Consider the following 115343-nt stretch of genomic DNA (forward strand, 5'->3'; position numbering starts at 1 on the left):
TTCAGGAAGCGAATGCAGTGCCACGCTGCATGGCTTGGTTCAAAAAATCGATGCAAACGGTCAAAACTTTTGCCGTACAAATTCCGGGGCTTTTTATTGCCTCGTTCAAGGCATTGGAAATCAAGGATATTATTTTGATTCCGCTCGCGTTCGGAAAACTGGCCAAGGTTTTCGGCTCGTTTGCGGGTCAATTCATCGGTTGGGCGGGAAGCGCCTTGTGGAATCTGCTGGAGATTATTTTTGACACCGTTAAGCCCGGCGTAATCGGTATCGTCAAGCGTACCGGCGGTGCACTGAAAGCGATTTTAAAAAATCCGTTACCTTTCGTCGGTAATTTGGCTGCGGCCGGTAAATTGGGTTTTCAACAGTTCGCCGGCAATTTTCTAGGACATCTCAAAAAAGGGCTGTTCGAATGGCTAACCGGTTCATTGCCGAGTGTTTATATCCCTGCATCGTTTGCATTGGGCGAGATTGCGAAGTTCGTGTTTTCGGTGTTGGGATTAACTTGGCAAAATATGCGCGTCAAATTAGTCAAAGTGCTCGGCGAAAAAACCGTTCAGGCGCTCGAAACCGGTTTCGACATCGTCAAAACATTGGTCACGCAAGGACCTGCTGCCGCATGGGATAAAATCAAGGATCAGCTTTCGGACCTCAAGGACACCGTGATCGGTGGAATTATAAGTATGGTTGTCGACATGGTCGTCAAAAAGGCTGTTCCCAAGATCGTTTCAATGTTTATACCGGGTGCCGGTTTCATTTCGGCTATTTTGTCCATTTACGATCTAGTGATGGTCGTCGTGCAGAAATTGTCGAAAATCGCCCAGGTCGGCGCCGCATTCATCGGTTCGATCGTTCAAATCGCCGCCGGCAACATCGGTGCGGCGGCCAAACGCGTCGAATCGGTACTGGCCGGCATGTTGTCGCTGGCCATCAGTTTTCTCGCCGGCTTCGCAGGTTTCGGTAAAGTCGCCGATAAAGTCATGGGAGTAATCAAAAAAGTTCGCGTGCCGATTGATAAGGCGTTGGATAAGTTGATTGGCTGGATCGTCAGCAGGGCTAAGGCTTTGTTTGCGAAGTTCTTTGGCGGGAAAAGCAAATCGGATGAGCGAACCGATGCTCAGAAACAAGCGGATTTAGGCAAAGCAATGAGTGAAGTCATTCCCATGATGGAAAACCATCAACTATCGCGTAATAAAAAAGTGTCTAACCTGATGCTAATAAAGCAAAAATACAGAATGTCTAAATTGGAATTTGTTACTGAGTCACGGAAAGGAGCTACAGAGAAATTTCATGTTGAAGCGGAAATCAACCCTAAAGCTAAGTCGCCGACGATGATGGATACTGTGCTACCTAGGGAAATGATTAAGCTTCCTACACAAACTATTGGTGTTCCGATACCTCGCCCTAAATCCGGTGGTGCTGAAAATGTATTATCTGGACCGGAGAAGACCGGACAAACTGGCAAGCATCGTTCTCATATCTTTGGTCCTATTATTGGGCATGATTTATCTGAGGGGATGTCTTATGCTCCTAAGTTGGTCAATCTGAGTTACATGGAGCACGGAATAGAAACGTTTATGAAACATCTCGTTGAAATAGAACCTCCAGGCGTGGTATTCAAATTGAGTCCGGCTATTCGTAGAAAAAGAACGGCTGTATTGGAAGAAGTTAATTATGTTGTGACTGCACATAAGGGTGAGGAGAAAGCGACAATTTGCGATATTACGATTGAGCTTGATTACACCAAAAGTGAAAACAATCCCAAAGTTCTACTTTCCGTAGAACTTGTCGGGCGTTTGTTCGGGTGATATCAAGGCTATGTTCGTATTAATAGTTGAAAAATCCGCAAGCCAGAGTTTGCCGTCAGGATGTCCCAAACCGGAATTTGTGACATAGCATAAAAGATTTTTGGTTCCCAATGTATACACAAGACCGGTAAAGGTGCTGAACAGAGGTTATCGAATACCTGGGAATGGTACTATTTGAAAAATCTGTGGATATTGAAAGTCAATCGTGACGAATGCGTTGTTCCCACAAAGGGCTGGATGCTCTGTGGGAGCAGATCCCCTGATCGCGATTTCGAGGTCGAGAGTGTTAAGCGAAAATAAATGGTATCGAGGCCTCATTGGCTGATATTGCAAAAGGGGAATTTATGACTTATGTATAACGATGAGCGGTACTCCGTGGAAACGCATACCTTCGCTGCCGAGGCAAGAACGATATGAATTCCTATGCTGGAGCGGTGGGAACGAGTAGCACGGCAACCCTACCGAGGTTAACTAAGCCAATATGATTTGACCTGAGTAAGGATTCAGTGGTTAGGAATAAGCACAAATCGGCATTTTTTTACGGTCTTTGTCCTAAATAAAATTCAAAAAATGACGCTCAATGAATGTTGATATCGCTAACCTTGAAATAGCCCTTAACTGGTTAAAATCCTTTATTGAAGATTGCCTATATTCGCGCCTTAGAAAACCCTCGGAAATTGAAATAAAGTCGTTGAGTTTTTATAGCAGTGAATCATGGCTGACCGAATTCATAGAAAAATACAACCCTAGCCTGGAAGAGTTTGTCGTACTGTTACTCGCTATCGTTCCTCACCTCCAACCTCATTTCTTCAATAAATTGATTTCCGAGTTTCTTCCCGAAGGCGGCGATTTCCCCGAATTCGGCGGCGTCAAAGGCACTAATCACCGAGGCATTCTTCCCACCGGCGAAACCGCGCAATTCATTCTGGCCGGGGACGATCTGGAAAAACGTCTCGAAGTTCAAAAAATCTTCAGCGACGACCATTGGTTCGCGAAACAAAAAATTCTCCGGCTCGACCCGGTACCCGAAGGCGAGCCGATCATGAGCGGGCGCTTGGTGCTCGACCCTGAAATCGTCGAATGGTTGACGCTCGGCACGGTTAGCAAACCGCGCTTCGGTATCGACTTTCCGGCCGAATATATCGAAACCGAAATGGCTTGGGACGACTTGGTATTGCCGCCGTCGACCTTGACACAAATACGCGAAATCGAACATTGGATCGAATACAACGATACCTTACTGCAAGACTGGGGCATGAAGAAAAAGATCAAGCCCGGTTACCGGGCGTTGTTCTACGGACCGCCCGGCACCGGCAAAACCTTGACTGCGACACTGCTCGGCAAGCAGACCGGCAAGGACGTGTTCCGCATCGATTTGTCGCGCGTCGTATCGAAATATATCGGCGAAACCGAAAAGAACCTGTCGCGTTTGTTCGACAAGGCCGAAAACAAAGATTGGATCTTATTTTTCGACGAAGCCGACGCATTGTTCGGCAAGCGCACCGACATACGAGATGCGCACGACAAATACGCCAATCAGGAAGTCGCTTATTTATTGCAGCGCATCGAGAACTATAACGGCTTAGTGATTCTGGCCTCAAACCAGCGAGCTAATATCGACGAGGCGTTCGTGCGGCGCTTTCAAGCTATCATTCACTTTCCACTGCCGGGTGCGGATGAGCGCTACGAAATTTGGCGCAAAACAATTCCCGAACAGCTCGAGGTTCATATCGACATCGATTGGCGGCAGGTAGCGAATCGTTACGAATTGTCTGGTGCGAGCATTTTAAATGTTACCCACTATTGCGCGGTTGAAATCATAGCGGCGCAAAGCGCAAGGCTCGATCTAAAAAGACTGGAAACCGCGATTCAACGCGAATTCATCAAAGAAGGCAAGGTTGTTTAGATTTTGCTCGCTACTATAAACCTAAAGCAGCAGATGATATGTGCTGTAGGCCGTTCCTGCCGAGCAAAGAAAGCGCCGTAGGGTCAGCTAACTTAAGCGTCATTCCGCCAGGGATTGGCGGAATCCAGTGCCATGGATGGCAATGCCTAACCTTACCTGGATATCGGTAATCCATGCCAATATGACTAATAAAGCGGCAAATGCAAGCGCGCCAAGATTTTTCGCGAAAGCTGAAATGGGGTCCGTCCGATTTCAGCAGCGAAAAATGACTTGGCGATTATTGCCTTCGGCGGCCCCGATTCGCCCTGCGTCCGTGCCACTACGCCACATCATCGTAAACTCGATGCGGCTCCGTAGCACTCCCACAAATGGCTTTACGCCGTGTCGCGATGCCTTGTATTTTGCCTCCGCCTGCGCTATTCGCGCAGACTCCGGCAAAACACCCGGCGCTACGGCTATCGGGGACTAAAAATCTTCACTTCGCTAGCGCTCCGTTTCCAAGATTTTCAGCGCGCATAGGATAAGCGCTAAGTTAGCTCTTATGGGTGCATGGCGTTACCATGAAACCGCCGCTGTTTACCAACATTTTCTGCTCTTTTCATATCTCATCAAGCAATTGATATTAAAAGTATAAAAAATTATCTTCATGAGAGCCAAATCGAAGCTTGAAGGTTCTAAAACACCTTCACCGGATTGGTGAAGCTCTTTTTAGGATAAAGCATCCCATCCATGCTGATACAACCGGGCCGGGCTTGTTCTACACTAAGCTCCAGACGACGTCGGCGCTGACGCGCCTCCCCGGCTAAGCTTGGCGTTAGCAGTTACTCCCACGTTTGCCCCTCTTTGCCAAATGAGTAAAAAAAGAATATTTTATACTCATGAGCGACTTTGAATAAGATGACGATAAAAGCCAAGCCAATCTGGAAAAGCACGGAATCGACTTTCTGGATGCCCAGGCCCTCTGGCGAGACACTGACCTGCTGGAACTCCAAGCTAGATCGGATGATGAACCTCGTTTTCTGGTCATAGGTCTGATTGGTTCGAAACACTGGTCAGCCGTCGTCACCTATAGAAACGGAACAGTTCGGCTTATTTCTGTAAGGCGCTCCCGCAAACGAGAGGTAGAACTATATGAACGCTAAAGATTTTGATAAGAAATTTGACCAAGGCAAAAAAGACATCATTGATGATCTTGACTTGTTTACGGCGCGTCGTGTCAACCAGGAACAGAAGCGCATAAATGTCGACTTTCCTTCGTGGGTAGTAGACTCGTTGGACCGTGAAGCGGCTCGTATCGGTGTTACCCGGCAATCGATCATCAAGGTCTGGCTGGTTGAGCGCTTGAAAGCTGAAGCTGCTAACAAAGCCCTCAATGGTGACGCCTCAAGCGGCGGACATTAGCAGAGCGTTAAAGCGCACTGATGTCGCACCTCTTCGCCAATTTCTGTCTTTCCGTCGCACCCAAAAGATCGTCATGCTATCGCTGGCGGAGCAATTCTTTCAATTGATGAGTTAGTTGCCGAAATTACGTTATAAACTTAACGAGGCGCTCAAGCGGTCGGCTTAGCTTTGCGTTATGGGAATGAGGGAAATCGTTTCAACAACATTCGCTGAAAATCTTGGAAATGGAGCGTTAGCGAAGTGAAGATTTTTAGCCACCGATAGCCGTATTGCCGGGTGTTTTGCCGGAGTCCGCGCGAATAGCGCAGGCGGAGGCAAAATACAAGGCTTTTAGTGCAATGCAGTTTCGTCGGCGTGAGGGAAATTAATCCTGCCCCTTTTCCTAGTTCCAATTTTTTCGGCTTACTTTGGTCATTTCGATTACTTTGCCAAGGGCAAGGCTTTATTGTCTAGCGTAAACGGTTGGCATGCTCTACATTTGCACAATGAGAATGCCGATTTAATTTGTCTTGGAACCTTCGGAGTTTTCACCAGAGTGAACGGTATATCTCGTCTGAAATAGATAAAAATTTTGTATCGAGATCGTATTTTGAAAATAAAAGACACGCTTTATGTTGCACATGTTCGTTCTAATGATAAGAAAATACAAACTTTGGAAGAGCACCTTATCGATGTTGCTGAAATTGCAAAAAAACTGGCCGCTAAAATCAACCTGCCGGAAGCGGGCGAATTGATCGGTTTGCTGCATGATTTCGGCAAATACAGCACTGAGTTTCAAAATTATCTGCAATCAGCCACGGGGCTGATCGATCCTGACATCGACAATGAAGCCGTCGACGCCAAAGCGCTGAAAGGTAAAATTGATCACTCCAGCGCCGGTGCGCAATGGATTTGGCAAGAGTTGAGCCGTTATGGCAATAACGGCGAAGGCCGCTTGTGCGGGCAGATTATGGCGGTTTGCATTGCCTCGCATCACAGCGGCCTGATCGACTGCCTGAAACCGGACGGCAGCAACGGTTTCAATGTGCGCATGCAGAAAGACGACGTCCGAACGCATTTGGCCGAATGCAAGGAGAACGCCGACAGTCAAATTCTCGAACGAGCAAAGAAACTAATGGACAAGCCGCTGCTAAAAGCGATGCTCGAACAAATCAGGGTAATGATGATGTCCGGCTCGAAGCAGTCAACAACGATACGAGAATTTTATTTGGGCTTTTGGACGCGATTTTTGTTTAGCTGTCTGATCGATGCCGATCGCATCGACAGCGCCGATTTTGAAACACCCGGTAATGCGTGCTACCGAAACAAAAACGACTTGCAATTGACAGTGGCGATAGAGCGTCTGGAATTGTTTTTGGCAGGATTCTCGAATAAACCGACCGAATCCAATACTCCGATTGACGGAATCCGGCGCGAGATTTCCGAAGTGTGTAAAAACCGTGCCCACGAGCCGCAAGGCATCTATACGCTGACCGTGCCGACCGGCGGCGGCAAAACCTACGCAAGTTTGCGCTATGCCTTGCACCACGCTCAAAAGCATAAATTGGAGCGCATCATTTACGTCATTCCATATACCTCGATCATTGAACAAAATGCCGCCGCGATACGCAGCGCACTTGAACGGGAAAGCGATGCGTATCCGTGGGTGCTTGAACAACACAGCAATTTGGAACCGGAACGACAAACCTGGCACAGCAAATTGGCCGCTGAAAACTGGGACGCGCCGATAGTCTTGACGACGATGGTGCAGTTTTTGGAAACTCTGTTCGGCGGCGGCACACGCGGTGTTCGGCGCTTGCATCAACTGGCGAACAGCGTCGTGATTTTCGATGAAATTCAAACCCTACCGATTCAGTGCACGCATTTATTCTGTAATGCGCTAAACTTTTTAGCCGATCATGCCGGGATGACCTCCGTACTGTGCACCGCTACGCAACCGGTGCTGGATCTTTTGCGAGCGCCCGACAAAGGACAGCTATGGTTGCCGCAAAACAGCGAGTTGATGCCCGATGTCGGCAGCCTGTTCGATCAACTCAAACGGGTCGTTATTAGTGACAAAACCAAACCCGAAGGTTGGAGCGAAGACGAAATCGCCGAATTGGCGCTGACCGAACTCGACACAAAAGGAAATTGCCTGGTCATCGTCAATACCAAAGCCTGGGCGCAGGCCTTGTATTTGAAATGCGCCGAAACCGTCGATATCGAATGCCTGTTTCATCTGAGCACAGGCCAATGCGCCGCGCATCGAAAGGCCTTGTTCAAGCTTATGCGCCGGCGCTTGGCGGACGGGTTGCCGGTGTTATGCACCAGCACGCAGTTGATCGAGGCGGGCGTCGATATCGATTTTGCCAGCGTGGTTCGTTTCTTGGCCGGGCTCGATTCGATCGCGCAAGCGGCCGGGCGTTGCAACCGTAACGGACGCTTGCCGATCGCGACGGTGCATATCGTCAATCCGGTTCGGGAAACCATTGCGCAATTGATCGACATCAAGGTCGGTCAGGAAAAAACGAGGCGCGTCTTGAGCGAAATCGAAGATGAAGACCTGTTGTCGCCCGAAGCGATGCGGCGTTATTTTCAATACTACTTTCATGACCGTGCCGACGCGATGAGTTACCCGCTGTCGGCCAAGCAGGTAGGACGGGACGATACATTGCTCAATTTATTGAGTGAAAACAAATACAACATCGGCCACAATGCCCTATTGCATCTAAAACAATCGTTCATGACCGCCGGCAATGTGTTCAAGGCGATCGACGCGCCGACACATTCGGTCATCGTACCTTATCGTGAAGGCAAACAATTGCTCGTCGAGTTGGGCGGTATCGCCAAACAATTTGAAGCGCGGCGGTTTCGCGAATGCTTGCAACGCGCTCAGCAATACAGCGTCAATGTCTTTCCGAACGTTTGGAAACGGCTGGTCGAACAGCAGGCGGTCTACGAAATTCAACCGGGCGAAGGAATTTACGGTCTGGACCAGCGTTATTACAGCGAAGCCTTCGGTCTGTCGACCGAGCCGGTCGGCAAGGCCGAGGCGATAATTTTATAAGGAGTATGTGTGAAAAACAGCATCAGTTTTCGATTGTGGGGGCGTCATGCCTTGTTTACCGATCCGGTAACGCGCATCGGCGGCGAGAAATGTTCCTATCATCTGCCAACCTACGAAGCGATCAAAGGGGTGCTCAAGTCGATCTACTGGAAACCGACCTTGATCTGGCACGTCGATAAAGTCAGAGTGATCAAGTTGCTGAGAACGCAGACCAAAGGAGTAAAACCTGTGAAATATCATGGAATCTATCCAAGTGACAAGGACTCTCTAAAAAAACAAGTATCTTTTCATGATTTGGCTATTTATACCTTTTTGCAGGACGTGGAGTACCAGGTGCAGGCGCATTTCGAATGGAACGAACATCGGCCCGAATTGGCAAAGGACAGAATCGACGGCAAGCATTACAGCATCGTACAGCGCATGCTGGAACGGGGCGGCCGGCAGGATATTTTTTTGGGCACGCGCGATTGCCAGGCTTACGTCGAACCGTGCGAATTCGGCACCGAAAAAGGCGCTTACGATGACATTGACGAACTGGCATTCGGCTTGATGTTCCACAGTTTCGCCTACCCCGATGAAACCGGCATCGACGAACTGCACAGCCGATTTTGGCACGCGACGATGAAAAAAGGCATTTTAGAATTTCCAAGACCGGAAAACTGTCCGGTCAGCCGTTTCGTCAGACCGATGCGCCGCAAGCCTTTCGGAATAGGCAGTAATTTACTGGCCGTCGAGGATGAGGAGAATCGCTAATGAGTTGGATGGAAAAGCTTTATCAAACCTATGAGCAAGGGAGTCATTTGGAAACCTTCAAGGCATGGCCGATTTCCCATTTTGTAAAAACGGCCCATATTGAAGTCGTGATCGACGGAAACGGTAATCTCAAAAACGATCGTATTAAACTGTTGTCGGGAGAAGAAACATTGACCCTGATACCAGTGACAGAGAGTTCGGCAGGGCGGTCGGGTACCAAAATTGCGCCGCATCCTCTTTGCGACGAACTAGGTTATTGTGCTGCGGATTTACCGGAAAGAAAACACGAAAAAAACCAGATGTTTATGAATCAATTGAAAACCTGGTGTTTATCCGATTATACGCATCCGAAAGTACAAGCAATATACCGCTATCTTGAACAACAAAGCTTATGGCTTGATATCACTCGAGTTATTGAGTTTCCGTTATCTTTTACAAATAGGAGCGGTCAAAAAACCAAAGTTTCTGCAGATAAGGCATTCGTAAGATGGAGAGTTGAAGAGCCTGGAAATCCTTGTTCTGCGACGTGGGATGATCAAGAGTTGATTGAAAAATGGATTCAGTACGATCGGGCGAATCATCAGGACGAAGGCGTTTGCTATGTCAGCGGAGCGTGTGCTCGGCTAATACAAAACCATTCCCGGTTTCTCAGGAATTCAGCCGATGGCGCGAAACTGATTTCGTCGAATGACGACAGTGGCTTTACCTTTCGCGGCCGATTTCTCGAAGACGGCGAAGCCTGCGGCATCAGTTTCGACATTTCCCAAAAAGCGCATAACGCCTTGCGCTGGCTCATATCCCGCCAAGGTTATCGAAACGGCGATCAAGTCTATGTAGCCTGGGCGGTTTCGGGTAAGCCGATCCCGGAACCGTTGGCCGATACCTGGTCTTTTCTGAATACCGGCGATTTCGATTTGGAAGAAGTCGATCAGGCCGAGGCGCCTGAGCAAACGGACGACACTGTCGATCATTCGATTGATTTAGGCCAATCCTATGCGCAACAGCTGAGCAAAAAAATGGCCGGCTATCGGGCCGAATTGACGGCCAACGAGCAAATCGTCGTGATGGGCATTGATTCGGCGACACCCGGGCGTATGGGAATCCTTTATTACCGTGAATTATTTCGGGACGATTTTTTCAATCGGCTTGAGTCCTGGCATACCGAGTTTTCGTGGCCGCAACGTCATACGCTCGAAATTCCGAACGATACGGGGAGAAAACCGAAAACCAAAGTCATTTGGCCGGTCAGTTCGCCCGTTCCTATCGCGATTGCCAAAGCCGCCTACGGCGAGAAGGTCACCGACAATCTCAAGAAAAAAGTCATCGAGCGCTTGGTGCCCTGTATCGTCGACGGTCAACCCTTTCCTTGGGATTTGGTCGACAACTGCATTCGCAAGGCGACTAACCGCAACGCTTACGCCAGTGATGGACAATGGCTGTGGGAGAAAAACCTCGCCATTGCCTGCGCGCTTTTCAAAGGCTATTACCGCAGACACCCAAACTCAAATCAAAGGAGAAACTATGCCATGGCATTAGAAGAAAACAATCGATCGCGAGACTACTTGTACGGACGGTTACTTGCGATCGCCGAGCGTATCGAAGAAGTGGCTCTTAATGTCGGCGGGGAAAACCGGTCGACTACAGCGGCTCGTTTGATGCAACGCTTCGCCGACCGTCCCTACGAAACTTGGCGCTCGATCGAGTTGGCCTTGCAACCCTATATTCAACGATTGCGCGTGTCGCGCGCCGGCTTTTTAACCAACCGGCAGAAAGAGCTCGATGCCGTGATCGCTTTATTTAATGGCGAAGATTTCAGAAGCAAAGCGCCGCTTTCCGGCGAATTTTTGCTGGCATATCACTGCCAGCGGCAAAAATTCAAAACGAAAACAGACACTCACGAACCCAACGAAACTGAAGCACAAGGAGACTCAGAATGAGCGAACTGGACCGAAACACATTGAGCCATAAAATCGACTTTGCCGTTATTTTCAGCGTCGATCACGCCAATCCCAACGGCGACCCGCTCAACGGCAACCGGCCGCGCACCGATTATGACGGTTACGGCGAAATGACCGATGTTTGTCTGAAACGGAAAATCCGCGACCGCTTGCAAAGCGAAAGCTTTTCGATTTTCGTGCAATCCGACGAAAAGAAAACCGACGGTATGACCAGTTTGAAAAATCGGGCCGAAGCGGAACCACCAATCGGATTGGGTAAGGATGCGTTCAATCCCAAGAAGCAAAGCAAGGATCAAACCGCGCAAATGGCCTGTGCGAAATGGTTTGACGTTCGCGCTTTCGGGCAAGTCTTTGCGTTCGGTAAGGACGGCGATGCAGCCGGCGTTTCGATTCCGATTCGAGGGCCGGTCACGATCCAATCGGCTTTCAGCGTCGAACCGGTCAGTATTACCAGTACGCAAATCACCAAGAGCGTCAACAGCGAAGGCGATGGTAGTAAAAAAGGAGCCGATACGATGGGCATGAAGCACAGGGTCGACCATGCCGTTTATGTCGCTTACGGTGCGATCACGCCGCAACTGGCCGAGAAAACCGGGTTCAGCGATGACGATGCCGAGGCGATCAAAAAGGTTTTGCCGAGACTGTTCGAAGGCGATGCGTCATCGGCAAGGCCCGAAGGCTCCATGGCCGTCAAAAAAGTGATTTGGTGGCAACATAATAGCCGAAGCGGTCAATATTCTTCGGCCAAGGTACATGGCAGTTTGACGGTCAATGCCGACGGCAGTTATGAGCTGGAAACGCTTCCTGGATTGCAGCCGGAGGAAAAAGAAGGCTTTTGACGACAAGCTGTAGGAGCGACTTCCAGAGCGCGACTGAATGGTTTTCTGCAAATTTTGACGATGAACGATCTAGAGCCGATTTACCTATCCCGTTTGCAACACTATCTGTATTGTCCCCGGCAATTCGCGCTGATCGAGTTGGAATACGTTTGGCTCGAAGATCGCTTTACCGCCGAGGGACAAGTGTTGCATCAGCGAGTCAACCAACCCGACCGCGAGACGCGCGGAGATATTCGTACCGTTAGAGCGCTGCGTTTGTCTCATGCCGAATTGGGCATCGAAGGCGTGGCCGATGTGGTCGAATATCACCGGCAGTCGGACGGTACGGAAGTTCCATTTCCGATCGAATACAAACGCGGCCGGCCCAAGGCGCACCGGGCCGATGAAGTCCAGTTATGCGCCCAAGCGCTCTGTCTGGAAGATATGGAAAATGTCGAAGTGCCGGAAGGCGCTTTGTTTTACGGCGAAGTACGCAGGCGGCATGCGGTCGTTTTCGATCAGACATTACGTGAATTGACGCTGGAGACTATTACGGGCTGCCGCGAAATTATCCGCAGCAAAGAAACGCCGAAAGCCGATTACCAAGCGAAAAAATGCCGAAACTGTTCGTTGCTCGAACAATGCCATCCGCAAATATTTGGCAAATCCGCGTCGGCCTGGTTGGCCCGGCAACTTGCACAGGACTGAATATGCGACCGTTAAGAAACGTCATTTATATCCAAACTCAAAATTCCTGGTTACACAAAGACAACGAGAATCTGGTTCTAAAAGTCGATAAAGAGCTGAAAGCGCGTGTACCGATCCATAAATTACAAGGACTGGTTTGCTTCGGGCAAGTCAGTATTTCGCCTTATTTGATGGCGCATTGCGCGGAAAACGGCATAACGATTACCTATCTAAATCAATTCGGAAAATTTCTGGCGCGAGTCGAAGGGCCCGTAAGCGGCAATGTTTTGCTGCGTCGTACCCAACACCTGACCGGCGCGGATACCGCAAAGAGCGTCGCGATCGCACGAACGATGTTGACCGGAAAGCTTTATAATCAGCGCTCGGTATTGAGACGTTATCTGCGTGATTACGGGAATCAAGCCGAGCAGCAAAATATGACGCACGATCTGGCAGCCGCCGAGAAACGCTTGAGCCGATGTATGCAACAACTGGCCGACTGTAACGGGATTGATACCTTGATGGGCAGGGAAGGGGAGGCGGCACAGGTTTATTTCGGCGTGTTTCAACACTTGATCCGTCAACCGGGCTTCGAATTCGACGCACGCAGACGCCGGCCGCCGACCGATCCGGTCAACGCACTCTTGTCGTTTTGTTATACCCTGCTGACCCATGATTGCCGCTCCGCGCTCGAAACGGTCGGCCTCGATCCTGCCAGCGGTTTTTTGCATCAATTGCGTAGCGGCAGACCGTCATTGGCGTTGGATTTGGTCGAGGAATTCAGGCCGATGGTCGAACGCTTCGTCCTGTCGTTGATCAACAAACGTCAACTTGCCCTTAATGACTTCGAAACCTGGCCGAATGGTTCGGTGACGCTCAAGGAAGAGCCGCGTAAAACATTGTTGGCCGCCTGGCAGGATCGCAAGCAAGATACCTTGATGCATCCTTGGTTTGAAGAAACCGTACCGGTTGGTTTATTACCGTGGCTGCAAGCCCAAATACTGGCGAGATTCTTGCGCGGCGATTGCGACAGCTACGTGCCGTTCTTGTGGAAATAATGGGAGATAGATCGATGATGATACTGGTGACCTACGATGTTAGTTTTAAGACCGAAACCGGGCCCAAGCGCTTGCGGAAAATCGCGAGACTTTGCCAAGTATTCGGGCAACGGGTTCAATACTCGGTGTTCGAGATCGAAGTCGATATGGCTCAATGGACGCAGTTGAAAAACGACCTGATTAATGTGATGGACCCGGAGGAGGATAGTTTGCGGTTTTATTATCTGGGCAACAATTGGGAACGAAAGGTAGAACATGTTGGAGCCAAAAAGGTATTGGATTTGAATGGGCTGTTATTGATGTAGCGCGAACCCCAAGTACTCATGAAAATGCTTGGGGTTTCGCAAAATGCCTGTCAATGCCCAATCGATTGATTTATTTTGTATTCTTGTTATTGCATGGCGTCTGACTATAATGAATACCGTATTTGTTTCGATAGGTTCGCATTTGAAAGCGCGTAAAGCCTTTGATTTCAACCGATTGGGTAAATGCAGTCGCGCCCCGTGCGGGCGCGTGGATTGAAACACTTATATAGTGTGAGATATTCAGCGTTGACAGTCGCGCCCCGTGCGGGCGCGTGGATTGAAACATATCCTGCTTTAAATGCTTCAAAAGCATCATGTCGCGCCCCGTGCGGGCGCGTGGATTGAAACTCAGTGTCAACCGGAAAAAAACTACATGGATAGTCGCGCCCCGTGCGGGCGCGTGGATTGAAACTTCTGGTGTCGTTTTAAAATATTTACAGAGAGGTCGCGCCCCGTGCGGGCGCGTGGATTGAAACATCTTCAATGCCCCACTTGCTAGCATATGAAGGTCGCGCCCCGTGCGGGCGCGTGGATTGAAACAACAATTATTGCAGTAAAAACTCGGCTATTTGGTCGCGCCCCGTGCGGGCGCGTGGATTGAAACGCTCTGAGTATGGGGCTGCAACTATAAAAGTTGTCGCGCCCCGTGCGGGCGCGTGGATTGAAACTTTGCAAATATCGATTTCCTCTCGGATATCAGAGTCGCGCCCCGTGCGGGCGCGTGGATTGAAACGGGTCAGGGTCGGGCTCTGGGTCTGGGTCCAGTGGTCGCGCCCCGTGCGGGCGCGTGGATTGAAACTTTGATTTTGCGTTACGTCCGACAGTCCGCGGCGTCGCGCCCCGTGCGGGCGCGTGGATTGAAACGGGTCTGGCTCTGGGTCTGGCTCGGGATCGGGGTCGCGCCCCGTGCGGGCGCGTGGATTGAAACTTAGACTTGCAGAGTCGCCGGGCGGTATGCAAGGTCGCGCCCCGTGCGGGCGCGTGGATTGAAACATCTTTAATGCCGGATAATTGCATAAACTGTGGTCGCGCCCCGTGCGGGCGCGTGGATTGAAACTATTTCGAGGTTCCACTATGCTTTATCAAGTTGTCGCGCCCCGTGCGGGCGCGTGGATTGAAACAGCTAAAAAAGCTCGCAACGGCGGTTTATCTCGTCGCGCCCCGTGCGGGCGCGTGGATTGAAACTTGCCCTCGATGCTGTGATGAGACCGGTCCAAGTCGCGCCCCGTGCGGGCGCGTGGATTGAAACGATTCAGTATCGAGCAGCAAGCGAAGCTCGCGCGTCGCGCCCCGTGCGGGCGCGTGGATTGAAACCGGGTTTTGTTGATAGCAGCACTTACGAAACCGTCGCGCCCCGTGCGGGCGCGTGGATTGAAACGCTGCTGAGTCGTTTTTTCGGCTTTAGTGTATCGTCGCGCCCCGTGCGGGCGCGTGGATTGAAACACACATTTGATCGACGGAAGGTTTCTTGTCGAGGTGAAGCGTCAGGAAAGGTCAATATCTGTCTTATTAGGCTCTTGAAAGGTATAAAAAGTCTGAAATATGCTTTGAGCTGCTCAAATATTGGGCACTTACATAGGATTTCAAACTTTACGTATCAGTCTCCGCGCAACCACAAATAACAATTGACGGCTATATGATGTCGATTTTATGCTCCCCGACAATGAAAGTATTAATAGGTTTGCTAACATTATTAGACGTATAGAAGAAAAAAGACTGATAAATGCTGTTCAAATTCGTACCATAGAAATAGAAAAACTCCGCGATACCCTGCTTCCCAAACTCATGAGCGGCGAAGTGCGGGTGAAAGTTGCCTAACTGCACAAAAAAGCGCATCATTCGATGACATAGTACGGAGGACATTATGCGCACGACGGTTGTTTTAGATGATGACTTACTCGAAAAAGCCCAAGCCTTAACCAACCTAAAAGAAAAATCCAGCCTCATCAAAGAAGCCTTGAAGGCCCTGATTGAACGCGAGAGCGCCAAGCGCCTAGCCAGCCTGGGCGGTATTGCCCCCGATTTGCAGCCCATCCCGCGCCGGCAAACCGAGTTGTAACAATGCCGATCTTAGTGGATACCTCGGTATGGATCGACCACTTTCGCAAAAAAGAACCTGCGTTAGTCGGTTTATTGGAAAGCGGCCAAGTGTTAGGTCATCCGTTTGTCCGGGGTGAACTCGCGTTAGGTCATTTACCGCAACGGCATACCCTTTTGGGGTTATTGGATAACTTGCCGCAAGCCCCGGTTGCCTTCGATGCGGAAATCAACCGGTTTATCGAAGCGAATGCCTTATTTGGTTTAGGCATCGGTTTTGTCGATGTGCATCTGTTAGCCGCTGCAAAATTGGCGCTTAACGCTACCTTATGGACACGCGATAAACGCCTATTGGCCGTTGCTACGCAGCTCACTATGAACTATCAACCCTAAGCATCAGCGCATGACTTTAACAAACCCGCCCCAACAAATCGCCATCTATCAAAATGAAGACGGCAGCATTCGCATTGATGTTCACTTGGAACAAGATACCGTTTGGCTTAATCAAGCGCAAATGGTTGAATTATTTGGCCGTGACCAGTCGGTTATTTCGCGGCATATTGCCAATGCGTTCAAGGATGAGGAGGTTTCTGAAAAAAGCAATATGCAAAAAATGCATATTGCAAATTCTGACAAACCTGTGGCCTATTACGATCTGGATGTGATTATTTCCGTAGGTTATCGTATTAAGTCTAAACGAGGCGTGCAGTTTCGGCGTTGGGCAACCCAAATTTTGAAGCAATACCTACTGCAAGGCTACGCGCTCAACGAACAAAAACTGCGAGCCAGCCAGGAAAAGCTGGCCGATCTGCAACAGGCTATCGCCTTATCGTCGCGCCTGGTGCATAACAAAGCCTTGTCAGCCAGCGAGTCGCAAGGCATTTTGGCGATTCTGGAACAATACAGCCACGCCTTGACGGTGCTGGATGATTACGACCATCAACGCTTGGTTATCGCGGGTACGCAAAAAGCCACGCAAACGCCGATTGGCTATGAAGAAGCCATCGCTCAAATCCGGTTATGGCGTGAACAGGAACAATTAAGCGGCTTGTTCGGCAACGAGAAAGACGACTCGTTCAAAAGTTCGCTGGCCACGATTTATCAAACCTTCGGCGGCGAAGAACTGTATCCGAGCATCGAGGAAAAAGCGGCGAATCTGTTGTATTTCATCGTCAAAAATCATTCTTTCAGCGATGGCAACAAACGTATCGCGGCGGCGATTTTTGCCTGGTTTTTGCAGCGGCACGATTTTCTGTACAACCAAGACGGCGAAAAACGCATTGCCGATAACGCCCTGGTTGCCTTTACTTTGTTGATTGCCGAAAGCAAACCGGAAGAAAAAGATACCATCGTCAAAGTCATAATCAATTTAATCAATGGTAAAAATGGATGACTCGTTAGACGGTTCCGAGCTGGCCAAACATCACACCACCAAGCAGCAACGCAAAGCCTTGGCCGAACGGATGAAGGATAACAATGATGAAGTCAAGCTCGTTATCGTCCGCAATATGTGGCTGACGGCTTCGATGCGCCCTCAATTGTTGAAGTTCAATAAAATTAACTTGTACAGAGATTTAAATACAACTGCGGAGCAGTTACTTTAGGGGAAATCTGACGCTACAATCTCGTGTCGATGACATCTCCAAAATTGGTCCACTGGCAATGCGCCTAAGGCTAAATGGTGCCGAGGCGTAACCCGAGCGAATAACAATCCAATGCACCCGCGCGGCAAAGTCTGGCGTTTTCAAATGGATCACTCGTCGCCGCAGGGTGATTGGTAATGTTAGGCAAATAGGCAATAGAAACAATGGAAACCGTATCTTACAAAGAGCTATTGAGCATTGTTGCCATCGTATTGACTTTTCTGGCGACGGCTCCTTACATATATTCCATTTTGAAAGGTGCGACCAAACCGCATGTATTTTCTTGGGTGATTTGGGGTACAACCACCTTCGTGGTTTTTCTGGCGCAACTTAATAACAAGGGCGGCGCTGGGGCTTGGCCAATCGGGGTTTCGGGGATTCTTACGATCTTCATTGCCATCTTAGCTTTCGCAAAGCGCGGGGATGTAACGATCGCAAAAACGGATTGGGTTTTCCTGGTAACGGCGTTATCTTCTTTACCGCTGTGGTACTTCACCTCGGATCCGCTCTGGGCGGTTGTTATTCTCACAACAGTGGATGTGCTGGGGTTCGGTCCTACGATTCGCAAAGCCTATCACCAGCCGACATCCGAGCCGTTACACTTTTATGCTTTGTTCGCTATCCGCAATCTATTGGTTGTTATGGCGCTTGAACACCATTCACTGACTACCGTTCTTTTCCCTGCCGTGTTGGGGTTAACATGCGTATTCATCATGGTTTTGATGACGTACCGCAGACTGGCTATTGTAGTCGTCAGTCAAGGAGAGCAATGATAAAGGCAGTTTTGCCGATCCGGTCAGGTAATTTCCCTGGAAAATTAGCGAACAATGACGCCTATAGCCGCAAACGCCGTTCAAGACGCGGTAAATTTTGTTGTTTCCCAAACTCCTTGGTATTCAGTCTCGCAAGCTCTAGTTTGCCAAATTCGCGAAGCTGGAGCTTCCCGTACTGCATTCCCAAGCAAAGAGCTTGGGAATGAGCGAAGTCTAATGAACTTCGTAAAAATTATATTTAAATCAATCGTCATCATTAGTCTCTAGAGTCGTCTCCCAACCGCCGCCCAAGGCCTTATATAACGCGGCAAGCGCTGTAGCGGTCGCGGTCTCGCTTTGAGCTAGGCTGCTCTGATCCTGCAGCAGTCTCGATTCGATATCCAAGACCGTCAGAAAATCGCTGAGACCGGCATTGAAGCGCAAGTGAGCGAGTTCTTGGGCTCTTTGACTTGCCTCGGCCGCCGCGGCCAGCAATTTTCGTCTGGCGCGCTCCTGGTTGTAATTGATCAATGCGTTTTCGGTTTCTTCGAGCGCATTCAAAACCGTTTGTTCGTATTGTGCCAAATCGGCTTCGGCATGGGCATCGGCTGCATCAATACGGGCGAGGACGCGGCCGAGATCCAGCGCTGCCCAAGTGATTCTCGGACCCGCCGAAAAAGCGTCCGAACCGCCCGTAGCGAGTCCCGATAAGGAACTGGCTTCGAGTGCGATCGAACCGACGAAGGTGACGCGCGGAAAAAGATCGGCCGTTGCGACGCCGATGCGCGCGGTCGATGAGGCCAATGTGCGTTCGGCGATGCGGATATCGGGGCGGCGGCGCAGCAGTTCGGCCGGCGAGCCTATCTGAATCGTTTCGGGCAATTTCGGCAACGGGGCAGGGCGCGACAATCGTTCGGTCAGTGCACCGGGAAATTGCCCGGTCAATACGCTCAGACGATGTATCGTTTTTTGGATCGCGCTTTTTAGGGGCGGAATACCGGCTTTCGTGGCTTCGAGTTGGGCAAGCGCTCTCGATGTGTCGAGTTCGGTGCCTCGACCGTTTACGAGCCTGGACTGCGTGATTTCGGCTGTTTCGGCCTGATTCTCGGCGTTTTTTTGTGCGACGGCCAATTGATTTTGCAAGCCCCGTAACTCGAAATAATTACGCGCGACTTCGGCGATCAGGCTTACGCTCAAATCGCGCAGGCTCGCTTCTTGTGCGTCGACTTCGTCGTCGCTGGCTTCGACGCTGCGGCGAACGCGGCCGAACAAATCCAGTTCCCAAAAGGCATCGAAACCGATGTTATACAGTTTCAATTCGCGCGGCGCGAAGGTGCGGTTATTCATCGCGCCGAAACTGCGTTTCTGGTCGGTATAGCCCGCACGCGAGTTGATGACGGGGACAAGATCCAATCCAGATTCCAAGTACAGCGCGCGGGCTTCTTCGAGATTGGCATAGGCCGTTTTCAGGTCGTAATTGTGCTCGACGGCTTGTTCGACCAAGTCATTCAACTGGCTATCCTCGAACAAGGTCCACCAGTTAAGCTCGATGCCTTCCTTGGAAAATTCGGGATGGACGGCCTGGCCGAATTCTTGCGGCGTTTCGATAAAGGGCAGTCGATAATCGGGACCGACCGCACAGGCGCTGAGCAATGTCAGGCATAACGAAGTCAGACCCAATCCGAGATTGGACCGCGCCCGGCTGCTATTCGTAAAAATGACTTGTTTCATCATTCAGAATCCGATGTAGAGTGTTGCGGCTTTTGTTTCCGAGAAGAGGTCAGACGTTGGACCAGTCCCTGCACGCTGACATAAAACACCGGCGTCAACAACAGGCCGAACAGCGTGACGCCGATCATACCGCTGAATACCGCGGTGCCCAGCAAGCGGCGGGATTCGGCGCCGGCGCCTTGCGCCAGCACCAGCGGCAAAACGCCCATGATGAATGCGAACGATGTCATCAGAATCGGACGCAGCCGAACTCGCGAAGCATCCATGACGGCTGCGAAGCGGTCGAGCCCGCTTTCCTGGCGCTGCTTCGCGAATTCGACGATCAGAATCGCATTTTTACTGGCCAACGCGACCAGTACGATGAAGCCGATTTGGGTAAAGATGTTGTTGTCCATGCCGCTGAGCCAGATGCCGGTCATCGACGACAAGATACACATCGGCACGATCAAGATGATCGCAAGCGGCAATGACCAGCTTTCGTATTGTGCGGCGAGCACCAGGAATACGAACACGACGCTGAGCGGGAACACCAGGAATGCCACGTTGCCGGCCAAGACTTGCTGCAGGCTCAGTTCGGTCCATTCGTAGCCGAATCCGGGCGGCAGTTGTTGGTCGAGCAAGCGGCTCATGATATCGATGGCCTGGCCGGAACTGATTCCGGGCAAGGTGCCTCCGTTGATTTCGGCGGCAGGATACATGTTGTAGCGCGTGATCTTGTCCGGACCGGTGATTTCCTTGACGTCGATGAGCGAGCCGAGCGGCACGATGCCGCCGGCTGCGTTCCGGGTTTTCAATTCGGTAATATCTTCCGGAAGCATTCGGTATTCGGAGTCGGCCTGCGCGACGACTTGGTAGGTCCGCCCGAAGCTATTGAAGTCGTTGACGTACATCGAGCCCAAATAGATTTGCAGCGTTTCAAAGACTTCCTTCAACGGTACGTCCATCGCTTTCGCGCGAGTCCGGTCGACGTCGAGAAATAATTGCGGCACGCTGGCCCGGAAGGTCGTGAATAATCCGGCAAGTCCGGATTGTTGGTTTCCTTCGGCGATCATCTCATTGGCAACGTCTTGCAAGGCATCGATGCCGGCGCTGGTACGGTCCTGAATCTGCAGTTTGAAACCGCCGACCGAACCCATGCCGCGCACCGGCGGCGGCGCGAATACCGCGATATGCGCATCGGGTATTTGCGCGAGGCGTTGTTGCAGTTTTTTGATGATCTCGTTGGCATGCAGTTCGGGCTTGCCGGCGCGGTCCTTGAATTTGTCCAGCGGGGTGAACATCGTCGCGACATTGGACTGATTGGCGCCGGTCAGTACCGACCAGCCGGAATACGCGATCACATGCGCGACGCCTTCGGTATCGAGAATGATGCGAGTGGCTTCCTTGACCACGTCCTGCGTGCGGCTCAATGATGCGGCATCGGGCAGTTGCGTGTACAGAATCAGATAGCCCTGATCTTGTTGCGGAATGAAACCGGTCGGTACTTTTTCGAAGGCCAGCCAGTTCAGGCCGTTCAGCCCGACATAGAGCGTCAATACCAAGGCGGTCATCCGGATCAAGCGGCCGACCAGGCGCGCATAGCCTTCTCCGAAGCGATCGAAAAAGCGGTTGAAGCCGACGAAAAACCAGCCGAACAGCCGGTCGAGCAAGCGCGTGAAAGCATCCTTGTTGCCGTGCGCGCGGTCCAACAACAATGCGCACATCGCCGGGCTCAAGGTCAGCGAATTCAAGGTCGAGATTAGCGTCGAAACCGCGATCGTCAAAGCGAACTGTTTATAGAACGCACCGGATACGCCGGTGATGAAGGCGGTCGGTATGAATACCGCGACCAGCACCAGCGTCGTTGCGATGATCGGCCCGATGACTTCCTCCATCGCTTTGCGCGTCGCGTCTCGGGCGCTCATGCCCTCGGCGATATGGCGTTCGACGTTTTCGACGACGACGATCGCGTCGTCGACGACGATGCCGATCGCGAGCACCAATCCGAACAGCGACAAGGTATTCAACGATAAGCCCATGCCGGCCATCACGGCGAAAGTGCCGATCAACGACACCGGCACCGCGAGCAGCGGAATGATCGCGGCACGCCAGTTCTGTAGGAAGACGATAACCACGATAACGACCAGCAGCAGCGCTTCGAATAAGGTCTTGACGACCGCGTCGATCGATTGCTGAATGAAAACGACCGTGTCGTAGACGAGCGTGTAGTCGAGGCCCTCCGGAAAGTGAGTCTTCATTTTTTCCATCTCGGCTTCGATGGCTTTTTTGGTGTCCAAGGCATTCGAGCCGGGTAATTGGAAAACGGCCAGGCCGACCGTTTGTTCGCCGTCCAAGTACAAACTGGAGTTGTAATCCTTCGCGCCCAATTCGATGCGCGCGACATCCTTGAGACGCGTGATTTTTCCGTCGGAACCTTGCTTGATGACGATATCGGCGAACTGTTCCGGATCGGTCAGCCGGCCCAAGGTGCTGACCGTGTATTGATAGTCGGTCGCTTCCGGAGACGGTTGTTGGCCGACGACGCCGGCCGCGACTTGTATGTTTTGTTCGCGCACGGCATTGACGACGTCGCTTGCCGTCATATTGCGCGCGGCGATTTTTTCCGGGTCCAGCCACAGGCGCATGCTGTAATCGCGCGCGCCGAACACGAGTATTTCGCCGACGCCGGGCAGCCGCGCGAGCGTGTCCTTGATTTGCAATAATGCATAATTGCTCAGGTAGACGCTGTCATAGCGTTGGTCCGGCGAAATCAGGTTGACGACCAGGCTGAGGTCCGGGCTGCGCTTCTTGACGCTGATGCCTTGACGCCGGACTTCCTCGGGCAGTTTCGGTTCGGCCAGCGCGACTCGGTTTTGCACCTGGACTTGCGCCTTGTCGAGGTCGGTGCCGGGCTTGAACGTGATCGTCAGCGCCATATTGCCGCTGTTGGTCGATTGCGACGACAAATACAGCATGTCTTCGACGCCGTTGACTTCCTGTTCGATCGGCGTCGCGACCGTTTCGGCGACGACCGCGGCATTCGCGCCGGGATAGACGGTGCTGACCATCACGGTCGGCGGCGCGATTTCAGGATACTGGGCGATCGGCAATGCGATCAGCGCGAGACCGCCGACCATGACGATTAGAATCGACAAGACCGACGCGAAGATCGGACGGTCGATGAAAAAATGCGTAAATCGGTACATGATTGTTTATTCTCCGCCAAACGTGACGAGTTCTGGCGCGACTTTGGCGCCGGGCCAGACTTTTTGCTGTCCTTCGATCACGACTTTGTCTTCGGCCGTCAAGCCCTCGGAGATGACGCGCAAACCGTCTATGCGCGCGCCCGGAATCACTTTACGGTATTCGGCTTGATCGTCTTGATTCAATACCCAGACGAAGCGTTGCGCCTGATCGGTACCGATAGCGCGATCCGGCAGCAATAGCGCCGGATAGGGGGCGCCGCCTTGTATGCGCACGCGGGCGAAGAAGCCCGGACTCAACAGATTATGGGTATTTTCGAATACGCCGCGCAGAGTCACGGTGCCAGTATCGGTATCGGCGCTCGGCGCGATATAGTCGAGCGTGCCGCGATGCGGAAAATCGCTTTCGTCGGTCAAGTTCAGTTGCATCGGCATGCCTTGAAGATTCTCGCGGCCGCTGAGTTGACGTTTATATTTCAATACTGAACGCTCGTCGGCGTCGATGTAGACATAGACCGGATCGATCGAGACGATGTGGGTCAGCAGCGTCGCGGCGCCGCCGCCGTTGACGAGGTTTCCGGTCGTGATCAATTCGCGCCCGACGCGTCCGTCGATCGGCGCATGAATACGCGTGTATTCGAGATCGAGTTTGGCTCGGTAAACGTTCGCTTCAGCGGCTTGCACCGCAGCGGACGCTTCGCGAAGGCCCTTGCTGCGCCCGTCGTATTCCTCGATGGATATCGCTTTGGCTTTTAATAAGTTTTCGGCGCGCTCGAGGTCGTTCTGCGCGAGTTCTCGTTTGGATTTGGCTCGTTCCAATTCGGCTTGAGCCAGATTCAATTGAGCCTGATAGGGTTTCGGATCGATCGTGAACAATAAATCGCCCTTTTTGACGTTTTCGCCGGCGAAGAAATTGACCTTCTCCAAATGGCCGCCGACCCGAGCCCGGACCTCGACTGCTTCGATCGCTTCGATGCGGCCCGTGAATTCGTCCCATTCGGTGACATCACGGGACAGCGGGTGCGCGATTTTGACCTTGGCAGCCGGTGGAGCTTGGATTTCGGCTGTGTCACCGCATCCGGTCAGCGCGATCGCAATAACCGTAATGACCCAAAACGCTAGCAGACTTGGCGACAAAGACGGAATGTTTCCACCGCTCGTAAGCGAAACTTCGTTGACGGAGGGGCGATATATCGCAAGGGCTGGTTCGGTTTTTGGATTCATCGGTAAGGCGACCTCGATCGCTGCGGATTAAAAGGTAATACAAATTACCGTTTAATTTAGGTATGATCGTCGTTCTTGTCAATGTATTTTATGAGTAAGACAGCATGGTTAAATGTGGACGTCCGCCGAAAGGGCAGGAGTGTGAAAGCCGCGAGCGCCTGTTGGACAGTGCGTTGCAACTGTTTCTGGAGCACGGTTACGGTGATCTGAATATGGAAACGATCGCGAAGGATGCTCACGTATCGATGCGGACGATTTACAGCCGGTTCGGTAATAAGGCGGGGTTATTCGGCGCCGTAATCAAACGTTGCAGCGACCAGTTCGTCGACAGATTGCCCGAAAATCTCGAGCCGGGAGAGGCGCTGGGAGTTTTCGCGAAACACTATGTTCATCTCATAACGCGCCCTGATGCGGTGCGGATCAGGACGATTTTAATCGGCGAGTCGCTGCGTTTTCCGGAATTGGCTGCAAAGTTTTATGAGCAAGGCCCGCAACGCGCCCGGGATACGCTGGTCGATTATTTCGTCAAAAAACAGCAAGAAGGGCATTTTTCGGATGTTTCGCCGCGGGTTTTGGCCGATCATTTTTTGAGTTGTCTGCGAAACGAACATTTTCAGAAGTTACAGCTTGGATTGGCATCAACGCCGGAAGAGGCCGAAATAGATCTTTGGGTTAGGCAGACCGTCGATTTGTTTTTACACGGTTGTTTGAAAAAATGAGTTTTTACTCGTTTCCAGGTTCATGCATTCATCGTTATTTACGGTTCTCGCGGTCCTCCGCTCGTCGCTATACATAAAATGTAGGATACGCTACCGGGCTGGGGTGATGGGTTTAAAAAAAACCGAATTTTGATGTGCGAACACTATACTTAAAACACCATTAACTTGGAGAGTATGATGAAATATTCGGATATGTTATCCGTGGCTTTGGAAGAAGCCCGGACGGGATTTGACGAAGGCGGCGTTCCGGTTGGTGCGGCATTATTCGATTGCGAAGGCCGTGTGCTTGGTCGGGGGCGTAATCGGCGGGTTCAAGACGGAGACCCATCGGTACATGGTGAAACCGACGCATTTCGTAAGGCGGGGCGGCAAACGAACTACCGCGATAAAATTCTCGTGACGACCTTGGCTCCTTGTTGGTATTGCTCCGGATTGATTCGGCAGTTTAATATCGGCACTGTTGTTGTCGGCGAATCGGTCAATTTTTCAGGTCATTTGGATTGGCTCAGGGAAGCGGGAGTCAATATCATCGAGTTGAACGATGTCGATTGCATTGAGCTGATGAGGCGTTTTATCGAGCAATCGCCGCATATCTGGTTTGAAGATATCGGCGAATGCGATAATGCTTAATCCTAAAAAGAGCAGTTGACCAAGCCGGTGAAAGTTTTGTAGACCGTTCATGCTTCGACTTGGCTCCGCACGAACGGTCTAAGACACATGCCAACTGCTCTTTTTAGGTTAACCTTAGGCTCGGCGGCTTAACTGTTCTGCTTGGAATAGATCAAGCAGATGTAAATAAAAAACTGCGTACCGAAAATAAAATTGGCCATCAATAAATGAATCGGTTGCGCGGCAGCGGGAAAACCGAGTCTGTCGAGGCTGACACCGGCGAGAATTGCAATGACGACCATGGCTGTCAAGGCTATGCCGAGTGTATGTAATAGTCTGTTTTGAGCGGACGAGCGATACAGCTTCCAGGCCAGCCATAGGTTTGTAAACAAGATAATCGACGAAAACGAGCGGTGCACATAAAAAATGATGGGCAGGTCATCGCGCCAATATTGACGGTCGATATAGGCGTGTTCGTTCGCAATTAGATCGACGGCTTCTCGAACTTGCGTGCCCATCGCGACTTGAATCAAGGTCATGACCAATGCGGCGATCAATACGCCCTTGAAAACACGGGGCAACGACTGTGTATCAAGACTTTGAAAAAACTCCCGCTGCGACCTTGCTATTACGTAAATTAACAAGGCTACGATGAACAAAGCCAGTAGCATATGTAAGGTTATCATCAACGGTTTTAGATTGCTGGCGACAACCACGGAACCCAGCCAGGCTTGAAATCCGACGATAAAAACCACCGCTAAGCAAAGATAAAATACCGTCTTATCGGACTTGAGATAAATACGGGACGACCAGGCGGTCAGTAAAATCAGAATGCCGATGCTGGCGCCGGTTAAGCGGTTAAGGTATTCGGTCCAAGTTTTGACCGGATTGAAATCGGTGTTTTGATAGCCGCGTTCGGCATAGATGGTTTTGTAGTCCGGCGGAAGCTGAGAAACATCGGTTGGTGGAATCAATTTGCCGAAGCAAGTCGGCCAATCAGGGCAACCCATTCCGGCGCCGGATGCGCGAACGATGCCGCCGACCAGGATCAAGAAATAAACAGCGAAAATGGTAATGGTTCCGATGCGTCTGAATCTAAGTGCGGCTTCAATATCAATCATTGGTGTGATCTGTATGTTTTTGAAAGGATATCGGTGAATGCGAATTTTGCATTACGCCAGCGATGGTCTGGAATCGGGCAATTCGGGTGTGAAAATCAGGAAAACATAGATTGGGCGATTTCTATTTCTTCGGATAATCCTTCTATTTCCAAAATTTCCGCATCGGAAGACAGGCCCAGCTTGGCAAATGCCGGCACGGTGGACCAGTCTACCCGTGTTGCAGGGTGATCGGTTCCGGCTATGCTTTGTAAAAAAGCGACTTGCACGAGATCAACATAATCGGCTTTTTCACCCGAATCATAGCTAAAGTTAACATATTGATACGGAACGGATTTTAACTCGTCGGGAAAGGTCCAGGTATCCATAATGATTTTTCCAACGGCTGGGTGGGCTTTTTCCAGCAATTTTTCAAGACGAGAAGGGCTGTCTCTGAATTCCGGAATGTCTTCAATCAGCATCAAAATAGGCAATTTTCCGATTTGGTGTATGAGTCCGGCCAGCATGGCTTCATCTGGATTCAGATGCCGGGTGCATGTTGCCAATGCTCGACTAATGGCCGAGACATTGACACTTTGTTCCCAGGACTGTCTGAAGTAATACTCGAGCACTTTTGATGCCGGGTTAAACATTTGTTGCATTACCAAACTGGTTACCAACGAGCTAATGGTTTTAAGCCCTAGGCGCGTGACCGCCATTTGAATGCTCTTGATCTCGTTGACCCCGCGATATAAAGGGCTGTTGGAGACTTGAATCAAGCGCGCAGACAAGGCAGCGTCGGTGACTATCATGTCTGCTAATTGCTGCGCCGTTGCTTCGCCTTTAGTTACCGCGTCACGGACTTTTATCGCAATGTCAGGGAGAGTGGGCAATATCAGGCGATTGGCATCCAGTTCTTTTTGAACGTGGTCAAGAAAAGCCTGGACTGATTTAAATTGCATTCGAGTTCAAGTTCCCATCAAAGATTTACAGTTTAAATTCAAGTTGCCCAAGTAGGAAATTCCGCATTTGTCGGCGGCCCCCTGCTGCCGACACCTGTATGTCGAATGACCGTACCTTCAACAAAGCTTATAGTTACAGGACGTTATTTATTACGAAAACCATAGTAAATAATCAGGAATCAGTTTGTCTGAATATTTAGGGCACTGCCATTAAGTTATCAGAAATCCGTTATTCCGCCATGGATGGCAAGCTTTTATAGCACATTAGAGCCTTAAGACGGCATTTCTTAATTTCTTTGACAGCTTATACCCTTTGCTGGTCAAATTTCGGCGCTGGGGTGTCCCGTCAAAGGACGCCGTGAATACGTCATGTAGGCTCTGTGACAGCATCCCTGCTGTCAAAGCTTTTGCCGAACACCTCGGCACCTCCATGCGTCAATGCCGAAATTTGAAGTGCGATGGGTATAGCTTAATGGCAAGGGGTTCGAAACAACCGCACAATAATTTGTGGAATTATAGCGTTATTAGCCTGATTTTGTCCTTAGTCGTTATATCTAGCGTTAAATTTTCGCTATCGAGTTCGGAATTCGGAAGAACCGCAAGCAGCTTAATGTTATTTCGTTCCTTTTGGGCGCGCAGCACTTTTCCTATGGTTTGACCGCTGCCGTCGAGAATAGCCGTATTTGGGGGCGGCGTTTCCGCAGCATCGGATTCGGCTAAGAACAGCATTCTTTTGGTTTTTCCAAGATAATGCGTACGCGCTACGATTTCTTGTCCGGTATAGCACCCTTTGTTAAAACTAATGCCGCCTAATTGATCGAGATTCAGCATTTGCGGAATAAATTCTTCGCTAGTTTCCTTATCGACCCATGGTATTTTGTCTTCGATATCGAATATCCGCCATTGCTCAGGAGTGCTTGCATGATAGTCATGTTCTTGGGTAAGCAAGGACCATAGTTCGATGGCTTTTGCCGCCGACTCAACGGCTATATAACGTGATTTCGATGAAGGCAGTTTTATCAAGCGGAAGGGCTCGGCAAGCATGTGAAGTTCATGCTCCGGAACGGGCGAAAAAGAGTCTAATGAGCTTTGATTGATACCGACTAGGCAATACTCATCGCGGCTATCGATAAGTTGTACATCGGCCCGTAAAATATATTTTTGTAGTTTTTCAGTGATGCTATCGAGTAATTCGGAGGGCAAGATTAAAAGGAAACCGTCGTTCGACTTGAATACGAGAAAATTGGCGATAACGCGCCCTTTAACATTACAAAATGCCCCGAAACTGCACTTTTGTTCAGTGAGTTCGTTGATATTGCAAGTTACTTGGCCTTGTAGAAATCGGCCTGCATCGTTGCCGGTGACTTTTAACACGGCTAGATCGATAACCGGACAAACCTGCCCGGTTTGTTTGTCTAAATCGTCGATTTTTTCTATGTCGGCAGTTTTGGTATTAATCCGTGTCTGCTGTTCAATAAGAAAAGATTTCCAAGCTTGATTCATGAATTATCGCTAGAGTTGATTGAAAGTTTCCGATTATACATCTGTCTGTTTAATGCTTGAAAAATATCAAACCATCGTTGCAGCAATTCCCAGTTTGAGCAGTTTCGCCGATTTTAGGGTGTGGGGTATGCCTGTCGAGGAACGCCGTAAACCCATCCATGGGGGCTTGGCGGCAGCTCAAACGCCAAGGATGGTGTGAATGCAGATTTTGCAGGAGCAAAAATCTGCCCTGCTGCCGCCATCCTCGCCAAGCATACCCCACACCCTTTTTGATCTCCAAATTGGGAATTGCTGCCATCGTTGTTATTGTATGAAACATTTAGAGTTGGTAACGTTGCGAATCGGAATATCGAAGCGAGAGAACAAAATTCTACTGCTCATGCATATGATGGCTTTGCTTGCCATTGTGCTCAGTGCTATCGAGCCTTATGTTCAATGGCTATTGATAACGGCAGTTGCCTTTAGCGGTATTGTCTATCGCCGCCGCTATTTTATTAGCGATCCCGAACGCTTGCTCAGGTATTCCGAGGATTTCGGCTGGCAACTATTCACAGGAGAAAGCTTCGCTCAAATTCGGATTCTCGGATCAACGGTCTTAACGCCGATTGCGATATTTTTTCATTACGAATTGCAAAATAAAAAACATTACCAGGTCATATTTAACGATGCCATGGACGAAATCGATTTTCGAAGATTAACCGTATATCTAAAAATAACCGGTTCAACAGAAGAATAGGAAATCGGGTTTTTATGCGACATTATTTTGGTTAGCGCCTGCTCTAAGGCTTGCCGCTTAAAGATTCGGTGAATGTTGTTTCATCAATTCGTTCGAAAATTGTATAATTTGCGGCTTTTTATCATCAAAGCAACTATCCCAATTGCTTAAACACTTCAGAGACCTCTATGGCGCTATATTGCGGAATCGTCGGTTTGCCTAATGTCGGTAAATCGACTTTATTCAATGCTTTAACCAAGGCGGAAATCGCCGCCGAAAACTATCCTTTTTGTACTATCGATCCCAATGTCGGTGTTGTTGCCGTGCCCGACCCGCGGTTGGATAAACTCGCTGAAATCGTCAATCCTCAACGTGTACTGCCAACCACGATTGAATTTGTCGATATCGCCGGATTGGTTGCCGGTGCTTCAAAAGGCGAGGGGCTGGGCAATCAATTTCTTGCCAATATTCGCGAAACCGATGCTATCGCACATGTCGTTCGTTGTTTCGAAGACGATAATGTTATTCACGTCGCCGGAAAAATCGATCCGATAGCCGATATCGAAGTCATCAATACCGAATTGGCGCTGGCCGATATGGCGACCGTCGAAAGGGCCTTGCAACGGGCGGCCAAGGCATCGAAATCCGGCAACAAAGACGAACTGGCCAAAAAAGTCGTATTGGAAAAAGTTAACGAACATTTGAACACCGGCGAACCGGTTCGGGCGATGGATTTATCCGATGATGATATGGCCCTGATTAAAGACTTGTGTCTGTTAACCGTTAAACCCACGATGTACATCGCCAATGTTCAAGACGACGGTTTTGAAAATAATCCGATATTGGACAAAGTAAAAGCATTTGCCGACAAAGAAGGCGCCATGGTGGTGCCGGTATGCGCGGCAATCGAAGCGGAAATCGTGCAGCTTGATGAGGACGAAAAACAAGAATTTCTTGATGATTTAGGCTTGGATGAACCGGGTTTGAATCGAGTCGTACGCGCCGGTTACCAATTGCTTAATCTATCGACTTATTTCACGGCCGGCGTCAAAGAAGTCAGAGCTTGGACGATACCCGTCGGCGCCACGGCTCCGCAAGCCGCAGGAGTCATTCATACCGATTTTGAAAAAGGTTTCATCCGCGCCGAAGTCATTTCTTATGAAGACTTCGTCACATACAAAGGTGAGCAGGGCGCAAAAGATGCCGGTAAATGGCGTCTCGAAGGCAAAGATTATGTCGTTAAAGACGGCGATGTCATGCATTTTCGTTTCAACGTTTGACAAACCAAGAGCGGGTCTCTATAATGCCCGCTCTTTTGCAAGACCTCTTCAATGGCGATGTAGCTCAGCTGGTTAGAGCACGGGATTCATAACCCCGGGGTCGGTGGTTCAAGTCCACCCATCGCCACCAATAAATCAATAAGTTAGCGAGCTTTTAATTTTGTTACATTATCAGGTGCAACCGATTTTGCAACGATTCCATTAAGACGATTTGCATGTTCCGCTAGATGCTCGGGCGCCAAATGAGTATAGCGTAACACCATCTTATAATCGCTCCATCCTCCAAGTTCCTGAAGTACGTTAAGCGGTGTTCCCGCTTGGACATGCCAACTAGCCCAAGTATGCCTAAGTCCATGCCAAGTGAAATTCTTTATGCCAGCGCGTTCTAAACCAGCTCTCCATGCTTTGGTTCCCGCTTTTTCAATTGGTTTTCCTTTATAGGTGAATACTCGGGTTTGATGTTTTCCGATTTGCTTTCGCAATATTGTTAATGCATCATCATTTAAAGGTATTCTTATCGGTTTGCCATTTTTGCTTTGGTCTGCATGTATCCAGGCAATGCGATGTTGCATGTCAATTTGATTCCATTCAAGCCCTGTGATGTTAGACCCCCTTAAGCCAGTGGCTAAGGTGAACAGCATAATATACCGAGTATGTGGTTGTAATTCTGGAATCAACCTACCCACTTCCTCGGGTGTGAGCCAACGGAGGCGTTGGTTGCTTTCGTTGAATTTGCGAATGTAGGGAACTGAGTCTATCCACCCCCACTTTTTGCATGCTTTGTTAAGAATGGCGCTTACAATACTGGTGGTTCGGTTTACTCGAGCAGGGGCTGTTGCCGTTTCACATAGGTAACTATAAAAAAGCGCAAGCTAAGGCCACAGAAGCTTCAAAATTTCGTTTTAGCTTGTCATATCGTGTAGCAATAGCTCTGAAATGTTTCAGTTCACTGTCATAGCCTTTGTCAGCAACGATATAGTCAGCTTTAGGCAGTTCAGCGACTAAGGTTGGCGCTTCTTTACAATCATGAACTTCGCCACCTGTTACTGTAAAGTGGATGGGAAGACCATAGGCATCAACAGCCATATGAATTTTGGTCGTATTACCCGCAACAGATTTACCAATCGCCGATTCTTGCCCATAGGCCGCACCGCTACTATGCTGATGAGCTTTCACAATACTGCCATCAATAAATGCCCATTCCAAGTCAGGCTCAACTATCAGTTCGTTAAAAATACCCATCAGTTTTTCTTTACGAGACCATTCATTGAAGCGTTTATAAACAGCATTCCAGTTACCAAAGGCACTGGGCAGATCTCGCCAGGGACAACCTACGCGCAAACGATAAAAAATCCCTTCGGTTGTTTGCCGAAGAAAGGGTTTGTCATATATCCCCATTTTCAACATAATTCATCTTCAATTTTTCCCAGTGTTCATCCGTAAACATTTGTCGCGGCATAGTTTGCTTGTTGTTGGCTCAAAATAAACAAACTATGAGGCGGAATTATTGAAATTCAAGGGTAAGTTACAAAACGGCAACAGCCCCTAATAAAATGAAAAAGGAAATGACTTAATTTTTGAGTCATTGGTTTAGACAATAGAGAAGAATTGAGGCAGCGCCAGTCAGCTGTAACAGAGACAACACCCTCTTAAACTCGGTGATAAATTGTCTGGACAATGGGGTCCACTTTATTTTTTAAGCCATTCCCGTAGCTCGTTGGTGTCATAGGCGTTATCGGCCAAAACCGCCGAAGCTCCGACGTTTTCCAATAGGGGGATGGCCTGCTTGCATTCGGCCTCCTGCCCGCCAGTCAGGGCAAATTTGATGGGAAGCCCCAAGCCATCACAGAGGGCGTGTATTTTAGTGCCGAAGCCGCCTTTTGACCGCCCAAGGGCTTCTGCTGCGGCTGAACTATTTTTCGCACCGGCGGCACATGCATGCGCCCTGATGTTCGATCCATCCAAGGAAATCTCTTGTAGATCAGCCTCTTCGGACACGAAGCCAAGCGATTTTTCCCATGAGCCATTCGCGCACCAACGGGAAAACCGTTTGAAAATACTGTTCCATTTGCCGTAGGCTGTCGGGACTAGGCGCCACTGCGCCCCCGAGCGCAATACCCATAAACAAGCATCCAGAAACCGCCTGCATGTTTCGGCCTCACCGATATACAGGTTCGGCAATTGCCTTAAATAAACCAATATCCGGTCCCATTCCCCATCACTCAGTATCGCTCTGTTCATGCCAAAAAAATTAACTGATTTTACACCTTTGGTAAAACGTCAACAGAACCTAAGAGTTTTTGCATTTCCTCAGCATCCAGGGGTTTGCTGTATAAATAACCTTGGATCAGATCGCACTGCTGGGCTTCCAAAAAGTTTAACTGCCTGGTTTCTTCAACACCTTCTGCAATCACGCTTAAGCCAAGCTCGTGACCCAAGCTAATAATTGCCCGAGTGATGGCGGAGTTGTTGCTATCATCAGGAAGGTTCTGGCAGAAGGAGCGATCAATTTTTAGCTTGCTGATGGGAAAACGGCGCAAATACGTTAAAGAGGAATAACCCGTGCCAAAATCATCAATGGATAACTGAACCCCCATCTGTCTCAGTGTTTTTAGTAAACGGACACTGTATTCGGAACAATCCATTAGTAAACTTTCGGTCAATTCAAGCTCTAAAAAGCAGGGTTTCAACTGACTTATAGTCAGTGCTTCCTGGACAATTTCCAGAAAATTACTCTGGCGAAACTGTAAGGCGGACAAATTGACCGCAACCGGTATTGACATCAAGCCTTGTTCTTGCCAGGTCTTATTTTGACGACAGGCTTCATTGAGAACCCATTTGCCGATAGGAATAATCAGACCATTTTCCTCTGCCAAAGGAATGAATTTAGCGGGTGAAATTATACCTAGGTCTTTATGGGGCCAGCGTAATAAAGCTTCCATACCGACAATTTTTCCACTTTCTATCGCCACTTGCGGTTGATAATGTAATTTTAGCTCATTGTTTTCCACGGCTTTACGTAAACTATTTTCCAACGATAAGCGTTCAAGCGCCTGAGTACTCATCGACGATGAAAAAAACTCAAAGTTATCGCGGCCATTTTTTTTGGCACAATACATGGCCGTATCGGCATTTTTCAGCAACGTTTCAAAGTCTTTACCATCGTTAGGATACACACTGATACCAATACTAATCGTCATGTGCAGTTCATAATCGTTGATTTTGAACGGTAGCCGCATTGAACCTACGATTTTTTGAGCCACCGTTATGACATTGCCGATGTCGTGCAGATCTGAGATAACCGCCGCAAACTCATCACCTGACAATCGGGAAACACAGTCCACCTCCCGCATACAGCCCTCTAGTCTCGACGCCACTTCAATTAACATCTGGTCGCCAATACCATGTCCTAAAGAATCGTTAATGTTTTTGAAATGATCTAGATCAAAAAACAAGACGGCGGCTTTTGTTTTTTCGCGATTTGCAGTTTTGATGGCTTGATCCAGTCGATCGATAAATAAGCGCCGATTCGGTAATTCTGTTAGTGGATCGTAATTGGCCAGAAATTCAATATTGGCCTCTGCTTGCTTGATATCTGTAATATCGCTGAAGATAGCAACGTAGTTAACTATTTCACCTTTCGAATTGTTGATCGCGCTAATGGATATCCATTCCGGAAAAACTTCACCCTTTTTACGCCGATTCCATATTTCACCTTGCCAATAACCGGTTAAATTCAGTGTTGACCAAAGCTCTTGATAGAATGCTTGTTCATGGCGACCAGATTGAAAAATTTTAGGATCTTTACCGATCACTTCCTCCTGCGTATATCCAATAATCTGAGTGAAAGCCTGGTTGGTTGAAATGATCTTGTTTTGGCTATCGGTAATGATGATGGCGTCGCGCGAAGACTCAAACACTTTGGCCGATAAACGTAAGGATTGCTCCGCTTTACGCTGTTCCCGAATATCGCGCATGATAATCCAAACTTCCATCGGTTCACCCGTTTCCGAATAGCGCATGATTAACTGTGCAAGCACTGGTACGGGTGTTTGGTTGATACTTTTCAGCTCCAATTCGAATTCGCTGGAAAAACCGCGGACCAACACTTCCTGTTGCACCGCATGTAGCAGAAGGACAGCTGACTCTTCGCTGATAAGACCCAAAATGTTTTCCGCGCGAAGTTGCAGGGCGGTTAAGCTTTCATAGCCAAGTAACGCCAGAAAAGCTTCGTTACAGTCAACTAGAGTGCCTTCAAATGCTTGTTTGTGATCCGAAGGTTTGACAATCAATGTTTGCGAGATGTGGTGATGGTCTGCATCGGCTACCGATATCGCAATATGAGAGAGTTTAAACAGCAGTCGATAACGCTCTTCTACCTCTTTTAGTGCCGCTTCCGCTCTGAGGATACGCGCACTTTTGATTAAGGCGTCCTCCAGAATATCCAGTTTTACCGGTTTGTTGACATATTGATGCACGCCCAATTCAATAGCGCGATGAAAATAACGAGGCTCTTCAAACGCAGTAATGACGATGAGGGGTATGTTGGGGCGAATTTCCTTGATGTGTTCGCCCATCTTCAGACCATCCATAATGGGCATCAGAATGTCGGTAATTACTATATCCGGTTGATATTTTTGGAAAGCTTCAAGCCCTTTTTTGCCATTCGCGGCTATATACACTCTTCGGCAACGCCGAGTCAGGAAAAGCTTTAATTGATCGCGGATGTCGTCTTCATCTTCAACATATAAAACAGTCAAGGATTTCAGATAGACCTGGTCTGGATCTTCATTGCGGGTTGTCATGTTCATCTAGCAACTCCATTAAACTTGTGCCGACAACAATACGTTAATTAGAATTCACAGATAAAATAGGAGTGATTATTGTAAAGATAGCGCCGTCGCCATCATTAACGACTTCAATCTGACCATTTAGACTCGTTTCAGTAATCATTCTAGACATGTATAAACCAATACCCATGCCGCCTTCTTTGGTTGAGTAATAGGGTTCGAAAATGTGCGGTAAACTGTTTTCGGGTATCCCACCGCCATTATCCTTAACCAGCAAGCGGCACTGATTGTTTTCCAAAACGACCGACACACGGATAGTCCCTGTCGAGTGGAGGCTGAGAATGGCCTCTTTGGCATTCGTCAACAAATTCAACAAGACTTGGGAATATTCATTGAGGATGCCGTGAAGTTGGACATCGTTTTCGATATTTAATTCTATGTTAACGCTATGCGCTTTGAAACTCGCTTCGACTAAGGCAATCGCATCCTTAACAGCGTGCCGCAGGCTGAATGCTTCCCGCGGTTTGTTAGGGCTGAAAAAGTCGCGGAAATCATCAATAGTACTGGACATCTTTTCGATGTACCGCATGCCGTGTTGAAGCTGTTCTTCTAAAAAGTCGGTGCTTAAATCATCGAAGCGTTGAGCATCCTGAATATTGCCTAGCATCAGGCTTAACGCATTGAGTGGTTGTCGCCATTGATGGGCAATATTGTTGATCATCTCGCCCATGGTCGCCAATTTAGATTGTTGAATTAGCAAATGGTCTTTTTTCCGACTTTTACGTGTTTCTTCCGTGACTCGCCGCTCCAGTTCAGCATTCAACTGTCCAATTTCATTGATCAAACGTGCGTTTTCAATTGAAATAGCCATTTGTAGACTGAGTAATTCGACCATCCGCACTTTATCCGGTGTAAATACTCTGGTGGCCAGACGGTTTTCCAGGTACAGCACCGCGATCAGTTCACCTTGACGCAAAACTGGAAGACAAAATAACGACCGTATATGAAGTTCCATCACTTCGGGCAGGTTACTGAATTGCTGAGACTCCATGGCATTATCGAGTACAACACTAGTGCGTGTATGAATAACATAATGCACAATGCCCTGGCATATATCGTTAATATCAGTCAAGAATTCTCGAGTAAAGGCGTCAGTGGCCTTTTTTTCGATATGCCTTGCCGCGACACATTGCCATTGTTTAGCCTGGGCTTGAAGCAAGTATCCTTGTTGAGCACCTGAACATTCCAGTACCACCTGCATGATCTTGGCAAGCAAAGCTTTTTGGTCGATTTCAGCCGATAATGCTAGGGATGATTTCAACAAGTAGTCAGTGTCTAAATTCGGCAACAATGACGTTTCTTCTAACACCACAGCCTCTTCATTGCTTATCGGAGAGTTGCTTCGAAACAGTTGCGGATGACGTTCCAATAGTTGTATTACTTTCCCTTTAGCGCCACACTGCTGATATTGTTTCAGCGCAAATTCCAGATAGCTGTCAGCGCTCACTCGTTTTTGTGCAATCAACCATTCAGCGAAGCGTTCATTGATGAAACCGTCGAGAAAAACATAGTTTAGAGCACGAGCGGATTCAATGGCGTCCAGATAGCCGTTTGTGATGGTCGGTGAGTGATCGAAAACTCGCTGCCATTCAGCTTCGCATAAGGCTAGGTAGGGTTTCAATAATGGGCCTAAGGCAGCCCAGGTTTTTAATTGATCAAGGAAGGGTGTCAGTTCGTCATGCAGCTCTTTTCCCGCATTGACCGGCGCAACGCATAACGCATTCAGAATCTGAAATGCATACCACTGCCGCTTGAGTACATTATCGGTCATGCCGTTCAAAAAGCGTTTGACGCTATCAAGGCAGGTCAATGCTTCTTGATAACGACCAAAGTAAAAATGGCTGGCACCCAGCAAAACATAGTAACTTCCAGCAGAGGCGACGTGGTTACGGCTTTCCCATAAGGCCAGTTGTTCGCTCATTGTGTCTGCAGTGGCTTGAGGATGTTTCATAGGATTGACCCAACCAGCCATTACCGCTTCAGCAAGTCCTACAGAAAAAGACAGTTGGTTTTTTTGCGAAAACTCCAGACACTCCAACGCAGTGTCTTCGATAAGGGCAAAATCAGCACCGAGTACCTGCAAATTCCACATTAATGGTCCATAAGACAGGCCGGCATTGTATAAATCACCGCAATTTTTACCGCATTGAATGCCTTTGCGGCAAAAGTCGACAATTTCGTTTGGATGACTACGCGAATGCATGTTGCACCAGACGATACCGTTCATACCACGAGTTGCGCCAAAAGTATCGGGATAGCGCGTACAAAGTTCATGCGCTAGGTCTTGATAACGGAAGGCCATTTCAAACTGCCCCTGTTCACCTAAATTCAGTCCCATAATGGAGAAGGAATAAATCACCGATTCATCCATGCCGCCTTCCAAACAGTGAATCGTTGACTGAGCCGCGGACAGGTACAATTGTGGAACCAAGCCCGACATATACAGATCTGGAATCAATTCGCTATAAAACACCAACTCGATTTTGCTTTGGCGATCTTCGACGAAGGGCATGTTCAAGATTTTTTGCCAAACATCACCGTAGTCTCGATGAATCGATTGCATCAATACATTTAGGCGTTCTGTGGCTTCTTTATCGTCCTCCGGAATCGATTTATCAAAAAAACCAAGACCGCGATTTGCGGAATCTATGGCTTTAATGAAATTGCCTATGGAGGACAATGAGGTGGTTTGTTCCGCCAAGGCCTCGGCGCGATCTAAATCATTTTCCGCCCGTTTTAACAGTTGGTTTAGCAATACTTCGGATTGTTCATAACGTCCACACATCAGTTCTGTTTTGGCCAGTTTCTGATGTAACCTGAACATTAAGGGATATTGTGTCTGCCAGGCCGATTTCGATAAGAACGCTAATCCCGACCGGTAGTATTCGTTTGCAGCCTGGGTTGCCAGCGCATTGAGCGCCTTGTTGCCTGCGTATAAATTAATTTGAGCAAGTAGGAGGCTCTGCTTTTCGTCGATATTCTTCGGATAACCCAGATTAAGATGAGCGGCGACGGTAAACAGGTTTTCCTTAGCTTCTAATGCCTCGGAAATAACTTGGTGGCTTAAAAGATGCCAACCTACTTGCCAGTGTATGTTCTGTCGTTGGTGTGGCTCGATCAGCCGTAAAACAGCTTCCTGAACTCGGTCATGCACAAATTGAAACTCTGCTTTACTTTCTATGAGCAGGCCCAAAGTCAGTAGGGGTTTGAGCCGTTCAAACAAATCGAGCAGTGGCATGTCGCAGATAAGCGCGACATCGTCGGCCGAGAAGCGGTTACCCATACAAGCGCAGACCTTGATAACTTCCAAAGTCTGCGCCTCAAGACGCTGGACTTTAAATCCAAACATGTCGACGACACTGGTTGGCATGTTTGATAGCCTAATTCTCGCCATGTCCCAAATCCATTGCCCTTGATCGCTGTAAACCAGTAAATCTTCGTTGTGCAACCAGGACAAGCTTTCGCTGACAAACAATGGGTTGCCTTCAGTGAGCTCGGTGAGAAATGCCGCCAAATGATCTGTTCTCGGCAAAGGTAAATCCAGAATATAGGCGACCATTTCATGACAGGCTTGTGCGTCAAGCGCGCCGATACGTATTTCTTGAATTGCTTGGTGCTGTTCTTTAATTTGTCGTAATAAAAACACTAAAGCATGCGAAGTATCAACTTCGTTGTGTCGATAGGCACCAATAAAGAACAGGTGAGGGTGTTCGTCAGCTGCCGTAAAAAGATGACTGAGAAAATCGAAGGTAGCGCTGTCGCACCATTGCAAATCATCAATAAACAACACTAATGGATTTTCTTTACGCGCTAGGCAGGTTAAAAAAGCGCTGAATAAATTATTGAATCGATGCCGAGCTTCCACGGGAGGAAGCTCCGTAACTTCAGGTTGCGAGCCGATCAAAACCTCAAGTTCAGGAATGACGTTGCAAATGACGCGAGCGTGCTGATTCAAAGCGGATACTATTTGTTGTTTCCATTCATCGACACGACTATCGCTTTCGGTCAACAGGGTGCGGATAAGATTCCGTAACGCCTGAATTAACGAGCTATAAGGGATGTTTTTCTGATATTGGTCGAATTTGCCGGACGTAAAATAGCCTTTATGGGCGACTAGTGGTTGTTGCAACTCTTGAATCAAACGGGTTTTACCAATGCCGGGTAAACCGGAGATGAAGGCTGATTGAAAACCTTTACCACCAGTGACTTTGGTGTACTGTGCTAGAATGACTTTGGCTTCTCGATCTCGGCCGACCATTTTCGATATAAAAATGACTCGACGGGTATGATCGCGCAAACCTAACGTAAACGGCTCTATACGGCCATTTTGCCGATATTCTTCAGAGCATCGGTGCAGGTCCGCATACAGGCCACTGCCGGTCTGGTAGCGTTTCTCGGGCTCTTTGAGACACATTTTGGCAATAATCTGGGCAACGATGCCCGGTACAGCGGCGTTTAAGCTTGAAATTGGCAAGGCTTCTTCGGCCAAATGTGAATGAATTAATGCTAGCGGATCGGTACTGGCAAACGGTAACTTTCCAGTCAAAAGCTGATAAAAGACAATCCCTAGCGAATAAATGTCAGTCGAATAATCAACCCGATGGTTGATGCGTCCGGTTTGCTCCGGTGAGGTATAGGCTAATGTGCCTTCAACAAAGCTGCGATCATAAATAAAATGACTGAGTTCTTGGATATCGATGGGGTTCAGAAAATCGATCAAGCGAATGCTGCGTGTTTCGTGTTGAATCAGAATATTATGGGGTTTGACATTACCGTGAATAATGCCTGCCTCATGAATATTGTTAATCGCTTGTGTCAATTCAGCCGCTATGATGAAGAACGTATTCAGGTTCAGCGGGCTTTTGTTTTGCATGAGATAACTATCAAGCGTTATGCCGGGGAAATAGTCGTTGACAATAATGTGAGCTTCGCTGAAATACTCAATGCTACGGGGAACAATGACTCTTGGATCATGTATGATTTTCAGCCGTTCAACTCTTTGTCGAAGGTAGCGACGTTGGGCCTCATGATTGATTTGTCGCTTCAGGATTTTTACAGTGACAATGTCGTCCGGGTTATCTTTGCTGAAGGCTTTAAAAATCGAGGCATTCAGACTCTCTCCAAGATATTCAAGTAGCTGATAATAAGGGATTGATCTTGCTATTTTGCTGTTCTCTATTCCCATGTATCGCTCCTGGAAGGATTGGGACTTTTCAGTTTATTGAAAAAACAATATCTCGTTAATAACTTAATCACTTTCATTCGACTCTAAATGCAAGCTTATGTTCAGATGTTGTGAGTTGGATGCAAAACGGCGTGCAAAACTTTCCAGAATCCTGGGGAAATGAGCGTTGAAAAGTTTCCACCCCAGGTTGTTTAATGACCGGCTTTTTGCCGGAGAATCCTGGAGTGATAAAAATGGATACAATTGCCGAAATCAGGCGACTGCATTTTGTTGAAAACATAAAAATCAGCGAGCTGGCAAAAAGGTTTAAACTTTCCCGCCCGACTATTCGTAAACATCTAAAGACGATCGAAACGCCCGTTTATTCAAGCCGCAAAGAACAACCCCAGCCCAAACTGGGTGACTATCTCAACCAGTTAAATGGCTGGCTGGAAAAAGACACAGGATTACCTCGCAAACAAAGACGCAATGCCCAACGGCTATTTGAGTGCTTGCAGATTGAGGGTTATTGTGGCACTTATACCGCAGTGCAGCGCCATGTGCGAGATTGGAAACGGACTCGAACTAAAAGCCCCACTATCAAACAGGCGTTCGTGCCGCTAGCCTTTCCCCCGAAGAAACTTGTCAGTTCGACTGGAGTTATGAAACGGCGGTGATTGGCGGAGTAGAGCAACTCGTCAAGGTTGCCCATTTCCGCCTCAGCTATAGTCGTCAAATGTTCGTTATCGCCTATCCAAGAGAATCCCAGGAAATAGTGTTAGATGCGCATAATCAGGCCTTTGCTTTCTTTGGTGGTGTACCGAAACGGATGGCCCCGGACAACTTGAAAACAGTGGTGGATGCGGTCTTTGTCGGCAAGGAGCGTCGCTTTAACCGGCGCTTTTAACACTAGCCAATCACTATCTGTTTGAGCCAGTAGCCTGCACACCGGAGTCGGGTTGGGAAAAAGGCCAGGTGGAAAATCAGGTGCGTAACATTCGCGAATGGATATTTACACCGCTACCGCGCTGTGCCGACTTTACTTCGCTTAACGTTTGGTTAGCGAAGCGTTGTCTGGAGTTGGCTGGACGCCCGCATCTGCTGAAAATCTTGGAGTGTGCCACAGACACACAAACTGACGCTATACGGAAATAGGGATCAGATGTGTATAAGCTCATTGGAAGATGATGGTAGGTCCATCAAAGTCTGCTGTCGGAAACCGGCTTTAAACCACCTCAAGCTGCTTGTATTAAGAGTGCAGGTAGTGAGCGTTGAGGAAAAACTAATTCATAATTAGCAGGTAGGGTACCGCCAACACTCACGAACGGCTTCAGGCAACCTTGTGTGTACAATCTGTCACCTACTTCGGCCAACACCGGATAGAGTGTTTCCGATGCAATGGGATCCAGCAAGTTGCCGATTTGGCTGGTCGAAGGAATTTGATGAACACCAAAAATCGATTGTGCGTTATTTCGATTGTGGAGTTTTTCCATTAATCAATACTGAACTTCCTCTTGTCGGAAACAAATTATTGACAAAATATACGACCAGTCGTATATTGGTATCCACTATGAACAGCAAACTCTCCAAACGCACAAAATTATTAGATCAGGGTGTTTATCTGCTGATGAACCAGGGCTATCATGCAACCGGTATTAACGAAATCGTAAATGCCGTACAGGTGCCCAAGGGTTCATTTTATAGCTACTTTGATAGCAAAGAAGAATTTGCTGCTCAAGCCATTACCCATTATATGGAGCCATTTATACAGCTATTAACGAGGCACCTACAACACTCACAGGTTGACCCGCTCTCTGCTTTAAAAAACTACTATGCAGAGCTTATTGTTGCAGTGGAAAAGAATGGATACAAAGGTGGATGTTTATTGGGTAACCTGATGGGTGAAATTGGCGATACCAGTGAACGGTGCAATCAGGCACTAAAATCTGCCATTGAACGCTACAAAGCGCTGCAATATAAAGCATTACTGCAAGCACAAAAAGAAGGCACGGTACGTACTGATCGAAGCGCCGAAATTATGGCTAACTTGTTGGTAAATAACTGGCAAGGTGCGTTGTTACGGATGAAAATCGAACAATCCGTGCAACCTTTGCAAGAGTTTTGCGATACCTTACTGAATGATTATTTTGTTGCCAAGTCCAATTTAGATTAGGAACAAAGCAAGTCGACACAACCGCCGGTTGTTTAGGTCTTTTTTTGCCCAACATCAAGACGACCGGTCAACTATTAGCTATAGGGATTTGATATGAGCGAAGAAAAAACCTTAATGGATTTTGTTAAACAAGCAAAATCACAAATACACGAAATAGAGGTCTTAAATGTTAAATCTCTATTGGATGAAGGCTATCAGGTACTGGATGTTCGCGAACCTGCCGAATTTATGTCAGGTACTATTGAGGGTGCATTAAATATTCCACGCGGGATACTGGAAGCGGCGGCAGACCGCCAATACGCAGGTCGTCGTGAAGAATTAATGGATCGCGATAAAAAATGGCTACTACTTTGTGCCAGTTCGGGGCGCTCTGCCATGGCGGCGGCTGTGATGCAACAAATGGGCTTTAAACATATTAGGAATATTAATGGCGGCATTGCAGCCTGGAAGGCGGCCGAATTAGCCGTGAGCATTCCACCACAAACTTAAGAATGAATCATTTGAAAGGACTGTTTAACTAACAAACTTTTAAACGATATCGCCATGATGGCTTATATCGTTTTTTTAAACAACCAACATCAGACGACTGGTCATATAACAGCATAGGAGACAATATGCCTAAATATATTATTGAACGAGAAATCCCTAATGCAGGCCAATTAACCGCGGCAGAGCTGCAACAAATATCACAAAAGTCCTGCTGTATTCTGAACGACATGGGGCCGCAAATTCAGTGGGTGGAAAGTTATGTGACAGATAACAAAATCTATTGCATTTACATCGCCCCCGATAAACAAAGCATAAAAACACATGCGGAACGTGGCGAGTTTCCGGCCAATTCGATTGCCGAAGTAAAAACCATGATTAATCCAACCACAGCTGAACATAGCGGAGGTTAAACACCATGAAAATACAATGGGATAAACAAACATGCTCTCATTCCGGCAACTGTGTCAAATCACTGCCCGAAGTATTCAAAGTGGTCGACGGACAATTTGTGATCGAACAGGACAAAGCGACTGATGCTGAAATCGTCAAGGTAGTCAATCAATGCCCTTCGGGCGCGCTCAAACGCGTCGACTGACTAAAAAACGGGGTTTCTTGTACATGGCGCAAAATATTCATTATTGATGCGCCTAACACGTTGCCCCTTAACTGAATAATCAAGTAAAGGAGTCATTATGACTAGCTCGACAAAACGCATTATCGTCGTAGGCGGCGGAATTGGCGGTACGATGACCGCCAATAATTTAGTCGCTAAATTTTATCCGGAGATTCTAAAAGGTGAAATTGAGATTATGATGCTCTCAAATTCCCCCAACCATATTTACAAACCCGCCAATATGTATGTGGCCTTTAATGCCTATCATCCCCATGAACTGGTGCGTAAACAACGTTCATTATTACGCCCGGAAATTATTTTTCATGTCGATGGCGTTGAAAGTTTCGAATTTGAGCAAAATCGTGTCCTCTGCGAAAGCGGCAAGCGCTACGATTATGAGTATCTGGTTATTTCTACCGGCTGTATTCCGGCACCGGAACGTATTGAAGGATTGAAAGAGGCAGGCGATCATTTTTATCAGACTAAAGCGGCACAACAACTCGCTCATAAATTACGCACCATTGAAGAGGGCCGTATATTTATCACTGTCAATTTTCCCAAGACCCCGAACGTACCTCATCAATGCGGCATTGCCCCTATCGAAACCACGTTAATGCTTGATGAATATTTACGTAAACGCGGCGTGCGTGACCGTGTAGAAATTATTTACAGCTACCCCACCGTCTCTCAATTATTGCGTAATTGTTTATTTTTGCAGAAACCAACCTGCGATGTGTTGCCTACCATTTTCGATAGTAAAAACATTAAATATCAACGCGGTTTTACTTTAGACAAGGTCGATCCCGAAGCAAAAATTGCTTATTCGGAAGAAGGTAAATCTCAAGAATTCGATATTTTAATGGCTACGCCGCCTATTCGCGCGGTAGATGCCGTCATTAATTCAGGAAAGTCACAAGCCCAAAATAATGAAGGCTGGTTACCTACCGACTTTGAGACCTTGAAAATGTACGGCACCGATAATGTTTATGTGATGGGAGATACCGTTGATTTGCCGGTTAGTAAAGCCGGTGGCACTTGCCATAACCAATCACCTGTTGTCGTGGAAAATATCGCTTCGGAAATTCGTCGCGGCTATACCTCTGCTATCTATGATGGGAAAGTACAGGCAATCGCTCAAATGGGATTGGAAGCCGGCATGCCACTCTGGTACGACTATAAACATGATGTACAGGTCGCCCCACCTACCAAGCTCGGGGGCTTAATGCGTAAAACGTTTAATCGCGGCATTTATTGGGCTGTTGCGCGTGGAATGGTTTGATTACAGAGGAATTACTTATGTCTGAAGAAATACAGTTAAATACAAACGTAGAAAAACTTATATCGGATACGGTTCTTAATGACCCGGCAACCATTGATGGTATTAAGAATTTAATCGATAAAGCAACTCCCTTAGTACAAGCCGGACGCTTCAATAACATCATCGATTTATTGTCAATCATATCGGACAATATCGAATTTCTTGATGAAGCGGCGTTGGAAAAAACCACTAAAGTAGGCGAAGAAATTTTAGCCTTGGGTTGGACGGCCGGTAATGCCGTGCGTATGGCGCATGCTCAAACAGAAGCATTAGAAAAGCCACCCGGATTGTTTCAACTAATCAGCGCCCTAAACGACCCGGATGTCCGCCGTTCATTACATTTTTTTATCGGCACCATGCGTATTATTGGCAGGCAGATGAAGAATGATTAATCAGTCAATTTTAGGTGGCCTGCTTACTTAAATAGGTGACAACTATTATCAACGTTATGCAGACTAAGTTTCCCCTCACGCCTCACAATGTTACGCTGTTAGGTAGATATTTAGCCCATTGATAATAAATTATTATACTCATCGTAGATCAAAATTCGGCACCGGGGACCCGTCAAAGGACGCCGTGAATACATCCATGTAGGCTCTATGCCAGCATCCATGCTGACAAAGCCTTTGCCGAGCACCCCGGCGCCTCCTTAGGGACTGCCGAAATTTGAAGTGCGAAAGGTATAACTCAACATCCACTCTATATTAAAAATATTATGAAAATAACGTACCTTTTAAAAAAATCACTTATTATTTTAACCTTCCTTTATCCAATGCTGGCACAAGCTGAAATTCTAGCGTTAGTTAATTATCAAAGTAAACCCGATCAAACGCTAAAGCGGGAAGGGTTGGCGATTATTGATCTTGATTTCAACTCTGAGAACTTTGGAAAGATTGTAAAGGATATTCCATTACCCACAGATTTAGTGGCGCATCATATTTTTTATAATAAAGATGTAACTAAGGCCTATGTCGCTTCCTTAGGCAGTAACCCCTTGCAAGTAATCGATATGACAAAACAACCTTATGAGCTTAAGACCATTTCTGTTCCTGAGTGTCAGGTTGCGGAAGACTTGGTCTTTTCAGGCGATAAAAAAAGATGGTATGTCACCTGTATGGGTTCTAGCAATGTCATTATGGGTGATGCACAAACAGATAAGCAGATTAAAGTCATTGCCGCAGCCAAAACGGCGACAAGCAAAAAATTTATTAGCCATCCGCACGGTATTGGAATAAACGATGAAATTAATCGAATTGTCATTGCTAACACGGTGCACCCGACTGATTTCAGCGATGCAGATGAAACAGTAACGATCATTACAGCCCGCAGTGGTAAAATACTCTCTACACATAAAATGTCGGAAAAAGCATCACCTTCAGGTTCAGCCCCTGTTGAGGCGGTATTTTTACCTAAATCAAATCCAGTGCGGCTTTATATCAATACCATGTTTGGCAATACCTTGTGGACAGGCGTTTGGAATAGCATGAGTCAAAACTTTAGCTTTTCACAAGTTTTTGATTTTAACTCTTTAAAACAAGGAGTCCCTTTAGAAATTTACTTTAACCATAAACTTGACAAAATGTATATTACGACAGCAAGCCCAGGTTATTTAAATATTTTCAATATTAAAAATCCAGCCAAACCGGTACTTGAAAAATCGATTGCAACTGCGGAGGGCTCGCATCATGTTGTCTTTTCTCCTGATGAACGATATGCCTTTGTGCAAAATAACCTTTTAAATTTACCAAATATGAGCGATGGTTCTATTACGGTAGTTGATTTGCAAAAATCGACCGTAAAAATGACGATTGATACATTTAAAAATCAAGGCCTAACTCCAAACAGTATTGTCATGATGCCGAAATGGTATCATGACAACGCTCACTAGAAACGGTCGAAAAAGCTCAAGGGCGCGACCAACTTGATTCATGGTTTTACAAAACTGAAAGTAAACATCCCCCGGACAAAGCCGGGGGAATTTCTCATTATTACTATGCATAAAAGGAAACTTCACATAATGGCCGGATGTTGACCATCAGCCGATTCAAGAAAGGCAATATGCGAATTATATTAGGTGCTAACGTACGTTTTCGACCCGTTGGATTTTCACTTCCAAAATCAAGCCGGATCGGCATGCAGATGAATGCCTAGTGCCTTCGTTACTTTGAGGATCGTATCGAAACTGGGGATATGCTCGCCGTCCAGGGATCGATACAGGCTTTCGCGGGAAAGACCGGTATCTCGGGCAATCTGCGACATACCGCTATCGATCCAACGATATCACCTGCAATAGCGCCTATCATTGTTTTGTCCATCCCAAACTAGACATGAATAACCGGCATTCTATTCATGCTGCCGTTAGCGTTAAGCCAGAATACCAGCGGCACCGCAGCATTTCTTGTATTTTTTGCCGCTACCGCAGGGGCAAGGATCATTCCTACCGACTTTGTCGGACTTGGCCGGTTCCGGTGGATTTAAGGCGCGCTCCAGGTCTGAAATATCTTCCGGCTTATCCGGCTCGATACCAATGATGTAATGCCAACCCTGCGAAGCACAGGTTTCTGCCACGTATTCGCCACGTTTACTGTTTTGCACACAAACGATAATGGGGTTCTTATCTGAGCCCAGTCTTGCCATAATCTTGAATTATTGGGTGAATAAAAAATGAATGATTTTAACCGATTATCGATTGCTGTAGATGAATGTTTTATCCAACGAGAAGCAATCCAGTCGTCGGCAATGCTGATTTACATGCTTGTTCACCGGCCAGAGATGTTGTTGTTCTCCAAACTGCAACAGAAAGCCACAGAATCGGTAATTTCAATGTGCCAGTTCCCGATTCAGAGTCTTGTTGGGAACGATAACTTCACGCTGCCTGTCTCATACGGCAATATTCGCGACGAAGGTTTATAATCCTGTTAAGACTAACGATTAAAACTTTGCGCCCATCATGCAAATAAACTTCACGAAAAAAGAATACCGGATATTGCTCGATTTGATCCATATCGCCGATTGGGTCTTGCACGCACATAGCACAGATGATCGCGCCGATACCAAAGACTACAGAAATTTGATGCAAAAATTGATGTCGTACGCCAAGGAGATGGGCTTCGAGGCTCTTGTCGATTTCGATAAAGAACGAGGGGAGTACGTCACTTCAGGTGAATTCGCAGGTGAATCCGTGGCTGAAGATTATATTGAAGAGTTCGAAGATAACACTTTTTGGAGTCAGTTAATTGGAAGGTTATCGGACCGCGACGCGATGAGACAAACCGGGGTCAATCATTTGAGCGAGATTGAAATGAGCGAACGATTTAAAGCTATCGGGGAGGCCGAGGAAAAATGGATAACGGAAATCGATAACTACGGCCTGAGCAGAATCCGTATCGATGACGATGAATCGAAACCGTAAGTTTCTGTTCAAATGCTCCCGCTAGTCCTGTTGGTAAGAAAGAAGAAACTGAATATCATCCGATTTAGGAATATATTCTGAGAGCTGTTGGCCGAAGCTCCGCCGCTCAATCGAATCGCCCAAGACCCAATCCTGAGCGGAACCAAACTTACCGCAGAAGCGTGGGATGCCGCGGGGCCTAAGAAGATGGTCGTTTTTACCAGCAGGACTGGGCGGATTGGAACGGACGCTACCCGGACGTCCCACACTTCTGGCTCGACAGACTGAACCTCTAGCCAGAATCAGACTCCAATCGCTAGTCGGGTTTCTTCAAGGTTCTTCTCTGCCAGTTACCCATAAAGAGGCTTCAAAAAGGCGTTTGAGCGCCTTGCGTTCCTGCAATGGACCGTGCCGCAACGATCGTAACTAGGGGTTTCCATGTTGGATTTGTTAAAACGTAGCGACGAGGCTTCGGAATCCCCGGGTCTGTGGTTCGCCATCAAGAAGGCCGCTAGACGGATACAGGACTGGTTCGTGATTCAATCGACCGCCGTCAAGGTGACGATGTTGGTTGTGGCTCTCCTAATTCCAGCCACCGGCATCTATTCGTTCGTACTCATTCAGAAGCAGGCCGCCATTGCTGAGCAGGTCAAGGCCATGGCTGTTGCCGGTACGGAGGGCGAGGAGGTGTGGTCGTTAAACGACAAGCTGCCTGTGGTATTTGGTAACGGCCCGTTGCTGAGCTTCCTGGAAACGAACCCGGTCGAGCGTATTACGGTGGTTTACGAGCCGCTGCTGTGGAACGTATCGGAGCGCATCATCCTGATCGAATCGCAGGGCAAGCAGTACGCGTACTACCCCAGCGACATGGAGACCAAGATCTTCGCCGACAAAGCGGCCATAGCGCCTTGGGGCGCCAAGCTTGTCTTCATACCGCGCGGTGAACTCAGCGCCAGCAGCAGTGAATTGTTTGAGCGCCTGGATCAGCGTTTTGCCAGCGCCCGCCCGCAATCCGAAAAGGACGGCTGGAAGGCCAACGTCAGTGGTGTACTGTCGGTTGCGCTTACGCTCGGCGTACTGGGATTCTTGTATTTCCAGCTCATGGGACAGCACAAGTCGCTCAAGTTCATCGAGCCGGCACAGGTGCACGGCTCTATCGACGACCTGGTTGGCATGGGGGACATCAAGGCCGAGGTGGCACAGATCAAGGATCAGTATGAGCGCCGCGCGGAATATGCTGAGTACGGCATCTTCAAACCTTTTAATGTGATGTTCAGCGGCCCGGCTGGTACCGGAAAAACCAAGTTAGCCAGCTACCTGGCCAAGGAGTTGCAGTTGCCCATCCTGTTCCACTCTGCCGCCAATCTGGAAACGGGCTTCGTGTCCGGCGGCTCGAATACGCTCAGCCGTATCGTGGCCATGGCCAAACGGCGCAAGCGCTGTATCATTTTCTTGGACGAGGCACAGGATCTGTTCATGAAACGCGGCGGCCGCCGCAAGTTCGACGACGACACCGCGAACACATTTCTCTCCGTGCTGGATGGTGTGCGCAGCAAAAACGAAGCCGAGATCATTTGGATCGTGGCTAGCAACTTCAATAGCGAGACCATGGAGATGGACGAGGCCATGCTGCGCCGCTTTCAGATGAAGGTGGATTTTCGTATGCCTAACCGAGCAGAGCGGCTGGCTGTCATCAATCACTACCTGGGCCAGCGAGCCGAAAAAGTGCTGCCCAACCTGGACTTGCGCCATCTGGTGGATGTGACCGAAGGCAGCAGCCCGGCAGACCTGGAGACCATCGTCAATCAGGCGGGCATTTCGGCCGTGCAGACCGGCGAAATGATCGGCGCCAATACCCTGATGCAGGCTGCTGAACGCGTGTTGGTGGGTAACGTAAATACTGACACCACTGCGGAACGTGAGCGCGACCGTCGCATCATCGCCGTGCACGAATGGGGTCATTTTTTGGTGGACCTTGAGCACGAACGCAAGCTGACCAACGACAACTGGGAGCAGATCCTGGCCGATCTGAAAACCATCAAGATTTCGCTTAAGGCCAACTCGCGTACCAACGCGCTGGGATTTGTGTTTCACAAGCAGGGGGGCAATCTGCTCAAGACCAAGAGCGATATCGAACACGACGTGCGCGTGCTGCTGGGCGGCATGGCCAATGAAGAACTATTCTTTGGTGAGGAAGGCACGACCAATGGGGCACACAACGATATCACCCGCGTGACGCAGTTGCTGCACCACGCCGTGGGCGAAATGGGCATGTACCGCAAGACTCGGCTGAACTTCGGCGCACTCTCCCGTGAACATACCGAAGTGGACGAGGAAACGCGCAGCATCATGGAAGCACAGAGCGAGCGCATATACGGCGAAACCAAGGCCGTGCTGGCCCAACTCAAGCCGCTAACGGAGCATCTGGTCGGCAAACTCCTGGAAGCCGACGAAATGGACCTAAATGAGGCGCTGTTCGAAATCCGCAGATTTGAGGCGACCTGATACCCGGATGAGTAGAGTCATCGGTGAAAACGCAACGATCAGAGAATAGTGGGGAATCTGTTTAACTTGCAGGGGGAGTATGATTTCTCGGATGAAATCAGCAATTCCCAATTTAAAACCCTGATAAAATAAGGGGCACTTAAAACTAATCAATCGCAACATTAATAAAGCCATTGGTAGATACAAATGGACTTGGAAATCAGGGTAAACGCATTAAAACTACATATAAAATCAAATGGTTATAATGCGTAGTATTTTCAGTAATTTCATAGCGGCAGCCTTTATTGCCACAAAATAAAAAACTAACAAATAAAATATTCTGCAAGCTTAGGTTGAATAGTCATAACATATTGATATGGCATTTATTTTAATGCGTTTGCCCTGACTTGGAAATAATTGACTTGATACGTCGCACCTTCGAAGACTTACCGGACTCCCGTAAACCCGGCAACAATCGGAAATACAGGATAGAAGATGCCGTTCTGAGCGCCTTCTCGGTGTTCTTCACGCAAAGCCCGTCTTTTCTGGATTATCAGCGACGGATGGAAAAACTCCACAATCGAAATAACGCACAATCGATTTTCCTGATTAGCAAGTTTCTTCAGCTAAAGCCCAAAAACCAGCATATCCCTAGCAGGACGGGGTTTGCAACCCATACGCATCAAGCTAAAAATCGCCTTCCTCGATTTGGTGGTCGAGAGCGTACTACGCGGTTTCACAAATCCGCTTTGGGATGTATAGTTTGCGGTCCACATTACTCAATGGATAACCAGAAATGGAAGCCGCCCCGATTGAAACGCTCACACATCAAATTGACCAGTATTTAGCAACTTGGTTCGACGAAGAAACCTGTAAAACCTTGGCCAAGTCTAGCGGATTTATTCAACGCAGCACGAGTCGCTTGACCGGCAGCGATTTTTTTAAATCTGCTGACGGTCGATACGCTTAGCGAGCCGACGATTAGTTATGAAGGTTTGTGCGATAGCCTGGAGGAACGAAGCGGCGTGGATCTGACACCGCAAGCCTTGTGCGGGCGAATGAACAGCGATGGTGCGGTACAGTTTATGGAAGCGGCGCTGACCAAGACTTTGCGCGAGACGGTCGGTCCGCCTTTGACGGCACAAGAAGCCGCATGGCTAGCTCCGTTTCCTCGGGTTTTACTGCAAGACAGTAGCCAAATCGAAGTGAACGAAGCCTTGACCGAAGCGTTCAAAGGGAGTGGCGGTAACGCCAGCACGGCCAGTGTTAAAATCGATTTCAGCTATGACGTCAAAAACGAACGGGCCGAACATATCGCGATACGTCAGGGCACCGACAGCGATCAGGGTTTTGCCACAGACGTGCTCGCGCGAGTGCGTAAGGGAGGACTTGTCTGGCGTAATCGATTTGATTGATTAGGACGTGCTCGCGCGAGTGCGTAAGGGAGATTTGATCATTCGAGATTTGGGCTATTTCAGCTTGGCCGCCTTTGCTCAAATCATGCTGATCGGTGCGTATTTCTTAAGCCGACTCAGCTATACCGTCAATCTCTATAAGAGCGCCGATGAAGCCGCGTCACCGATTAATCTGATCCAGTACATCAATCGTTTCGGTGGTGGTCAGCAAACGATGGAGTTTTCGCTGTTTGCCGGTGAGAAACACCGTCTGCCCATCCGCTTAGTGGTTTATCGGCTGCCGCAAGAGGTCTACCGGAAGCGACAAAAAGCGGCGATTAAAACGGCCAAACGCAAAGGGCGCCGGGCGCGCTTGTCCTACTTGAAATTTCTCAAGTATAGCTTCTTCATGACCAACGTCCCCGCCGATGTTTGGCCGAAAGAAGCGTTAGGTACCCTGTACCGCTTGCGTTGGCAAGTCGAATTGACGTTTAAACACTGGAAATCGTTGTTCTGCATCGACCTCTTGAAAGGCACGCGTCNGGAACGTATCCGATGTCTTCTCTATGGGCGTCTGATCGTCATTCTGACCGTGCAACGGTTGCTCGCGCTGGCTGCACGGCAGGCGGAAAACGAAGGTCGCGAACTGTCTTTTGACAAAGCTATCCAATGGTTGTTGCGACAGGATCGGTTTTTGAAAGCCTTTGTCGCGCGGCAGTTCGACACGCTGATGCGTAAGCTGTTAGGTAACCTGCGAAGGCTGCTTAAAGCCAAGCGAAAGCGGCGCACGACTCGGCAATTGATTACACAACAAGTAGGATACTTGGACAGCTTCTCAGACTCGTCGGAGGAACTCGATAACGGTTTAGCTGCGGGGAGCTACGCTTAGCTTGATGCGTATGGGTTGCAAACCCCGTCCTGCTAGGGATATGCTGGTTTTTGGGCTTTAGCTGAAGAAACTTGCTAATCAGGTGAATTATTACTAAAGTTTCGGAGTTTATTTTAACCCCCATAAATAGCCCAAAACCCTTGATCTATAAGGCCTCAAGCCTTAGGGTTTTAGGGTCAAGTTGCAAGACTTGCATAAACCAGCAGTGTATGTGTGCATCTATCGTTTCCAGCACGAGTGCGGTGACCGCATCACCCAATACCGCTGTTAATTCATCCAGCGCACCGCTGAGCACGGCACGAAATACCTACCACAGTTTGGCGGCATAATGGATGTCGGTGCTGTTCGCTCGCAATTGCTGCCTCATACCGGCAACGCTGGCAACACCGTGCATCTGTTTGGCAATCACCAACAGGCAAAAGCGTATGGCCGTTAAGTGAATCGAAGCCACGTAAGCCGCATAGTGTGTGCTTTGCTCTTTCAAAAAGCCCAGCTGCTGCTTCGCTTCCTTGAAATACACTTCGATCGCCCAGCGCATCGCATAAAGTTCGAGTATCTGTGTCGCCGTTAAGGCGGTATCGGTGCAGAGGAACACCGCCCAATCCTTTTTACCGGCTTGCGTTTTATCGGTGCGGGCGGTGCCGCGCACAAACAACAGTCGAACCGGCGCCCACTGTTCGGGCTGCTTGTCCTGTTCGGCCAGGTTGATTTCAACATCCACGACTTTAGCCTGGTACGGCTGTCCGACAATGGGTTGCCAGTGTTTCCGAACGACGTGTCGATACAGCGCCTGGACATCCAAGTCACGGTTGATCACCGCCTCCCCGCGATACTCGCGGAGCCGGTACTTCAGCTTGCTCTTCTTCATGCGTAGCACGGCTACTAACGACGCCTCTTGGCTCAGGCGAATCATCGCTTTGCTGCCAAACCCGGCATCGGCCAGTAAATAATCCCCTTCGATGCCCGTCCGTAACGCACGGTGTATCATGGTTTTCGCCATCTCCGGCTTAGTCTGTTACTGTGCTGCGGCATAGCGCTTGGCCACGATACTACGCCCATCTTGAAAAGCTTGCGTCAACGGCTGCGCTCGGGTTTGACTGATGTAAAGCTCGCTATCCAACGGCACAAATCCGGCTTCGCAGCTCAAGCCCAAGGTCAACACCTGCTGCCCCATGACATGCCGCCCGGTCGTATGATCGAAGTGACTGGACACGCCCGGCATCTTCTTGCCGAACCGTTGCTGAATCGAATCATCCAAGACCAAGGCCTTCGGGCCGGCGCTCATCAAGGCGCGTACCGCCTTCTCATTTCAGCCTCCTTAGGAATATGCACAAAATAACTGCTACAAGTAGTAGGCTTTGCGGAGGTTCGGTGATTCGCTTCAGGACCGCCGTGAATACATCCATGTAAACTTGACGGCGGCTTTCCCTGCCGCCGACACCTGTCAATCGAGCCACCGAACCTTCTTCTAACAGTTGTCGAAGTTATTTCATGCTTGTTCCTTAGTATTTCATAGTCCATTCGACTCCTGATTTGGCTGATGGTTCTACGTAATCAGGTAAGAAAATACCTATAGGTAAATCTGATATCGCTGATTGTTTCCGTAGAGCTTAATTGGGAAACTGTATCCATCGCAGATCAAAATTCGGTGTTGGGGTTCCTGTCAAAAGAGCGCCGTATAAACTTCCAGGCACTGTGTCGGCATTCATGCATGCAAAGTTTTTGCCTGAACTCCGTTGCCTTTTCAGGCACTGGCGAAATTTGAAGTGCGAAAGGTATAGAAGCTCAAAATGATATTCGGTCAAAAGCAAATCTAAGGTAGATAGCGGCTTGAAGACAACTCGACAGAAATGTAATTTTTTCCGAATGCTAATAGATGATTGCCGTATTTAGCAAGTCCGGCGTTTTAAGGAGACCCACCGATGGCCATAGTAAAAAAAAATATTTCACAAGCTCATGTTGTTGCTGTCGATAGCGCAAAACAATCGACGGTTTCAGTGCGTGAAGCGGAAGCTCAACGTAAAAAGGCGCGGACTCTCGCCAAGCAGCAACAAGCCGCTGAGCGGATAGCCGCTGCAACAGGTCAACTTGCATCCGGCATCAATGAGGCAGCATCTGCTGCGGAGGAACTTAAACGCGCGTCCGACCAAATCGCTACGGGCGCCGAAGAAGCATCGGGGGCCGCGCACGAATCGTTGACCGCGTTCAAGCAAGTAGGTGATGCGGTTACTCGTCAAATGCAAAATGCCGAAGAAGGCCAAAAGAAAATGGATGCCACACAGTCCTTGGTCATGAAAACCAGCGATGAAATCATGGGCCTTGTTAATAATGTGGGCATTGCCGCTCAACGCCAATCGACATCTGTCGAAATGGTGGTTGAGTTGGAAAAACAGGCGGCCAACATTGGCGATATCGTCAAAGCCGTAGCCCGTATTGCCGATCAAACCAATCTATTGGCGCTCAATGCGGCGATCGAGGCCGCTCGAGCCGGAAAACATGGAAAGGGATTTGCTGTTGTCGCCGATGAAGTAAGAACGTTGGCCGAAACCTCGGAAAAAAGCGCCAAGCAGATACAGGACTTAGTCGGGCAGATACAACAGGAAGTCAAGATTATCGCCGACGGCATCAATAATTCCGCCAAAAACATCGAGGGCGAGGTCGAAAAAGGCAAGGCCATTACCGAACAATTAGAGCAAATTCGTCTGAATACGATCGATATTATCAATGGGGTTCGTGAGATTGCGGCCGTTGCTCAGCAATCGAATGTAGCCGCTTTGCAGGCATTGAAAGGCTCGGAAAACATTGCGGCGGCAGCCGAAGAACAGTCGGCTGCCGCAGAAGAAGCGGCTAAGACGGTCGCCGAACAGGCCCAAGCGCTTGCGGAATGCGAACAAGCCGCACAAAGCTTGTCGGAGTTGGCGGAGGATCTGAAAAATTCGACAGACGTTGCCAAGAGTGCCGAAGAGGTGGCATCGGCGGCCGAACAATTGTCTTCGGCCGTTCAAGAAATCAATCGCTCTGGTACTCAGATCATGGCGGCGATAGAACAAATCCGTAAGGGCGCTCAGGTACAAGCGTCCGGATCAGAAGAGTCGGCAGCCGCTATAAGCCAAATCGACAAGGGATTGGAAGTTGCGCAAGGGCGAGCAGAGACGAGTACCCAGAAGGTCAATGCGATTAAAGATATGTTGGCGGGCAACAAGACGAGCGTCGATGCATTGATTGAAGGGATTTCCAATTCGGCCGGCGCTTCTCGCTCCTGTATTAAACAAATTAAAGATTTGGGAATGGTGTCCCGCCGTATCGACAAGATTGTCGATGCGATTTCTACCGTTTCGATTCAAACGAATATGTTGGCGGTCAACGGTTCTATAGAGGCGGCGCGTGCGGGCGAGTTCGGCAAGGGGTTTGTTGTCGTTGCAACCGATATTCGTAATTTGGCGCATGATTCGGCCGAAAATGCGGATCGTATCAAGGATTTGGTGAAAGCGGTGCAAGATCAGATCGGTGTTGTGGAAAAGGATTTGGAAGAGATTGCAATTTCTGCGCATAGCGAGGTGGAAAAAGCCAAAACGATTACAGACAGTCTGGTAACCATCGAATCCGATATCTTAGGTGTCGAGCAAGGTACGCAACAAATTTTAATGGCAGCCAATGAAATTGCGGCCGCGATCGGTCAAGTCAAAACGGGAGTCGATCAAATTGCAGCGGCCGCACAAGAAGCCGAAAAAGCGGCGTCTGAAGCCGCGTCCGCTGCAAATCAGCAATCTCAGGGTGCGGAAGAATTGGCCGCCGCAATCGAGGAAATTGCCTCGCTCGCCGACGAACTACAAAGTGCCTAAGATGTTTCCAAATATTGCTGAGAGTATGCCATGACAACAGAAACCCTAGAGCAGCGGATGGAGCTAACCAAAGTTGAAGACTCGGTTGTTAAAGATACCGATTCCGATATTCGCCAGTTTGTTACTTTCATCGTCGGCAAAGAAGTTTTTGCCGTAGATATGGAACCGGTACAAGAAATTATTCGAGTTCCTCATGTGGTGCGCGTGCCGTTGGCTCCCGAAACATTAGAGGGATTAGCCAATTTACGAGGCAATGTTTTGCCGATTATTTCCTTGCGTAAAATATTTGGTTTTCAAGAGCGTGAATACGATGATGCGACTCGTGCGGTCGTCATCAAGCAAGGACAACCGCTCGGTTTTGTGGTCGATAAAGTATCCAGTGTGGTCGGCATAGAGCCCGAAAACATCGAAGATGTCGGTTCGATCAAAGGAACCGTGGATACCGATTTGCTTTCCGGATTGCTTAAGAATGTCGGCGGTCATGCAATGATCATGATTTTGGACTTTTCAAAATTGATTATTCGAGAGTTTAAAGATATCGCCGAATTGAATTGTTCCGCGTCGCCCGTTGGAATATCAAGCGATTATGGTAATGAAGCGGCTGAAATGGAAGAGACGGTAAGCGATGAGTTGCAATTGGTGAGTTTTGTCGTAGCCGAACAGGAATATGCCATAGCGATCGAGGACGTTCAGGAAATCGTGCAAGTACCGGATCATATCGTACAGGTTCCAAATTCCGAGTCGCATGTGTTAGGGATCATGACTCTGAGAAACCGGCTGTTGCCGTTGGTCAGTTTGCGCTGCATGTTCGGCTTGCCCGCTCTGAAGGCGGACGAGCATAGCCGTATCGTTGTCGTATCGTTGGGAACGGCGTCGGTTGGCGTGGTAATGGATAGCGTCAATGAGGTTTTGCGCGTCGGTAAAGCTTATGTCGAAAATATGCCGGGGCTATTCGCTCGCGACGGCGATTTGTCCGATATATCCGAAATTTGTCGTCTTGACGGAGGAGCGCGACTGGTTTCGATTATCTCTGCCGGAAATATGTTTCGGCATACTGCGGTCAAGGAAGCATTGAATACTGTGGATCAATTACGCGAGAACGAAAACATGTCCAACAATGAGATTATCGAAAACCAAGAGACCGAGATTATCGAAGACGAAGAGCAAGTAGTTGTTTTTCGTTTGGACAAGGAGGAATTCGGGGTGCCGATCGGTAGTGTTCAGGAAATTGTTCGTGTTCCAGATTCGTTGACGCATGTGCCGAAGGCGCCGGCTTTTGTCGAAGGTGTGATCAATCTTCGCGGATCGGTGCTTCCGGTCGTCGATCAACGCTTGAGATTGGGATTCTCGGCAGTAGAACGCAACGACAGACAACGTATCATGGTGTTTTTGTTAGACGGCATTCGCACGGGATTTATAGTCGATTCGGTTTCGGAAGTATTGAAAATTTCGAAAAATACCATCGAACCGTCACCGCATTTGTCCAACGAGCAAGCGCAATTGATAAGTCGTGTTGCTAATCTGGAAAAGCAAAAAAGGTTGATTCAATTGATTGAACCGACACGGTTGATCGAAAGCCGTGATTTGAAGGGATTGGAAGAGTTGACAAAGCAAGATGGCCCTCAATGAATGTTTCAATGCGGCAATATAGATTGGCGATAATGAAAGGTACAGGGTAGCGCATGATAAAAATATTGATTGTTGACGATTCGGCATTGATGAGACGCCATTTGGCAGCTGTGTTCGAAGCGGAGGGCGGATTCGAGATAGGTTTGGCGCGCAACGGAAAGGAAGCGGTGGAAGAAAATATGGCATTCAAACCGGATGTTGTAACCCTAGACATCAATATGCCGGAAATGGATGGCTTGACTGCCCTGGCATTGTTGATGGCGGAACGCCCCGTGCCGGTTGTCATGGTGTCGTCGCTGACGGAAAAAGGCGCTTTGGCCAGTTTCGAGGCGATGGCGCTCGGTGCGGTTGACTATATCGCGAAACCGGATGGAACCATATCGCTTTCGATCGATGCGATCAGGCGTGAAATTATCGACAAAGTGCGAGCGGCTTATCGGGCCAAACCGAAATGCGCGAGGGGCGGAAAAAATTTTCAGCGCGACGCGATCAAGCCGGCTCAGAAAGAAGTCAAAAAACATTTCGAAACTGCTGATTCGGGAGTGGTCGTCATTGGCGTATCGACCGGAGGCCCTAGAACCTTGGAGGATATTTTGCCGCAACTACCGGAAGATTTTCCTTGGCCGATTCTAGTAGCTCAACACATGCCGAGCAGCTTTACATTGCCTTTTGCGAATCGAATGAACGACTTGTGCCGGTTACAGGTAACCGAAGCTTCGAGAATTGTACCGCTCGAAGCCGGAACGATTTACATTGCCAAGGGTGGCGCCGATGCCGTATTGACTCGGAGAGTCGGCCGTCTGTCGATGCAGGCGAAACCCGAAGCCCCTGAGTATTTATGGCATCCGTCGGTCGAGTTATTAGGCAGGTCGGTATTGGAGCATTACGAGCCGACACAGGTAATTGCCGTCATGTTGACCGGGATGGGGTATGACGGTGCCGATGCCTTTGCCGAAATCAGAAAAAAAGGCGGGCGTACGATTGCCGAGTCGGAAGCATCTGCGGTCGTATTCGGTATGCCGGCAGAACTGATCAAACGCGGCGGCGCGACGGTCGTGCTCGATTCCGGGCGCATTGCCGATCAGATCGTTCAGTGGGCCGGTTAACTTAGGATTTCGTGATAAATAACGTCCTGGAACTATGAGCTTTGTTGAGGGTTCGGTAACTCGCTTGACAGGACGCCGTGAATACGTCCTTGTAGGCTTGACGGCGGCTTTCCCTGCGGCCGACACCTGCCAATCGAGTTACCGAACCCTCCGAAAAATAGGGAAGTTATTTACGGCCAAATCCTTAATGGCATTGCGCTCAATGCTAGGAGAGGGACTGGCAAAGCCTTTGCCGAGTACCCCGGCACCTCCATAGATTTATGCCGAAATTTGGAGTGCGAAAGTGATTGTCAGGAAATGTATTAGGAGAACGACGGATGATGAGTATTGTAAAAAAGCGAACAATCGAGAATGCCCAGAATAACGATACAAAGCAGATTCATCGGGCGTTACCGGAATTGATCGACGCGATGGAATCATGCGACGTGAATGTCAGGCGTTTGGCCGCACGCGAATTGGCGTTTTATCCTGAAGCCGCACAAACACTGGTTTCGTGCCTAAAACGGGAATGCGATTCGAGCGTCAGGGAAGTCATTTTGACATCATTGACTCGATGCGATTCTCCCGAATTTGTAGAGGAATTGGCTGATTGTTTGAGAAGCGAAGATGCCTCGTTACGCAATGAAGTCATCGAAGCCATGAAAGCGATAACTGTGGAAGTCGTACCGGTGATGGAACAATTGCTTGTCGATCCCGATCCGGATGTGCGGATTTTAGCCGTGAATATTTTGGAATCGTTGCGTCATCCCAAAGTGGAGCAATGGTTGATAAATATCATCGAGCGAGATTCACACGTTAATGTTTGTGCCGCTGCAGTCGATTTGCTTTGCGAATTGGCTACGGAAAAATCGCGACCGGCGTTGGAGGTTTTTATAACAAGATTTTCGGACGAGCCGTATATACGATTTGCCGCGGAATTGGCATTGTATCGAATCAAAGCGAATCGAATCACATAAAGTTGAGACGCCATGACGAAAACGTTAATCAATGATGAAGATTTTCGAAAATTCGGGGAATATTTTTACCGTAAAACGGGTATTCAATTCGAGGTTTCGAAGCGTTATTTCGTCGACAAGCGTTTGATCGAACGGATCAATGCTACCCAATCCGATAATTTTCTAAATTATTTCATGATGCTGCGTTTCGACAGCGATGGCCTTGAGTTACAGAAATTAGTCAACTTGATGACCGTCAACGAAACCTATTTCTTTCGGGAGGCATACCAATTCGACTGTCTTGTAAACAGCATTTTGAACGAAATCACAGATACTAAAAATGACCGAAGGCCGATACGGATTTGGTCTATACCGTCGGCTTCGGGCGAAGAGCCTTATTCAATCGTGATCTATTTATTGGAGCATTGGCCGGGTATCGAACAGTGGGATGTTGAAATCATCTCTTCGGATATCGATACCGATATCATAGCCAGCGCAAAACGAGGCCACTATACGGATCGTTCGGTTCAGCATCTTCCCAAGTATTTGTTGAGAAAATATTTCGTCCCTAAAAACGATGGTTTTCAGATCTGTGACGATTTACGCGATGCCGTGGAATTCACCAGAGTTAATCTGATCGATCCGATGGAGGTTCGCGCATATCGCGAATTCGATGTAATTTTCTGTCGAAATCTACTGATTTATTTCGACGATTTGTCACGCCGTCAGGCCGCCGATACGTTCTACGACGCTTTGAATCCGGGCGGATTTGTCTGCCTGGGGCATTCGGAGTCGATGAGCCGAATATCTTCGCTCTTTCGTGTACGTAAGTTTCCAGAGGGAATCGTCTACCAAAAGCCAAAGGAGGACATATGAAACGCATTCTGATTGTCGACGATGCCGCTACGGTGCGGCTATATCATCGCAATATAATCGAATCGGCCGGTTTTGTGGCAGATGAAGCGATCAACGGCATCGAAGCCCTCGAGAAAGCGCTGTCTATGCCGTTCGACCTATTTCTGGTCGATATCAATATGCCGAAACTCGATGGTTACGGTTTTATTAAAGAACTGCGAAGTCAAGATATCGCGCAAGCGCCGGCGATGATCGTTTCGACCGAAGCCAAGGAAAGCGACAGGGATAAGGCATACATGGCCGGGGCCAACCTGTACATTATAAAGCCAACGAAACCACAGGAATTGTTGACGTATATCGGTTTGTTACTTGGGGAGGAGGCTGCATGACGCCATTGCTCGAGCAATTCATTTCCGAATCGCGCGACTTTTTGCCGGAAATCAATGAAAAATTGATGCGCCTGGAAACCGAAGCCGGTAACGCCCAAGTTATGAACGAATTATTTCGCTTGGTTCATACGCTCAAAGGTAATAGCGGCCTATTCGATTTTCCCGAGATGACGCGTGTATTACATGCTTGTGAAGATTTGCTGGATGCCGTGCGCGATAATCGGGCGTCCTATTCGGAAAGCATGGCCGATTGTTTGTTGGAAGCTATGGATTTTAGCGGCATGTTACTCGATGAAATCGAGTCATCGGAAAAGATCGATTCCAAGCATGCGCGAATGTCGGTCGAGTTGACGGCTTCGCTACTGCATTTGATCGAGTCTAAACAAGAATCGAATAAGGCTGTAGGCTTGGCTCAAAAAAACGATCGATCGACCATTTTTAAGTTGCCGAACGAATTGGATAGCGATTTGCGTAAAAGGTTGTATTGCGCCATTGTGAACGATAGCCTACCGGTAGTCTATATCGAATACGCGCCGGAATCGGAATGTTTTTTCAAAGGCGAAGATCCTTTTTTTCAAGTGAGACAAATTCCCGAAATCGTGTGGCGTTCTATACAAGTAACCTCGCCTGATTTCGATATCAAACACATAGACCCCTATCAATGTGGCCTCAAATTCCGGATATTGTGTCGGGCGGAAGCGTCCGAGTTACAAGAACTTTTCCGATATACTCCCGAACAGGTAAAAATAATTTCGTTGACTCCCGAGGACCTATTACCGTTCGATCGCATTAAATTTCCTGAAGGGATTCAGGCCGAAAGAACTGATCAGACCTTGGACGAACTCGGGGAGGGGGAGGTTTTAGCGCTCACCGAAGAACAGACGATTGCGCTTCGTGAAATTCTATGTGCTCAACGCGACGTATTGGCACAGGCCGATGATGTGCCATGGTTGAAAGGCCGTTTACGCTCAGTCGCGGTCGCCTTGACGGCAATTCATAGAGCGCTTGGTCGTATTGATTCGATCCCGATGATTGAAGCTGCATTAAATGATGCATTGGCACATGAGACGTCGGCCCCCCTGCAGGAATGGCTCGAAAAGCATGCGCCTGAAACCGCACTTATATCGACAGCACTCGAAGAAAATGCCGATTTCGAGCCTAAATTCGGTCGGCGTGCTGAAGATGTTATTTGCGGGCCTAAAACGCTCAAAGTCGACCAAGAAAAAATCGACCGATTGATGGCCTTGATCGGCGAAATGGTCGTTGCGAAAAACAGCTTGCCTTATTTAGCCTTACGCGCCGAAAACCAATTCGGGAGCCGCGAACTGGCGCGTGAAATCAAAACTGAATATGCCGTCATCAACCGCATCGCCGAGGAAATGCAAGATGCGATCATGCAAGTGCGCATGTTGCCGGTATCGTTTATCTTTCAACGATTTCCCAGGCTCGTGCGGGATATATCGAAAAGATTGGGTAAGCAAGTGACTTTGGTCATGGAAGGCGAAAACACTGAGGCTGATAAAAATATTGTCGAAGCTTTGGCCGATCCGTTGATACACATTATTCGCAATAGTCTTGATCACGGAATTGAAAAGCCGGATGCGAGAGAAGCGTCTGGGAAAAGCAAAGCTGGTCGATTGACGATACGCGCAGGCCAAGAGTCGGATAGAGTTGTTATTGAAATTACGGACGATGGCCGGGGCGTCGATCCGGAAATCGTTAAGCGTAAAGCTTATGAAAAAGGCTTAATCGATGAAATCGAAAGAGAGCGAATGAGCGACCGCGAAGCTGTCAATTTGGTTTTTGCGGCCGGTTTTTCCACGGCGGCGAAGGTGTCTGAAATATCCGGGCGCGGCGTAGGCATGGATGTGGTCCGCAATGCCGTCGAAAAAGTCAACGGTACGGTTGTCATGGAAAGCGACAACGGCAAGGGCACCCGAGTATTGCTTTCATTGCCGCTATCGATGGCCGTCACAAATGTCATGATCATCGAATCGAATAACCAAATTTTTGGAGTACCGATGGATACGGTTGTGGAAACGGTAAGAGTATCCGAATCCGCGATACGCGTTATCAAAAAAAGACAGGCAGCAGTGTTGCGAGGTCGTATAGTGCCATTACTTTCGTTGAACCGATTGTTGGGAATCGGTACCCGGCAGCGACTCGATGACGATAATAAATATGCAGCGCTTGTGGTGCGAATACGTGGCGAGCAAGTCGGCGTATTGGTGGATAATTTCCATGAAACCGTCGATATCATTCTCAAACCGGTAAATGGAATTTTGAGCGGATTGAATGCGTATGCCGGTTCCGCCCTATTGGGCGACGGTTCGGTGCTCATGGTTTTGAATCCGAAGGAGCTTGTGTGATGGCGATTGATTATCGAAATGAATGCGCGGTATTTAGCGATGTGGTCGGCGTCGAAGAAGCCGACGGCTTATTGGAATGGCTTGAAATAAACCCGGGCAAGCCTGTGGTTCTGGAAAAATGTCAACATCTACACACGGCTATCTTACAAGTTTTGATGATGTTTAAGCCGCCCGTTTCGGTTTTTCCTGCGAACGAAGAATTATGCAATTGGTTAACCGAGTTGTGGCCACAGAATCCAGGAGAATGACATGGCAAAAACAATATTGATCGTTGACGATTCGAGTACGATGCTGATGAGCGTCAAAAATAGCCTTGAGATCGGCGGCTTCACTGTCGAAAGCGCCGATGATGGCGTAAAGGCTCTGAACAAACTCAAAACCGGATACAAACCCGATTTGATCATTACCGATATCAATATGCCGAATATGAACGGCATCGATTTGATCATGAAAACACGTGAGTTGCCGGCACTCCGTTTCGTTCCGATCTTGGTATTGACGACCGAAAGCCAGCAGGCCAAACGCGACGAAGCGAAAAAGTACGGCGCTACCGGTTGGTTGGTTAAGCCTGTTGGAGGTACGGATCTGCTAAAGATCATTAAACAAGTTTTGCCGGGCGCATGAAATCCGGGGGGTGCTAATGAATGATACGGAACGGTTGTTTGCCGAGTTCGACCGGGAGCTTGCCGCAGTGCGAAAAAATGCGGCGTTCAGTATCGCCGCCGCCATTTTTACTATGCCTGCGTTGTTACTTTTTTTGTCTGATTCCGACCAGGTTCTCTTAAGTTTTTCGGTAGCGGTGACCGCGCTTTGCATCCCGGTTTGGCTGGTGCTTTTGCACAGTAACAAACGCTTGACATTGCTGGTTGAAAAAACGAAAGCACAAATGGCGTCGACAGAAGTTTTCCAGGAAAAGTGCCGTCATGGCGGGAAGTTCATCAATGTCAGTCTCGATCTCGATCAGCTGATTCACCCCAATCTAGAGGATGTGCAAAATCATACCGAACACGCATCGCATCGCATTATCGAACGTGTCAGCGCGTTGGCGGCGACGGCAAAGCGATTGGTCGATTATCTGGATAAGGCGAGCTTCGAATCCACGGATATGCAACAGGAAATCGAGACAAAGACCGAAGTGATTGAAAATATAGTGCGCGTTATGCCGGCGCGTATTAAAGAAGATCAAGAAAAGGTTTGTCAGTTGACTGAACGGATACGTGCGATGACGCAAAATATCGGTGTCATAGGCAATATAGCGGATCAAACCAATTTGTTGGCGCTCAATGCTTCAATCGAAGCTGCAAGAGCCGGCGAGGCCGGACGAGGATTTGCCGTAGTTGCCGACGAGGTTAGAAAACTTGCTCAAACATCGGCCGTTGTCGCCCAGGAAATCGAAACGGCGATGTCAGGTGTACGAAAAGCGCTGGAAGAAGGTTTCGACGAGACTTATCGTGATCGGATGAACGATGAAATCAAGAATGCGGAAGACGTTATCGCTACGATCAAAAAGCTAGGTAACGGCTATATGGATATGAGGCAGTTTTACAAGACGGTTCTGGACGTAATGACTGAGTACAACACCAATTTGGCTAGGGATATTTGCGAAGTGTTGGGTGAAATACAATTTCAAGACGTTGTGCGACAACGCATCGAGCGAATGCGCAACACATTGCAGCAGCGCGAAGCCATTTTTCGCGAGATGGCCGATTATCTGGAGGAAGGCGAAGCATCGTCGGATAAGTTACCGAAGGCTATGTTGTCGGGGCTGTGCGAATTACTCAAAGGCTATCGGGAGGAAGAGGAATGCCATGTTTCCGGCCTTGCGAATATGGATGGCGCTTTATCGAGACTCGAATTGTTTTAGGGTTTAATGCCGGGGTTGAGGATTTTCGTTGCGAGTCGGCTTTCAAAAGGTGAAAAATTTTCGAACATACCGCCTATAACGGTTAATAGACAACGATGTCCGCGAGGTTGTGGGCTTAAGGGGAAGAATTCATGAATGACAATTCGCGATCGATTATCCAAACATTGTTTTTACACGACCGTGAAAATATCGCCGAGGAATGGATGGCTGAAATCGCCGAAATCGTGGCGGGAACGCCTCATTTGATGACTCTCGATGCATGGAAAATATATGCCGAACGCATGTTCGATGAAATTGTGCGATGGCTAACGGAATATCATCCGAACGTTACTGCCGTTCGGGCCGATAAAACAACTAGGCTTGGCGGACTGGTGATCGAGTTGAGCGCGAAATGCGCAAAACTAGGCATGCCGCCAGCCGATACGGTACGTTACGTCATTTCGTTGAAGAAAGTCTTGATGCGGCGTGCGCTTGCGGAACCGGATCTTGCGGTCAAGGATATGGTTGCTTGCTTTTCCGCGTTGGACGATCTGCTGGATAGTTTGTCCTTGCTGACTTTCGAGACCTATGTCGACTCGCGTGAAAAGATTATCGCTCAGCAAAGCTTATCGCTGTTGGAATTGTCGAGTCCGGCCGTGCTGCTTTGGAATCAAGTGATTTTATTGCCGCTGATCGGGTTGATCGATACCTTAAGAGCCCGCCAATTTACCGAAAGATTGCTCGAAGCGATCGCGCGGCATGAGGCAGCCGTATCGATTATTGATGTCACCGGCGTGCCGATTTTCGATACCGGCGTGGCGAAGCACATTATGAAAGCCGTCGATGCGGCGCAATTGCTCGGTTCGCGTGTCGTAATGACGGGTTTGAGTCCGGAAGGCGCGCAAACATTGACCAAGCTCGGTATTGCTTTCGACGGCGTGATCAGTAGGGCCAGCCTTCGAGCCGGTATGGCCGAAGCGTTGAAAATGATTGGCTGCCGTATCGTTGACGAAAAGGCCAAATCATGAAAATACCTATTTTACGTCTCGGGCGTATCTTATTGACCTCGGTGCAAATCGACTTGTCGGACAACGATGTCCTGCAATTTCAGAGCGATGTGGTCGCCCAGATATCGGAAGTCGAGGCTTTGGGCATCGCGATTGATATTTCGGCGCTCGATGTCGTCGACTCGTACATGGCGCGCGTGCTCAGCGATACCGCCGGTATGGCGCGGATGCTCGGTGCCGAAGTGATCATCAGCGGCATTCAGCCCTTTGTGGCGATGACGCTGATTGAAATGGGCAGGGGGCTGATCGGAGCGGATTGTGTCTTTAATCTTGAACAGGCGGTGGAGCGGCTTAACGAACGGATCGCGGAGAGAGGCGACAAATTTTCATACTTGAGGGATTGAGTCATGGCCAAACCTCATTTCGAAAAATCAATTTCGATCGAGGCTTCGTCCGATATCGTCAGGGCTAGAAGCGAAGTTCGCACTATAGCGGCTTCGATGGGGTTCGGCAGTGCGGATCAGACGCGCCTAGCCACCGCCGTGTCGGAACTGGCGCGCAATATCATACAGAATGCCGGTAGTGGCGTTTGCGAAGTGACGGATATTTCTAGTACCGAGTCGGTGATTTTGCATATTGTTTTTCAAGATAACGGTCCCGGTATCCCCGATATAGCTCTAGCCATGCAGGATGGTTACAGTACGAATGGCGGGTTGGGCGCCGGTTTGCCGGGTACGCGTCGGCTGATCGACGGCTTTTCGATCGAATCGCGTCCGGGGTTGACGCGAGTTTCGATTACGATGCAAAGAGAAAGCGGTTTATGCTAAAAGAATCGACTGTATCGAATGGCGTTGTACGTACGATTATCGTCATTGAATCAGATATCGCCGATGCAATGCGACAGACACGAGCCTTGGCGACGCAGGCCGGTTTCGGTCGTATAGCGGTTTGTTACATTGCGACGGCGGTGGTGGAATTAACAACTAATTTGTTGATACATGCCGGCGGCGGCTATTTCGAAGCCGAAATAGCCGCCGATGGTCGCTGGATTACATTGGTTGCAAAGGATAATGGTCCAGGAATCGCCGACATTAATCTCGCATTAACCGACGGATTTAGCACGGTTGGGGGATTGGGCTGCGGTTTGCCGGGTGTCATGCGATTAATGGAGCACATCGAAATCAAAACGCAGATCGGTATCGGTACCTGTGTCGTTGCAAGGAAGAGTAAATGACCGAAAAATCAATACACGACGATGCTTGTACCGCCGGTTATGCGACTCGCCCGTGTCCGGGCGAGCGGGTTTGCGGAGACAGTTGTAGAATTTGGACTAATAACCGTCGAATCGTGCTGGCACTGGCGGATGGATTAGGCCATGGATCGCATGCCGCGAGCGCAGCCGAAAAAGCATTGTGTATTATCGGGTCGCGCGTTGATTGGCCGCTCGAACGATTATTCGGAGAATGCGACGAACAACTGCGCGATACACGCGGCGCCGCATTATGCGTAGCTTCCATAGAGTTGGATACCGGACGAATGGTTCACGCGTCGGTCGGCAATGTCCGGACTGTTATTTTGAACGGTGATGCGGAGAAACGTTTATCCGGGGCATGCGGAATTATAGGCGCCGGATACGATTATTTAGCGCCTGAAGTCTTCACGTTGACGAAATTTGATTGGCTGACCATGTATTCCGATGGCTTTGCGGAATATTTACCGTTACGCGAATTGTTTGAACATAATGAGTCTAATTCTCGTGTAACAGCCGAACAAGCATTGGCGCGTTGGGCATCGGGCCGAGACGACGCATCAATGTTGATTTATCGTCATGATGCCTAGTTCGTTACCCTATGATTCCGACAAATCCGCATTGGAACGCTATGTTCGAATATTGGATGGCTTTATTAACGCAAAGGACAACTACATCGCGGAGGATTATTTGACCGAGGCCTTCGAATTGGGGCGCGAATTGGCGAGGAATGCGATTTCACCGGATGAAGTCGTCGGTTTGCATGACGAGGCTTTGATTCAACTTAGCCATAGAGATTTCGAAACGCCTATAGGAAAAGTCGTGCATCGTTTATCCAAGCCGTTGCTCGAGATGTCGATGGCTTACGGTTTGGCATTTCGCGAGCAAATTGAACAAAGATACGAGGCCTTTGTTAACGAACGGCTTCTGCAATCAAATAAGCTGGAGGCGATCGGTACGTTGGCAGCCGGTATCGCGCACGATTTCAACAACATTATCGGCAGTATCATCGGTTTCGCAGAGATGACCGGCGATTTGCTTGCCGATTCAAGGCAAGGACAGGAGAACATTCGGCAAATTTCGATTGCCTGTAGTCGGGCGCATGATTTAGTAGTGCGGATGCTTTCTTTTGCACGCCAAATACCGGCTACACCCATATTGCTGGATATTGCCGATCCCATACGAGAAGCGTTGACCATGTTGTCGGTAACGCTGGATGCGTGTATACAAATAAATTTCTCGATAATGGATGAACACCTTTGCGTCATGGCAGATCCGGGACAGATTCAACAACTCATCATGAATTTGTGTATCAATGCCGCGGAATCGATGATGCCGCGCGGCGGACGTATCGATATTGAGGTAGGCTTGGCGAGAGGACATATCGCCGGTGATTTTTCGAAACATTGTAACAACAATATCTATTTATTGGTTGCCGATACCGGTTCGGGCATGCCACCTGAAATCCAAAAACAAATTTTCGATCCTTTTTTTACGACAAAAGCGCCGAGCGGCGGTAGCGGTCTGGGGCTTTCGGTCGTTTACGGTATTGTGAAGAGTTTAGGTGGGATGATTGAAGTCGGTAGTCGCTCGACCGGTGGCGACACCGGTACGGAGTTTCGGGTTTTTTTGCCCCGTGCGGCCTCCGGCTGATGGTGGGGTGTGTTAGATATTGAGGAGAGGTTTGTGGCGAATATTTTGCTTATTGAAGATGACGAACAGTTTCGTACGATGCTCGTACAAATGCTGGTTTCGGATTCTCACAAAGTCGATTTGGCCGTTGATGGGGAAGTAGGATTCAAGCTGGCATTGCAAAAAAAACACGATTTGATCATTACCGATATTCTATTGCCGAAAAAAGACGGTATCGAAATCATTATGGACTTGAACAGAAGCGGTTACCCGATTCCAATCATTGCGATTTCCGGCGGAAGAAGATCGATAAGTGCCGATTTCAACCTCGAGTCGGCCGCATTGGTCGGCGTCAAAGCAATGCTTGCCAAACCGTTTACGCGAAATGATTTGCGTAATGCGTTAAATCGCGTATTGAATCGATAATGAGGAGAGCGAACGGCATGGCTTTCGAGCAGCCAATACGAAACTACGGTTTCGATGATTTCGGTATCAGTTTATTCCGATGTCGAAATCAATTTGCGCCTATAGTATTTCTTCAGGGTTTTGGCCAATATGACATCTAAGGGCGAGATTTTATGGATAGTTTTAGATGAGAGCGGAAACGATTAACGGGTATGGCGGCGGCAATTTACCGATATTGTACGATCACGAGTTCGACCGATTCCGCGATTTGATATACCGGATTGCCGGTATCTCAATGTCGCCGGCGAAAAAGACGCTGGTTGCGAATCGTTTGATGAAGCGCCTCCGTTATTACGGTATGTCCAGCTTCGCCGAATATTATCGGCTGTTAAGTGATCCGAAACAAAAAAAAGAATTGCAAATGGCAGTCGATTTGTTGACCACCAATGAAACGCATTTTTTTCGCGAGCCGAAGCATTTCGATTTTTTGTCGCAACATATTTTGTCTTCATGGTCCGATCGCGCGTTGTTTCGCGTTTGGAGCGCGGCTTGTTCGAGCGGAGAAGAACCCTATACGTTGGCGATGCTGTTATCCGAAGCTTTCGGCGATACAAATTGGGAAGTCATCGCGAGCGATCTGAGCATGCGCATGTTGAGTGCAGCGAGAAAAGGCGTTTATTCATTGGACAAAGCGAATGAAATTCCCAAATATTATTTGAACCGCTATTGTCTGAAAGGATACGGCAGCAAAACCGGGACTCTTTTGATGGAAAAAAAACTGCGCGATCGAGTGCGATTTTGTCAATACAATCTGACGAAATGCGGCGAGCAGTTCGGTGTATTCGATGTGATATTTTTACGTAATGTTTTGATTTATTTCGACCAAGAAACCAAGCGCCAGGTAGTTTTGCACCTATTGCCGTCGCTACGAAGCGGCGGCTATTTTTTTGTCAGTCACTCCGAAACGCTGAACGATATCGAATGCGGTTTGACGTTGGTGGCGCCGTCGATTTATCGCAAACCGGTCTAGAGGAAACTTCCCGTTGGTGCATGTGTCGTGTGCAATATCGGTCGGATATAACAAACTTGGACTCGAGTTGACTTATTGCATGGATTAAGTAGCAAGCCTATATCTGGTGCTGCTTTCAAAACGATGTAAATCGATAAGGAATACACGGATAAAAAAAACCGCGTGGTCTGGGCGTTAATCAATGAGTAATTTTTCATGAGGCGATGATGGTTATCAAAGTGATGGTAGTCGACGATTCGGCTTTCGTACGAAAAATATTGACTGAAATACTTTCGGAAGACCGCGGCATCGATGTAATCGGCGCGGCCGCCGATCCGATCTTCGCGATGCGACATATGCGAAGACAATGGCCCGATGTCATCGTGTTGGATATCGTTATGCCCAGAATGGACGGCATCGTTTTTCTTAAACAATTGATGAGCGATCGTCCGACTCCGGTGGTGATGTGTTCGGCTTTTACAGAAAAAGGCGCGGAAGCGACGATTCGTGCGTTGGCCGCCGGAGCGGTCAATTTTGTCACGAAACCTAGAGCGGGGCTTAGAGAAAGACTTCCGTCGGCAGCCGGCAGCGTTCTTCACGCGGTAAAGGAAGCCTCGCAAGCGCGCGTGATCAATTTATCGAACAGCCGCCCGAACGAAAGCAAGTGCCCAATCGAGGTCGGTCCTAAATTAAATGCCGATGCCATTCTATCGAAGCCGGACCGCTTGACTGCTCCTGCGACCGAGCGAATAGCGGTCGTCGGCGCATCGACAGGCGGTACGCGTGCACTCGAAAAGGTTTTGACGACATTGCCTTCTTCCTGTCCGGGTTTAGCGATCGTGCAGCATATGCCGGCAAAATTTACCGAAGCGTTCGCGGCGCGTTTGAACGGCATTTGCCAAATCGAAGTCCGGGAGGCCGTCAACGGCGATCGAATTATGCCGGGCAAGGCCTTGATTGCGCCCGGCGGAAAGCATATGCTTGTCAAACGCGCTTTCGGCGCTTATTACGTCGAAATCGTCGACGGGCCTCCCGTGTGCCGGCACTGTCCCTCGGTCGATGTGTTATTTCGATCGGCGGCTAAATTTGCCGGAAAAAACGCGCTGGGTATTTTGATGACCGGCATGGGCGATGACGGTGCCAGAGGGCTAAAAGAACTCTACGAATGCGGCGCGCAAACAATGATTCAGGACGAAGCAAGTTGCGTGATCTACGGCATGCCTAAAGAGGCGCTCAAATTAGGGGCGGTTGGAACGGTGCTTTCGCTTTCGGACATTTCGCCTGAGATTATGAAATATGCGGGTAAGGAACGAATATGGGACGCTACATGACAGCTTTAGAAAGTTTCGCTCCGCGTTGGTTTCTAAAATGCGTAAACTGCTGCATTAAAAAACCGTTGAGCATGTTCACCGAAGCGTCGCTAGACATGACGAGCGATGCGATTATCACGGTCGATGCCAAAGGCATCATCCAATATTGTAATCGATCAACGTTTAACCTACTGAATCTGGGTCGTGACGAGTTGATCGGGCGGTCTTTTTCCGAGATGGTGCAGTTGTTCAACGACAAAAGCGCTTGTTCTGAGGTCAATTTTTTCGAGCGTTTTTGTTCTACGGAACCGTTTTTCGATAGGGAATGTCCGTTGTTTTTGCACCGGCCCGACGGCAGCGATGTCGCGGTCGAAGATTGCGCGGTGCCGATCGAATTACCGGAAAGCCGGGAGCCTGGCGCGTTGATCGTGCTCAGAAATATTTCCGAGCGCAAACGGGCGCAAGATGCGCTCGATCTCAGCGATCGAATGTTCCAAGATTTATTGAATTTCGTGCCCGATGCGTTGTTGATTGCCGAAGTCAATGGGAAAATCACACTGGTCAACACTAAAGCTGCGCGAATGTTCGGTTACGGGCGAGCCGAGCTGATCGGCATGGATTTGTTTGCGCTGATTCCCTTTTGCCCTTTTCATGAAAACCGGGCGCAACTTTTGTGCGGATGTGCTGACAACAATATCGATTCTTCATTATGTGAGATTTCATGTTTAAAAAAAGAGGGTGGCACGTTTCCGGGGGAAGTTAATTTCGGCTTGTTGGATTCGATCGAAGGCCGCTTGTTGATCGCTGTCGTACGGGATATCTCGCAACGCAAACAGTTCGAACGCCAGATTTCCTATCAAACGACACATAATGAGCTGACGCGTTTGCCGAATCGAGCCTTGCTGTTGGAACGTCTCGACGACGCGATAGTGCGGGCTCGATTAAATCGCACCATGGTGGGTCTCATGTTTGTCGACCTCGATAATTTCAAAAATATCAACGATACGCTCAGTCACGGAATTGGCGATGCTTTCTTGTGCGAGATTGCGACACGCTTACTTGGCTTATTGCCCGCATTCGACGAATTGGCGCATATCGGCGGAGATGAGTTCGTATTAATGTTTGAAAATGTTCGGGACAGAGAGGAGCTCGACGGTGTTGCGCAACGCGTACTCGAAACGATCGATCAACCTTGCGACATTGACGACCGACGCATACAGGTGAGTGCCAGCATCGGCATAACGGTATTTCCGGACGATGGGGACGATACGTTGACGCTGCAACGCAATGCCGATATGGCAATGTATCGCGCGAAAGAAAAAGGACGCAACAGCTTTGCGTTTTACTGTCGGGACATGCACAAAACACAGCAAATGCGCCTTGAAATCAGTAATGCGCTACGGCAAGCATTGGAAAACCGCGAATTCGAATTGCATTATCAGCCCAAACTCAATTTGCATACGGGTCGTATTAGCAGTGCCGAAGCATTGATTCGTTGGCAGCATCCGGAAAAAGGCATGATCGCGCCGGGGTTTTTTATTCCGTTGGCCGAGGAATACGGACTGATCGTCGATATCGGCGCCTGGGTAATCGATGAGTCGTGCCGACAAATCTCTCAGTGGCGAGCTGAAGGCATGGCGCCGCTGCGTGTTTCGGTCAACTTGTCGGCCGGACAGTGTCGACGCGACGATATCTATACTCGAGTCATGAAAACCTTGTCGTTGTATGGCGTCGAGTCTAAATATCTGGAGCTCGAAGTGACCGAAAGCATGGTGTTGCACGATCCGGAGCAAGCTCTGCAAGTGTTTCGGGCATTGAGCGATGACGGTGTGCAGATAGCGATCGACGACTTCGGTACCGGTTATTCGTCTTTTTCCTATCTGAGGCGTTTCCCGTCGAAAGCGCTCAAGATCGATAAGTCGTTCGTCGACGGGCTGGCCGACGATATCGGTAATTTGGAAATCATACGCGCTATCGTTTCCGTTGCGCATAATCTCGGCATGCGCGTCGTCGCCGAAGGCGTCGAGACGATTGAACAATTCGACCTGCTACGCGATAACGGCTGTGATTATATTCAAGGTTACATTATTAGTAGGCCGGTTCGGGCATCTGAGATAGCCGGCTTTATAGTGGAAAGCGAGAGGCGCCTTTGGAATAAAGGGGTATGAGACAATGAGCAAGGTTGCTTAAAGCTAACTGCCTACGGCATAAGTGCCAACTTAAGAAAATAACGGGACGTTTCACTAAGGATTGCGGAATTCGGTGCCAGGTATGGCAATGCTTAGCTTCTCATTTATTTATGTAACTTGAATATCGGCAATCTACATGCGAGTTGACGAATAATGCAGTCAATGCACCATAGGGTAGGCGCTAAGTTGGTGTCTGCACGGTATGCCAAACTGAGGCAAAACCACACGAGGACAAGTCATGGTTCAATCCCCTTTTAAAATTGTGGCAATAGAAGACTGGCCTTCAAATCAGCGAATGCTGCTCGATACGTTAGGTAACGACTATAACATACGAGTCGCAGCAACAGGCGTGCTAGGGCTGCGTTTGATCCAAGATGATCCTCCGGACTTAATTTTTCTAAAAAATCGCCTTCAAGACATGCTTGGGTTCGAAATTATCCGGAATCTTCGGTCTTGTATTAAGTTGCAGGATATACCGGTAATTTTACTAACTGAATCGAGCATGCTTGAAGATCATCTGATCGATTGGCAGATTGATAACATCGATTATATCTTTGAACCGATAAATAAAATTGTCGTTCTCTCAAGGGTCAAGACACAATTGGAATTAAGGAGTGTACAAAATAAACTAAAAAATCAAATTTGGTTTTATCAAATGGAAAAAATGGATTCCATAAGGAAACTGGTGTCCGGTATAGCGCATGAGTTAAATAATCCGTTGGGTTATGTTTATTCCAATATAAACGGTTTGAAACAATATCATCAGGATATATTTAATATATTAGAGTCGGCTGAGCGAATGATCGAGAGTTTTTCAGAGGGTTGTCGGGATCTTAATGCGTATAAACAGCTTAAAAATGATCTTTATTTCGATTTTATCAAACAGGATCTAATCAATATCGTTGATGAATCCCGTGAAGGAGTTGAACGAATTTCTAACATTGTCAAAAAGTTATGCGATTTTTCGCGTTTTGAAAAAGAGGCTGTTCATCTGCATGATATAGAGTCGGGTATTGATGTCGTTCTAGATGTATATCAAAACGAACTCCAAAAGAAAGCAACTATCATAAAAAATTACAATGGTATATCGCCAATTTATTGTGTTGGGGATCAAATTAACCAGGTATTTACGAATTTATTGATAAATGCGGCGCAGGCCATTGAGGAGCATGGAACAATCACTATCAATACCGGGTATTGGGGTAATGATTGGCTTTGGGTTGAGATTGTGGATGACGGGATAGGAATTCCCGAAGAGATTAAAAGTAAAATATTCGATCCTTTTTTTTCAACGAAGCCTGTTGGGCAAGGGGTCGGGTTAGGATTGGCTCTTGCTTATAAGATCGTTAAAGATCACAAAGGATTTATTAATGTATTTTCGCTACCTGGAAAAGGCGCGAAGTTTCAAGTTTATTTGCCTGTTAATACTACGCCAAATCTAATATGACTTACGGAGGTGAGGGCTTCTCGTTGATAACCTTTGCCAGTTAAGGAATCTGTATTATATATGTCGTAGTCTTTTTCAAGAGGGTAACTGAATATTACCATTGCTCCTGTTGCAACGATTATTTTGATATGCTAATTCTGTTTCATATGATTGTAATTCTTTTAATAATACATCTAAAACTTGCAGAAATATGGAATAATATTGATGTCATATTCTATGAATAAGAAGACTAATATCCGAAATTTATCGCTTTGTATCATTTATACGTTTTTATACTTTATATTTGCAATTTCGATAACACTGCTCTATCCAATGAATTCTTATGGTATACCGTTTTGGCCTGCTGCAGGTATCGGACTAGGAGCGATGATACGAATGGGATACTCTGCTTGGATTGTAACCTTTGTCGGCGCATTTTGCTTTTCATCGATAATTAGGGGGGCAGGTATTGGCTATGCGGCAATGGAAGGGCTTGGTTCTTCAATGGGGGTTCTGGTTTGCTTTACATTACTAAATAAGCATAATTTTGATTCGGCATTGCTTCGAGTTTACGATTTATGGTTATTAGTAGCCTCCGCTGCATTAAGTTCAGCGATATTTTCTAATATTAATCTTTTTTTTATCTATTACTCGAATTCGGACGTATCTCCCGAAATCTATATTAATGATTGGTTTAAGTGGTGGACAGGAGATGCACTTGGAGTTTTAATACTTACCCCGTTAGTTTTGACATGGACGGATAAAAGTCATTATGTCTTTGCAAAAAACGGCTTTTTTTTACGCGGGACTTTATATCTTACGGTTTTCATTTGTGGATATTTGGGTTTAATCGTATCGAGTAAGGTAATAGAAGAGCTTAGAGGACTAATCGTCATGGCGACTTTTCCTTCTCTTGCGTGGGCTGTGTTGCGTTTTTCATTAAGAGATGTCGTTTTATGCATATTTACGGCATCTTTTTTTTCGTTAGTAATATTTGGCTATCAAACACCGCAGTCTATAGAGTCGTTGATGTTTTTTATGTGGATGACTGCGCTAATGGCATTGTCTATCCATATCGCGATATCGTCAAACCGGCTTATGTTAATCCAATTAAATGAAAAGAATGAGCAATTGACCTCGCTGATCGAAACATTTCCCGACGGTATTTTTCTAAATGACGGTCTAGGTCAATGTCAAATCGCAAATCGGGCAGGATTGGCGATTACACAATTAAATGATAAATCCGACTGGTACGGTAAAACAGAACGGCAGTTAGCGGTTAGCTCGCAATCCGATGATATGCGTTTACTATTCGAGTATTGCTCGGAAAGTACCGAAATGGCTTTCAAAAACGGACGCTTGATGAGAGGTGAACGTAAAATAAAAAAAAAGAACGGTGCGGCTCGTTATCTTGAAATACGCAAATTCCCTAGGCTTGGTAAAAACGGTGACCGAGTTGGAATCGTAACCATCGTACGAAATATAACCAAACAAAAATCAATTACCGAGACGTTGAGACAGAGTACGATTCAATATCAGAAGCAAGTTCGTTTGCTACAGACTGTTTTGGATGCTTTGCCAGCCCAGGTTGGATTGTTTGATAAAAATGGTTCAATTGTTGCCGTCAATCGAAGTTGGCTTTATAAATGCCAGCACGCGTGTACTAAATATTCCGATGTTAAAGCTGTTTGCGGGGAGCATCTTACGGGTTGTCCTCAGTTGACTGACATGCCCATTTCAGGCTATGTCAACGCAAGAAACGGAATTTTCAAGGTATTGCATGGAGAAGCGCCGCAATTTGTCTACGAGTTTTCGGAGACGTGCTCGAACCAGTTTGCTTGGCGCAAGATGATCGTGACACCGATAGATCCTAAACTTATCGGTTCCTCCGGCGTTGTGGTGATGATTTTGGATGTCACCCAATCCAAAATTTCAGGCGATATTGTTCGTCAACGCGAACGCCAATATCGTGCAATAACCGAGCATTCACCCGATATGATCCTTCGCGTGGGGCCGTCCGGTAGAATACTTTTTGCCAATAAAGCACTGACATCCTTCCTGAGACGGAATGGTTTTGGTTTGATTGGTCAAAAAGTAATCGAATTATGGGGAGACGAACATGTTGCTAGTTTGTGGAACGATGCGATAGACAGAATTATTAACGGTGCGCAGCAACGCATAGAGTTGGTTTTTGAAACGAACGATGCAGATCAAATAGGAAGGCGAGTTTTTCAAGCATATATGGTACATGACGGCGTCGATAATGAAATAACTATACTAGTAGTGATTCGTGATATCACTGAGATAAAAGAGAAAGAAGATCGGTTGATCGAGTCTCATAAGCAATTACGTTTATTTGCTGCTGAATCCGAAATGGTGCGAGAGGCGGAAAAAAAGCATATTGCAAGAGAATTGCATGATGATTTAGGGCAGCTCTTAAGCGCTTTACGATTCGATATCGGGCTATTGAAAATGCAGTATGCGGCAAGTGCTCCGGAACTTGAGCCAAGATTAATCAAGATGATGGATATACTCGAACGAGCAATTGAGTGCACTCGAAATGCTGTCGATCATATTCGCCCGAATGTTCTCGACATTGGACTTGATGCGGCGCTTGAATGGTTGCGTGACGATTTTGAAGAAATGTTCGGAATTGATTGCGAGCTACAGATAAAAGGAGAAATACCCGAGTTAAGCGAAGAGCAGGTAACGGTGCTTTTCCGTATTATGCAAGAATCGTTAACAAACATCGCTAAACATGCCTGTGCGACATCTGCCTCAATCCAGTTTTGGTCGACTAATAATCTGATTTATTTAGTAGTTCGAGACAATGGCATTGGTTTTGATTTTGAAGGAGTCGATCGGAATAAAAAATGTTTCGGTTTGCTCGGTATGGAAGAGCGAGCGATTGCATTAGGAGGGTCGTTGACTATAGAGACTAAACCGGGTTTTGGATGCAGTACTATGTTGACTATCCCTATTTCAAGTAAAAACGAATCGTCATAGAACTAATAATGAGTAACTATTCGTAAGCGTTCAGCCCCCTACCTGAATTGTACAGGTTTTCGCGACCACAGAACTAGCTATCAATGGCTTGCCGCAGTTTTTCAGGGAAAATACTCATTTTTGAGGGGGAATCTGAACAATTACATTGGACGGATTGGACTGTTAAATTTAGCTCGTATTATCAATCGCGTAATGGTTATCGAAATTTATAATACATGTATCGATACACTATTATCATAGCAAGTACAGAAGAGTTTTTTTATAAAGGAGGTAGAGAGTGGTTAAAATTATACTAGCCGACGATCATGCTATTTTAAGAAGCGGACTCAAGGAAATATTAAATATAGCGCCCGATATTCAATTAATAGGCGAGGCTGAGGATGGCGAGGAATTACTATGTCTTCTCAACAAACATGTTCCGAATATATTAATGACTGACATGTCTATGCCCGGAATTAATGGATTGGCTTTGATTGGAAGAATTCGAAAATATTATCCGGAATTACCGATTTTAGTATTGTCAATGTTAGATGATTTACAGTTAGTCATGCGTGCGGTTAATGCGGGGATTCAAGGGTATGTCACGAAGAGTTGTTCGCCGGAGATTTTATTGGAAGCGATTAACAAAGTTGCTTCAGGAGGTAAATATATTGAACCTAGACTAGCTGAGCGTGCATTATTTTCAGGTAAAGCAGAGAAGTCTCCTTTAGAACAGCTTTCCAAAAGAGAACATGAAATTTTTATGCTGCTAGTGCAGGGTATGGATGCAATGACAATTGCAGGCCGTTTATTTATCAGTGTTAAAACGGTTAGTACGCATAAATCGCATATATTAGAAAAGATGGATATGAAGAATGTAGCAGAACTTGTACGTTATGCGATGCAAAATCAGCTACTATAGATTAAACTTCAAAAGCGCCTGTTTAGTGTTTGCTCTATGGCGCATTTGCGATAGTATTCGTCATATAGGTATGGGTTTTCGATATGATATCCAGGTTGTATGGATGTGAAGCTAGGAATTGCCATCCATGGCACTGGATTATTCAAATTCGTTGACGAAATTACGCATTTTTCCTTAAGTTGGCGTCCTACGGAAAGAGTTAAATCAACCGGATAACGCTGATGATGTTTTTTCTTGGACTTAGCAAAAATTTAATTCTTGGAGAGTGAAGTGTAAATATTCAGCCTCCCCTCTTTGAAAAAGAGGGGAGGAGATTTTTAAATAAATCCTCCTCAATCCCCTTTGTTAAATGAGGAAGACAAATCGACAACTTGTTTTGGATGCAGGGTGAGTGAACAATTACAATGAAGTAGTATTAATGATTTAAAAAACACATTTTTAGTAGAGGGCTGTATCAGTTTTCGTGTTGGGTCAGCATTAAAATAAAACCATTAAGTAAATTATTTTCGAGAATAGCTGTTATTTTTAAATCGACAAAAACCATACGCCCATCCAAATATTTCAACAACAGTTTCTTAAAATAAGCTTCTTTCTTTTCTGCTTCGATGCATGTCATTAATGCATATTCGATCGATTGAAAATCTTCTCCGCTTAGTTGCAGTACTTCATCCACTTTATGTAAAGTTGAACTATTTAATTCCCATCCGGTTAAGCGTGCCGCATCTACCGTCATATCGGTAATCCAGCCATCTGCATTAAGTACAATAATTGCAGCATCCAATGCGTTCATCGCGGCACGATTGCGATCTAAATCACCTTGTAGTTGAGAATTAGTTTGATAAAGATCATCCAATTGATCGCTCAATGATTCGTTACAAGATTCGATAACCTTAAGTCGTCTAACCATTTCATCGGTACGAACTGCAATCTGAGTGTCCATATAATAACGAAGTGAGGTCAACTCGTCTTCCATGCTTTTAGTTCTTGTTATGTCGATAAGAATGCCTTGCATAAACACGGTTCGATTATGCCTGTCTGTCGCAAAAGTTGCTGAATCATGGAACCAGCGAAATTTGCCGTCGGAACAACGTAGCCGATAGTCGCAACAAAAGGGGTGTTTTTGCTGACAGCTTTGACGAAAAAAGCTTTCAATGTTGCCTCTATCTTCTTCGTGCATGCTTTCGAAACGGGATTGCGCATCAATCTTCCATAATTCCGTTGAAATTCCAAATTCTTCAGCCTTAGGACTTAGATAAATAAAGCGCTCGTCATCGCCAAGCGAAATTACATATGAAACGGCTTGTATTCGCTCCATTAAAGAATCATACATCGCTTCTGTACGATATTTTTGCTTTAAAGTGTAATGGTGACTTAATATATATTTAATGCAGAAGGGTAATATATTCAAATAATGTCCATTTGAATCCTTTTGCAAAAAATCAGTGACGCCGAATTCTAATTCAATCTCTTGTTGATTCGAGTCATTATTGTCGGAAATGCTAAGTATGGGAGGAGCTAATTCTTTTCTTATGTGTTTTAATCGAGATAAAAATTCCGACTTATGCATGTCGGAAATCGAATTTCCTAACAAAATACAATCGATCGAATATTTCTCTATACTAGCCAGTCCTTGAGAGCCCGATTCACATTCTAATATTGTTAAATCGAAATCCGCTAAATACTTCTGATCTAAAGAACGGAGATAAGCTATTCGGTCATTTTGTTTTTTTTCAACCAGCAATATATGAACTTGTTTTTGTTCTTTCTCAGTATTACCTGTATATATGGAGGGCTGTGTATGGAAAATTAATTCATTTTCATTTTGTCTTGAACAGAATCCGGCTTCCGGTCGAGAATATTGATAATGGTGATTTCCAAACATATACGCAGAATTTCGCGTTATCGTTTTAGAAAATATATCACATTTATTAGAAGTCATATTGGTGGGTTCTGAGAACATTTTAGGCTCCATATTTTTTAACCAAAGGAATAGAAAGTAACTGATTCTGGTAATCTTATTTACCTCATATACTTATCGCACTTCAAATTTCGACATTAGGCGTATGAAGTAGCCGGTGCGAATGTGGGTTTTGGTTCCTCGGCAACTGTCGAGTTATAAGGATTTCGTGATAAATAACCTCCTGGAACTATGAGTTTTGTTGAGGGTTTGGTAACTCGCTTGACAGGAGGACGCCGTGAATACGTCCGTGCAGGCTTGACGTCGGCTTTCCCTGTTGCCGACACCGCCAATCGAGCTACCGAACCTTCCATAAAATAGGGAAGTTATTTTCGACCAAATCCTAAGGATGTAATGAATGCAGAAAATTTAGTTTTTTCTGTTCTGCGTCGCATACTGCACGTCAATTTTGGTGTTCGTAAAGACTTTGGCAGTACCTCTTTCAACGTTAGGTGAGGAGGAGCAAAGAGCCTTATAGATACTTCATGTGGCATCCTTTGGCCGGATACTACGACGCCGAAAGTGGTAAGACAGTAGTATGAAAACGCCGGGTGCTTATTCAATTACGTTTTTATCCTATCAGTGCTCTTGGTTTGAAAGAATCGGTAATTTCTGATTTTTAAGTCAGTTTTTGCGTACTTATTTTTTAAAGCATAAGGATTTCGTGATCAATAACGTCCTGGAGCTATGAGCTTTGTTGATAGTTCGGTCACTCGCTTGACAGGATGCCGTAAAACCAACATTTATCACCAAAACCTAAGAAAATTCCGAGTGCCATATTTTTAAATTCCGATATTAAAATCAGCGGCCGCCTATAGTAGGAGTTAATAGATATTTGATAATCTGCACGCTAATCTTTACGTATTGCTATCGTTCGTTAGCCGGATTTTGCAATGGTTCAATAGCTATTGAGCAGTAAGCGGTAGTTGACGTCTGAAGTGCATTAAGAGCGGATAGAGTATTTACATTACCTTTGATCAAGATGTCGAAAGACATGAGTTTGCCTGCCGAGTGACAAGATTATGCAAAACGAAACATTTATGGGACGAATCTTTCATCATGCGTGGCCGACTGCATTTACCGGCTTGCTTGGGTGTGTATTTATCTTGTTCTTCGATCGTGGCGAAGTGGTGGATCCTGTACTTGCATTAACCGTTGTATCGTTATATTTGTCTCACGTGTCTGCGAATAAAGCCTGCGCATCGATAGAACATGCCGTACAAGCCGAACGTGCTCAGCAGGAATCGAAAAGAAAAGCGCTCGAAGCTGAGACGGTCAAAGGACTTGATAAGTTATGTGAAAATGTGCTTCCGGTTTGGTCTCGGCAAATCGATTTGGCTAGGCGGCATACCGAAGAGTCGATCAGCGGCTTGGCGAAGCGTTTTTCCGAATTAGTGGAAAGAATCGAATCGACTGTTTCTACTTCGGTTGAAACGACCGGACAAGGAGAGACAAGTGGTATTTTGCAAGTGCTTAAGGAAAGCGAAACGACTCTTGGCGATATCATCGATTCGTTTAAAAGTGCGCTCAATCTACGAGAGGCCTTGTTTAGCCAGATAACCGAGTTAACGAAATTTACCGTCGAATTGAAAGCAATGGCCGCGAGCATTAGAGATATTGCCGGACAGACAAATTTACTGGCACTTAATGCATCAATTGAAGCCTCACGTGCCGGAGAGCACGGTCGCGGATTTGCTGTAGTCGCCGATGAAGTTAGAAAGCTGTCGATGTTATCGGGGGATGCGGGGCGTCATATTACTGAAAAAGTGGAGTTAGTTAATGCCGCCATCAAATCCGTATTCGATGCATCAGAGCATTATTCCATCGAAGACGCTGTCATCATTCGTAACGCCGAGAATGCAATGCAACATGTATTGGAGGGCTTTCAAGGGGTTGTGTCGTCATTGTCCGATACTTGTATCGTACTCCAAAAAGAAGGATGTCAAATCAAGGATGAAATTTCGAACGTCTTGATTGATTTGCAGTTTCAGGATCGAGTCGGGCAAATGCTCGATCATGTATGTACCGATTTGAACAAGCTGGAAGGTTATTTACTTGAGCGAGACTCGCATCCGAACGGGTATGCACAGACGGAGATCGATGCCGATTCGTGGCTTAACGAGTTGTCCTGTGCTTATACGATGCACGAGCAACGCGTGATGCATCACGTTAAATCGGGATACGGTTCGAAGCAAACAGTAACAACTAAGCCGACGGAAATTACCTTTTTTTGAGGAGATAGCACTATGAGTAAAACGGTCATGATCGTCGACGATTCAGCATCTATTAGGCAAGTTGTCAGCATTGCTCTGAAGGGGGCGGGTTATCAGGTTATCGAAGCCTGCGATGGTCAAGACGGACTGGCGAAAGTTAGCGGGCAGCGAGTTCATTTGATTATCAGCGATGTCAACATGCCGAAAATGGACGGTATTTCTTTTGTAAAGGAGCTAAAAAAAATTCCGGAAACAAAATTCATTCCGGTAATCATGCTGACAACCGAAAGTATGCAGGCGAAAAAGCAGGAAGGTCAAGCCGCTGGTGCGAGAGCTTGGGTAGTCAAGCCGTTTCAACCCGAGCAGATGATTGCGGCCGTTTCGAAATTGATTATGTCGTAGGAGTTCATGTCATGAATATTCGGTTCGATTACGATCCCGAAAATAATCGTCTGAGTTTAGATGGTGAGATGACGATTTATACAGCGGCCGAACTCAAAGGCCGGTTGATGCAGAGACTGCATGAATCCGAAACGCTCGCTATCGATTTGTCCCGTGTCGGCGAAATCGATTCGTCGGGAGTCCAGTTACTATTGCTGATGTTCAGGGACGCTGCGACCAAAAATAAATGTATCCGTATTGTCGCATCGAGTCCGGCATTCGACGAAGTCGTGTTTTTGTGTTCCCTGCAAGAAGCGTTTGGAATGAACGGTATCGAAGCCGAGGAGGAGGCATGAATCTGGATGAAGCGTTACAGACTTTTATTGAAGAAAGCAGCGACTTACTGACTCAAATGGAAGAAGCTTTGATACTGTCCGAGCAATCCGAAGAAATTTCTGAAATCGTCAATGTACTGTTTAGGGCGGCGCATACGATCAAAGGATCGGCCGGTTTGTTTGGGTTTGATCACATAGTTTCGTTTACCCATGTTGTCGAAAGTTTGCTGGATAGGGTTAGGACGGCGGAACTCGAGCTGACTTCCGATCTGATCGCATTGTTGATGTATAGCCGCGATCATATCGCCGATTTGCTTGAAGACATGACCCCCGAACCTGGTAATGTCAGCGACGAGTTGCGCGAGAAAGGCGACCGGCTCGTCGAGCAATTGAAATGTCATCTTGGTAGCGATGAATCAATGCCGACTAAACCAAACGAAGATACGTCGGTTGCCCCAAACCGGACAAACTGTGATCAGCGGCCGGTTCGTTCAGAAAATTGGCATATTTCGTTACGGTTTGCTCCTGATATATTGAAAAACGGCATGGAACCGTTTTCGTTTCTGCGTTATTTGTCCACTTACGGCGATATCGACCATGTTTGCACGGTTCCGGACGCGATTCCTTCAGAAGAGAAAATGGATCCTGAAATCAGTTATTTGGGATATGAACTCAGTTTCAAGAGCCGAGCCGAGCGGTCGGCGATCGATAGTACGTTCGACTTCATTCGCGATGGTAGTCAGATTAGACTGATACCGCCGCATGCCGATATTTCCGAATATATTGAGTTGATAACAATATTGCCGGAATCGAACGAGCGGGTCGCCGAATCTATCCGGAAGTGCGGTTCGTTGACTCAAGAAGAATGTCGAACCGCGCTTTCGGAAATACAGCGGGTAAGTGCAGCCGATAGAACTCAGGTATCTAGAAGCGATATCGAAGCAAGTCCACCCGCGCCTAAATCGAATCCATCGGAACGCAATGCGACGACCGTCGCAAAGAACGGAGAAAATCGCTTTATACGTGTGGACTCGGTCAAGCTGGATCGATTGATCGATCTGATCGGCGAATTGATCATCGCCGGCGCGAGTACAAGCATGGTGGCCCGAAAAATTGGCGTCGCCGAATTGCGGGAATCGACTTCGATTCTTTCTCGATTGGTCGAGGAGGTACGAAATACCGCATTAAATTTGCGAATGGTGCAAATCGGTACGATTTTCAATCGTTTTCAGCGCGTCGTTCGCGACGTAAGTCAAGAGCTCGGTAAAGATATCGAATTAATTGTCGAAGGCGCTGAAACCGAGTTAGACAAAACGGTCGTTGAGCGCATTGCCGACCCGTTGATGCATTTAGTCAGAAACGCAATCGATCACGGCATTGAGCCGTTTGAGCTGCGTAGGGATAGAGGTAAGCCCGATAAAGGTACGGTCAGACTCGGTGCCTATCATGAGTCGGGCAGTATCGTAATCGAAGTTGAGGACGACGGCGGTGGGTTGGATCGGGATGTCATTCTGGCGAAAGCGGTCGAGAAAGGCTTAGTTAGCGAAGGCCAATCAATGAGCGATCATGAAGTTTTCAATTTGGTATTCGAGGCCGGATTCTCGACGGCTAAGGAAGTCAGTAATTTATCGGGCCGCGGAGTCGGGATGGATGTCGTTCGGCGCAATATCGTCGATTTACGCGGTAGCGTTGAATTGTCGAGCCGGCTAGGAGAGGGAACCTCAGTCAAGATTCGATTACCGTTGACGTTGGCTATAATCGACGGTTTTTTAGTCGGCATCGGCAACGCGACCTATGTTTTACCCCTCGACATGGTTGTCGAATGTATAGAGCTAGCCGCCTGGAATCAAGAGGTCGGAGACGACAAGCGTTATTTGAATCTGCGCGGCGAGGTGATGCCGTATCTGAGATTGCATGAACATTTCGGAATATCGGGCAAGATCGGCAAACAGCGCAACGTCGTTGTTTTGAATTATGCAGGCGAAAAATTCGGTTTAGTCGTAGAAAAATTGATGGGCGAATTTCAAACGGTGATTAAACCGATGGGGAAAATGTTAGAGAAAGTCCAAGGTATTAGCGGCTTTACGATACTGGGTGGCGGGGATGTCGCATTGGTTTTAGACGTGCCGGGGTTGATGCGGCAAATTGTTCTTGAGCATGAACGCGAGGAGGATACCGTGCATTGATATTGAACGAAGACGGACTAATGTACGGCTCTGCGTTGTGCAACAATCGAGTCTGAAAAATAGCTCGAAGGAGATTGTTTATGTTTACTACTATGAAATTGGGCACCCGGATCGGTTTGGGTTATTTCGTTGCATTGTTTTGCTTATTGCTTAGCGGTGTGTATGGTGCGATGAACTTAAAATCGGCCAATCAAGAGATGGGAACGATATACGAAGATAGGGTGGTTCCCTTAAAAGGGCTTAAGGCAATCGCCGATGCCTATGCGATCAATGTTATTGATGCGGTCAATAAGACTAATGCCGGATTAATGAGTGCCGAAGAAGCTTTACAGAGTATTCGTAATGCTAGTCGACAAATTGGCCGTGAATGGAAGGCCTACACGGCCACGCGTCTGACGGACGAGGAAGAACGCTTGGCCGAACAAGCAGGCAAGTTGTTCGAGGCAGCCAATAGCGATATTCAGCGATTGGAGTCACTATTGGAACGCCAATCGGGACTCATTGAAGGGCAATTAAGAGAATTCGACGGACCGCTTTACGCCAATATCGATCCAATCGGTAATAAAGTCGCCGAATTGATCGACTTGCAATTGAATGTGGCCGATGAAATCTATCGTATGTCGGCCGATAATTATCTGCTCATGTTACAACTGACGGCAGTGATTATCGTCGTTTCGATGATTGTTTCCGCATGGCTCGGTTTAGCGATTACCCGTAGCGTCATGAATCAGTTGGGCGGCGAGCCGGCGCTGGTTTATGACATAGGCAACAAAATATCTGGCGGCGATTTGAGCAGCAAAATTGATTGCAAGCCGGGCGATACGAACAGTTTATTGTATGGCATGGGGCGGATACAGCAAGCGATTCGATTGCTGGTCGACGACACCTCGATGTTGACCCGATCGGCTCGCGAAGGGTTGCTTTCAACTCGGGCCGATACCGAACGACACAGCGGAGATTTTCGCGAAGTTATCGAGGGATTCAACGGCTGCCTCGACGCGGTAATCGGTCCGCTTAATGTTGCGGCCGATTATGTCGATAGGATTTCGAAAGGCGATATGCCGCCGAAGATTACCGATACTTATAAAGGCGATTTCAATACGATCAAGAACAATTTGAACACCTGCATCGAAGCAATCGATACAATGGTCGCCGAAGCCAACAATCTAGAACAGGCCGCTATCGAAGGCCGTCTGTCGACCCGTGCAGATGCGAGTCGTTATCAAGGCGACTACCGTAAAGTCGTCGAGGGCGTCAATAATTGTCTCGATGCGGTAATCGGACCGCTAAACGTTGCGGCCGACTATGTCGACAGGATCTCGAAAGGCGATATGCCGCCGAAGATTACCGCGACCTACAACGGGGATTTCAATGTCATCAAAAATAACCTGAATACCTGTATCGAAGCAATTAACTTAATGGTGGCTGAGGCTAACAATCTCGAACAGGCCGCAATACAAGGCATGTTGTCGGTTCGCGCCGATGCAAGTCAATATCAGGGAGACTATCGCAAAGTTGTCGAGGGAGTCAATAATTGTCTCGACGCGGTAATCAGCCCGCTAAACGTTGCGGCCGACTATGTCGACAGGATTTCGAAAGGCGACATGCCGCCGAAGATTACCGCGACCTACAACGGGGATTTCAATGTCATCAAAAATAACCTGAATACCTGTATCGAAGCAATTAATTTAATGGTGGCTGAGGCCAGTAATCTCGAACAGGCTGCAATACAAGGCATGTTGTCGGTTCGCGCCGATGCGAGTCAATATCAAGGAGACTATCGCAAAGTTGTCGAAGGGGTCAACAATTGTCTCGATGCGGTAATAGGTCCGCTTAATGTTGCGGCAGATTACGTCGATAAAATCGCCAAAGGCGAGGTTCCTCCGAAGATTACCGACAGTTATAACGGTGATTTCAATACGATCAAAAACAATTTGAACACCTGTATTGACGCAATCAATCGAATGGTTGCAGATGCGGCGATGTTGGCCGAAGCCGCCATTGATGGCCGTTTGGAGGCGCGAGCCGACGCATCGAAGCACCTAGGTGATTACCGGAAGATAGTCGAAGGCGTAAATCAAACGCTCGATTCGGTGATAGGTCCGGTAAACGACGTGATGCAATCGTTGGCTGCGATGGAAAAAGGCAATTTGACGCGAACCGTCGATGGCGAATACAAAGGGAAACTGAAGGAATTGCGTGACATGTTGAATAATACGCTGACTCGTTTGTCTCAAACTGTTGCCGAGATCAATATGACGACTCAGGAGCTAAATAATGCTTCCGAGCAGGTTAATGCAACCGCGCAGAGCTTAAGTCAGGCTGCTAGCGAGCAAGCGGCTAGTGTGGAGGAAACCTCATCGTCGATCGAACAAATGTCGGCATCGGTCAATCAAAACTCTGAGAATGCCAAAGTTACCGACGGCATTGCAACTAAAGCGGCTAAGGAAGCCGAAGAAGGTGGGGGGGCCGTAAAACAGACCGTGACGGCAATGAAAAGTATTGCCGAGAAAATAGGCATCATCGACGATATTGCTTATCAGACCAATCTATTGGCGCTCAATGCGGCAATTGAAGCCGCGCGAGCCGGGGAGCACGGTAAGGGGTTCGCTGTTGTTGCAGCCGAGGTGCGTAATTTAGCGGAGCGCAGTCAGGTCGCGGCACAGGAAATCGGGGAACTGGCAGGGAAAAGCGTCGATACTGCCGAGAAAGCAGGAGGACTGCTCGATCAAATGCTGCCGTCGATCCAGAAGACTTCAGACCTCGTGCAGGAGATTGCAGCTGCATCCGAAGAGCAATCGGCCGGTGTGAGCCAGATTAATACGGCGATTAGTCAATTGAATCAAGTGGCACAGCAAAACGCCAGCGCAGCGGAAGAGCTGTCGTCGACTTCCGAAGAATTGGGGGCAAAATCTTCGCAACTGGGCGATTTGATGAGCTTTTTCAAAATTACCGAACAATCTGCGGGAAATCGCTTGGCTGCTGGCGGGAATTTGAAATTAGTGCATAAAGTTTCGAGCCGGACCAAAAAAATCGTCAATGAAGCTCAAGACGAGGAATTGGCGGATGACGAATTCGAATACGCCCGATTCTAGGAGGTTATCATGGAAAAAGTTGCCGATCGAAATAAGAAACAAGCGCATGATGTCGATCTTGAGCAGAATCAATATCTAACATTCATGATTGCTGGCGATACTTTTGCGATGGGGATATTGGCTATAAAAGAGATCATTCAATATGGTCAGCTAACTGAAATTCCTCGCATGCCTGCGTTTATTCGAGGGGTTATCAATTTGCGCGGCGCGGTTGTGCCTGTTATCGATTTGAATGCCCGGTTCAATATGCCTGAGGCCCGCGTATCACGCCGTTCGTGCATTATTATTGTTGAAATTCATACGGAAGAAGGCGAAAAACAAGATATCGGCGTTATGGTTGATGCTGTCAATGAGGTCCTGGAGATTCTACCGGCCGATATAGAACCGGCTCCCTCATTCGGCGCTAATATCCGTTCCGACTTCATCGGTGGCATGGGTAAGATCAAAGGTCGGTTCGTGATTATTTTGAATATCGATCAAGTATTATCGTTGTTTGAAATAGCGGATATAACAAGTGTTGCATCAATGGTTCGGAAGTCGTCAGAAACGGCAGAAAGAATGGCGGCCTAAAAATCCGATTTTACGGTAATGGCATAGATTTATTAGTAATAATACATAACTGGAGTTTTATTATGAATAACAAACGTATATTAAAAATTGTGTATGAACGGCCCAATCATTTCAAATCGTCCGATATGCGCTGTCGGACCACATGCGGTATGTTGGTGATTTCGAAGCTGGATAACGGAGAAGAGCGCATGCAACTTAAATTAGACACTATTCCTCTCGATTCGGATTTTACAGGTTGGTTTAACGTAATTTCAGGAGACCAAGAGCTAGAGGGATTTGATGCCGAATATGAATATCCGGTTTTAACGTCAATTAGAAATCAGATTATGTAAAAAATTATCCGTCGGTTCTTCTGGGTTTTCCGTTGTGATCGTAAAACAAAGGTAACGTAAAAAAGCTTTGGCTCATAGTGGAATCCGGGGAGCTGTTTCACGCCACCAACAATTCAACCAGAGATTGTAATAACGCTTTGCCGCGTTTTGTGTTACGAATAAATTCAAAAAAGCCCAGATAGAGCGGTAGATATTCTTGAGAGATACCGCGATGAGGTCGCAACCAGGAGCGTAACAAAGACCAGAGCCCTTCCATGGTGTTGACATGGACTTCGTGAAAGTATCGCCATCCTCGTCGCGCGCATACTCTCCGGCCCCATGGCAGACACTTTTTCGAATGTATTCCCATTGTTCAAGGCGATCATAAATCGTGTATTCATCGGTATAGATCAATGTACCGCTAGCAATCGTTTGTTGCACTTAAGGTTTGATGGTAGCTTGCTGAACATTCTCGACCATGTGAATGACGACTTGTCCGCCTCGCTGAATCATGCCGAATATTGGCGGCTTTTCCTTGGCCAAAGTCCCGCGTCCACGCGCGCCTTTTAATCGGTTACGCCGACCTTTACGCCCTTTTTTTTACTTTAGCGGGCTGTCCTTTGTGGCCTGAGACCACATAGACTTCATCGCATTCCACTTCGCCTTCTAGAACCACCGTCGGTTTTTTAGCCACAATACCGGAGCGCAACTGGCGTGTCATTTGTTGCGCGTCCGATTCATTCAAGTCTAGTTCGCGCGCAATATCGGAATTCGACATGTTCAACCCCATGAAGTATAAGCAGAGTATCCAGGTTTTCAACGGTTGATGATGTCCAGCGAAAATCGTATGAGTTAAATCATCGAACTTGCGGTGACAGTCTTTACAACCATAACGTTGACGATCTGGCTGACTCTCGTCTTTAGGGATCGTTTTAAGTCAAGAGATGAATAGCATTAGCATGATATGCTTATTTTTCCGTTACGGAAGAATTGGAGTCTGATACAAAATGCAGAGTAGGGGTGTGGTGGCGGCAGGTCATGAGCAAACTGCAAAAGCAGCCGCTTATATTCTCGGCGAAGGAGGCAATGCTTTCGATGCGGTGATTGCCGCGCATTTGGCGGCTTGTGTTGCTGAGCCGGTGTTATCCTCATTGGCCGGCGGCGGTTTTTTGATGGCCCGTACCGCGCCCGGCGGCACTGTGCTCTATGATTTTTTTGTTCAAACGCCGCTCTCCAAGCGCAGCGTCGATGACACGGACTTTTTTCCGATTTCCGCAGACTTCGGCACAGTTCGGCAGGAGTTTCATATCGGTTTGGGTTCGGTCGCGACGCCCGGTACTGTTAAAGGATTATTTGCGGTTCACCGGGAACTCGGTACGCTACCGATGACGGTTCTAGCCGAACCCGCTATTGAACTGGCAAGAAATGGCGTCGTTATGAATGCCTTTCAATCCTATATTTTCGACATCGTCAAGGCCATTTATCTGAGTTATCCCGAAGCGAGCAATACCTTCGGCAGCAAAATGCACCAAGGCCAATTACTGCAACAAGGAGAATTATTATATCTGCCGGATTTTGCCGATTGTCTCGAGGTGCTGGTTCGGGAGGGCGAAGCATTTTTCTATCAGGGTGACATCGCCGCCGCTGCCGCACGGCTTTGCGCCGAACAAGGCGGCCATCTTGCTAGTGAAGATTTTAGGCATTATCGAACGGTCAAACGAAAACCGTTGTCGATCGAATATCGCGGCGCCACCGTGCAAACCAATCCCGCTCCCAGTTCAGGCGGCACGTTGATAGCCTTTGCACTACAATTGCTACAATCTTTCGATCTGTCCCGCTATCGTTGCGGCACGGCGTCGTATCTCGATTTATTGGCACAGGTTCAAGATCTGACCAATAAGGCACGCGTCGACTCCTACCTGAACGGTAGCTCGTACCATCCGGGGGAGCATGTTCTGGATCCGGAAAATGTTGAAGCTTATCGAACGCGTATCAAACCCGCTCCGTTTTGTTCTAGGGGAACCACGCAAATCAGTGTCATCGACGGTTTAGGCAATATCGCCAGTCTTACTACCAGCAACGGGGAAGGATGCGGCGTGTTCATCCAGGGCAAACGCATTAAAATAAATGCCATATCAATATGTTATGACTATTCAACCTAAGCTTGCAGAATATTTTATTTGTTAGTTTTTTATTTTGTGGCAATAAAGGCTGCCGCTATGAAATTACTGAAAATACTACGCATTATAACCATTTGATTTTATATGTAGTTTTAATGCGTTTACCCTGCGTGTTCATCCCCGGCACAGGCATTCTGCTCAACAACATGCTGGGCGAAAAAGACCTCAACCCCAAGGGTTTTCATGATTGGCCACCTAATCAAAGAATGACCTCGATGATGGCGCCATGCATCGTGACGCTTTCGGACAAACGGCGTATTGCTTTGGGATCGGGCGGTTCCAATCGGCTCCGTACGGCAATACTGCAAGTATTAATTAACATAATCGATTTTAAAATGCCGCTGGACCTGGCTGTCAGGCATCCGCGCATTCATCATGAAGCCGGGTTGCTCAGCATAGAGGGGGGCTTTGATAATAACGAGGTCGCCCGGCTTCTTGAACATTATTCGAACTATAAAGTCTGGAACAGCCGTAATCTATTCTTTGGAGGCACGCATTCGGTTAGTAGTTCACCGGACGGTTTTTTCGGCATCGGCGATCCGCGGCGGGGAGGCTACGCCTTGGAGATTTGATAGCACACGTCGACTTTCTCGCTAAGCTTGATGAATTTCATGTGCTTCATGGCTAAACTGCCGAATTTTGATCTACGATGATGATACATTAATCGCGAGGAAAATTAGATGTTTGACTCTTTAGACCGCCTCATCTTATTGGTCTGCATCTTAAGCATGACAGCCTGCACACATTGTATGCCCAAAACACTGATCACCATCGCGGATGCGAGAACGCATCAGGCTAAACTGCTTGATATTGGAGAGTTAGGAGATACGGAGGGGGATATTTTGACGTTCGATCAACCCTTACTCGATGAACAAGGTTCACGGATCGGTAATAATAGCGGCATGTGCATACGTACGCGCGTTGGCCATAGCTTCCAATGTCAATGGACCTTGACCATGAAGAACGGCAGTATTCAGGTGGCTGGGCGTGAATTCGATACAGGAACGTCAGCTATAGCGATTGTTGGCGGTACAGGCCAATATTCTGGCATCAGTGGGCAAATGGAGTCAGTTAACAATGGAGATGGTACTTTTACTCAAATTTTGCACTATTGGGTTCAATAACAACAAATTGCGCTGCTCGGATTTTGTATACCCATCGCAGATTAAAATTCGGCACCAGGGTGTCCGTCAAAGGACGCCGTGAATACATCCCTGTAGGCTCTATGCCAGCTCCATGCTGGCAAAGCCTTTGTCGCACACCTTGGCGCCTCCTCAGGCACTGCCGAAATTTGAAGTGCGAAAGGTATAGTGGTGCAGGCTTGAAATTCTTTTCGGTAAGCATACTTCCCTGTACGCCGAAACATTTCAACCGTGGCCGAAGCAAGCCGAAACCGCTTAGGCCAATCCGAAACGTTGGGGACGGGTTAAATAACCCGTCCCACAGGAAGGCAATTAAAACAAATCCTCCCAAATACTATTCACTTTCTGAATAATTTCCTTGGACATCACGATCGGCCGCCCCCATTCGCGGTCGGTTTCGCCGGGCCATTTATTGGTGGCATCGAAACCGGCTTTTGAGCCTAATCCGGAGACCGGCGAGGCAAAATCGAGATAATCGATGGGTGTGTTGTCGAGCAGCGTGAAATCTCGGGTAGGATCCATGCGTGTGGTCATCGCCCAGATGACATCTTTCCATTCGCGCGGATTGACGTCGTCGTCGACGACGATGACGAATTTTGTGTACATGAATTGGCGCAGGAACGACCAAAGCCCAAGCATGACGCGTTTAGCGTGGCCGGGGTATTGTTTCTTTATGCTGATGACGGCCAAGCGATAAGAACAACCTTCGGGCGGTAGGTAGAAATCGACGATTTCAGGAAATTGTTTTTGCAGAATCGGCACGAAAACTTCGTTTAATGCCACGCCCAGCACGGCCGGTTCATCGGGCGGTTTGCCGGTGTAGGTGCTGTGGTAAATCGGATCCCGGCGCTGTGTAATTTTTTCGATCGTAAACACCGGAAATTCGTCGACTTCGTTGTAATAGCCGGTATGATCGCCGTAAGGACCTTCGGGCGCGGTTTCGTTTGGATAAATGAAACCTTCCAACACGATTTCGGCGCTGGCCGGCACTTGCAAGTTATTGCACAGGCAGTCGGCAAGTTCGGTTTTGCTGCCGCGCAGTAACCCGGCGAAGGCGTATTCGGACAGGCTGTCCGGTATCGGCGTGACGGCGCCTAATATCGTCGCGGGATCCGCGCCGAGCGCGACCGCGACCGGAAACGGTTCGCCGGGATGGGCTTCTTGCCATTCCTTGAAATCCAAAGCGCCGCCGCGATGCGCGAGCCAGCGCATGATGACTTTGTTCTTTGCGATGACTTGTTGCCGGTAAATACCCAGGTTCTGACGCTCCTTGTAGGGGCCTTTGGTTATCACCAGGGCCCAAGTTATTAACGGTGCGGCATCCTCGGGCCAGCAAGTTTGTATCGGATAGTTGCCTAAGTCGATTTCATCGCCTTCGAGCACGACTTCCTGGCAGGGCGGCGATTTAACGATTTTCGGCGCCATGTTCAATACTTGTTTAAATACCGGGATTTTGTCGAGTGCATCACGAAAACCCTTCGGCGGTTCCGGTTCTTTTAAATAAGCTAAGAGTTTGCCGATTTCGCGCAGGGACTCGACTGAATCGGCGCCCATGCCCATCGCGACTCGATGCGGCGTGCCGAAGAGGTTGCCGAGCAGCGGTATCGAATGACCTTTCGGATTTTCGAAGAGCAGGGCAGGTCCTTCTTGTTGTAGCGTGCGATTACATATTTCGGTGATTTCGAGCACCGGGTCGGCCGGGTATTGAATTCGCTTCAATTCGCCTTGTTTTTCCAGTTGCGCGATGAAATCGCGCAGGTCGTGATACTTCATGCAGCGATTCCGTTGTGTCTGAGCAGCGCGTCGATTTCGGGTTCCCGTCCGCGAAATTGGATGAACAATTCCATCGCGTCGTCGCTTCCGCCTTGTTCGAGAATGTTGGTCAAAAATGCATGACCGATGGTTTCATTGAAGATACCATGCTCTTCGAACATCGAAAAGGCGTCGCTGGATAGCACTTCGGCCCATTTGTAACTGTAATAGCCTGCCGCATAGCCCCCCGCGAAGATATGCGAAAAACTGTGCGCAAAGCGGTTAAACGGCGGCGGCGTAACCACAGCGACTTGTTTTCTGACTTGGTCGAGAATTTCGTAGATGCGCCCGCCCTTGGCCGGATCGTATTCTTTATGGATTCTCAAGTCGAATAGACTGAATTCGAGTTGCCGAACCATCATCATGCCGGATTGAAAATTTTTCGCGGCGAGCATTTTATCGAATAGGCTGTCCGGCAGTTTGTCACCGGTTTGATAATGGCCTGAAATCAATTCCAGCGCGTCTTTTTCCCAGCACCAGTTTTCCATGAACTGACTCGGCAACTCCACCGCATCCCATTCGACGCCGCTGATGCCGGAAACGCCGAGATGGTCAACCTTGGTCAGCATGTGGTGCAGCCCATGTCCGAATTCGTGAAACAACGTCGTCACTTCGTCGTGGGTCAATAACGCAGGATCGTCGCCCGTCGGCGGAGTGAAGTTACAGGTTAGATACGCGACCGGCGTTTGGACTTCGCCTTGGTATTTTTTGCGGCTAACGCAGACATCCATCCAGGCGCCGCCGCGTTTTTTCGGGCGGGCATAGAGATCGGTATAAAACTGACCGCGAAGTTGTCCGTCGCGGTCGTGAATTTGATAGAAACGGACGTCTTTGTGCCAGCTGTCGAAATTGTCGATTTCGCTGATGTCGAGTCCGTAGAGTTTTTCGACGATTGCGAACAGGCCGGGCAAGACCCGGTCGATCGGAAAATAGGTTTTCACTTCTTCCTGTGAAAGTTGATAAAAATGCTGGCGCATTTTTTCCGAGTAATAACCGATATCCCAAGGCTGCAAGTCTTTTATTCCGTAGTGTTTCGCGGCGAATTCGCGCAGTTCGAATAAATCTTTGCGCGCTTGTCGCCAGGATTTATCGGCCAAGTCCTCGAGAAAGCCGATGACCTGGTTGGGACTGTCGGCCATTTTGGTGGTCAGGGATAATTCGGCGTAGTTGTCATAACCTAAAAGGCGTGCTTTTTCATGCCGTAGCGCCAGAATTTGTTCCATGATTTGGCTATTGTCCCAGCGTCCCGCGTGCGGTCCGAGATCGGATGCACGCGTGACGAAGGCTTCGTAATGTTCGCGGCGCAACGCACGGCTGTCGGCATAGGTCATCACGGCTTGGAATGACGGAAATTGCAGCGTAATCATCCAGCCGCTTTGTTGATTGGCCTGAGCGGTTTGTTTGGCTTGTACCAATGCCGATTTCGGTAGGCCGGCTAGGTCATCGCTATCGGTGATCAGTTTGCTCCAGGCATTGGTCGCATCCATCAGATTTTCTTCGAAGCGGGAAGTCAGCTTCGATAGTTCTTGGCTGATTTCTTTGTAGCGTTGTTTCTTGGCCGGCTCCAAGTCTATGCCGGACAGTTTAAAATCTCGCAAAGCATTGGCGACGATTTTTTTCTGGGCCTTGTCATGGCTTTGAAATTCCTCGCTTTGTGCGATCGCTTGATAGGCTTTGAATAGAGCTTCGTTTTGGCCCATTTCGGTCGAATAATCGCTGAGCATCGGTAAGCAAGCGTTATAGGCCTCACGAAGCTGTTCGCTGTTGACCACCGAATTCATATGGCTGACTGGAGACCAGGCTTTGTTGAGCTTGTCTTCGGCGTTTTCGATCGGCTCGATCAAGTTTTCCCAGCTATATTGGTCGGTGGCCTTGAGGTGCCGATCGACCGTCGCGCGCGCGTCTGACAGTAATTTTTCGACGGCGGGTACGACATGTTCGGGTTTAATTTCGGAGAAATGAGGCAAAGTGTTATCGGTCAGTAATGGGTTGTTCATGTGTTTTGGGTATCGATCAAGAAAGAATTTGCATCGCCGCATCGATGCGCTGCCGCGCTTTGTGCAGGATATGCAGTGAAAAGTCCGGCGTCAATTTACCGTTGTTCAATTTGGTGTATGCAGGAATCGAATTGATATAGGGTAGTTCTTTATCATGTTGAATGCCGATATAGCTGTGTAATTTAGCCAGTATGATAATGTCGATCAGCGTCAGATTATCGCCGCTGTCATAATACCAGTCTTCGGCGTGTTGCGGAATTTGCTGAAGTTCTTCAGAAAAACCGAGGGTATGCAAGACTAATTTTCCTATTGGGGCTCTTAAAACCGGGATTGCCTCATTCAGTTCCGAGCGATTTTTATAGTGCTCAGGGTGTTGTTCGGCAAAATGAAGCAAAGGGATGATGCCGATATCGCTGATTAATCCCGCTAATAATGCGTCTTCGGGGTTAACCCGGCCGCTTTCCTGGGCCAATATAAAACTCAGGCTCGAAATGTAAAGGCTGTTTTTCCAAAGCGATTGCATGGCGGCAAGCAAGTGTTCGTTTTGACATCGAAACATTTGCTTGAGTCCGATGCCCATCACTAGCTGACGCGTGGCGTTTAAGCCAAGACGTGTAACCGCTTCCTGGCAATTGGTGACCGGCGAAATTGGAGAGTAAAGAGGGCTGTTGGCGATCTGGACTAGCTTGGTGGCGATTGGCGGGTCGATTTGAATAATTTTAGCGGCTTCGCGGATATCAATCTCGAATTCCATCGCTTGCTTGAGCTTTAGAGCGACTGCGGGTAAAGAAGGCAAGGTTAGCTTGTTTTCGCGGTAAATTCGGGAAAAGTCGGCAAAAAAAACGTTATCTTCGATTTGTTTAGGCAGGTCGATATCGATCAGTTCTAGGTGCGTTGCATCCGCTTTACTTTGCTCAGTCCACAATTTAATGAGCTCTGCCGAGACTTCGATGATCTCAACATCGGTTTTGGCGATTGCCGTAGCGCCAATAACTTTGCCGCTGTTAATCGGTAAATGCGACAGCGGCGAATCGGCGCTCATTTGATAGATGCTTTCGCAGTCCGGCGTCAATTCGAGTGTTCCTTTGTGCAAATAAAGCACTTTGCCATTATTGCCTTGCCCCCTTACGAAAATCGTAGCTCCGGCCCGATAACAGTTTGTCCGTTGCTGCAAAAGCTCGATTGCTGCATCGTTAAGATTTCTTATCGGCACGAATTGTTTGAGTATTTCGACTGGCTGTTTTATGCGGCTTGTTTTGAAAGGTTTATCGCAGGCTAAAATAGGATCCGCAGCCGTAACGGGACGGTTTTCAACATGTTCCTGTGGATCGTTTTTAGACTCGGAAGGCTTGGATGTAAAACGACCGATTAAATGGAAAAACCAATTGGGCATACGTCAAGCCAGAAAGTATTTCATTGTTTCGTTAATTTGTTGTTTGGCATCTTGCAATATTTGCAGTGACTGTTCAGGTGTCAATAATTGAGAATCCAGCTTTTGAAATGCCGGCAAAGTATTGATTAAAGGCAGTTCAACCCTGTACTCATACTGTGTCAATAAGAAATGGAATTTAGCCAACAGCACAATATCGCTTAGGTTTAAGGCTTCGCCGGAATGATCGAACCAGTTGCTTACTTTTACCGGAACTGTTTTGAGATTATCAGGAAACTCCCATCTTTCCAAAATGATTGAGCCAATTTGGCCTTGCAATGTCTTGATGCATTGGTCAAGATCACTCACTGTGAAAGCACTTTCCGGCAATTGGTCGGCAAACATTAACATGGGTAGGGTGCCGATATTATGCAGCAGTCCGGCCAGCAGGGCTTCTTCCGGGTTGACTTGGCGAGTCAAGTTTGCCAGCGTATAGCTAATGCAAGAAACCTTAATACTTTGTGCCCAATTTTCCTGAATACGTTTCTTAATCGTAGGTTTTTCGCTTTTTATCAGGTTTTTCATGCTGATCGCTGTAACCAGGTTCATGGTATTTTTAAACCCCAATCGATTAACCGCATCATGACAGTTTGTAATTGGGTTGAGTGTTCGATATACCGGGCTATTGACGATTTGAATTAATTTTGCCGCGATAAACGGATCCATGTTGACGATCTTGACGACTTCGGCAATGCCGATGTCTTGCATTGCCGATCGCCTAAGCTTGAAAGCGACATCGGGAAAGCTGGGAATTTTTAAATCGCGTTGCTGAAAATGCTCGTAAAAGCGGAGGAAAAATGGATTGTTTTGTAGCGAATCGGAGGCAAGTAACGGGTCATTTAACGGGTTAATCGGGTTACGGTTAAGTAGTAATACGGTTTTTGGAATATAGATGACCGTAACATTCGATTTAGCGATGGCGGTAAACTGGTGAAAATCCCCGCTCGATAATGGAAACAATGCTTTTAGAATGGCTTCGTTAATTTCTTGCCCAATACCGCTGGCCGTTTCTAAATACACCGTACCTTTGCACAGATAAACGAGTGCATCGACCTCGGTACCGCGAATGAAAAGGGCAGCCCCCGGGGCGAAACTTTCGGTGCGAATTTTTAAAGCCTGTATCTCTTCTTCGGTTAACAGTTGCCCTAAAGGCATTAACCGTTTAAGAAAATTAACCGGAATTCTAACCGGTTTAATGTTGTTTCTTGAGTGATTTTCTCTTGAAAGCTGTATTTCAGCCGTTATCGATTGTTCCCTTTTGGGAGCTTGCTTAGGCTTTGGAATAGGTCTTTTTTTAAATAAATTCAGTAGCATAGTATCTATATTGCAAAAGCTCGCTTGGCTTCGTTAATTTTAGTTTGCGCGTCATGAAGAATATGTAACGAGTTTTCCGGCGAGAGTTGGATAAAATCCAGTTTGCTTGCTGCTGGTATGGAAGTTATTTCCGGCAAATTAGCCATCTCCGGTGTGCCGATTTTACTATGCAGTCTTGATAATACGACGATATCGATTAGAGAAATCTGATTGCCGCGATGTTGGTACCAATCGTCGGCATACAAAGGTATTTCGTAGAGTTCTTCGGGAAAACTCCATTCTCGCAAGATATAGGCGCTGACGGGGCCTCTTATAAAGGGAATGACACGCTCAAGCGACTCTTCCTTGTAGTAATCCTCCGGAAGGTTAGCGGCAAAATTCAAGAAAGGAACAATCCCTATATCGCAAACCAAGCCCCCGAGTAAAGCCTCTTCCGGATTGACTTTTTTGGTTTCGCTAGCTAAGACGTAGCAAATACAGGAAATGTAGATGCTTTGCCTCCAAACCCTATCCAGTATTTTTTTGATCAGTGGATTCTGGGAATGAAATATTTGTTTAAGACTGAGAGAAATCACTAAATTTTGGGTTGCTTTTAAACCGATTCTATTGACTGCTTCGAAGCATGTTTTAGCCGGAATAGCGGTTAAATATAACGGGCAGTTTGCAACTTGAATCAATTTCGCCGCCATGACCGGATCCAGTTGGATTATTTTAACGGCTTCGGCCACGCCAATTTCGGCTTGAATTGCTTTGCGCAGTTTAAAAGCAATATCCGGCAGCGACGGCACTTCCATTTCCTCCTCTAGGTAATACTGTGAAAAAGCTTGCAATAATCGATTATCGGTTAATTCTTTCGGTATGTTAAGCGGCGCTGGATGATGGGAAGCGGGCGGCAATGCGCACATGATTTTATGCGAAACCCTCAATAGACTTACGTCGGTTTTAGCGATAACATTCAAGGCGTGTTTGATACCGCTACAGAGGGGGAATTTAGCGCGTGCGGTATTGGCTTCGACTTCATAATTTTTTCCGGCGCTGTCGGAAATAATGACCGTTCCTTTCAATAAAAAATAAGCCGAGTCGTTTTGTTCACCTTGATTGAATAAGATAGTGTTGGCGGGAAAAACCTCAGAGTACCGGTCGGTTGCGAAAGACTCCAGCATTTCTGTATGTAAACTACGAATGGGAATCAACGTTTTCAGCGTTTCGACCGTTATCGGGTCAGGGTTAATGCTGCACGCGGAACCTTGTTTGTTATCTTTGAAAAAATAATTCAATAAAGACATGCTGATTCCGTAAAAAACATTCGCCAAAAGTAAAAATTTGGAATACTGATTCGACTGTTAGTCTAAACTGCAATCGAGTATAGCAGAAACCGCACCCGCTTAATGACACTTACTAATGATTAAGAACAAAAATGAATAAACTTAAATTCAGATTGCAATCCAACTTAACATACGAAGCAATGCCATTCGCTCCTGACGAACAATCTTTTGCGAAATGGCTGGATTTACTGTCTTCTGAAAATGGTTACGAAATTTGTCGTCAACTGGCTTCGGTTTTTCATGCCATGAATAGCATGGATATCAGTCCTCGATTTCGCTTTACATGTCTTCTTAAAGCAATTCCGCTGGTTAATGAAGTGGCCGAGAGGCTTGAAAGCTTATATTTGGATAGCGGCTTTCCCTTATCTGGAGAAGAATCTTCGAATGTCGAAATTTTAGTATGGGTTTACACGCAATTGACGATGAGTTTTTCGGATTTGAGTCATCAGCTCGAATCGATAGATACCAATTGGAGCAAGCAGGAACAAGCACAAATATTGTTTTCGGCAATGTATTCCGCGAGTCAAGTTTTACTGCATATAAGTCAAGTCTATGCTAGCGTTCAGAAAGGCTTTTGGTTAAATTGTTACCGTAATTACATAAGAGCGCAAACCCTTGAGCTTTTAAATATTCCAGTGAATATGAGTCATGTTAAGCATAAAACGATCGCAAGCGTCTTCAAGCAAATGCTTATTTTTTCGTGCTGTGATACGGATTGTTTTAGAGTTCGTGAAATGAATACTCTATTCAATTTGCTAGCAGAGTGTGTTGATACCATCAGCTTAACTAGCGAGGTGGCACCTGAAGCTATACAAGGTACTTTTCAGTTAAACTTGGATATCGATGAAGCGCCTAGCAAAAATTTACCCCCCCTAACCGAACCACAAAACAATACCCGTTATATTGCCACACTGCCAATCGTTAATTTTCTCATTACTGCCGCTCAAACAAGAAAAGATAAAAAAACGGATTTTCGCTTTATCGACAAGGATCTGCTTTTCAGAGTGGCGGAAGTATTGACTAAAAAACGCACAAGAAAATACACCCGTATCGTATCGACAGAGAATGCTAGGGGCTATATCGGTTTTAAGTCAATCGTCAGTGTGCTCGCAAAAATACAGGGTGTCGACAATGAAACAATTAAAGTGCGGTCTGCACATGACCCAAGAATTGCCGGAAGTTGGCAAGTACCGGATTTAGATTTGGTTCCGGAAGGCGATGAAATTGCTTATAACTTAAACCAGAAAAAAACCGGACTTTCGGCTATCGATCCGAAAGCGGCCAAAATCCATAAACTCAGCGCACTGGCTTCAGGGACTAAGAAAATTTGGTCGCAACCTGAGCCGCTTGAACTACTCAATGAAATTCCGTTCGGCGATTTTTTGATCTTGAATAGCAGCATTAAAGGCTATGCATTGGTTTGGAGTTCGGAAGAACAAAGAATCAAAGTTGGCGAGTTGTTCGCGGTTCAACAACCAGGGTTTAAGGAATTGGAAATCGGTCAGATCCGAAGAATCAGTCGACTTGAAGACGAGGGGCTGATTCTGGGCATTGAATTGATGGGAATGCGTTCTGAATTGGTTTGGATCATTTTGCTTGGAATTAATAAGCAAGAAGGCCAACTGGCGATTTATGTCCCTGCCGATTCGATTTTACATCAGCCTGAGAGTATTGTTTTAGGTGCGCATTACTTAAAACCAGGGCAGACGATTGAGGTTCATCGGGGAAATCAAAGAATGCTTTATCGTATTGGAAAGCTTTTGCATGTCACAGCCGCGTTACAGCATATTGAATTAGTGGCTATTAATGAAGGTTCCTCTTAAATATTTCTAGCGGTCGTTTAATGACACTTTGAAATATCGACTCCGGTTTTTTCGAGAATTGCCCGGCGTAATTTTTCTGCTTCCGCTACCTTCTGCATTAAGTCGGGTTCCGGGCAATGCTTTCCTCTGAAGCGATTAATCCCGCCCGTTTTCCTTTCATTGATAACCTCGACAATCGTTTTCCAGCCGATTTCCTTAGTATCATTGGCGAATGCAAAGACCATTGCCAAGTCGCATATATTATTAATAAGGCGCGGAACACCTGCGCTGTAATAAAAAATAGCCGCGCAAGCCGATTGATTGAATACTTTGGTCTGGCTGCCTGCGATTTGCAAGCGATGATCGATGTAAAGCTCGGTTTCTTCAAAGTTAAGAGGAGTCAGATGGTATTCGATCGAGATACGCTGAGCAAACTGAATCAGCTGCGGCTCGTTCAGCTTATCCACGAGTTCAGGCTGGCCGATCAAAATCAACTGGAGCATGATTTCTTGCTGGACATTAATGTTGGAGAGCAGTCTGAGTTCTTCCAGTGTTTCAATTTCCATGTTCTGCGCTTCATCGACAATCAGCACGACGCGCCGCTTTTTCCGGGCTTGTTCAGTAATGAATTTGACGAACAGTTGGTAGCGCTCTGCTTTGGATTTCGTGTCATGACTGATGTCGAACGCACCTAGCACCCAAGTCAACAAATCGCCGAAAGCACTATGAGTATTGGTGATTACGCCGACGGTGCACTGATCCTTGATTTTATTTAACATACTTCGAATCAATGTGGTTTTACCTGAGCCGATTTCGCCGGTTATCACGGTAAAGCCGGCGTGACTCATCAAACCGTACTGCAAGGTGCTTAACGCTTTTCGATGCTTTGAGCTCAGGTACAAGAATTCCGGGTCGGGAATCAATGAGAATGGCTTTTTATTAAGACCGAAGAATTTTGTGTACATTTAGATTTCTCATTCAAGCTGAATTGATTTTACGGTATTAGATTCAGCAAAGCTTAAGTAACGGTTAAAAAATATAAAATACTTCAATAACGGTTGCGTTTTGCTGGCATCTCGTCAATGTATGAGTGTCGTCATGTACTTAGCGTCATTTAATGGATAAAAAAATTTTGTCATTCAAATATCTTTGAAAAAATAGATTTAATATACCTTTCGCGCTTCAAATTTCGGCAGTGCCTGAGGAGGCGCCGGGGTGTGCGGCAAAGGCTTTGCCAGCATGGAGCGGGCATAGAGCCTACAGGGATGTATTTACGGAGTCCTTTGACAGACTCCCCGGCGCCGAATTTTGATCTGCGATGGGTATTAACTAAGCCGCCTATTATAACTGAATTAAGCATCCGAAGTAGTTTCGATAAAATTGTGCCAGCAATTCCCAGTTTGAGCAGTTTCGCCGATTTTAGGGTGTGGGGTATGCCTGTCAAGGGCCGCAGTGAAAGCAGAACCTTTCAGATTATTAGGCGATTTTTCGCTCGATTCTAGGAGTAGCTAATCACAATTAACTAAAAAGTTTAGCAATTAATGAAGATAGCGCGTCCAGAAAAACCGGCTCACTCGTTGAGTTTTCGTAAGTAACCCGATGGGGTTTTGGGGGTATAACAAATTGTTTTACTTTGGTTTTATTGCGAAACTTTTGCTCATGCAATAGTAATCCACCCGCTTTTTTCCATTCCATCAAGTGCGTAATTTCCCCATTATCGAGCCATATTCCGTGCGCATTGCATCGGTCGATGACGACGCCGCTTCGATGACCGTAATTAATGCGACGCATGAAGGCATCGCATACAGGACATTTGATGTACTTAACTTTTTTGCTGTGTGCTTGATAACGCTCGACACTGATATTATGAAGCAATTGTTGATTGATACTGAAAACATTAGAAACCGAACTTTTCAGTAATCGTTCGATCTCACCGGGGTCGAAAAATAAACCGAAACAGTGTTCGCAGCGTTCTATCATGAATTCGCCGAGGCCATCATTGAGGTCTAAGCCAACCGTGTGTAAAGACTCTGCGCAGTGCGGACATTTTCGTTCCGATTCATGATCAATGGTGACAAAATGATGCTTTCCATGCAAGTCGACGTCATTTCGCGTACCGCAATAGCGGCAAAGGTTGGTATTGGCGAGCAGCGGCGCGGAGCAGTTATGACAGCGTTTCATAGGACTTAAAAACGATCGAGAATTTCTTTTCTTTTATCGGCGTATTCTTGCTCGGTAATCAAGCCGGAATCATGCATCTGTTTTAATTGCGCTAACTTTTGCACCGCTTCCGAATTACCTTGCGGTTGACTGGTTTGAACCGGTATAGCGGTTTGCGCCATGGATTGCCCGAAACCGAGGCCCGCACCCATGGCCATGCCAAGTCCTGCCGCACCGCTTTCGTTTCTGGCTGCGTCGCGCATCGCTTCTAGTTGTTGCAGTTGCGTATAATCGATACCTGCGATTTGCGCGGCATGTGTCTCGGCCGTCAAGTCGGCAATACGTTTGATGCGTGTTTGCGTATCCTCGTCGAAATCGGTGCCTTCGATGCGAAAATCGGTGATTTCAAAACCGAGTTTTTGAAAGGCCGTTGATAATTTGATGTGCATACCGTGTGCGATTTCTTCGCGATTCGCGTCGATATCGGCATAGCTGAAACGACTTTCGGCAAGATAATCGGCTAATGGATGCATGATACGAGCCGCCATGATTTCGCGAAACTCGTTGATATAAAAATTGTTATGGTTTCCGGCAACGTTAATGAAAAAATCCTCGGCATCGTAGATTCGATAACTGAAGTTGCCGTAGGCTTTTAGTCCTACCGGAAAATGATACTTCGGATCCTCATATTTGATGGGTGATGTGGTCCCCCATTTTTGATCGAGAATTTTAGTTTTTCTGAAAAAATAGATCGCAACTTTATGTTCGCTGACAAAAAACTGCATGAATTTTTTAATCGTCGTCCAAAAAGGAATATTCGCGGTGTTGAGTTCGACAAGACAAGGTTCTTGAATGACCGCTTTGACTTTACCTTCGTAAACAAAAATGCAGCCTTGTCCGGGCCCGACTATCAACTTGGAAGCATTTTTGATTTCGTCGCCGTTGTCTGTCCATTGTTCGAGCAGCGCTTCCGGATGCGGGTTATTCCATTGTATGACCGAACGAAGCTGTCGTTTAATACCGTTAAAAATCACAATGGCAACCTCTGTTTTATTAATTTGTTAAGCATTGGTATTCTCGTATGAAGGCTATAATGATTCAATTTTAAGTCGGTTGACGACTCTTGTTCATCGCATTAAAGTTTTCGTTTTTGAATTTAGGATTTCGTGATAAATAACCCCCTGGAACTATGAGCATTGTTGAGGGTTCGGTAACTCGCTTGACAAGACGCCGTGAATACGTCCTTGTAGGCTTGACGGCGTAATCTGATGCCATGGATGGCATGAATGCAGATTTCGCATGAGAAAAAATCTGCCCTGCCGCCGACACCTGCCAATCGAGCAACCGAACCCTCCAAAAATAGGGAAGTTATTTTCGACCAAATCTTTAGCAAAATTATAGTAAATAACCTGGAGGTTATGTGTCGATTAGAAGATTTAAAGATAAACAGCCTATCATAGGCCGTTCGGTTTTGATCGATCCAAGCGCTGTTGTCATTGGCGACGTCGTATTGGGCGATGATGTGTCGGTTTGGCCTTCGACCGTTATTCGGGGCGATGTTGAATCGATACGTATCGGCGATGGTACTAATGTACAAGACGGTTCGGTCTTGCATGTTTCCCATGCCGGTCCGTTTTCGCCTCAAGGTCAGCCTTTAACGATCGGTAGAGGCGTTACGATAGGTCATAATGCGGTGGTTCATGCCTGTACCGTCGGTGATTATTGTTTAATCGGCATTGGGGCGATTATTTTGGATGGAGCTGTTTTAGAAAATTACGTCATGCTCGGCGCCGGTGCGCTGGTGCCGCCCGGTAAAAAGCTCGAAAGCGGTTTTCTTTATGTCGGCAGTCCGGCCAGGCAAATACGTCCGTTGTCGGATCGTGAAAAAGAATTTTTGGAATATTCCTATCAGCATTACATTCAATTGAAAAATGAGCATTTGCAACATAATACGGCTCAACCGAACCAGCCCAGTTGCTGAATACAATCATGGCTCAATCTGAATTTCAAACTTGCAATGTAGCCACTGTCATCACATCGAAATCCGATTCAGCATTGCCGGAAATCATAACGCCAAGAAAGTTCTGCGTTGCCCCTATGCTCGATTGGACGGACCGGCATTGCCGGTATTTTTATCGGTTGATGTCAAAACATGCTTACTTATATACCGAAATGATTACGACCGGTGCCTTACTGCATGGCGACCGGGACCGGTTTTTACAATACCATCCCGACGAAAATCCATTGGCATGTCAATTGGGCGGTAGTCATCCTCTGGAATTAGCGGCATGCGCTAAAATGGTCGAAGATTACGGCTATCACGAAGTTAACCTGAATGTCGGTTGTCCTAGCGACCGTGTGCAAAATGGACGATTCGGCGCATGTTTGATGGCGACTCCGGAATTAGTTGCCGAATGCTTATCGGCAATGAGTCGGGTCGTGTCGATTCCCGTGACTGTCAAATGTCGGATCGGTATAGACGATCAAGATTCCTACGAAGCGCTGCATCGTTTTATTACTCTGGTCTCCGAAGCCGGGTGCCGGGTGTTTATCATTCATGCCCGAAAAGCCTGGTTGAGCGGACTGTCTCCAAAGGAAAACCGGGAAATTCCGCCGCTACGCTACGATGTGGTATATCGGATCAAGAGGGACTTTCCACAATTGGAAATTATTTTGAATGGCGGCGTCCGCTCATTGGATCAAGCGCTTGTCATTAATAACGAGGTCGATGGCGTCATGGTCGGAAGAGAGGTTTATCAGAATCCTTATTTATTAGCCGGCGTCGATGAACTGTTTTACCGGAATTTTCATGCCATCAAGAGTCGTGAACAAATAGTAGAAGCCTTACTTCCTTATGTGGGTGAGCAATTAAAACAGGGCGTGCGATTGTATTCGATAGCACGGCACCTGCTTGGGCTTTTTCACGGGGTTCCTGGTGCCAGGTCTTGGCGACGGCATATTAGCGAAAACGGGACGAAACAGGATGCCGATCAAAATACGCTACTCAAGGCATTAGATTTAATATCCCGATAAGGTATACTGGCCTGCTTTTTTAATTATAGAGAACGAACGATGGAAGAGTATTTTTCCAAAATTATCGAAGCAGTCGGAGAGGACGTTACCCGCGAAGGTTTGGTCGACACGCCTAAGCGGGCATCGGATGCATTCAAGTTTTTGAACAATGGTTATGAAAAAAACTTGGATGATGTGTTGAACGGGGCTATATTTCAAGCCGATACCGAAGATATGGTCATCGTTAAGGATATCGAACTCTATTCGTTATGCGAACATCACCTGTTACCCTTCATCGGCAAATGCCATGTCGGTTATCTCCCTCAGGGTAAGGTGCTGGGTCTTTCAAAGGTTGCACGAATTATCGATATGTATGCCAGGCGCTTACAGATCCAGGAAAAATTGACTAAACAGATCGCCGATGCTATCGAGAAATCCATCAATGCCAGAGGTGTTGCAGTAGTTATAGAAGCCAAACATCTATGCATGATGATGCGCGGTGTCGAAAAACAAAATTCGGTGATGACAACGTCAGTGATGACGGGGATTTTTAGGGAAGAAATCAGCACTCGCTCGGAGTTTTTGAATTTAATTAATCGTTAATGCCAGCCAAAAAATGGTAGGCATTTTGTCCTCGTAAGGTTTTGCGATGAAAGACTACGATAGAAATTGCGCGGTTTGCAGGCTGATGCGCAGTTTAGCATTTAGCGGGCTCGGCATGGGTATCGGCGGTGGAGTCGCTTATCTGTTCGGAGCGTCAAGAGAAACCATTACGATGGTCGGAATTGTGACTGCGGCCATTATTGTGTTTGGCATTATCGATAGAAAGAAGAAACCATGAAGTCGACAATATTACAAACTTGGCCTGAAAATTGGCCGGATACACGATCAAACTGGTTTGCCGATGGCGAACCGGGCGTAATCGACGCGGGCGCTTTCAGCGCGATTGAAGTCGATGAAATCTTCGATACTTTAAATCATACTCAAACTATTGCCGGACAATCGGTTTTGTATCGCTCGCTCGCCAAACCGCTCGATTCGATCGAAGCTATCAAAGCGAAGCAACAAGCGGTCGAAGCCATTGCTGATGACGCCGAATTGAGACAACAGCTTCAAGGCATTGTTGAACAAGCCTCGAGTAATGAAAAGAATCTTTATTTGTTGTTATACGGTGAATTTTTGGGTTCTTTCGGAACGGCACGCGAAGATAATGAAATCGAAGGTTTCGGCTATCTTCAATACAAGCGTGGCACCCGGTTCATGCTGGACCTAGTTGACCAAGTCAAGGCCGTGCCTGAAACGCAAAGCTCCTATTTGAATGAGGTATTGGGGCAGATTAAAAACTTTACCGAGAGTCGAGCTTACTCATTGATGAAAGGCCCGGTATTTATCAGCGAACAAGGCATACAGAGCAAACAGGAACGAAAAGGATCGTGGATCCCAGCGATTATTTTTAAGCCTAATCTCTTTAAACCCTTATTGATTGCTCTTTTTTTTGGGGTGCTTTGGGCGCTTGCGAACTTTTTTCCTACTAGCCTGTTTAGTATTTCGAAGGAATCGATACCGGTGGCATCGATTTTCTTTGTGCCGCTACTGTTAATTTATTTTCCTGTGGTCGGCGGTTTTGATCGGGACAGTTGTATTATTCCGTTACGCAATGAGTTTAAAACTTCGCAAGCGGTTGGCGAAACCTTAGATGCGCTGGGCCAATTAGATGAATTGCTTGCGTTTATAAAATTCCGGGAAAGCTTCGGTGGGGACCTTGCTCTTCCGCAATTTATCGAAGCCGATCATCATCGTATCAATCTCGTTAATGCACGCAACCCTGTTCTTGCTTACCAGAACCCGGAGTATGTCGGTAACGATTTTCAATTGGACGATGATAAACTAGTTTTAGTTACGGGCCCCAACAGCGGCGGTAAAACAGCATTTTGTAAAACGATTACGCAAATTCAACTATTGGGACAAATCGGTTGCTATGTACCGGTCAAATCTACGACTCTAACCGTTGCCGATAAGATTTTCTATCAAGTACCGGAAATCAGTCATTTGGATGATGGAGAAGGTCGTTTTGGTACCGAGCTAAAAAGAACTCGGGATATCTTTTTGGCTACGACAGCTAAAAGCCTCGTTGTGCTCGATGAGTTATCCGAAGGCACGACCTTCGAAGAAAAGCTCGAGTCGTCTTCCAACGTGCTTAACGGCTTTTACCGAAAAGGCAATAGTACTATTTTAATCACACATAATCATCAGTTAGTTGATAATTTTGTTGCGGAGGGCATCGGCTTGCCGAAACAAGTCGAATTTGCCGGCGGTGCGCCTACCTATAAGTTAATAGAGGGTATATCCAGAGTCAGTCATGCCGATCGGGTAGCTAAGAAAATCGGGTTTTCCAAGGAAGATATCGACAAATATTTGGCCGATTCGAAAGGCGGTGCCAGTTAAAATAAAAAGTTCTATGGAATGGACTACACTGATTGTGTGAAATGGTGCTTAGGTTTTATAACAATTGTTGCGCATAATTTGGACTAATCGTTCGAAATAAAAATTGGGAACAAGTCATGCGAAAAAAGATCGTTTTCTATGTAGCCTTTTTTTTGTTCTCCGAGGTTTTATCGGCCGATATTTATAAGTATGTTTCGCCCGACGGAAAAGTTTATTATACCGATCGGCCTTCCCATCGATTTTATAAGCGAATCATCCGCACCCGTCCTTCGAGTTACAATTGGGCTGTGGGGCAAATGAAAGGTAATAAGCAGAAGTATAACGATATCATTGCGCAAGCAGCTTCGAAACACCAGGTCGATGAAAAGCTTTTGCATGCCGTTATTCAAGCAGAGTCCGCTTATCATGCCCAAGCAATTTCTTCGGCAGGCGCGGTAGGATTAATGCAATTGATGCCGGATACCGCTAAGCGCTACGGCGTTCGAGATCGTACCGATCCGGCGCAAAATATCAATGGCGGGACACGCTATTTGAAGGATTTGCTAAAGATGTTCAATTCAAATTTAACATTGGCCGTTGCCGCATATAATGCCGGCGAAGGCGCGGTAAAAAAATATAATAATTCCATTCCTCCTTATCCTGAAACCCGTAATTATGTTAAACAGGTTTTAGCGCTTTATCACAAGTAAGGCGGGCTCAACGGTGGCAAAGAGCTTGACTGCAAAATCCTTAATAAAAGACTCTGTCAAACTCTATTCGTTGCCCGATATCTATTTTCAAATCAGGGAAATGGTTCGAGACCCTCGCTATACCGCTGTCGATATCGGTAGAGTCATAACAAAAGATCCGGCTTTAAGTATGCGTTTATTGAAAATCGTCAATAGTTCATTTTACGGTTTTCAAGCAAGAATCGATACCATTTCCAGAGCCGTTACCATTGTCGGAATAGATGAATTACAGAGCTTGGCGTTAGCGACTTCGGTTGTCGATACTTTCGACAACATTCCCGATGACTTGATTAACATGACCGACTTTTGGATACAAAGCATTCATTGCGCGGTCATTGCTAAACTACTAGCTAAGAAGGCGGCAGTTTTGCATTGCGAACGGTTATTTTTGACCGGTTTGCTGCACGATATCGGAGCATTGGTCATCTATACCAAGTTGCCCGATCAATCTCAGCAAATACTGAAGAACAATTTCCAAAACAAGCGTCAACTGGCCAATTTAGAGCGGCAAGTCTTGGGTTTTACTCGTGCCGATGTAGGAGGGGAGCTGGCAGAATCATGGAAACTCCCCGAATCCATATCGGAAGCGATACGTTACCAACTGCACCCTGAAAAAGCATTAATCCATAAATTAGATGCTCATTTGCTTTATTTGGCGATTAATTTGAATGAGAGTAAAACGCGTGATGAGTTTTTGTCGACCTTATCGTCATCAACCTTATCTATTCTTCGGCTCAATGAAGCTAAAATCAAACAAGTAATGGCGGCGGCGGTTGATGAGGCCAATGCCACATTCGACATATTGGCACCGGGCAAACAGTTCCATTAAGCCTTTTCAAGGCTCTTAATCCTAAATTCGGCAGTCAGTCCACGAAAATCGCGAAATACACCAAAGCAATCATGCGGTTACATAAATCTCTTAAATCACTCAATTGGATAAGCGACTCGAAAGTATAACTAATTGAATATTTTCGTGTGTTTCATGGACAAAATGCTTTTTCTTGGTTAATGAATTATTTAAATCACCTTAACGCCGAACTTTTCCAGTAAGCCAATTAATTTAATTAAAGGCAGTCCAATCAGAGCATTAGGATCGTCTCCCTCAATTTTGCTCAATAAAACAATACCCATTCCTTCAGATTTGAATCCTCCCGCGCAATTAAACGGTTTTTCCAAGTCGACATAACGCTCGATGGCGATGTTTGTTAATTTTTTGAAATAAACATGGCATTCATCGATATCGCTAATCACTTCACCGGTTAAGCTGTTTGCAACCGCTACCCCGGTGTAAAATGTCATGCATTGACCTGAGGCGGCCGATAGTTGTTCAATGGTGGTTTTTCTGTTGCCCGGCTTACTAAGCCGACAGCCTTTGAGAACCGGGACTTGGTCGGAGCCGATAATTAAACTGTTTGGAAATTTTCCGATTAATTCGCCGGCTTTGGCTTCGCTAAGCCGGCGAGCGGTTTGCCTTGGAGACTCATCGGGTAGCGGTGTTTCGTCAAGCCCCGGCGAATCGCAAATAAATTCCAAATGTAATTTTCGTAACAAAAATTGTCGATATTCGGAAGATGACGCAAGGACCAGTTGTTTGATTTCCATTTTAGAAAGTTATATTGCGGTTTGACGAAGTACTCTATTACGGATATCATTGCCCGGTTATGTTGGATCGATTACCCGAACTTATAGATCCTTTGAGTTTTGCTGATAAGCATAGCGAACTCTCGGGACAAATAAAACTAAAAAGCCTAAGTCGTTTAGCGCCTTTGCTAAAAGATGACGCGGGTGTTGCCACTGTTGAACTTTTTTTTAGCAGACACGGACGACTGGCAAGCATTGAAGGGAAAATTGCAGCGACATTGAACGTGGCGTGTCAAAACTGTTTAAA

101 protein-coding genes, 1 tRNA gene, 5 pseudogenes and 1 CRISPR repeat array (2 of these 108 running past the window's edge) are annotated in these 115343 nt (G+C 47.3%); of the genes and pseudogenes, 80 read left to right on the forward strand and 27 right to left on the reverse strand.

The window, feature by feature from the left end; translation table 11 throughout:
• The 16 genes and pseudogenes from METBU_RS23275 to METBU_RS0104480 form a co-directional block, all read left to right on the forward strand.
• Nucleotides 1-1808, forward strand: the 3' portion of a protein-coding gene (locus tag METBU_RS23275) for an eCIS core domain-containing protein (RefSeq protein WP_017839471.1). 1522 nt of this gene lie to the left of the window's left edge; 1808 of the gene's 3330 nt are visible here — the last part of the coding sequence; the start codon falls outside the window, past its left edge; the stop codon is at nt 1806-1808.
• A 580-nt stretch (nt 1809-2388) separates the two neighbouring features.
• Nucleotides 2389-3714, forward strand: coding sequence for an ATP-binding protein (locus METBU_RS0104395; RefSeq protein WP_017839472.1), 1326 nt, complete (start codon nt 2389-2391; stop codon nt 3712-3714).
• Between the two features lie 908 nt (nt 3715-4622).
• Nucleotides 4623-4856 (forward strand): annotated as a pseudogene (locus tag METBU_RS29185) (BrnT family toxin); the annotation flags it as partial.
• A complete protein-coding gene (gene brnA / locus METBU_RS0104410) occupies nt 4846-5115 on the forward strand; it encodes a type II toxin-antitoxin system BrnA family antitoxin (protein WP_017839475.1) in 270 nt (89 codons plus the stop codon). The pseudogene METBU_RS29185 and the gene brnA, both read left to right, overlap by 11 nt.
• A gap of 589 nt (nt 5116-5704) precedes the next feature.
• Nucleotides 5705-8161 carry a CRISPR-associated helicase/endonuclease Cas3 gene (locus tag METBU_RS0104415; RefSeq protein ID WP_017839476.1) on the forward strand — a complete coding sequence of 819 codons (2457 nt, stop codon included), beginning with the start codon at nt 5705-5707 and terminating at the stop codon, nt 8159-8161.
• Nucleotides 8162-8170: 9 nt separating this feature from the next.
• Nucleotides 8171-8914: a type I-C CRISPR-associated protein Cas5c gene (cas5c, locus tag METBU_RS0104420; RefSeq protein WP_017839477.1), complete on the forward strand. Its 744-nt coding sequence runs from the start codon at nt 8171-8173 to the stop codon at nt 8912-8914.
• Nucleotides 8914-10851 carry a type I-C CRISPR-associated protein Cas8c/Csd1 gene (gene cas8c / locus METBU_RS0104425; protein WP_017839478.1) on the forward strand — a complete coding sequence of 646 codons (1938 nt, stop codon included), beginning with the start codon at nt 8914-8916 and terminating at the stop codon, nt 10849-10851. Before cas5c ends, cas8c begins: the two co-directional genes overlap by 1 nt.
• Nucleotides 10848-11711 (forward strand): type I-C CRISPR-associated protein Cas7/Csd2, encoded by an 864-nt coding sequence (cas7c, locus tag METBU_RS0104430; protein WP_014148633.1) that lies wholly within the window; start codon nt 10848-10850, stop codon nt 11709-11711. Before cas8c ends, cas7c begins: the two co-directional genes overlap by 4 nt.
• A 60-nt stretch (nt 11712-11771) precedes the next feature.
• Nucleotides 11772-12398 (forward strand): CRISPR-associated protein Cas4, encoded by a 627-nt coding sequence (cas4, locus tag METBU_RS0104435; protein ID WP_017839479.1) that lies wholly within the window; start codon nt 11772-11774, stop codon nt 12396-12398.
• A gap of 2 nt (nt 12399-12400) precedes the next feature.
• Nucleotides 12401-13435, forward strand: a complete 1035-nt coding sequence (gene cas1c, locus METBU_RS0104440; protein ID WP_014148631.1) for a type I-C CRISPR-associated endonuclease Cas1c — start codon at nt 12401-12403, stop codon at nt 13433-13435.
• Between the two features lie 14 nt (nt 13436-13449).
• Nucleotides 13450-13740 carry a CRISPR-associated endonuclease Cas2 gene (gene cas2, locus METBU_RS0104445; RefSeq protein ID WP_026130023.1) on the forward strand — a complete coding sequence of 97 codons (291 nt, stop codon included), beginning with the start codon at nt 13450-13452 and terminating at the stop codon, nt 13738-13740.
• A gap of 188 nt (nt 13741-13928) precedes the next feature.
• A CRISPR array of direct repeats spans nt 13929-15183; the repeat unit is 32 nt; unit sequence GTCGCGCCCCGTGCGGGCGCGTGGATTGAAAC.
• Between the two features lie 421 nt (nt 15184-15604).
• A complete protein-coding gene (locus METBU_RS0104460; RefSeq protein WP_017839481.1) occupies nt 15605-15799 on the forward strand; it encodes a type II toxin-antitoxin system VapB family antitoxin in 195 nt (64 codons plus the stop codon).
• Between the two features lie 2 nt (nt 15800-15801).
• Nucleotides 15802-16170: a type II toxin-antitoxin system VapC family toxin gene (locus METBU_RS0104465; protein WP_017839482.1), complete on the forward strand. Its 369-nt coding sequence runs from the start codon at nt 15802-15804 to the stop codon at nt 16168-16170.
• A gap of 10 nt (nt 16171-16180) precedes the next feature.
• On the forward strand, nt 16181-17170 hold the full coding sequence (gene rhuM, locus METBU_RS28635) for a virulence protein RhuM/Fic/DOC family protein (RefSeq protein WP_017839483.1): 990 nt from the start codon (nt 16181-16183) through the stop codon (nt 17168-17170).
• Entirely contained in the window at nt 17163-17381 is a 219-nt protein-coding gene (locus METBU_RS0104475) for a hypothetical protein (protein ID WP_138767150.1), read from the forward strand. Before rhuM ends, METBU_RS0104475 begins: the two co-directional genes overlap by 8 nt.
• Nucleotides 17382-17584: 203 nt before the next feature.
• The gene (locus METBU_RS0104480; RefSeq protein ID WP_017839485.1) at nt 17585-18193 is read left to right on the forward strand and encodes a hypothetical protein; all 609 of its coding nucleotides are present in this window, start codon (nt 17585-17587) and stop codon (nt 18191-18193) included.
• A gap of 243 nt (nt 18194-18436) precedes the next feature.
• Here METBU_RS0104480 and METBU_RS0104485 read toward each other — a convergent pair whose 3' ends face one another.
• Genes METBU_RS0104485 through METBU_RS0104495 form a run of 3 tightly spaced genes read right to left on the reverse strand, consistent with a single transcriptional unit; the run spans nt 18437 to nt 24309 of the window.
• Nucleotides 18437-19906 (reverse strand): efflux transporter outer membrane subunit, encoded by a 1470-nt coding sequence (locus METBU_RS0104485; protein WP_017839486.1) that lies wholly within the window; start codon nt 19904-19906, stop codon nt 18437-18439.
• The gene (locus METBU_RS0104490; RefSeq protein ID WP_017839487.1) at nt 19903-23088 is read right to left on the reverse strand and encodes an efflux RND transporter permease subunit; all 3186 of its coding nucleotides are present in this window, start codon (nt 23086-23088) and stop codon (nt 19903-19905) included. The genes METBU_RS0104485 and METBU_RS0104490 overlap by 4 nt, the downstream gene beginning before the upstream one ends.
• Nucleotides 23089-23094: 6 nt before the next feature.
• Complete coding sequence (locus tag METBU_RS0104495; protein ID WP_017839488.1) at nt 23095-24309, reverse strand: efflux RND transporter periplasmic adaptor subunit; 1215 nt, start codon at nt 24307-24309, stop codon at nt 23095-23097.
• 104 nt (nt 24310-24413) lie between these two features.
• Here METBU_RS0104495 and METBU_RS0104500 point away from each other — a divergent pair, with 104 nt between their 5' ends.
• Both METBU_RS0104500 and METBU_RS0104505 read left to right on the forward strand, forming a co-directional pair.
• Nucleotides 24414-25028, forward strand: coding sequence for a TetR/AcrR family transcriptional regulator (locus METBU_RS0104500; protein ID WP_017839489.1), 615 nt, complete (start codon nt 24414-24416; stop codon nt 25026-25028).
• A gap of 177 nt (nt 25029-25205) precedes the next feature.
• Complete coding sequence (locus METBU_RS0104505) at nt 25206-25658, forward strand: nucleoside deaminase (protein WP_017839490.1); 453 nt, start codon at nt 25206-25208, stop codon at nt 25656-25658.
• Nucleotides 25659-25786: 128 nt separating this feature from the next.
• On the opposite strand, the gene METBU_RS0104510 is transcribed toward METBU_RS0104505, so the two are convergent.
• From METBU_RS0104510 to ygfZ, 3 genes are all read right to left on the reverse strand, one after another.
• Nucleotides 25787-26758: a COX15/CtaA family protein gene (locus tag METBU_RS0104510; protein ID WP_017839491.1), complete on the reverse strand. Its 972-nt coding sequence runs from the start codon at nt 26756-26758 to the stop codon at nt 25787-25789.
• Nucleotides 26759-26853: 95 nt separating this feature from the next.
• Nucleotides 26854-27696 (reverse strand): HDOD domain-containing protein, encoded by an 843-nt coding sequence (locus METBU_RS0104515; RefSeq protein WP_017839492.1) that lies wholly within the window; start codon nt 27694-27696, stop codon nt 26854-26856.
• Nucleotides 27697-28209: 513 nt separating this feature from the next.
• Nucleotides 28210-29199, reverse strand: coding sequence for a CAF17-like 4Fe-4S cluster assembly/insertion protein YgfZ (gene ygfZ / locus METBU_RS0104520; protein ID WP_017839493.1), 990 nt, complete (start codon nt 29197-29199; stop codon nt 28210-28212).
• A gap of 52 nt (nt 29200-29251) precedes the next feature.
• Between ygfZ and METBU_RS27940 the strand changes: the two genes are divergently transcribed.
• The 4 genes from METBU_RS27940 (at nt 29252) to METBU_RS0104535 (ending at nt 31324) form a co-directional block, all read left to right on the forward strand.
• A complete protein-coding gene (locus METBU_RS27940) occupies nt 29252-29398 on the forward strand; it encodes a hypothetical protein (RefSeq protein WP_175421680.1) in 147 nt (48 codons plus the stop codon).
• 111 nt (nt 29399-29509) lie between these two features.
• The gene (locus METBU_RS0104525; RefSeq protein WP_017839494.1) at nt 29510-29935 is read left to right on the forward strand and encodes a protein YgfX; all 426 of its coding nucleotides are present in this window, start codon (nt 29510-29512) and stop codon (nt 29933-29935) included.
• A 167-nt stretch (nt 29936-30102) separates the two neighbouring features.
• Nucleotides 30103-31194 (forward strand): redox-regulated ATPase YchF, encoded by a 1092-nt coding sequence (ychF, locus tag METBU_RS0104530; protein WP_017839495.1) that lies wholly within the window; start codon nt 30103-30105, stop codon nt 31192-31194.
• 53 nt (nt 31195-31247) lie between these two features.
• Nucleotides 31248-31324, forward strand: a tRNA-Met gene (locus METBU_RS0104535).
• A gap of 13 nt (nt 31325-31337) precedes the next feature.
• Here METBU_RS0104535 and METBU_RS23280 read toward each other — a convergent pair.
• The 5 genes and pseudogenes from METBU_RS23280 to METBU_RS0104560 all read right to left on the reverse strand — a co-directional run bounded on the left by METBU_RS23280 (nt 31338) and on the right by METBU_RS0104560 (nt 41229).
• Nucleotides 31338-31997: a site-specific integrase gene (locus METBU_RS23280; RefSeq protein WP_138767149.1), complete on the reverse strand. Its 660-nt coding sequence runs from the start codon at nt 31995-31997 to the stop codon at nt 31338-31340.
• A gap of 52 nt (nt 31998-32049) precedes the next feature.
• Nucleotides 32050-32653, reverse strand: a pseudogene (locus METBU_RS0104545) (IS5 family transposase).
• A 230-nt stretch (nt 32654-32883) separates the two neighbouring features.
• Nucleotides 32884-33435, reverse strand: coding sequence for an IS5 family transposase (locus METBU_RS0104550; protein ID WP_017839498.1), 552 nt, complete (start codon nt 33433-33435; stop codon nt 32884-32886).
• 20 nt (nt 33436-33455) lie between these two features.
• The gene (locus METBU_RS23285; RefSeq protein ID WP_017839499.1) at nt 33456-36005 is read right to left on the reverse strand and encodes an EAL domain-containing protein; all 2550 of its coding nucleotides are present in this window, start codon (nt 36003-36005) and stop codon (nt 33456-33458) included.
• Between the two features lie 37 nt (nt 36006-36042).
• Nucleotides 36043-41229, reverse strand: a complete 5187-nt coding sequence (locus METBU_RS0104560; protein WP_017839500.1) for an AAA family ATPase — start codon at nt 41227-41229, stop codon at nt 36043-36045.
• Between the two features lie 194 nt (nt 41230-41423).
• Between METBU_RS0104560 and METBU_RS28640 the strand changes: the two genes are divergently transcribed.
• The 9 genes from METBU_RS28640 to METBU_RS0104605 all read left to right on the forward strand — a co-directional run bounded on the left by METBU_RS28640 (nt 41424) and on the right by METBU_RS0104605 (nt 47689).
• Nucleotides 41424-41885, forward strand: a complete 462-nt coding sequence (locus METBU_RS28640) for an HTH domain-containing protein (RefSeq protein WP_235726378.1) — start codon at nt 41424-41426, stop codon at nt 41883-41885.
• Nucleotides 41882-42115: a DDE-type integrase/transposase/recombinase gene (locus METBU_RS28645; protein WP_026130025.1), complete on the forward strand. Its 234-nt coding sequence runs from the start codon at nt 41882-41884 to the stop codon at nt 42113-42115. The genes METBU_RS28640 and METBU_RS28645 overlap by 4 nt, the downstream gene beginning before the upstream one ends.
• Before the next feature lie 486 nt (nt 42116-42601).
• Nucleotides 42602-43381, forward strand: a complete 780-nt coding sequence (locus METBU_RS23295; protein WP_017839501.1) for a TetR/AcrR family transcriptional regulator — start codon at nt 42602-42604, stop codon at nt 43379-43381.
• 93 nt (nt 43382-43474) lie between these two features.
• Nucleotides 43475-43870, forward strand: coding sequence for a rhodanese-like domain-containing protein (locus METBU_RS0104580; protein WP_017839502.1), 396 nt, complete (start codon nt 43475-43477; stop codon nt 43868-43870).
• 125 nt (nt 43871-43995) lie between these two features.
• Nucleotides 43996-44280 carry a DUF4242 domain-containing protein gene (locus METBU_RS0104585; protein ID WP_017839503.1) on the forward strand — a complete coding sequence of 95 codons (285 nt, stop codon included), beginning with the start codon at nt 43996-43998 and terminating at the stop codon, nt 44278-44280.
• Between the two features lie 5 nt (nt 44281-44285).
• Entirely contained in the window at nt 44286-44465 is a 180-nt protein-coding gene (locus METBU_RS0104590) for a (4Fe-4S)-binding protein (protein WP_017839504.1), read from the forward strand.
• A gap of 97 nt (nt 44466-44562) precedes the next feature.
• Nucleotides 44563-45762 (forward strand): NAD(P)/FAD-dependent oxidoreductase, encoded by a 1200-nt coding sequence (locus METBU_RS0104595; RefSeq protein WP_017839505.1) that lies wholly within the window; start codon nt 44563-44565, stop codon nt 45760-45762.
• Between the two features lie 17 nt (nt 45763-45779).
• A complete protein-coding gene (locus METBU_RS0104600) occupies nt 45780-46193 on the forward strand; it encodes a helical membrane plugin domain-containing protein (RefSeq protein WP_017839506.1) in 414 nt (137 codons plus the stop codon).
• A gap of 323 nt (nt 46194-46516) precedes the next feature.
• On the forward strand, nt 46517-47689 hold the full coding sequence (locus METBU_RS0104605; RefSeq protein WP_017839507.1) for a YncE family protein: 1173 nt from the start codon (nt 46517-46519) through the stop codon (nt 47687-47689).
• A 230-nt stretch (nt 47690-47919) separates the two neighbouring features.
• Here the strand turns inward: METBU_RS0104605 and METBU_RS23300 are convergent, their stop codons facing one another.
• Complete coding sequence (locus METBU_RS23300; protein WP_017839508.1) at nt 47920-48060, reverse strand: addiction module antidote protein; 141 nt, start codon at nt 48058-48060, stop codon at nt 47920-47922.
• Between the two features lie 105 nt (nt 48061-48165).
• Nucleotides 48166-48438: a PBPRA1643 family SWIM/SEC-C metal-binding motif protein gene (locus tag METBU_RS23305; protein ID WP_083877620.1), complete on the reverse strand. Its 273-nt coding sequence runs from the start codon at nt 48436-48438 to the stop codon at nt 48166-48168.
• Nucleotides 48439-48465: 27 nt separating this feature from the next.
• Between METBU_RS23305 and METBU_RS0104620 the strand changes: the two genes are divergently transcribed.
• From METBU_RS0104620 to METBU_RS0104645, 7 genes and pseudogenes are all read left to right on the forward strand, one after another.
• Entirely contained in the window at nt 48466-48714 is a 249-nt protein-coding gene (locus METBU_RS0104620) for a hypothetical protein (protein ID WP_026130026.1), read from the forward strand.
• Nucleotides 48715-48751: 37 nt separating this feature from the next.
• Nucleotides 48752-49213 (forward strand): hypothetical protein, encoded by a 462-nt coding sequence (locus METBU_RS0104625; protein ID WP_017839511.1) that lies wholly within the window; start codon nt 48752-48754, stop codon nt 49211-49213.
• 417 nt (nt 49214-49630) lie between these two features.
• On the forward strand, nt 49631-51697 hold the full coding sequence (locus METBU_RS0104630) for an AAA family ATPase (protein ID WP_017839512.1): 2067 nt from the start codon (nt 49631-49633) through the stop codon (nt 51695-51697).
• Nucleotides 51698-52083: 386 nt separating this feature from the next.
• Nucleotides 52084-52293, forward strand: a pseudogene (locus METBU_RS28650) (ISNCY family transposase); the annotation flags it as partial.
• A 179-nt stretch (nt 52294-52472) separates the two neighbouring features.
• Nucleotides 52473-52646 carry a hypothetical protein gene (locus METBU_RS27945; protein ID WP_017839513.1) on the forward strand — a complete coding sequence of 58 codons (174 nt, stop codon included), beginning with the start codon at nt 52473-52475 and terminating at the stop codon, nt 52644-52646.
• Nucleotides 52647-52701: 55 nt separating this feature from the next.
• Nucleotides 52702-53091 (forward strand): hypothetical protein, encoded by a 390-nt coding sequence (locus METBU_RS0104640; RefSeq protein ID WP_040575281.1) that lies wholly within the window; start codon nt 52702-52704, stop codon nt 53089-53091.
• Between the two features lie 19 nt (nt 53092-53110).
• Nucleotides 53111-53959 (forward strand): IS4 family transposase, encoded by an 849-nt coding sequence (locus tag METBU_RS0104645; protein ID WP_017839515.1) that lies wholly within the window; start codon nt 53111-53113, stop codon nt 53957-53959.
• Between the two features lie 145 nt (nt 53960-54104).
• Here METBU_RS0104645 and METBU_RS27950 read toward each other — a convergent pair whose 3' ends face one another.
• The gene (locus tag METBU_RS27950; RefSeq protein WP_175421678.1) at nt 54105-54254 is read right to left on the reverse strand and encodes a hypothetical protein; all 150 of its coding nucleotides are present in this window, start codon (nt 54252-54254) and stop codon (nt 54105-54107) included.
• Nucleotides 54255-54266: 12 nt separating this feature from the next.
• Nucleotides 54267-55244, reverse strand: a pseudogene (locus METBU_RS25135) (transposase).
• A 637-nt stretch (nt 55245-55881) separates the two neighbouring features.
• On the opposite strand from METBU_RS25135, the gene METBU_RS0104655 reads away from it, so the two are divergent.
• From METBU_RS0104655 to METBU_RS0104765, 23 genes are all read left to right on the forward strand, one after another.
• Nucleotides 55882-57801, forward strand: coding sequence for a methyl-accepting chemotaxis protein (locus tag METBU_RS0104655; protein WP_017839518.1), 1920 nt, complete (start codon nt 55882-55884; stop codon nt 57799-57801).
• A gap of 30 nt (nt 57802-57831) precedes the next feature.
• Complete coding sequence (locus tag METBU_RS0104660; protein ID WP_138767147.1) at nt 57832-59430, forward strand: chemotaxis protein CheW; 1599 nt, start codon at nt 57832-57834, stop codon at nt 59428-59430.
• Nucleotides 59431-59483: 53 nt separating this feature from the next.
• On the forward strand, nt 59484-60536 hold the full coding sequence (gene cheB, locus METBU_RS0104665; protein ID WP_017839520.1) for a chemotaxis-specific protein-glutamate methyltransferase CheB: 1053 nt from the start codon (nt 59484-59486) through the stop codon (nt 60534-60536).
• Between the two features lie 320 nt (nt 60537-60856).
• Nucleotides 60857-61492: a HEAT repeat domain-containing protein gene (locus tag METBU_RS0104670; protein ID WP_040575481.1), complete on the forward strand. Its 636-nt coding sequence runs from the start codon at nt 60857-60859 to the stop codon at nt 61490-61492.
• Nucleotides 61493-61504: 12 nt separating this feature from the next.
• Nucleotides 61505-62347, forward strand: coding sequence for a CheR family methyltransferase (locus METBU_RS0104675; RefSeq protein ID WP_017839522.1), 843 nt, complete (start codon nt 61505-61507; stop codon nt 62345-62347).
• Nucleotides 62344-62715 (forward strand): response regulator, encoded by a 372-nt coding sequence (locus METBU_RS0104680; RefSeq protein ID WP_017839523.1) that lies wholly within the window; start codon nt 62344-62346, stop codon nt 62713-62715. The genes METBU_RS0104675 and METBU_RS0104680 overlap by 4 nt, the downstream gene beginning before the upstream one ends.
• Entirely contained in the window at nt 62712-65084 is a 2373-nt protein-coding gene (locus METBU_RS0104685) for a chemotaxis protein CheA (protein ID WP_017839524.1), read from the forward strand. The genes METBU_RS0104680 and METBU_RS0104685 overlap by 4 nt, the downstream gene beginning before the upstream one ends.
• Complete coding sequence (locus tag METBU_RS0104690) at nt 65084-65332, forward strand: hypothetical protein (protein WP_017839525.1); 249 nt, start codon at nt 65084-65086, stop codon at nt 65330-65332. Before METBU_RS0104685 ends, METBU_RS0104690 begins: the two co-directional genes overlap by 1 nt.
• A gap of 1 nt (nt 65333) precedes the next feature.
• Nucleotides 65334-65708, forward strand: coding sequence for a response regulator (locus tag METBU_RS0104695; protein ID WP_017839526.1), 375 nt, complete (start codon nt 65334-65336; stop codon nt 65706-65708).
• A gap of 16 nt (nt 65709-65724) precedes the next feature.
• Nucleotides 65725-66948, forward strand: a complete 1224-nt coding sequence (locus tag METBU_RS28655; RefSeq protein ID WP_017839527.1) for a methyl-accepting chemotaxis protein — start codon at nt 65725-65727, stop codon at nt 66946-66948.
• A 131-nt stretch (nt 66949-67079) separates the two neighbouring features.
• Entirely contained in the window at nt 67080-67955 is an 876-nt protein-coding gene (locus METBU_RS0104705; protein WP_017839528.1) for an STAS domain-containing protein, read from the forward strand.
• The gene (locus METBU_RS0104710; protein WP_017839529.1) at nt 67952-68338 is read left to right on the forward strand and encodes an STAS domain-containing protein; all 387 of its coding nucleotides are present in this window, start codon (nt 67952-67954) and stop codon (nt 68336-68338) included. Before METBU_RS0104705 ends, METBU_RS0104710 begins: the two co-directional genes overlap by 4 nt.
• Before the next feature lie 3 nt (nt 68339-68341).
• Nucleotides 68342-68761: an anti-sigma regulatory factor gene (locus tag METBU_RS0104715; RefSeq protein WP_017839530.1), complete on the forward strand. Its 420-nt coding sequence runs from the start codon at nt 68342-68344 to the stop codon at nt 68759-68761.
• Entirely contained in the window at nt 68755-69168 is a 414-nt protein-coding gene (locus METBU_RS0104720; RefSeq protein WP_017839531.1) for an ATP-binding protein, read from the forward strand. The genes METBU_RS0104715 and METBU_RS0104720 overlap by 7 nt, the downstream gene beginning before the upstream one ends.
• Nucleotides 69165-69773, forward strand: a complete 609-nt coding sequence (locus METBU_RS0104725) for a SpoIIE family protein phosphatase (RefSeq protein ID WP_017839532.1) — start codon at nt 69165-69167, stop codon at nt 69771-69773. The genes METBU_RS0104720 and METBU_RS0104725 overlap by 4 nt, the downstream gene beginning before the upstream one ends.
• Nucleotides 69763-70836, forward strand: a complete 1074-nt coding sequence (locus METBU_RS0104730) for a sensor histidine kinase (protein WP_017839533.1) — start codon at nt 69763-69765, stop codon at nt 70834-70836. Before METBU_RS0104725 ends, METBU_RS0104730 begins: the two co-directional genes overlap by 11 nt.
• 33 nt (nt 70837-70869) lie before the next feature.
• A complete protein-coding gene (locus METBU_RS0104735) occupies nt 70870-71241 on the forward strand; it encodes a response regulator (RefSeq protein ID WP_017839534.1) in 372 nt (123 codons plus the stop codon).
• A 166-nt stretch (nt 71242-71407) separates the two neighbouring features.
• On the forward strand, nt 71408-72250 hold the full coding sequence (locus METBU_RS0104740; protein WP_017839535.1) for a CheR family methyltransferase: 843 nt from the start codon (nt 71408-71410) through the stop codon (nt 72248-72250).
• Nucleotides 72251-72453: 203 nt separating this feature from the next.
• Nucleotides 72454-73560: a protein-glutamate methylesterase/protein-glutamine glutaminase gene (locus tag METBU_RS0104745; protein WP_026130029.1), complete on the forward strand. Its 1107-nt coding sequence runs from the start codon at nt 72454-72456 to the stop codon at nt 73558-73560.
• Entirely contained in the window at nt 73557-75707 is a 2151-nt protein-coding gene (locus tag METBU_RS23315) for a sensor domain-containing protein (RefSeq protein ID WP_175421677.1), read from the forward strand. The genes METBU_RS0104745 and METBU_RS23315 overlap by 4 nt, the downstream gene beginning before the upstream one ends.
• Nucleotides 75708-75966: 259 nt before the next feature.
• On the forward strand, nt 75967-77175 hold the full coding sequence (locus METBU_RS23320) for a sensor histidine kinase (protein WP_017839538.1): 1209 nt from the start codon (nt 75967-75969) through the stop codon (nt 77173-77175).
• A 216-nt stretch (nt 77176-77391) separates the two neighbouring features.
• Nucleotides 77392-80160, forward strand: coding sequence for a PAS domain S-box protein (locus METBU_RS0104760; protein WP_175421676.1), 2769 nt, complete (start codon nt 77392-77394; stop codon nt 80158-80160).
• A gap of 277 nt (nt 80161-80437) precedes the next feature.
• A complete protein-coding gene (locus METBU_RS0104765; RefSeq protein WP_017839540.1) occupies nt 80438-81061 on the forward strand; it encodes a response regulator transcription factor in 624 nt (207 codons plus the stop codon).
• 454 nt (nt 81062-81515) lie between these two features.
• Here METBU_RS0104765 and METBU_RS0104770 read toward each other — a convergent pair whose 3' ends face one another.
• Nucleotides 81516-83021, reverse strand: coding sequence for a PAS domain S-box protein (locus METBU_RS0104770; protein WP_186005676.1), 1506 nt, complete (start codon nt 83019-83021; stop codon nt 81516-81518).
• 1601 nt (nt 83022-84622) lie between these two features.
• Here METBU_RS0104770 and METBU_RS29190 point away from each other — a divergent pair.
• The 7 genes and pseudogenes from METBU_RS29190 to METBU_RS0104805 form a co-directional block, all read left to right on the forward strand.
• Nucleotides 84623-85252 (forward strand): annotated as a pseudogene (locus METBU_RS29190) (methyl-accepting chemotaxis protein); the annotation flags it as partial.
• 12 nt (nt 85253-85264) lie between these two features.
• Complete coding sequence (locus METBU_RS0104780; protein WP_017839543.1) at nt 85265-85633, forward strand: response regulator; 369 nt, start codon at nt 85265-85267, stop codon at nt 85631-85633.
• 11 nt (nt 85634-85644) lie between these two features.
• The gene (locus METBU_RS23330) at nt 85645-85968 is read left to right on the forward strand and encodes an STAS domain-containing protein (RefSeq protein WP_017839544.1); all 324 of its coding nucleotides are present in this window, start codon (nt 85645-85647) and stop codon (nt 85966-85968) included.
• A complete protein-coding gene (locus METBU_RS0104790) occupies nt 85965-88133 on the forward strand; it encodes a chemotaxis protein CheA (RefSeq protein ID WP_017839545.1) in 2169 nt (722 codons plus the stop codon). Before METBU_RS23330 ends, METBU_RS0104790 begins: the two co-directional genes overlap by 4 nt.
• An 80-nt stretch (nt 88134-88213) precedes the next feature.
• A complete protein-coding gene (locus METBU_RS25145) occupies nt 88214-91228 on the forward strand; it encodes a methyl-accepting chemotaxis protein (RefSeq protein WP_083877624.1) in 3015 nt (1004 codons plus the stop codon).
• A 9-nt stretch (nt 91229-91237) separates the two neighbouring features.
• The gene (locus tag METBU_RS23340) at nt 91238-91798 is read left to right on the forward strand and encodes a chemotaxis protein CheW (protein WP_017839547.1); all 561 of its coding nucleotides are present in this window, start codon (nt 91238-91240) and stop codon (nt 91796-91798) included.
• Nucleotides 91799-91860: 62 nt separating this feature from the next.
• Nucleotides 91861-92130, forward strand: coding sequence for a hypothetical protein (locus METBU_RS0104805; protein WP_014148531.1), 270 nt, complete (start codon nt 91861-91863; stop codon nt 92128-92130).
• A 72-nt stretch (nt 92131-92202) separates the two neighbouring features.
• Here the strand turns inward: METBU_RS0104805 and METBU_RS28665 are convergent, their stop codons facing one another.
• Together METBU_RS28665 and METBU_RS28675 are read right to left on the reverse strand one after the other, a co-directional pair.
• Nucleotides 92203-92550, reverse strand: coding sequence for a transposase (locus tag METBU_RS28665; RefSeq protein WP_235726379.1), 348 nt, complete (start codon nt 92548-92550; stop codon nt 92203-92205).
• A gap of 145 nt (nt 92551-92695) precedes the next feature.
• Nucleotides 92696-92887 (reverse strand): hypothetical protein, encoded by a 192-nt coding sequence (locus tag METBU_RS28675; protein WP_017839550.1) that lies wholly within the window; start codon nt 92885-92887, stop codon nt 92696-92698.
• A 229-nt stretch (nt 92888-93116) separates the two neighbouring features.
• Between METBU_RS28675 and METBU_RS23350 the strand changes: the two genes are divergently transcribed.
• From METBU_RS23350 to METBU_RS0104825, 3 genes are all read left to right on the forward strand, one after another.
• Nucleotides 93117-94271, forward strand: coding sequence for a gamma-glutamyltransferase (locus METBU_RS23350; protein WP_083877625.1), 1155 nt, complete (start codon nt 93117-93119; stop codon nt 94269-94271).
• 113 nt (nt 94272-94384) lie between these two features.
• A complete protein-coding gene (locus tag METBU_RS23355; RefSeq protein ID WP_138767146.1) occupies nt 94385-94861 on the forward strand; it encodes a gamma-glutamyltransferase in 477 nt (158 codons plus the stop codon).
• A 108-nt stretch (nt 94862-94969) separates the two neighbouring features.
• Nucleotides 94970-95413, forward strand: coding sequence for a dirigent protein (locus tag METBU_RS0104825; protein ID WP_017839551.1), 444 nt, complete (start codon nt 94970-94972; stop codon nt 95411-95413).
• Between the two features lie 330 nt (nt 95414-95743).
• Here the strand turns inward: METBU_RS0104825 and ubiD are convergent, their stop codons facing one another.
• From ubiD to METBU_RS0104850, 5 genes are all read right to left on the reverse strand, one after another.
• Complete coding sequence (ubiD, locus tag METBU_RS0104830) at nt 95744-97204, reverse strand: 4-hydroxy-3-polyprenylbenzoate decarboxylase (RefSeq protein ID WP_017839552.1); 1461 nt, start codon at nt 97202-97204, stop codon at nt 95744-95746.
• Nucleotides 97201-99240 carry an oligopeptidase A gene (gene prlC / locus METBU_RS0104835; protein WP_017839553.1) on the reverse strand — a complete coding sequence of 680 codons (2040 nt, stop codon included), beginning with the start codon at nt 99238-99240 and terminating at the stop codon, nt 97201-97203. The genes ubiD and prlC overlap by 4 nt, the downstream gene beginning before the upstream one ends.
• A 16-nt stretch (nt 99241-99256) precedes the next feature.
• Nucleotides 99257-100633, reverse strand: coding sequence for an HDOD domain-containing protein (locus METBU_RS0104840; RefSeq protein WP_017839554.1), 1377 nt, complete (start codon nt 100631-100633; stop codon nt 99257-99259).
• A 3-nt stretch (nt 100634-100636) separates the two neighbouring features.
• The gene (locus METBU_RS0104845) at nt 100637-101824 is read right to left on the reverse strand and encodes an HDOD domain-containing protein (protein WP_235726380.1); all 1188 of its coding nucleotides are present in this window, start codon (nt 101822-101824) and stop codon (nt 100637-100639) included.
• A gap of 164 nt (nt 101825-101988) precedes the next feature.
• Nucleotides 101989-103269, reverse strand: coding sequence for an HDOD domain-containing protein (locus METBU_RS0104850; RefSeq protein ID WP_017839556.1), 1281 nt, complete (start codon nt 103267-103269; stop codon nt 101989-101991).
• A 131-nt stretch (nt 103270-103400) separates the two neighbouring features.
• On the opposite strand from METBU_RS0104850, the gene METBU_RS0104855 reads away from it, so the two are divergent.
• The gene (locus tag METBU_RS0104855) at nt 103401-105131 is read left to right on the forward strand and encodes a hypothetical protein (protein WP_017839557.1); all 1731 of its coding nucleotides are present in this window, start codon (nt 103401-103403) and stop codon (nt 105129-105131) included.
• A 17-nt stretch (nt 105132-105148) separates the two neighbouring features.
• Here the strand turns inward: METBU_RS0104855 and METBU_RS0104860 are convergent, their stop codons facing one another.
• From METBU_RS0104860 to METBU_RS0104870, 3 genes are all read right to left on the reverse strand, one after another.
• Nucleotides 105149-106075: an ExeA family protein gene (locus METBU_RS0104860; RefSeq protein ID WP_017839558.1), complete on the reverse strand. Its 927-nt coding sequence runs from the start codon at nt 106073-106075 to the stop codon at nt 105149-105151.
• A gap of 553 nt (nt 106076-106628) precedes the next feature.
• Complete coding sequence (locus METBU_RS0104865) at nt 106629-107291, reverse strand: TFIIB-type zinc ribbon-containing protein (RefSeq protein WP_017839559.1); 663 nt, start codon at nt 107289-107291, stop codon at nt 106629-106631.
• A gap of 5 nt (nt 107292-107296) precedes the next feature.
• Nucleotides 107297-108304, reverse strand: a complete 1008-nt coding sequence (locus tag METBU_RS0104870) for an SPFH domain-containing protein (protein ID WP_017839560.1) — start codon at nt 108302-108304, stop codon at nt 107297-107299.
• Between the two features lie 386 nt (nt 108305-108690).
• On the opposite strand from METBU_RS0104870, the gene METBU_RS0104875 reads away from it, so the two are divergent.
• From METBU_RS0104875 to METBU_RS0104905, 7 genes are all read left to right on the forward strand, one after another.
• Nucleotides 108691-109251: a gamma carbonic anhydrase family protein gene (locus tag METBU_RS0104875; protein WP_017839561.1), complete on the forward strand. Its 561-nt coding sequence runs from the start codon at nt 108691-108693 to the stop codon at nt 109249-109251.
• Nucleotides 109252-109259: 8 nt separating this feature from the next.
• Nucleotides 109260-110303, forward strand: coding sequence for a tRNA dihydrouridine(20/20a) synthase DusA (gene dusA, locus METBU_RS0104880; RefSeq protein ID WP_083877627.1), 1044 nt, complete (start codon nt 109260-109262; stop codon nt 110301-110303).
• Nucleotides 110304-110342: 39 nt separating this feature from the next.
• Nucleotides 110343-110885 carry a GTP cyclohydrolase I FolE gene (gene folE, locus METBU_RS0104885; RefSeq protein WP_017839563.1) on the forward strand — a complete coding sequence of 181 codons (543 nt, stop codon included), beginning with the start codon at nt 110343-110345 and terminating at the stop codon, nt 110883-110885.
• Between the two features lie 46 nt (nt 110886-110931).
• A complete protein-coding gene (locus METBU_RS0104890) occupies nt 110932-111123 on the forward strand; it encodes a hypothetical protein (RefSeq protein WP_017839564.1) in 192 nt (63 codons plus the stop codon).
• On the forward strand, nt 111120-112727 hold the full coding sequence (locus tag METBU_RS0104895) for a MutS-related protein (RefSeq protein WP_017839565.1): 1608 nt from the start codon (nt 111120-111122) through the stop codon (nt 112725-112727). The genes METBU_RS0104890 and METBU_RS0104895 overlap by 4 nt, the downstream gene beginning before the upstream one ends.
• A gap of 116 nt (nt 112728-112843) precedes the next feature.
• The gene (locus METBU_RS0104900; RefSeq protein WP_017839566.1) at nt 112844-113416 is read left to right on the forward strand and encodes a transglycosylase SLT domain-containing protein; all 573 of its coding nucleotides are present in this window, start codon (nt 112844-112846) and stop codon (nt 113414-113416) included.
• Between the two features lie 25 nt (nt 113417-113441).
• A complete protein-coding gene (locus METBU_RS0104905; protein ID WP_235726381.1) occupies nt 113442-114284 on the forward strand; it encodes an HDOD domain-containing protein in 843 nt (280 codons plus the stop codon).
• Nucleotides 114285-114472: 188 nt separating this feature from the next.
• Here the strand turns inward: METBU_RS0104905 and METBU_RS0104910 are convergent, their stop codons facing one another.
• On the reverse strand, nt 114473-115057 hold the full coding sequence (locus tag METBU_RS0104910) for a Maf family protein (RefSeq protein WP_017839568.1): 585 nt from the start codon (nt 115055-115057) through the stop codon (nt 114473-114475).
• A 59-nt stretch (nt 115058-115116) separates the two neighbouring features.
• Between METBU_RS0104910 and METBU_RS0104915 the strand changes: the two genes are divergently transcribed.
• Nucleotides 115117-115343, forward strand: the 5' end (the start) of a protein-coding gene (locus METBU_RS0104915; RefSeq protein WP_017839569.1) for a YceD family protein. It continues 298 nt past the right edge of the window; only the first 227 of its 525 coding nucleotides appear in the window; the start codon lies at nt 115117-115119; the stop codon falls past the right edge of the window.

The sequence above is a fragment of the Methylotuvimicrobium buryatense 5G genome (assembly GCF_000341735.1).
Lineage (GTDB): Bacteria > Pseudomonadota > Gammaproteobacteria > Methylococcales > Methylomonadaceae > Methylotuvimicrobium > Methylotuvimicrobium buryatense.

Excerpts from the sequence above, each read along its gene's own strand:
- METBU_RS0104395 (WP_017839472.1), top strand. The coding sequence starts at position 2,389 with ATGAATGTTGATATCGCTAACCTTGAAATAGCCCTTAACTGGTTAAAA.
- brnA (WP_017839475.1), top strand. The coding sequence starts at position 4,846 with ATGAACGCTAAAGATTTTGATAAGAAATTTGACCAAGGCAAAAAAGAC.
- cas8c (WP_017839478.1), top strand. The coding sequence starts at position 8,914 with ATGAGTTGGATGGAAAAGCTTTATCAAACCTATGAGCAAGGGAGTCAT.
- cas7c (WP_014148633.1), top strand. The coding sequence starts at position 10,848 with ATGAGCGAACTGGACCGAAACACATTGAGCCATAAAATCGACTTTGCC.
- cas4 (WP_017839479.1), top strand. The coding sequence starts at position 11,772 with ATGAACGATCTAGAGCCGATTTACCTATCCCGTTTGCAACACTATCTG.
- cas1c (WP_014148631.1), top strand. The coding sequence starts at position 12,401 with ATGCGACCGTTAAGAAACGTCATTTATATCCAAACTCAAAATTCCTGG.
- cas2 (WP_026130023.1), top strand. The coding sequence starts at position 13,450 with ATGATGATACTGGTGACCTACGATGTTAGTTTTAAGACCGAAACCGGG.
- METBU_RS0104460 (WP_017839481.1), top strand. The coding sequence starts at position 15,605 with ATGCGCACGACGGTTGTTTTAGATGATGACTTACTCGAAAAAGCCCAA.
- METBU_RS0104465 (WP_017839482.1), top strand. The coding sequence starts at position 15,802 with ATGCCGATCTTAGTGGATACCTCGGTATGGATCGACCACTTTCGCAAA.
- rhuM (WP_017839483.1), top strand. The coding sequence starts at position 16,181 with ATGACTTTAACAAACCCGCCCCAACAAATCGCCATCTATCAAAATGAA.
- METBU_RS0104475 (WP_138767150.1), top strand. The coding sequence starts at position 17,163 with ATGGATGACTCGTTAGACGGTTCCGAGCTGGCCAAACATCACACCACC.
- METBU_RS0104480 (WP_017839485.1), top strand. The coding sequence starts at position 17,585 with ATGGAAACCGTATCTTACAAAGAGCTATTGAGCATTGTTGCCATCGTA.
- METBU_RS0104485 (WP_017839486.1), bottom strand. The coding sequence starts at position 19,906 with ATGATGAAACAAGTCATTTTTACGAATAGCAGCCGGGCGCGGTCCAAT.
- METBU_RS0104490 (WP_017839487.1), bottom strand. The coding sequence starts at position 23,088 with ATGTACCGATTTACGCATTTTTTCATCGACCGTCCGATCTTCGCGTCG.
- METBU_RS0104495 (WP_017839488.1), bottom strand. The coding sequence starts at position 24,309 with ATGAATCCAAAAACCGAACCAGCCCTTGCGATATATCGCCCCTCCGTC.
- METBU_RS0104500 (WP_017839489.1), top strand. The coding sequence starts at position 24,414 with ATGGTTAAATGTGGACGTCCGCCGAAAGGGCAGGAGTGTGAAAGCCGC.
- METBU_RS0104505 (WP_017839490.1), top strand. The coding sequence starts at position 25,206 with ATGAAATATTCGGATATGTTATCCGTGGCTTTGGAAGAAGCCCGGACG.
- METBU_RS0104510 (WP_017839491.1), bottom strand. The coding sequence starts at position 26,758 with ATGATTGATATTGAAGCCGCACTTAGATTCAGACGCATCGGAACCATT.
- METBU_RS0104515 (WP_017839492.1), bottom strand. The coding sequence starts at position 27,696 with ATGCAATTTAAATCAGTCCAGGCTTTTCTTGACCACGTTCAAAAAGAA.
- ygfZ (WP_017839493.1), bottom strand. The coding sequence starts at position 29,199 with ATGAATCAAGCTTGGAAATCTTTTCTTATTGAACAGCAGACACGGATT.
- METBU_RS27940 (WP_175421680.1), top strand. The coding sequence starts at position 29,252 with ATGCTTGAAAAATATCAAACCATCGTTGCAGCAATTCCCAGTTTGAGC.
- METBU_RS0104525 (WP_017839494.1), top strand. The coding sequence starts at position 29,510 with ATGAAACATTTAGAGTTGGTAACGTTGCGAATCGGAATATCGAAGCGA.
- ychF (WP_017839495.1), top strand. The coding sequence starts at position 30,103 with ATGGCGCTATATTGCGGAATCGTCGGTTTGCCTAATGTCGGTAAATCG.
- METBU_RS0104550 (WP_017839498.1), bottom strand. The coding sequence starts at position 33,435 with ATGAACAGAGCGATACTGAGTGATGGGGAATGGGACCGGATATTGGTT.
- METBU_RS23285 (WP_017839499.1), bottom strand. The coding sequence starts at position 36,005 with ATGAACATGACAACCCGCAATGAAGATCCAGACCAGGTCTATCTGAAA.
- METBU_RS0104560 (WP_017839500.1), bottom strand. The coding sequence starts at position 41,229 with ATGGGAATAGAGAACAGCAAAATAGCAAGATCAATCCCTTATTATCAG.
- METBU_RS28640 (WP_235726378.1), top strand. The coding sequence starts at position 41,424 with ATGACCGGCTTTTTGCCGGAGAATCCTGGAGTGATAAAAATGGATACA.
- METBU_RS23295 (WP_017839501.1), top strand. The coding sequence starts at position 42,602 with ATGCAATGGGATCCAGCAAGTTGCCGATTTGGCTGGTCGAAGGAATTT.
- METBU_RS0104580 (WP_017839502.1), top strand. The coding sequence starts at position 43,475 with ATGAGCGAAGAAAAAACCTTAATGGATTTTGTTAAACAAGCAAAATCA.
- METBU_RS0104585 (WP_017839503.1), top strand. The coding sequence starts at position 43,996 with ATGCCTAAATATATTATTGAACGAGAAATCCCTAATGCAGGCCAATTA.
- METBU_RS0104590 (WP_017839504.1), top strand. The coding sequence starts at position 44,286 with ATGAAAATACAATGGGATAAACAAACATGCTCTCATTCCGGCAACTGT.
- METBU_RS0104595 (WP_017839505.1), top strand. The coding sequence starts at position 44,563 with ATGACTAGCTCGACAAAACGCATTATCGTCGTAGGCGGCGGAATTGGC.
- METBU_RS0104600 (WP_017839506.1), top strand. The coding sequence starts at position 45,780 with ATGTCTGAAGAAATACAGTTAAATACAAACGTAGAAAAACTTATATCG.
- METBU_RS0104605 (WP_017839507.1), top strand. The coding sequence starts at position 46,517 with ATGAAAATAACGTACCTTTTAAAAAAATCACTTATTATTTTAACCTTC.
- METBU_RS23300 (WP_017839508.1), bottom strand. The coding sequence starts at position 48,060 with ATGTCGCAGATTGCCCGAGATACCGGTCTTTCCCGCGAAAGCCTGTAT.
- METBU_RS23305 (WP_083877620.1), bottom strand. The coding sequence starts at position 48,438 with ATGGCAAGACTGGGCTCAGATAAGAACCCCATTATCGTTTGTGTGCAA.
- METBU_RS0104620 (WP_026130026.1), top strand. The coding sequence starts at position 48,466 with ATGAATGATTTTAACCGATTATCGATTGCTGTAGATGAATGTTTTATC.
- METBU_RS0104625 (WP_017839511.1), top strand. The coding sequence starts at position 48,752 with ATGCAAATAAACTTCACGAAAAAAGAATACCGGATATTGCTCGATTTG.
- METBU_RS0104630 (WP_017839512.1), top strand. The coding sequence starts at position 49,631 with ATGTTGGATTTGTTAAAACGTAGCGACGAGGCTTCGGAATCCCCGGGT.
- METBU_RS27945 (WP_017839513.1), top strand. The coding sequence starts at position 52,473 with ATGGAAGCCGCCCCGATTGAAACGCTCACACATCAAATTGACCAGTAT.
- METBU_RS0104655 (WP_017839518.1), top strand. The coding sequence starts at position 55,882 with ATGGCCATAGTAAAAAAAAATATTTCACAAGCTCATGTTGTTGCTGTC.
- METBU_RS0104660 (WP_138767147.1), top strand. The coding sequence starts at position 57,832 with ATGACAACAGAAACCCTAGAGCAGCGGATGGAGCTAACCAAAGTTGAA.
- cheB (WP_017839520.1), top strand. The coding sequence starts at position 59,484 with ATGATAAAAATATTGATTGTTGACGATTCGGCATTGATGAGACGCCAT.
- METBU_RS0104670 (WP_040575481.1), top strand. The coding sequence starts at position 60,857 with ATGAGTATTGTAAAAAAGCGAACAATCGAGAATGCCCAGAATAACGAT.
- METBU_RS0104675 (WP_017839522.1), top strand. The coding sequence starts at position 61,505 with ATGACGAAAACGTTAATCAATGATGAAGATTTTCGAAAATTCGGGGAA.
- METBU_RS0104680 (WP_017839523.1), top strand. The coding sequence starts at position 62,344 with ATGAAACGCATTCTGATTGTCGACGATGCCGCTACGGTGCGGCTATAT.
- METBU_RS0104685 (WP_017839524.1), top strand. The coding sequence starts at position 62,712 with ATGACGCCATTGCTCGAGCAATTCATTTCCGAATCGCGCGACTTTTTG.
- METBU_RS0104690 (WP_017839525.1), top strand. The coding sequence starts at position 65,084 with ATGGCGATTGATTATCGAAATGAATGCGCGGTATTTAGCGATGTGGTC.
- METBU_RS0104695 (WP_017839526.1), top strand. The coding sequence starts at position 65,334 with ATGGCAAAAACAATATTGATCGTTGACGATTCGAGTACGATGCTGATG.
- METBU_RS28655 (WP_017839527.1), top strand. The coding sequence starts at position 65,725 with ATGAATGATACGGAACGGTTGTTTGCCGAGTTCGACCGGGAGCTTGCC.
- METBU_RS0104705 (WP_017839528.1), top strand. The coding sequence starts at position 67,080 with ATGAATGACAATTCGCGATCGATTATCCAAACATTGTTTTTACACGAC.
- METBU_RS0104710 (WP_017839529.1), top strand. The coding sequence starts at position 67,952 with ATGAAAATACCTATTTTACGTCTCGGGCGTATCTTATTGACCTCGGTG.
- METBU_RS0104715 (WP_017839530.1), top strand. The coding sequence starts at position 68,342 with ATGGCCAAACCTCATTTCGAAAAATCAATTTCGATCGAGGCTTCGTCC.
- METBU_RS0104720 (WP_017839531.1), top strand. The coding sequence starts at position 68,755 with ATGCTAAAAGAATCGACTGTATCGAATGGCGTTGTACGTACGATTATC.
- METBU_RS0104725 (WP_017839532.1), top strand. The coding sequence starts at position 69,165 with ATGACCGAAAAATCAATACACGACGATGCTTGTACCGCCGGTTATGCG.
- METBU_RS0104730 (WP_017839533.1), top strand. The coding sequence starts at position 69,763 with ATGATGCCTAGTTCGTTACCCTATGATTCCGACAAATCCGCATTGGAA.
- METBU_RS0104740 (WP_017839535.1), top strand. The coding sequence starts at position 71,408 with ATGAGAGCGGAAACGATTAACGGGTATGGCGGCGGCAATTTACCGATA.
- METBU_RS0104745 (WP_026130029.1), top strand. The coding sequence starts at position 72,454 with ATGATGGTTATCAAAGTGATGGTAGTCGACGATTCGGCTTTCGTACGA.
- METBU_RS23315 (WP_175421677.1), top strand. The coding sequence starts at position 73,557 with ATGACAGCTTTAGAAAGTTTCGCTCCGCGTTGGTTTCTAAAATGCGTA.
- METBU_RS23320 (WP_017839538.1), top strand. The coding sequence starts at position 75,967 with ATGGTTCAATCCCCTTTTAAAATTGTGGCAATAGAAGACTGGCCTTCA.
- METBU_RS0104760 (WP_175421676.1), top strand. The coding sequence starts at position 77,392 with ATGAATAAGAAGACTAATATCCGAAATTTATCGCTTTGTATCATTTAT.
- METBU_RS0104770 (WP_186005676.1), bottom strand. The coding sequence starts at position 83,021 with ATGTTCTCAGAACCCACCAATATGACTTCTAATAAATGTGATATATTT.
- METBU_RS0104780 (WP_017839543.1), top strand. The coding sequence starts at position 85,265 with ATGAGTAAAACGGTCATGATCGTCGACGATTCAGCATCTATTAGGCAA.
- METBU_RS23330 (WP_017839544.1), top strand. The coding sequence starts at position 85,645 with ATGAATATTCGGTTCGATTACGATCCCGAAAATAATCGTCTGAGTTTA.
- METBU_RS0104790 (WP_017839545.1), top strand. The coding sequence starts at position 85,965 with ATGAATCTGGATGAAGCGTTACAGACTTTTATTGAAGAAAGCAGCGAC.
- METBU_RS25145 (WP_083877624.1), top strand. The coding sequence starts at position 88,214 with ATGTTTACTACTATGAAATTGGGCACCCGGATCGGTTTGGGTTATTTC.
- METBU_RS23340 (WP_017839547.1), top strand. The coding sequence starts at position 91,238 with ATGGAAAAAGTTGCCGATCGAAATAAGAAACAAGCGCATGATGTCGAT.
- METBU_RS0104805 (WP_014148531.1), top strand. The coding sequence starts at position 91,861 with ATGAATAACAAACGTATATTAAAAATTGTGTATGAACGGCCCAATCAT.
- METBU_RS28675 (WP_017839550.1), bottom strand. The coding sequence starts at position 92,887 with ATGTCGAATTCCGATATTGCGCGCGAACTAGACTTGAATGAATCGGAC.
- METBU_RS23350 (WP_083877625.1), top strand. The coding sequence starts at position 93,117 with ATGCAGAGTAGGGGTGTGGTGGCGGCAGGTCATGAGCAAACTGCAAAA.
- METBU_RS23355 (WP_138767146.1), top strand. The coding sequence starts at position 94,385 with ATGCGTTTACCCTGCGTGTTCATCCCCGGCACAGGCATTCTGCTCAAC.
- METBU_RS0104825 (WP_017839551.1), top strand. The coding sequence starts at position 94,970 with ATGTTTGACTCTTTAGACCGCCTCATCTTATTGGTCTGCATCTTAAGC.
- ubiD (WP_017839552.1), bottom strand. The coding sequence starts at position 97,204 with ATGAAGTATCACGACCTGCGCGATTTCATCGCGCAACTGGAAAAACAA.
- prlC (WP_017839553.1), bottom strand. The coding sequence starts at position 99,240 with ATGAACAACCCATTACTGACCGATAACACTTTGCCTCATTTCTCCGAA.
- METBU_RS0104840 (WP_017839554.1), bottom strand. The coding sequence starts at position 100,633 with ATGCCCAATTGGTTTTTCCATTTAATCGGTCGTTTTACATCCAAGCCT.
- METBU_RS0104845 (WP_235726380.1), bottom strand. The coding sequence starts at position 101,824 with ATGCCTTTAGGGCAACTGTTAACCGAAGAAGAGATACAGGCTTTAAAA.
- METBU_RS0104850 (WP_017839556.1), bottom strand. The coding sequence starts at position 103,269 with ATGTCTTTATTGAATTATTTTTTCAAAGATAACAAACAAGGTTCCGCG.
- METBU_RS0104855 (WP_017839557.1), top strand. The coding sequence starts at position 103,401 with ATGAATAAACTTAAATTCAGATTGCAATCCAACTTAACATACGAAGCA.
- METBU_RS0104860 (WP_017839558.1), bottom strand. The coding sequence starts at position 106,075 with ATGTACACAAAATTCTTCGGTCTTAATAAAAAGCCATTCTCATTGATT.
- METBU_RS0104865 (WP_017839559.1), bottom strand. The coding sequence starts at position 107,291 with ATGAAACGCTGTCATAACTGCTCCGCGCCGCTGCTCGCCAATACCAAC.
- dusA (WP_083877627.1), top strand. The coding sequence starts at position 109,260 with ATGGCTCAATCTGAATTTCAAACTTGCAATGTAGCCACTGTCATCACA.
- folE (WP_017839563.1), top strand. The coding sequence starts at position 110,343 with ATGGAAGAGTATTTTTCCAAAATTATCGAAGCAGTCGGAGAGGACGTT.
- METBU_RS0104890 (WP_017839564.1), top strand. The coding sequence starts at position 110,932 with ATGAAAGACTACGATAGAAATTGCGCGGTTTGCAGGCTGATGCGCAGT.
- METBU_RS0104895 (WP_017839565.1), top strand. The coding sequence starts at position 111,120 with ATGAAGTCGACAATATTACAAACTTGGCCTGAAAATTGGCCGGATACA.
- METBU_RS0104900 (WP_017839566.1), top strand. The coding sequence starts at position 112,844 with ATGCGAAAAAAGATCGTTTTCTATGTAGCCTTTTTTTTGTTCTCCGAG.
- METBU_RS0104910 (WP_017839568.1), bottom strand. The coding sequence starts at position 115,057 with ATGGAAATCAAACAACTGGTCCTTGCGTCATCTTCCGAATATCGACAA.